Genomic DNA, 115,343 nt, shown 5'->3' on the forward strand with positions numbered 1-115,343 from the left:
GGCAGGTCTTGCTGTAGCGGACCTCGACCCGCGCGGTACCCACGGTGGCCTCGTCGGCGGTCCGCACGAGGTCGCCGATGCAGCCCATGGTCTCCGGGTCCTTGCCCTCGCAGCCCTTGCCGCTGCACTTCACGCCGGCCGGGAGGTCTGGGTTCGTGGCGGTCGAGGTCGACGCGGAGCCGGGCGGCTTGCCGTCAGCCTGGTCCTTTCCATCACCGTTGGCGAGGAAGAAGGCCCCCGCGATCAGGACGAGACCTCCGACGGCTCCCGCGAGGAACATGGGCACGCGCCGCTTCGGCCGGGTATCGCCGTCGTCGGACCGACCCCCGCCAGGCGGTGGACCGAACACACCGGACGGTGCCGAGGCACCCCCGGCGACCTGGGCACCGCCACCGGCGACCGGCGCGCCGCCCGTACCGCGGAGCGAGGACGCCGACGCCACCGAGGCCGAACCCGGTGCCGAGCCCGATACGGGGGAGACCGACGAGGACCGCCCCCCGGCCAGGCCCGCCCGTGACGCGGTCGCGGGCGAAGGCGACGAGGGCGACGAGGGCGACGAGGGCGACGAGGGCGACGAGGAGGGCGTGGTGCCCCAACTGATGCGCGACGCGCCTCCGGAGGCCACTCCCCCGCCGTACGGCGGGCGCGAGGCACGGTCGCCGGCCGAGGAGCGTGGCTGCACCGGCACCGACGGGGCGACCCCCGCCGGACCCGCCACGCCCGGAGTCGCGGTCGCGCTCCGCCCTCCCCTGGCGTTCCCCCCGCTCCTGACGGTGGACTGGCCGCCCGTCTCGCCCAGGGCGGCACGCGCCTGGGATATACGGATCGCCTCCATGGTCATGTCGTGGCGCATCTCCGAGCGGCTCCAGGCCCGCTCGGCCAGCTCCCACATGGTGGCCAGGTGGACGGGATCGGTTCCGGTCACCTCGGCCAGCGCGACGATCGCACCCTTCGGCGCGAGCAGCCTTCCGTTGAGATAGCGCTCCCAGGACGTCTTGCTGTAGCCCGTGCGGTCGGCCACCGCTGCGATGCTCAGTCCACCGCGGTCGACGAGCCGGCGCAGCTGACCCGCGAACTCCTTCACCTGTGGATCGAGTTCATCGGGCAAGGCCCTCCAACGAGGCATTTCTTCCCCCCTCTTCCCCCAGTACGGATCTCCGTACGACTCTGAACTTTCCCCCCGTGCCCGCTGTCCGCGTGCCGCGCATGATGCCCTCGCTGAATCCTGGTCCGGGACCTGGCCGGGGCCCTCTTCGAGCCCCGTTCTGGCCTACCCACTGGGATGCGCCCGGTCGAGATGTCAGTTCCCAGGAAAGGGGCGCGCGGGAGCATTTCGGGCAGGGGCGCGCGCCGCGCACGCGCCCCTCACCATCAGCGATCCAGTGTCCCACCGGCCACCCGGATTTCCGGGCGGAATCACAGGACTGCACACGAGACATCCCGGATCACCTCAAATGCTCACATCAGCTCTGTTCTTGAACGCTCTGGCACCGAATTCTTGAACGTGTGCGTCAGTGAACGCGTCCCGCGTCTCCGCTTCCTTCCGGGTCCCTCGCCGTCGCCGGGCGCGGACACCTTGGCGGAATGGTCACTTCCGTGCCACAGCGGGCGGACAGGTGTTGAACGAAGCGGTCGCCGCGGGGGAACGTGGGAGCGCGACGGCGGTCCGTCCTTGCTCGGGGGAGGGGACGGACCGCCGTCGTACGCACCGGGGGCGCGGCGGCGCCTCAGCCCGCCTCGTCGCCCACCGTGAAGTGCAGGGTGTCCTTGAGGAACGGGATCTCCAGCAACGGCTCGGGCTGGGCCATCAGTGCGAGGAGCACGATGGCGGTGCCCAGGAAGATGTACGTGGCCATGTCCGTGAAGCGGGAGCGGACGGCCAGCATGCCGACGTCCCGGACGGCCCAGCGCAGCACCGCGCCGCCGAGCATCGCGGCCCCGATCAGGATCGTGCCCGCCCGGAACGCGTCCAGCGCGGTGAGCAGCAGCCCGAGCGCCACGGTGGACAGCACGGCGAGGATCGGCCACTGGCGCACGGGCGCGGGCGCCTCGCGCGGCGCCGCCCGGCCACCGCCCTCGGGCCGCGCGGTGTCCTTGGTGAACACCGGGAAGCGCCGGGTGCCACGAACGGGCCTGCCCTCGGCGTCGGGCACGCTGATGTGATCACGAACCTCGATCTCATCCGCGGCCCCGGCCGCCTCAGCTGTTCCTGCCGCCCCGGTCGCCCCGGTCGCCTCGGCAGTTCCTGCCGCCCCGGTCGCCTCGGCTGTTCCTGCCGTCCCGGTCGCCTCGGTCGCCTCGGCTGTTCCTGCGGCCCCGGTCGTCCCCGCGGTCCTCGCCATGTGCACCCTCTCCGACGCCGCAGCCCCGTCTGTCGTCGTCCCGGACCGTTCCGCGGCCCCCGGCCCGTCCGCCGTCTCCCCGGACCTGCCGTCAGCCGCAGCCCGGGACCGTTCGGCCTTGCCTGACGACACGTCCGCCGTCGCCGCCGTACCCGCCGCTCGCGCCGCCTTCGCCGTCCCTGCCGACCCCGAATCCCGGGAGGCCCGGGAGGCCCGGGAGACGTCCGCCCGCGCCGGGCTCAACGACTCCTCCGACCCGCCGGACACCCCCGCCGCACCGGACACCTCCGACTCACCGGACGCCACCGGCCCAGCGGTCGTCCCCGTAGCTCGCGCCGCCTTCGCCGCTCCCGCCGTCTCCGGCACTCCCGCCACGCCCGCCGGACGTCCGCCCGGCGCGCCCGAACCCGTCGGCTCCGCCGGACCCTCGGCCCTTCCCGGGCGGTCGACCCCCGCGGACGCCTCCGGCTTCCCGGACGCCCCGGAGGTCCCCGCCGTGACGGGCATGCCGGACGTGCCGGACGCCCCCGTCCCCCGCGGCTCCCCGGAAACGGCCTCGGCCCCGCCGTCAGCCGGCACTGCGCTCCGCCGCCTCCACCACGTTGACGAGCAGCTGTGCACGGGTCATCGGGCCGACGCCTCCGGGGTTGGGGGAGATCCAGCCGGCGACCTCCGCGACACCGGGATGGACATCGCCGACGATCTTGCCCTCGGCGGAGCGGGAGACGCCGACGTCGAGGACGGCGGCGCCCGGCTTCACGTCCTCCGGCCGGATCAGGTGGGCGGAGCCGGCCGCCGCGACGATGATGTCCGCCTTCCTCAGGTGCGCGGCCAGGTCACGCGTGCCGGTGTGGCACTGGGTCACCGTGGCGTTCTCGCTGCGCCGGGTGAGCAGCAGCGGCATCGGACGCCCGATCGTCACGCCGCGCCCGACAACCACGACCTCGGCGCCCTTGATCTCGACGCCGTACTGGCGGAGGAGGGTGAGCACGCCGTTCGGGGTGCAGGGCAGCGGGGCGGGCTCGTTGAGGACGAGGCGCCCGAGGTTCATGGGGTGCAGACCGTCCGCGTCCTTGTCGGGGTCCATCAGTTCGAGGATGCGGTTCTCGTCGATGCCCTTGGGCAGCGGCAGCTGGACGATGTAACCGGTGCAGGCGGGATCCTCGTTGAGTTCCCGCACCACCGCCTCGATCTCCTCCTGGGTCGCGGTCGCGGGCAGTTCACGCTGGATGGACGCGATGCCGACCTGCGCGCAGTCGCGGTGCTTGCCGGCGACGTACTTCTGACTGCCGGGGTCTTCGCCGACCAGGATCGTGCCGAGTCCGGGCGTGACGCCCTTCTCCTTCAGCACCGCCACGCGGGCGGTCAGATCGGACTTGATCGCGGCTGCGGTGGCCTTGCCATCGAGAATCTGGGCGCTCATGGCCCCAATCTTCGCGGATGACCGGTGCCGGGTTCCAATCCGGTCGTCCTGCGGACGCCCTGGCGCCCCCTTCCGCCAAGATCGGATGTGTTGCACTTGCACAACACCCGCCGAATCTCCCTGGACATCCGAGCAGGCATATAAAACGATTGGGACACAGTGCCGCGGGCACTGCCGGGGGGCGTGACCATTTCAAAAGATCCAGGGCATTCCTCCGAACCGTGCCGCGCGTCCCCGCATCAGGCAACGGAGGAAACCCCGCATGAGCTTCGGCGACCCGAACAACCCGTACGGCCAGCCCCAGCAGCAGCCGCCCGCCCAGGGTTACGGCTACCCGCAGCAGACCCCGCCCCAGCAGTCGGGGTACGGCTACCCGACCGCCCCGCCGGTCTCCCAGGGGTACGGCGGCTACCCGAACGCACCCGAGACCATGCCCAGCTCGGTGAACGCGGCCCGCATCATGCTGTGGGTGATCGTCGGCCTGCAGGTGGTCGGTGTGCTGCTCTACGCCGCCGGCGCGATCCTGGTGTCCGCGGCGAGCGACAGCACCGAGGACCCGGCCCTCGCCGAGGCGCTCGGCAACATCCCCACCGGCCAGATGGTGGCGATCGCCGTCTTCGCGGCGGCCTGGCTCGTCTACGCGATCATGATGGCCGTGAAGTTCAAGTCCGGCGGCAACGGCGTACGCGTGGCCACCCTGGTCTTCGGCATCATCACCGCGATCCTCGGCATCTTCCCGTTCCTGCTGATCGGCCTGGTCCACCTGGTGCTGGGCATCCTGATCGCCGTCTTCGTCGGCAACGCCAACGGCAAGGCGTGGTTCAACCGCCCGCGCTACTGAGCGACGCACACCGGACGCACCCGAAGGGCCGTGCTCCCGTATCTCAGGGCCACGGCCCTCGGTGTGTCATCTCCCGGTGCGGCACCCCTCGGTGCGGCACCCCTCGGTGTCACAGCACGCAGAAGCCACCGCCCGCCGGCGACACGAGGCTCACCGTGTGGTCGTAGGTCCGCGTCTGGCCGGGCCCGAGCGGATAACTCAGGCTCCCGCCGACGCAGTAGGGCGTGTTCGTGGCGTTGACGACCGCGGTGACCCGCAGGGCGGGGCTGTACGCGGCCCGGTCCCCCTCTCGCACCATGACCGGCTGGGAGCCGAGCAGCGGCTGGAGACACACGTACCCGCGGAGACAGGACACCACCGCCTCGTCCCCGGCGGCGCTCGCGGCCGCCGTGCCGCTCATTCCCGTACCGAGCGCGACGGCGAGCACCGCCCCGACGGCCGCCGCCCGGCGTGACCGACCTGATCTGTTGCGCATGACAGACCCCCTGAGTCCCTGTCGATGGAACGGACCCCTCGACCCTCGCAGCGGAACGCACGCCTCTGCACCGGGGTATCGGCCATTCCGCATGCTCCCGCCCCGGGCGCACACGCGGAAGGGTCCGCCGGTGTGCCCGGCGGACCCTTGGCGGACCCTTCGTCCCACGACCTCGGCGGAGCGGCTCAGTGGAAGAAGTGCCGCGTCCCCGTGAAGTACATCGTCACGCCCGCCTTGCGCGCGGCCTCGACGACCAGCTCGTCGCGGACCGAACCACCGGGCTGCACCACGGCCTTGACGCCGGCCGCGGTCAGGATCTCCAGCCCGTCCGGGAAGGGGAAGAACGCGTCGGAGGCGGCGTACGCGCCCCGCGCGCGCTCGGCACCGGCGCGCTCGACCGCGAGCTTGGCGGAGTCGACGCGGTTGACCTGCCCCATCCCGACACCCACCGAAGCGCCGTCCTTGGCCAGCAGGATCGCGTTGGACTTCACCGCGCGGCAGGCCCTCCAGGCGAACGCCAGCTCGGCCAGTTCGTCGGCGGAGAGGGCGTCGCCGGTGGCGAGGGTCCAGTGGGCGGGGTCGTCACCGTCGGCCTGGAGCCGGTCGGTCACCTGCAGCAGCGCGCCGCCGTCGACGGGCTTGACCTCGACCGGGGCGGCGGGCGCGCCCGGTGCCTTCAGCACCCGGATGTTCTTCTTCCTGGCGAGGGCCTCGAGGGCGCCGTCCTCGTAGTCGGGCGCGACGATCACCTCGGTGAAGATCTCGGCGACCTGCTCGGCCATCTCCTTCGAGACCGGCCGGTTGACCGCGATCACGCCGCCGAACGCCGACAGCGGGTCGCAGGCGTGCGCCTTGCGGTGCGCCTCGGCGACATCGGCGCCGACCGCGATCCCGCACGGGTTCGCGTGCTTGATGATCGCGACGGCCGGCGCGTCGTGGTCGTACGCGGCACGGCGCGCGGCGTCCGTGTCCGTGTAGTTGTTGTACGACATCTCCTTGCCGTGCAGCTGCTCGGCCTCGGCGAGACCGCCGGTGCCGGAGACGTACAGCGCGGCCGGCTGGTGCGGGTTCTCGCCGTAGCGCAGGGTGTGCGCGCGCTCCCAGGTGGCCCCGAGGAAGTCGGGGAACTGCGAGTCGTCCACCGGTGCGTACGAGGACGCGAACCAGGAGGCCACGGCGACGTCGTACGCGGCCGTGTGCTGGAACGCCTCGGCCGCGAGCCGCTTGCGGGTGGTGAGGTCGAAGCCGCCGTGCCGGACGGCCGCGAGGACGTCGGCGTACCGGGCGGGGCTGGTGACGACCGCGACGGAGGGGTGGTTCTTGGCGGCGGCGCGGACCATCGAGGGGCCGCCGATGTCGATCTGCTCGACGCACTCGTCGGGGGTGGCGCCGGAGGCGACGGTCTCCCGGAACGGGTAGAGGTTGACGACGACGAGGTCGAACGGCTCGACGCCCAGCTCGGCGAGCTGACGCCGGTGGTCCTCCAGGCGCAGGTCGGCGAGGATGCCCGCGTGCACCTTGGGGTGGAGGGTCTTGACCCGGCCGTCCAGGCACTCGGGGAAGCCGGTCAGCTCCTCGACCTTGGTGACGGGGACACCGGCGGCGGCGATACGCCCGGCCGTGGACCCGGTGGAGACGAGTTCGACGCCCGCCTCGTGCAGGCCGCGCGCGAGGTCTTCGAGGCCCGTCTTGTCATAGACGCTGACGAGCGCGCGCCGGATGACCCGCTGGTCGCCCGCGCCGCTCCGGCCGCTCTGGCCGCTCTCGGCCGTGACAGTGCTGTCGGCGGTCACTGGATAACTACCTTTCGTCCCTCAATGCGATAGCCGTTGCGGGCGAGCCGCCCCACGACATCGACGAGCAGCCTTCGCTCGACTTCCTTGATGCGCTCGTGCAGAGCGCTCTCGTCGTCCTCGTCCCGGACCTCCACCACGCCCTGCGCGATGATCGGCCCGGTGTCGACGCCGTCGTCGACGAAGTGGACGGTGCAGCCGGTGACCCGGGCGCCGTACGCGAGCGCGTCCCGCACCCCGTGGGCCCCCGGGAAACTGGGGAGGAGCGCCGGGTGGGTGTTGACGAACCGCCCACCGAACCGCGCCAGGAACCGCTTCCCCACGATCTTCATGAACCCGGCGGAGACGACGAGGTCCGGCTCGTACGCGGCGACGGCGTCGGCGAGCGCCGCGTCCCACTCGTCGCGCGTCGCGTGGTCCTTGACCCGGCACACGAAGGTCGGCAGCCCGGCGCGCTCGGCGCGGGCGAGGCCCTCGATGCCACCGCGGTCGGCTCCGACGGCCACGATCTCGGCGCCGTAGGCCTCGACGCCGGCCGTGGCGATGGCGTCCAGCAGCGCCTGGAGGTTGGTGCCGGATCCGGAGACCAGCACGACAAGGCGCTTGGCCACGGGCTTGGCGGCCACGGTGGGGCCCTTTCTACGGGTTCTACGGGGAACGTTCAGGTCTGCCGACCGTGCACTTGTACTTTCGTACGAATGCTTCGGGTCCCCCGATACGGGGAAGTCTACGAAGCGGCTGACCGCCAGCAACGATACCGGCACACCGGACGGCCCCCGTGGGACGGGGGCGTGGCCGGGAGGTAGCGTCTGCCAGGAGTGGGCTCGGGAACGCGGTCGGTGTGTGGGGCGTTCAAGGAGTGACAGCTCATGCGCTACCAGTAGATTTCACCGCCGAGATCACCACTGGAACAGGACAGGGACCACGACCGGGCACCACCGGGGAACACGACCGGACTCACCGCCGGGTCCGGCGACCCACCGCCGGACAGCGGCTCCGAGTTCACCGTCCCGTGCACCCGCCGGGCACCACCGGGCACACGACCGATGTCACGCCGTACTCACCAAGGGGAAGACGCACTCCTGATGCCGGACCGCAGTTTCCGCCTTTCTTCGCTCCTGCTGCGCGAGCGGAGTTCCTCGCCCACGCCTCCGCGCGAGAGCGAGGACACCCACGAGCAGTCCGGGCAGCCCGGGCGGGGCCAGGGCGCAGGTGCTTCGGACGACAACCCGTTCGCCCCACCGCCCGAGGGCACGCCCGACCGGCCGTGGCAGCCGCGTCGGCCGGACGGCCGGGACACCGACGACGGCACAGGAGGCGGTGGCGGCCACTCGCCCTGGGGCAGTCAGTGGAGCGACCGGCAGCCCGGCCGCTCGTCCGGCGGACCCTTCGGGCAGCGCCCCGGCGGCCAGGGCGGGCCCGGCCAGGGCCCCGAGGGCGGTCCGGGCGGCGGACTGCGCTGGGACCCGACGGACCCCGCCCAGCGGCGCGCGCGGTACTCGCTGCTCTGCGGCATGTGGGCCTTCTTCTTCGCCCTCTTCGCCTGGCCCTACGTCGCCCTGCTGCTCGGCTCCCTGGCCGTGTACTGGTCCGTCAGCGCCCTGCGCGCCAAGCCCGCCCGCCCGGACCCGGACCGGCCGACGGCCCCCGAACCGAGCGGCCGGCCGCAGCGGACGGCGGCCATCAGCGGCCTGGTGACCTCCACGATCGCCCTCGCCATCGTCGCCGTCACCTTCACGGCCCAGTTCGTCTACCGGGACTACTACACCTGCGTCAACGACTCCCTCACCACCACCTCCGCGCAGGCCTGCAAGGACCTCCTGCCGGAGGGACCGCTGCGGGAGGTGCTGGGCGCGCAGTGACAGCGCGACCCGAGCGGCAGAGCGGGGTGAAGGCGCGCCGTCGGTGGTGACCGGCGGCGCGCCGTCGTGTCGTCAGGCGGGTTCCTCCCGGCCGGGGAGCGGGGTGCGTTCGTGGTCGCCCCGGTCGGATGCGGACGCCTCCCGCAACGCCGCCCAGCGGGCGGCGCGCCCGTCCGGGTCCCAGACGGGTGGGGGTACGGCGGCGGACTCATAGGCGTACGGGTCGAGGGCGTCGTACGGGGCCTGCCCGAGGTCGTCGGTGGTGTCGAGCACCGGGCCCGGAGCGGCGTCGGCGGCGTCCGTGGCGGTGCCGGTGGCCTCGGAGGTGGCGGTGCCGGTGGCCTCGGTGGTGTGGGGCCCGGTGGCGTCGGCGCCGACGGTGGCGGGCGAGGGGCCGACCGGGATCGCCGGCCCGGCCGGAGTGCCCTTCTCCCCCGGGAACCACGCGGGGAGCCGGTGGGGGCGCTTCGGGACGGGTGCGGGCTGCGGCACGGAGGCGGCGGCCGTCGGCCTGCCTGTGGCCCGGGGTTGGGTCAGGGACTCGGCTCCGGACTCGGCTCGCGTCTCGGCTCCGGACTCGGCTCGCGTCTCGGCTCCGGACTCGGCTCGGGTCTCGGTTCGGGTCTCGGTTCGGGTCTCGGTTCGGGTCTCGGTTGCGGCCTCCCCTCGGGAATCGGCCGGGGACCGGACGGCCGGCTCGGTTCGGGACCAGGCCGCACCGAACCCGCCCGATGTGTCGCCGGGAGCCAAGGCACCTCCCCCGGCGGTCTTCGCCCGGCGCCGGAACACTCGGGCCGCCACCGACCGCTTCCGTCCTCCGGTCCCGTCGCCCAGAGGCTCCCCCGTCGTCCCGCCCTGCCCGGCGGCCCTGGCCACCGGCACCGCGGTTCTCTTCGTCCGACCAGCCACCTCGGCCGCGTCCGCCCTCCTCCGGGCGCGCGTCCGCCACCACCGCGCGACCAGCGCCACCGGCATCCCCACCGCGCCCACCCAGGCCCCGGCCGCGCCGCCGGCCTGCCACCACACCGGTCCGAACTCGGTCAGCGCGGCGACACCGAGGCGTCCTCCCGCGAGGAGGGCGAGGAGGGCGAAGGCCGCGGCGGACACGAGGGCCGCGAGCAAGGTCGCGACGACCGTGCGCCCCGCGGACCACGGCACCGGCCGAGCGGTGGCGGCCCGCGCCGCGGTGAACCAGCCGACCGTCACCCCCGCGGCGAGCGGCACCGCTCCCACCATCCAGTACACCGGCGCGCCCCCACCCGCCGGGACGGCCGCGAGCAGGGGGAACGGGGGCAGGAGAACGGCCGGAGCGGCAGCCTCCAGCGGGCCGGTGGGGTGCCCGGCGCCCAGCAGGAAGCCGGGGCCGAGGGCGTAGGCCGCCGCCCACAGCGCCGCGTTCGGGATGAGGGCGAGGCAGAGCAGCAGGACGGCGAATCGCCCGGACAGCCCTTCGGTGAGCTGGAGGAAGGAGTCGCGGGCCGCACCGCCGTGCCACACGAGGGACACGGCCACCAGCAGCGCGCCACCACCGCCGAGCACGAGCACGCCCGCCCCGGCGGCGCGTGAGGCGGCCGCCGCGACCTGCCGCCGGTCCGCGGTCCTCAGGGCGCCGCCGAGGAGCGCGGGCAGCGGCGGCCGGGGGCACCCGCGCGCCGCCCACACTCCCGTGCCCGCCGCGAGCGCCGCGAGCAGCGGCACGCACAGCGCGGCCCACCACCACGACGGCTGCAGCACTCCGCCCGAGGCGTAGAGGGTGACCACCGCGCCGACGGTCGCGTATCCGATGACCAGCCCGGCCCACGTCGCACGGGCGCTCACCCCGCAACCGTCGCCCGCGTGGTCGCGGGCCGATCGGTGCAGCAGGACCACCGGCAGGGCGAGCAGGAACAGGGGGACGAGACCGACCGGGGCGGGGTCGCCGGAGAGTGTGTCGGTACGGACGAGTTCCACGCCGTGCGAGAGCAGCCACAGCGCCGCCGCCACGTGCAGCGCCCCGCCGGGCCCGCTGTCGGGGTACGGCGAACTGATCCACAGCACGGTCACGAGGGCCACGAACGCCCCCAGGCCGAGCCCCGCCGCCAGCGCCCCGCCGAGCACCCCGGCGACGAGCTCGGACGACCGTCGGCGCGCCCGCCTGAGCAGCGGCGACAGCGGCGACCGGGGTGAGGACGAGTACAGGGACGGTGCGGAGGCCACGGGCCTCATCGGAACCCCGGACGCCGTGGGAGGTGCCGACGGCTCGTTCGGATCGGTCGCGTGTGTCACGTCGGCCATGCTCCCAACGACACGCGCTTTACGGCTGTAACGGGGTATTTGTGCACGTGTCGCTCAATATGTGCTTATGTGTTTTTTCGTACGCAGATCGGTCCAACGGAGGTCGCTTCCGGGGGAGGCGGTCCGGTGACCCGGCCCGGGACCAGGACGCCCGGCGGGCCGTCCGGCCGGGGCGGAGCCGAGTGGTACCAGCAGCAGCCGCTCGGCGCGGGCGACGTCACCGCCGACGCCGGCCTCCCGGCGCCGGCCCCGCCGCCCCTGACACCCGCCCGGGCCTTCGACGCGCTCTACGCGTACTGCGCTCCCGCCCTCGTGCAGCAGACCTATCTGCTCACCGGGCAGCGGCGGCTCGCGCGCGAGGCGGTGGAGCGCGCCTTCCAGCTCGCCTGGCACCGCTGGCCGGAGGTGGCCGTCGACCGTGACCCAGCAGGCTGGGTGCGGGCGGCGGCCCACGAGTACGCCCTCTCCCCCTGGCACCGGCTGCGCCCCCGCCCCCGGCGGCACCTCGAACCGCCGCCGACCGACCCCACCGGCCGCGCCCTGCTGACCGCGCTGCTCGAACTGCCGCCCCCGTACCGCCGCACCCTGCTCCTCTACGACGGTGTCGGGCTCGACCTGCCCGACACGGCCGCCGAGACGGAGTCGAGCACACCCGCCGCGGCGGGCCGGCTGCTCTACGCCCGCGCGAGGGTCACGGAGCGGCTCCCGAAGCCGGTGGCGGCCGACGACCTCGGCCGTCTCCTGGCCGTCCTCCCCTCCGACGTCCGTCCGGGCCCCGTCCGACCCCCCGCGATCCGGGCCCGGGCCGACCTGCGCGCCCGCCGCTGGATCCACGCCGCCATCGCCTTCACCACCCTCCTCCTGACCACCACCGCCCTCACGCTGTACACGGCCCCCGACCACTACGAGGCCCCGGTTCCCCCGGGTGTCCCGATCCACGGCGTCCCGCCGCGGGCGGCCCCCGGCCCCCTCTCCCCGCCTCAGCAGAAGCTCCGGGCCAAGCTGCGGGCGGAGACCGCCGCCGGACCGGAACGACTGCACCCGGAGGCCCACTGAGCCGGGCGTACGCCGGGCCGACCGCCCCCGCGAACGCCGACGGGCCCGCACCCCGGACGAGGGATGCGGGCCCGCGAAGGCTCGGTCGAGCCGAAGATCAGCCGCCGAGGATCTCGCGCGCGAGCTTCGCCGTCTCGGTGGGCGTCTTGCCCACCTTGACGCCGGCGGCCTCAAGGGCCTCCTTCTTCGCGGCGGCCGTACCCGAGGAGCCGGAGACGATGGCGCCGGCGTGGCCCATCGTCTTGCCCTCGGGCGCGGTGAAGCCGGCGACGTAACCGACGACCGGCTTCTTCACGTTCGCCTTGATGTAGTCGGCGGCACGCTCCTCCGCGTCGCCACCGATCTCACCGATCATCACGATGAGGTCGGTGTCGGGGTCGGCCTCGAACGCGGCGAGCGCGTCGATGTGCGTCGTACCGATGACCGGGTCGCCACCGATGCCGACGGCCGACGAGAAGCCGATGTCCCGCAGCTCGTACATCATCTGGTACGTCAGCGTGCCGGACTTCGAGACGAGACCGATGCGGCCCGGCTTGGTGATGTCACCGGGGATGATGCCGGCGTTCGACTGGCCGGGGGTGATCAGACCCGGGCAGTTCGGGCCGATGATCCGGGTCTTGTTGCCCTTGGAGCCGGCGTACGCGTAGAACGCGGCCGAGTCGTGGACCGCGATGCCCTCGGTGATGACGACCGCGAGCGGGATCTCGGCGTCGATGGCCTCGACGACGGCGGCCTTGGCGAAGGCCGGCGGCACGAAGAGGACGGACACGTTGGCGCCCGTCTTCTCGATCGCCTCGGCGACGGTGCCGAAGACCGGGATCTCGGTGCCGTCGACGTCGACGGTCGTGCCCGCCTTACGGGGGTTCACGCCACCGACGATGTTCGTGCCGTCGGCCAGCATGAGCTTGGTGTGCTTCATGCCCGTGGCACCGGTCATGCCCTGGACGATGACCTTGGATTCCTTGTTGAGGAAGATAGCCATGGCTGTTCTGTCCCTCGTCCCTTACTTCGCGGCCGCGAGCTCGGCGGCCTTGTCGGCCGCGCCGTCCATGGTGTCCACGCGCTGGACCAGCGGGTGGTTGGCGTCGGAGAGGATCTTGCGACCCAGCTCGGCGTTGTTGCCGTCCAGGCGGACGACGAGGGGCTTGGTGACTTCCTCGCCCTTGTCCTTGAGCAGCTGCAGCGCCTGGACGATGCCGTTGGCGACCTCGTCACAGGCGGTGATGCCACCGAAGACGTTGACGAACACGGACTTGACGTCCGGGTCGCCCAGGATGATCTCCAGGCCGTTCGCCATGACGGCGGCGGAGGCGCCACCGCCGATGTCGAGGAAGTTGGCGGGCTTGACGCCACCGTGGTTCTCACCGGCGTACGCGACGACGTCCAGGGTGCTCATGACGAGACCCGCGCCGTTGCCGATGATGCCGACCTCACCGTCGAGCTTGACGTAGTTGAGGTTCTTCTCCTTGGCCGCGGCCTCCAGCGGGTTCGCGGCCGCGTGGTCGACGAGCTCCTCGTGGTCGGGGTGGCGGAAGTCCGCGTTCTCGTCCAGGGAGACCTTGCCGTCGAGGGCGATGACGTCGCCGGAGGCGACCTTCGCCAGCGGGTTGACCTCGACGAGGAGGGCGTCCTCCTCGATGAAGGTCTTCCACAGCGTCACCAGGACGTCGGCGACCTTGTCGGCGACCTCGGCCGGGAAGTTCGCGGCCTCGACGATCTCGCGGGCCTTCTCGGGGGTCACACCCTCGTTGGCGTCGATCGGCGTCTTGGCGACGGCCTCGGGGCGGGTGGCCGCCACCTCCTCGATCTCCATGCCGCCCTCGACGGAGGCGATGGAGAGGAAGGTGCGGTTGGTGCGGTCGAGGAGGTACGAGACGTAGTACTCCTCGACGATCTCCGGAGCGGTCTCGGCGATCATCACCTTGTGGACCGTGTGGCCCTTGATGTCCATGCCGAGGATGTTGGTCGCGTGCTCGACCGCCTCGTCCGCGGTCGCCGCGAGCTTCACGCCGCCGGCCTTGCCGCGGCCACCGACCTTCACCTGGGCCTTGACCACGGACTTGCCACCCAGACGCTCAGTGGCTGCGCGAGCCGCCTCAGGCGTGTCGATGACTTCACCGGCCAGCACCGGTACATCGTGCTTGGCGAAGAGGTCCCTCGCCTGGTACTCGAACAGGTCCACGCGCGTCCGTCCCTATCAGTGAGCTAGCGGTTCGTTGGATGCGTGGGCGTGCCGCGAAGGGCAACGTGACGTCCGCCGTGAGTCACAAGGGAGGCGCACACGGTGTCCGAGCGCGCGGCATGTCCGTCTCGCAGGTTATCGCTGCTTCCGGGAGGCCTCTAAATCGCGGGTCACACCTGAGCGGTGATACCTGTCACATGATGCCGCGCTCACTGGCACCGCGTGCCGCGTATGCGGGACCTCACCGGACGGGGGTACGTCCGGTGAGGTCCCTACGAGGCCCTTCACTCACTCCGAAGGGCCCCCGGCGGGTGATCTCCTCCCCGATCGGAGACCGCCCGCCACCGTCCCCGACTCCCGCCCGGACCGGGCCGACGGCTTTCGGCCGTCCGAGTTCGAGCCGTGGGTCGGCTGTCCGTGACCGCCCCGCGAGCCGCAGCTACGGGGGCGGGGCAGGGGGCGCGGCCTGGGGCAGGGGCAGGACGCCGGTGTCTGTGCCGGTGCCTGTGCCTGTGCCGGTGCCGCGCGGGGGTGGTCGGATGCTCTTGTTCATGCGTGTCCGGGTTCCTTCGGGGTCCGGTCGGTCGGTGGGGCGCCGCGGCGGTATGGGCCGCGGCCGTGGCCCTCGTTCCGTCAAGCGGTCACGCCCTCACCCGACGAGGTGGGGGTCGTGGTTCCGGTGGCGAGAACGGTGGCGTCCGGGCCTCCGGGCTTCTTGGAGCCAGGGCTCCGAGAGAGGGGGACGGCAGTCCTGCGGAGGAGAGGACCGGCGACTAGCCGGGGAACTCGGGGATGTCCCGGTGCCGGTCCCTGGTGCCGTCCGGGGCATCGGTCGCGGGGGCGCCGGGCACGACGCTCAGCGGCGCCGGGTCGAGCGAGGCGAGGGTCGACGTCTCCACGTGCCGGGGCCCGCCGTTGTCGACGGCGGAGTGTCCGCCGAGGGCACCCGTCGGAAGACCGCCGGGGCTCCGGTGCGCAGACACCCGCACGACGGACGCGCCCCCGGCACCGGCGTCACGGCCAGGAGCCGACACGCCCGCCGCGCCACCGACTACGGCCTTCGGTCCGAACGCGACGGAGGGCGTGACCAAGGCCCGTTCGCCCCCGCTCCCGCCGTCATGGTCGACGGTCGAGCCCCGACTCCCGGCCACCGCCCGGCCCGGCTCCCGCGGCGTCACCACCACGGGCGGAGTCTCCACCGGCAACGTCGTCTGCCCGGACGGCTCCGGGAGCCCCGGCACCCCGGGCAGCGACGGCATCCCGCCCGACGGGGGAAGCTGCGACGACACCCCGCCCAGCCCCTCGGTGACCGACTCGACGAGGTCGCCCACCGGCACCAGCACGTTCGCGGTGACGGGCCGTAACACGGGAGGGACGACCGGCTGCACGACCTCTTCGACGACGGACCGGACGACATGCCCGGTGGCCGACTGCGCGAAGCGTTCGTGCTGAGTGAGGCCTTCGTGCTGCGCGAAGCGTTCGTGCAGGGTGAGGCGTTCGTGCTGAGTGAGGCGTTCGTGCTGGGTGAGGCGTTCGTGCTGAGTGAGGCGTTCGTGCTGGGTGAGGCGTTCGGCCACCGGCTGTACGGCGTGCTCGGTCACCGGCCGCGGTACCGGGTCGGTGACCCGCCGGGCGACGTCCTCCACGACCGGTCGGGCGGTCCGCGCGGTCAGGGGACCGGTCCGCCCGGTCACGGGAGCGATGTGCCCGGTGCCGGGAGCGAGTCGCTCGGTCACCGGAGCGATCCGCCCGGTCACGGGCGGAGCAGTCGACTCGGCGACCGGCCTGACGACCCGATCGGTAGCGGCAGTGGTGACGGCGGCCGGAAGGGAGGACACAGCCGGCGCCCCCTCGTCCGCCGCACTCGTCCGCGCGCCGCACAGGACGCCCAGCGCGAACAGCCCGCCCACCAGCAGCCCCACCCGCACCGCACGACGCCCGGCGGCCCCGCGCGTCACGCGCAGGACGGCACCGGCACCGGGGAGCGGGGCTGTTGCGGTCAAGACGGGGAGAACCCTCCCGTGCGACGGAACGGCGGAGTACGGGGTGAAAGCGCGTGAGATGCGAACACCCGTGTGAAAGCTGTGAAGTGCCGCCGATCCTCGCACGGCACTCCCGCCGTCGCGCAAGCCCCGTGTCACCGATGCAGGGTCATGTCCGCTTTTCAACCTCCCTTGTCCGGTTACCGACCGCCGCGTCCGTCGGGGCCGACGTCCCCGCCCGTCACCTGTCCGCGGTACCCCTCACGCACTGTCCGGTATCGGCAGCGGCCGCTTCTCGATCGCCGCCGCCATCACCTCCGGGAAGAGGTCGGGCGTGCAGGCGAACGCGGGTGCGCCGAGCGCCGCGAGAGACGCCGCGTGCTCGCGGTCGTAGGCCGGCGCCCCCTCGTCGGAGAGCGCGAGCAGGGTCACGAACTGCACCCCCGACGCCTTCATCGCCGCCACCCGCTTCAGCATCTCGTCGCGTATCCCGCCCTCGTAGAGATCGCTGATGAGCACGACCACGGTGTCCGCGGGCCTGGTGATCTGCGACTGGCAGTACGCGAGTGCCCTGTTGATGTCCGTGCCGCCGCCGAGCTGGGTGCCGAACAGGACGTCGACCGGGTCGTCGAGCTGGTCGGTGAGGTCGACGACCGCCGTGTCGAAGACGACGAGCCGGGTGTCGATGGACCGCATGGACGCCAGCACCGCCCCGAACACCGACGCGTAGACGACCGAGGCCGCCATCGACCCGGACTGATCGATGCAGAGGACGACTTCCTTCTTCACCGACCGCGAGGCCCGCCCGTAGCCGATGAGCCGCTCGGGCACGACCGTCCGATGGTCCGGCAGGTAGTTCTTGAGGTTGGCCGCGATCGTGCGGTTCCAGTCGATGTCGTGGTGGCGCGGCCGGTTGACGCGGGCACTGCGGTCGAGGGCACCGGTGAGCGTGGCCCGGGTCCGGGTCGCGAGCCGTTTCTCCAGGTCCTCGACGACCTTCCGTACGACGGCCCGCGCGGTCTCCCTGGTCGTCTCGGGCATGGCCTTGTTGAGGGAGAGGAGGGTGCCGACGAGGTGGACGTCCGCCTCCACCGCCTCCAGCATCTCCGGCTCCAGCAGCAGCGCGGACAGACCCAGCCGGTCGATGGCGTCCCGCTGCATGACCTGGACGACGGAGGAGGGGAAGTACGTCCGGATGTCCCCCAGCCACCGCGCCACGGACGGCGCCGACGCCCCGAGCCCCGCCGAACGGTCCTGCCCCGCACGCGTCTTGTCCCCCTTTCCGTACAGCGCGGCCAGTGCCTGGTCCATCGCCGCGTCACGCCCGCCGAGCGCGTACCCGGTGCCGTCCGCCGCCTCCCCGCCGAGCACGAGCCGCCAGCGTCGCAGCCGTTCGTCGGCCGCGTCCACCGCTGCCAGGTCCTGCGCCCGTGCTTCCGCCCGTACCTCCGCTCGTGTTCGCGCCCCGGTCGTCATCCGCGCACCCCCGTCCCGGGCCGGGCCCAGAGCGGCATCACCGTCACGGTCGCCGGGCGCCTGCCCGAACGCGCTCCGCGCGCATGCCCGTTCCGGTCTCCGGTGTCCCTCGCGATGTCCATCGTGGCGTCGGCCCGCCTGGGCTCGCGCAGTCGTTCGGTCGTCATCCCGCCACCCCCACCAGGTCGTCCTCCGTGTCGGCCCGGCCGTCGTCGTCGCCGTCGAGGCCGAGCAGCAGCCGCAGCACCGGCAGCACCGCGTCCGCCCGGCCGCTGTCGAGGTCGTCGGCGAAGCCGGGCACGCCGGAACCGCCGGCCGCCGCGCTCCCCCGCCGCCCCGGCCCGCGCCGCACCTGCTCGCCGAGCGTGCGGCGCACCCCCGGCTCGTACGCCGAGAACGTCCGCCGCAGCAACGGCAGTACGTCCGTGAACGCGTCCGCCGGGACCCCGGTGAGCCAGGCGTCCACCAGGGCGAGGAGCCGTTCGTCGTGCACGAGCAGCATCCCGCCGCCGGAGCCGCCGCCGACGAAGCCCTCGATCCACGCCGCCGCGTCCGCCGGCGCCGTCCCCGGCGACAGCACGAGCCCCATGAGCCGCGCCGCCTCGTCCTGCGCCAACTCGCCGTCGTCCAGCAGCAGTCGTACGGCACGTCCGCGGATCACACCCGGCACCGTGTCCCGTCCGGAGAGGACGTGGAGCACCGAGTGCCAGCGGCCCCGTATCCCGGTCCCGGTCCTCGTTCCGGTCACGCCTGCGCCGTCCGCCGCCGCGCGGTGCGCGGGGACGGTGTCGCCGAGCAGGCCCACCGCCCCGTGCACGGCGTCGACATGGCGGCGCATCTCCTGTGCCGCCTCGGTGTCGAGCGCGGCGCAGGCGGGCGGCAGACCGACGAAGACCCGCTCGGCGAGACCGGCGGCGACCTCGGCCAGAGCCCGGGTGTCGGTGGCGCGGACGTCGCCGTAGCGCAGGGAGCGGACGAGGGCCGGGAGTGCCTGGGCGAGGTGGCCGACGTCGGCGTCGAGGGCGGCGCGGTCGGCGAGCACGCGCATCACCACGGGCAGAGCGTCGGGGAGTCGGGCGAGGAGACAGCGCTCGGCGAGGTCGGTGATGTCGGCGAGCGACCCGGCCGCGACGGCGTCCGCCTCGGCCTTGGCGGTCGTCGCCGCGAGCACGGTGGTCCCCCAGACTCCGGCTTCGGCGACGCGCACGGACAGCTCGGGCTCCCAGCGCAGCCGCCAGGTCTCCCGGAACGTGCCCGTGCTGCCGCGCGAGGTCGTCGGCTCACCCCACTCGACGCCGAGCAGCCGCAGCCGGTGCAGCAGGCGGCTGCGCTCGGCGTCGTTCTCCCTGCGCAGGTCGAGCTCCACCTCCCGCTCCAGCGCCTCCGGCTTGAGCCGCAGCCCGCGCTGGAGCCGCGTGAGGTCCCGTTGCAACGGCACCGCCGGCGCCGTGTCGGGCACCTCTCCGAGGACGTCGCCGACCACCAGCCGGTCCGCCACCAGCGACAGCGGTACGTCCGATCCGTCGCACATCACCGCCCGTACGGCGTCGGTGGTCTCCGTGAGGCCCGGCAGCGGGCGGCCGCGCATCGCGGCGAGCGTGTCGGCCAGCCGTACCGCCTCGATGACGTGCGCGGAGGACACGATGCGGTCCTCCGCGCGCAGCAGCCCCGCCACCTTGGTGAGCCACCGCTCCACGGGGCGGTCGGGCGCGGCGAACAGATGTCCGTACCAGCCCGGGGAGTCGATTCCCGCCCCGTAGCCGCCTGCGCGGGCCAGGCGCCGGTTCGTCCACGGCACCCAGGTCATGTCGGCCTTGACCCTGGGCAGCCCCTTCAAGGAGGCCCGGTCGGCGGCCACGGTCCGCTTCTCCCGCAGCGCGGGCACGTGCCAGGCACCGCACACCACGGCCACGTCGTCGTCCCCGAACTCCTTGCGTGCGGCGCGCAGTTGCAAGCGCATGTACGCCTCGCGCACCGGATCACGGTCGCGCCCTCCGCTGCCGTACACCTCCCGCAGCGCCCCCATGGCCTCCTCCAGCACGGCGAACGGGCCGAACACGTCCCCGCCCGTCCCCCGGTGCTCGACGACGTCCTCCCACCACCGCTCGGCGTCGTCGTACCCGGCGGCTTCGGCGAGCGCGGCGAGCGGATCGCCCCGGAGAGCCTCGTCCGGCTCGGCGGCCGGCCCGTCCGGCTCGGTGGCCCCGGATTCCCCCCTCCCCCAGGCCAGCGTGTGTGCGGCCGGCAGGTCGATGAAGCGGGCCGGGACATCGTGGGCCAGCGCCCAGCGGAGGGCGACCCACTCCGGGGAGAACTCGGCGAAGGGCCAGAAGGAGGAGCGCCCCGGCTCGTCGACGGCGTGGGCGAGGAGCGCGACCGGGGGCCGCATGTCCTCGTCCGCCGCGAGCGGAACGAGCGCATCCGCCTCCGGCGGCCCCTCGATCAGCACGACCCGGGGCCGAGCCGCCTCCAGCGCCGCACGCACGGCCCGTGCCGACCCCGGCCCGTGATGCCGCACGCCGAGCAACAGCGGCCCGGCCCCCCGCACCCCGCCCGCTCCCCGGGCCCCGCCACGCGCCCCCGCGCCGACGGCCGCATCCGCACCGCCCCGCGTCCCCGGCCCGGCGGGGGGCGCCGTCGCACGATCCCTCCCGTCCCGGGCACGGGCCTCGTCCCCACCGGACACCCGCGCCCCACCGACCGCCTGTCCCTCGACGCTCACCTCCCCCTGTCCCCTCACGCGCTCACCTCGCGGCACGCGCGGTAGAAGTCGGTCCAGCCGTCGCGCTCGCGGACGACGGCCTCCAGGTACTCCTGCCAGACGACGCGGTCGGCGGCCGGGTCACGGACGACGGCGCCGAGGATGCCGGCGGCCACGTCGGAGGCGCGCAGGACTCCGTCGCCGAAGTGGGCGGCGAGGGCGAGGCCGCCGGTGACGACGGAGATCGCCTCGGCGGTGGACAGCGTGCCGCTGGGCGACTTCAGCTTCGTCCGGCCGTCCGTCGTGATGCCGTCGCGCAGCTCGCGGAAGACCGTCACGACGCGGCGGATCTCGTCGACGCCGTCGGGCACGGCCGGCAGGTCGAGGGAGCGGCCGATCTGGTCGACGCGGCGCGAGACGATGTCGACCTCGGCGTCGGCGCTCTCCGGCAGCGGCAGCACCACGGTGTTGAACCGGCGGCGCAGCGCGCTCGACAGGTCGTTCACCCCGCGGTCGCGGTCGTTGGCCGTGGCGATGAGATTGAAGCCCCGGACGGCCTGCACCTCCTGCCCCAACTCCGGTATCGGCAGCGTCTTCTCGGACAGGATCGTGATCAGCGAGTCCTGGACGTCGGCCGGGATACGGGTCAGCTCCTCGACGCGGGCCGTCATGCCCTCCGCCATGGCCCGCATGACGGGGCTGGGCACGAGCGCGTCACGGCTCGGGCCGTGGGCGAGCAGCTGCGCGTAGTTCCAGCCGTAGCGGATCGCCTCCTCCGGGGTGCCCGCGGTGCCCTGCACGAGCAGCGTGGAGTCGCCGCTGACGGCCGCCGCCAGGTGCTCGGAGACCCAGGTCTTGGCGGTTCCGGGCACGCCGAGCAGGAGCAGGGCGCGATCGGTGGCGAGCGTGGTGACGGCGACTTCGACGATGCGGCGCGGCCCGACGTACTTCGGTGTGATCACCGTGCCGTCGGGGAGCGTCCCGCCGAGCAGATACGTGGCCACGGCCCACGGTGAGAGCTTCCAGCGGGCCGGCCGGGGCCGGTCGTCGTGGGCGGCCAGCGCGGTCAGTTCCTCGGCGAAGGCGTGCTCGGCGTGCGCCCGCAGCACCTCACCGCCCGTGCGCGTGTTCGCGGGCGCGGACTGGTTTCGGCTCGGGTCGACAGTGGTCGTTCCAACGGACGCAGGCATGGCTGAGTCCCCCTCCAGCTCGGCCGGTTCGGATCTGCTGACCACACTGCACCACGCCACTGACAATCCAGTCTGACCTGCGGAAATTGGATCGCGCAAGCCAATTGTCAGTGGTGGGATCTACCTTCGGAACATGACTCAGCAGGGGGTGCGCTGGACGGCTGAGCAGGTGCTGGCATTGGCACCTGACGCAGCGTCGCGCAAAGCCGGAAGCAAACTCGCCGCGGCAGGGCCGTGGTCGGGTACTGGCAGTTCGGACGAGGGGACGGTGTGGGGACTGTGCAAAGGAAGTGGCAGCAAGCCGTATCAGACGATCATCGACGTGGCGGACTCCGCGGGGCCCGCGTACAAGTGCGGTTGTCCGAGCAGGAAGTTCCCGTGCAAGCATGCGCTGGGGCTGCTTCTGCTCTGGGCGGGCGACGCCGCCGCGGTGCCGTCCGGGCAGGCGCCGGACTGGGCGCAGCAGTGGCTGTCAGGCCGCCGTACGCGCGCAGCGGCGAGGACGACGAGGACGGGCGCGGCATCTGGGGCCACGTCCGCTGACCCCGAGGCGGCGCGCCGCCGAGCCGAGCGGCGCGCCGACCGCGTCACCGCGGGCGCGACGGAGCTCGAACAGCGGTTGACCGACCTGTTCCGCGGCGGCCTGGCCGCCGCGGAACAGGCGGGGTACGGGCTGTGGGAGGAGACGGCGGCCCGCATGGTCGACGCCCAGGCCCCGGGACTGGCGGCGCGGGTACGGGAGTTGGGTGCGATACCGGGCTCCGGCCCCGGCTGGCCGGCCCGTCTCCTGGAGGAGTGCGCCCTACTGCATCTTCTCGACCAGGGATGGCTGCGCCGCGATCGCCTGCCGGAGGGTCTCGCGGCCACGGTCGGCTCCCGGATCGGTCTGACCGGCTCGCCGGACGGCCCACCGGTCCACGACCGCTGGCTCGCCCTCGCGCAGTACGACACGTCCGACGCCCACTCCTCTCTCACCACCCGTCGCATCTGGTTGTACGGCCTCGGGTCGGGCCGTACGGCCCTGCTCCTCTCCTACGGAGCCGCCGGCCGCGCGCCCGAGCTGTCGCTGCCGGTCGGGCTGGCCTTCGAGGCCGAGGTGTCGGCGTACCCCGGTACCGGGCAGCTGCGAGCGGCCCTGGGCGAGCGTTTCACCGCGCCCGAGCCCTCCGCCGCAAGGCCCCCGGGGATCACTCCGCCCGAGGCGGCGGCCCGTTACGGCGCGGCCCTGCGGGACGATCCCTGGCTGGACTCCTTCCCGGTCACCCTCGGTCGCGTCGTTCCCGTCCCGGACGGCGACTCCTGGCAACTGGCCGACGCAGACGGCGATCTCGCCCTCCCCCTCACCTCCTCCGCACGCTCCCGCCCCGGTCTGTGGCGTCTGCTGTCCCTCTCCGGCGGGCTGCCCGTGACGGTCTTCGGCGAGTGCGGCCACCGGGGCTTCACCCCGCTGACGGCATGGGCGGAGGAGTCCGAGGGCGCGCACGAGGCTGTCGGGCAGGCGGTGACCCTGTGCTGAGGGAGGGCGGGGGCGGCGGTAGCGGAAGCAGTGGTTCGCGGCAGACGGAAGGAACCTCATGAGCAGCGCGTCAGACGCTTCGGCGCGACCCTCCTGGGAGGAGCTGGTCACGACCGCCCTGCTCGGGACGGACCGTCGCGCGCCGGCCGGGCCGGTGCCGGGGCGCGCCGCACCCGTGGCGTTGCTGGACGCGGCGGCCGTGGAGACCGTGCGGCGCCGGGCAGGGATACGTCCGGTGCGGGCGGCGGCCGGGCCGGAGCCGGTGGCGCCGGACGAGCGGCCGGCGCTGCCGCCCGCCGCGGCGCGGAGGCTGGCGACACTGCTGGCCGACCGGCCCGGCACCGGTGGCGGACGCCGTGGCACCGCGCCCGACCTGATGGAACTGCTGCCCCAGTGGCTGGCGTTGGCCAACGCACACGGCTACGCGGCGCCTCCGCAGGCCCTGCCCGCGCTGCTGGACGCGGCGCGCGGCCGGACCGATCTGCGTCCCGCCGTCCTCGCCTTCGCGGGCGAGCGGGCGCTGTGGCTGGCCCGGCTGAACAAGGACTGGCGTTTCGCGCTGCGTGCCGCACCCGGCGGTGGCGCGGCCCTGCCCGGCCCGGACGAGCCCGAGCGGGTCCGGCGCCTGTGGCAGGAGGGCCTGTTCGCGGAGCGCGTCGCCCTGCTCACGGCGATACGGTCCGAGGACGCCGCCTCGGCGCGCGCGATGCTGTGGGGCACGTGGTCGACGGAGCGGGCGGAGGACCGGCTCTTGTTCCTCGACACGCTGCGCACGGGGCTGGAGGCGGCCGACGAGCCCTTCCTGGAGGCCGCGTTGGCCGACCGCAGCCGAAACGTGCGGGCCACGGCGGCGGAGTTGCTGTCCGCCCTGCCCGACTCCGCGCTCGCGGGGCGGATGGCGAAGCGGGCGACCGCGTGTGTGTCCGTCGACCACACGGGCAGCACGACGGCGACCGCCGGAATCGCCGTGCTCATGGTCGAGGCCCCGCACGAGTGCGACCCCGGCATGGAACGAGACGGTGTGGTGGCCAAGGCTCCGGCCGGGCGGGGTGAACGGTCCTGGTGGCTCGGCCAGTTGGTGGAGGCGACACCGCTCGGGGCGTGGTCGCGGCGGTTCGGTGGGCGTACACCGGCGGAGATCGTGGCACTGCCGGTCGCGGACGGCTGGCAGGGCGAGGTGCACGGGGCGTGGTGCCGGGCGGCGGTGCGGCAGCGGGATCCCGTGTGGTCGCGGGCGTTGCTGGGATCGCCCTCCACACCGGAGGCCGGCGGGCCGGGGGCGTTGTCGCTGGCCGAGCGGGCCAAGCTGCTGGCGGCGCTGGGAAGCGTGGAGCGGGCCGAGTGGGTGGCGGGGTTCATCGCCACCCACGGTCTGTCGGAGGCGTTCCAGTTGCTCGGGGTGTGTGCGGTGCCGTGGGCTCCGCCGTTGGGCCGGGCGGTGGTGGACGCGCTCAACATCGCGCGGGACGCGGGCAGTTACCCGTGGAGCTTCAGTGGCGTGATGGGGCTGGCCGAGCGGTGCCTGGATCCCGCGGAGGCGGTGCGGCTCCAGCCGCTCACGGCGACGCCGGAGGATGCGGAGGACTCGGCGCCGGGAGCGGGCGGGTACTGGGCGGAGGCGTTCCAGCGGCTCGCGACGACGTTGCGGCTGCGGGCGACCATGCGGGGTGAGCTGGCGCGGACGGACTCCGCGTGAGGGGTTCGGGGCCGAGGGGCTGCGGGTCGGGCGGCTGAGGTGTTCCCCGTGCCAGGGAACACAGGCCCCCGCCTGGCTGAGGAGCGGGCGCGGGGCGTGCTTTTCGGGGTCGCGGGGAGCGGCGCCCCGGGCACCCGCACACCACCCGCACCCGCCCCTCTCCCTACGCCCCCGTCGGCTGCCGCGCGTTCGCCCGTACCCACTCCACGATCGAGGCCGTCGTCGCCCCGGGCGTGAAGATCTCGGCGACTCCCTTGTCCTTGAGGGGCGCGATGTCCGCCTCGGGGATGATGCCGCCGCCGAAGACGAGGATGTCCTCGGCGTCGCGCTCCTTGAGCAGTTCGATGACGGCCGCGAAGAGCGTGTTGTGGGCGCCGGAGAGGATGGAGAGGCCGATCGCGTCGGCGTCCTCCTGGATCGCGGTGTCGACGATCTGTTCGGGAGTCTGGTGGAGGCCGGTGTAGATGACCTCCATACCGGCGTCGCGCAGCGCCCGCGCGATCACCTTGGCCCCCCGATCGTGGCCGTCGAGTCCCGGCTTGGCGACGACCACGCGGATCGGACCGGCTGCCACACCCATCACTGCCTCCATGAAACGACTACACCAACCCGTAACAGAACACAGCCTCACATGTCGCGCGAACCGCGCAAAACCGTTCACATCACGGCTTCGGGTTCATAAGACACCTACCCGCACCGCGCTCCCTGGAAGTGAACGGACGTTATCGCCAGGATCCCGTAACCGGCAGTTTCACGGTCGGGAGCGAGGGGGAAATCACACGGTGGGACACGTTCGCCGCGCACTGCTCCCGGTTTCCGCGGCTCACGCGTCGCGGGGACCGAGGTGATCACGGAGGTGATCGCGGCATCCGGGCTGCGCCCGGGCCGCACGCCACAGGCTCCCGCGGCGTGCGCGCCACGGGGTAGCGTGCGCACAAGAAGAGTCGTCGGAAGGACGCCGTACCGCCCCCTGCCGCGAAGAGTCACGGTGACGGGACGGACCGGCACCGGCAGACGGCGGAGTTCAGGGCAGCGGGGAGTCAGGAGAGCCGAATCCCCGTCGCATGATCGGCGCCCCAGGCGTCGCACACGCACCGCACGTCACGCGCGCCACACGCACCGCGTCACGTCGCCCGCACCCGCCACCCGCCGCTCCCGTCCGCGGCCCTTCACTAGGGCACACGGGGGGACACAGGCGTCCGCCCGTCTGCCGACGGGAGGTCGCATGAAGGTCACCAGGGCGGTCACGCCTCTTCTTCCGCTCTGCGAGCGACTGCTGCCCACGAGCCTCGCGGGCCTCTCCGTGGCGCTGCTCAAGGCGACCGCCCTGGAGTTGGCGATCCTCGCCGGGCACATGCTGCTCTATCCGTCCGGAATGACCCAGGAGCGCCGGACCGCCCCCGAGACACCCCCGGCGGACACCCCCAGGCTCCCCACCGAGGAGAAACCCCCGGTCGTCCTGCTGCACGGGTTCATCGACAACCGCTCGGTCTTCGTCATGCTGCGCCGCGCCCTCGCCCAGCACGGCGGCCGGCACCTCGAGTCGCTCAACTACTCCCCTCTCACCCGCGACATCCGCACCGCCGCCGAACTGCTCGGCCGGCACATCGAGGACGTCTGCGAGCGCACGGGCCAGGAGCGGGTGGACATCGTCGGGCACAGCCTCGGCGGACTGATAGCGCGGTACTACGTGCAGCGGCTCGGCGGCGACCTCCGCGTCCGTACGCTCGTCACGCTCGGCACGCCGCACGGCGGGACCCTGGCGGTGCCGCTGGCGGACGCGCACCCCATCGTCCGCCAGATGCGGCCCGGTTCGGCGGTGCTGGAGGAGTTGCGGGAGCCCGCGCCGGCCTGCCGTACGCGTTTCGTGGCGTTCTGGAGCGATCTGGACCATGTGATGGTTCCGCTGGAGACCGCCGGTATCGACCACCCCGACCTGATGGCACAGAACATCCGGGTCACCGGCATCGGGCACCTCGCCCTGCCCGTGCACCCCGCCGTCGTCGGCGAGATACGACAGGCGCTGGACGACCCGTCCACCGGTGCCCGCACCGTCGCCCGCCCCGGCGGCCTGACCGTCGCATGAGCCCGGGGCCGCCCACGGCGACATGGTGACGCTCGCCACACGGCGGCAGAACAGGGAGGTAAGGCGGTAAACCCGGCGCACATCCACGCGCCCCCACCACGCGCCCGAATCGCGCCACTCCTTCCGGCAGCGACAACGCGCCCCACCCCAGGCCCGCCGTCACCCCGCGAAACGCCGCTGCCCTGTCGGCGCGGGCGTCCCGTCACCCCCACGCGACGATCGACTATCGAACATTCTTCGAACGCAAGGCCAAGGTCGTACCCACAGACCGCCGAAAGACGCTCGAATGCCCGTTTCCTGCGCGCACCAAACCCGTTGAAGATTGTCGCGCCCGCATACCGCCGGGTACAGTCACCGCACTGCTCTGCCAGCCCCTGTCGTCGAGGCGAAAGAGAAGTTGGTGAACGATCGTCATCCGTCGGGGACCGCAACACCCCCGGCTCCGGCTTCCGAAGCCGACCCGGCGCCCTACGCGTCGTACGGCCACCAGGAAGCCACCTATGGCGACTTCACCACGTACGGCGATTTCCCCGCCACCGGTTTCGACTCCGGCAACGGCGCCCCTGCGACCGCCACCGGCACCTTCGCGACCGACCCCCTCTTCGGTGACCTGCCGGGCAATGACACCGGCACCGGCTCCTACGACGCCTCGCAGTGGTCGACGGGCAACCACCAGACGCTGAACTACGACCCGTACGCCGCGCAGCATCACGCCGCGTACGACACGGGCAGTTACGAAACGACGTCCTGGTCGGCCGGTTACGACCACCTCTCCCAGGTCCCGGCCCAGCCGGCGGGCCCCGACGCGAGCGGCCAGTGGGACGCCAGCGGCTGGCTGCAGGCCGAACCGTCCGACGAGACGGGTCAGTCGGGGCACTCCGACCAGACCCAGCAGTGGGTCGGCACCCAGCACTTCGACACGGGCGCGTTCGACGCCACGCAGTGGAACAGCGACGGCACCCCGGCCGGCGACGAGCACGAGGGCCCCGCCGCGGAGTCGTACGAACACGGCGGCGCCTCCTCCGAGTCGTACGAGGCCCACGAGCACCCGCAGACCGTAGTGGTGGACCTCGCGGCCGAGGCCGCGGACTTCCACCAGCAGGCGACCGCGACCTTCGAGCAGATCGCCCCGTACGACCAGGACGAACACCCCTCCGAGGACGACGAGTTCGAGACCGACGACGCGGACCGCGTCGCGCTCCTCGACGACGAGGAGGAGGTCACCCCGGCGGAGACGAGGAGTGCCGGCCCCGGCAGGGCGGCCACGCGCGCGGCCTCCCGATCGCGCCGGAAGCCTCCGGCCAAACGTTCCGCCCTGCTGACCGTGGCCGTTCCGTCGGCCTGTGTCATGGGGGTCGCGGGGATCGCGGCGGCCTCCGTCGGCGCCACGTCGGACGACGCGGAGACGACGGCGTCGGTCAAGTCGGACGCCACCGCCGTGAAGCCGTCCACCGCCAACAACCAGCTCGACACCCAGCTGGAGAGCCTCTCCGCCGAGGCGGACGACTTCGCCGACCGGGCGAGCCGGACGCAGGAGCGCATCGACCTCAAGGCGCAGCAGGAGCTGGAGCAGAAGAAGGCGGCGGCCGACGCGGCCCGCAAGGAACGGCTGCGGCCCAAGTTCGCGCTGCCGGTCTCCCAGCGCGGACTGAGCGCGTACTACGGGCAGTCCGGCGTCAACTGGATGTCCCTGCACACCGGCATCGACTTCCCGGTCTCGTACGGCACGCCGGTGATGGCGGCGACCGACGGCACCGTGCGCACCCAGTGGAACCCCGCCTACGGCAACATGGTCATCGTCACCGCCAAGGACGGCACCGAGACCTGGTACTGCCACCTCTCCACGTACAAGGTCGCCTCCGGTACGACCGTCAAGGCCGGCGACACCATCGCCTACTCCGGAAACTCGGGCAACTCGACCGGCCCGCACCTGCACTTCGAGGTCCACCCGGCGGGCGGCTCCGCCATCGACCCCCTGCCGTGGCTGCGCAGCCACGGGCTGGACCCGACCTGACGGATGCCGTGGCGGTGACCGTCACGGACAACACCAACGAAGACCGGGCCCCTGCTGACGCAGGGGCCCGAGGTGTCTCACAGGGTGGCGAACCCGATCCCCGCTACAGCTTCTCCACCGGTGCGTACCGCAGCAGCAGCCGCTTCGGCTTGGTGTCGCCGAAGTCGATCGTCGCCTCCGCGTTCGCGCCCGAGCCCCCGACGCCGACGACCGTGCCGAGGCCGAACTGGTCGTGGGTGACGCGGTCGCCCACGGCGAGCGAGACCACCGGCTTCTCGTTGCCGCGGCGGGTCGCGAAGCCGGACGCCCCCGAGGCCGAGGAACGGGAACGGGACGAGGACAGCGAGGACGCGATCCCGGAGGCCCGCCCCGAGGACACCGGCGTGGAGGCACCCGTGCGCTTCCACTCCAGATGTGTCGCCGGGATCTCCTCCAGGAAGCGGGACGGCGGGTTGTACGACGGCTGGCCCCAGGCGCTGCGTAGCGAGGAGCGGGTGAGGTAGAGCCGTTCCCGCGCGCGGGTGATCCCGACGTACGCGAGGCGGCGCTCCTCCTCCAGTTCCTTGGTCTGGCCGAGGGCGCGCATGTGCGGGAAGACGCCGTCCTCCATGCCGGTGAGGAAGACGACGGGGAACTCCAGGCCCTTGGCGGTGTGGAGGGTCATGAGCGTGATGACGCCCGAGCCGTCCTCCTCCTCGTCCGGGATCTGGTCGGAGTCGGCCACCAGTGCCACCCGCTCCAGGAAGGCGGGGAGCCCGGCAGGGTTCGCGGCCCCCGCCTCACCCTCGTTTTCCGCGGCCCCGGACTCCTGCTCGAACTCCAGGGCGACGGCGGCGAGTTCCTGGAGGTTCTCGATGCGGGTCTCGTCCTGGGGGTCGGTGGACGCCTGCAACTCGGCCAGATAGCCGGTCCGTTCGAGGACCGCCTCCAGGATGGTCGCCGGTCCGGCGCCGGACTCGACGACCGTTCGCAGCTCCTCCATCAGCGTGTTGAACCGCTTGACCGCGTTGGTCGACCGGGCCGCCATGCCGTAGGCCTCGTCGACGCGCTTCAGCGCCTGCGGGAAGCTGATCTTCTCGCGCTGCGACAGGGCGTCGATCATCGCCTCCGCGCGGTCGCCGATGCCGCGCTTGGGCACGTTGAGGATGCGGCGCAGCGGGACGGAGTCCTCCGGGTTGGCGAGGACACGCAGGTACGCGAGGACGTCCCGGACCTCCTTGCGCTCGTAGAAGCGGACGCCGCCGACGACCTTGTAGGGCAGGCCGACGCGGATGAACACCTCTTCGAAGACACGGGACTGGGCGTTCGTGCGGTAGAAGACCGCGACGTCGCCGGCCTTCGCGTCGCCCGCGTCCGTGAGCCGGTCTATCTCGTCGGCGACGAACTGGGCCTCGTCGTGCTCGGTGTCGGCGACATATCCGGTGATCTGCGCGCCCGCGCCCGCGTTGGTCCACAGGTTCTTCGGACGGCGGGACTCGTTGCGCTCGATGACCGCGTTGGCCGCGCTCAGGATCGTCTGGGTGGAGCGGTAGTTCTGCTCCAGCAGGATCGTCGTCGCGTCCGGGTAGTCCTCCTCGAACTGGAGGATGTTGCGGATGGTCGCGCCGCGGAAGGCGTAGATCGACTGGTCGGCGTCACCCACGACGCAGAGCTCGGCGGGCGGTACGTCCCACTCGGCCGGTGGTACGTCCACGGGGTGCTCGGAGGTGCCGACCAGCTCTCTGACCAGGGCGTACTGTGCGTGGTTGGTGTCCTGGTACTCGTCGACGAGGACATGCCGGAAGCGGCGGCGGTAGTGCTCGGCGACGTCCGGGAAGGCACGGAGCAGATTGACCGTCGTCATGATCAGGTCGTCGAAGTCGAGCGCGTTGGCCTCGCGGAGTCGCGACTGGTACATCGCGTACGCCTGGGCGAGGGTCTTCTCGAAGCCGTCGGTGGCCTGGGCGGCGAAGTCCTCCTCGTCGATCAGCTCGTTCTTCAGGTTCGAGATCTTGGCGCTGAAGGACTTGGGCGGGAAGCGCTTCGGGTCGAGGTCCAGATCACGGCAGACGAGCGCCATCAGGCGCTTGCTGTCGGCGGCGTCGTAGATCGAGAAGGAGGACGTGAAGCCGAGTTTCTTGGACTCGCGCCGCAGGATCCGGACGCACGCGCTGTGGAAGGTCATGACCCACATCGCGTTCGCGCGCGGGCCGACGAGCTGCTCGACGCGCTCCTTCATCTCGCCGGCGGCCTTGTTGGTGAAGGTGATCGCGAGGATCTGGCCCGGGTGGACCTGCCGCTCGCCGAGCAGGTGCGCGATGCGGTGGGTGAGCACCCGGGTCTTGCCGGAGCCGGCGCCGGCCACGATGAGCAGGGGCGAGCCCGCGTGGACCACGGCCGCGCGCTGGTTGTCGTTCAGCCCGTCCAGGAGCGCCGCCGCGTCGAGCGCGGGGCGGGGGGCGCCGTCGCGGTAGTACGCGTCCCGGTCCGGAGGCACGTCGAACTTCCCGCCGAACAGATCGTCCGGAAGCGGCTCCGGTACGTGATCGTCCTCGGGCGGCGGCGGGGGCTCCTCCGCGTGGCCGCGGGGGGCCTGGAGGTCCGCCAGGAAGCTGTCGTCAAAGAGGCTGCTCATCGCTCTCCGAGTCTAGGCGCCCGCACTGACAGCGGGAGGCCGCCCCGGGAAGTCCGCGTCCGCCACGTACCGGCCCGCAGCGCCACGTACCGCGACCGAGGTGCGACGGTGAGCGATCGAGCGTACCGCTTGCCGCACAGAAGAGGCTAAGGTCACGAAAACGTATCGGGCATATCGAACATCAACCTTCACACGGACCACACGAGTTGGTTAGCTTTTTCTTCTGGGCCGTACGACCCAACCGGCGAACGTCGCCGGGCCGCACGACCTCCGCCGAGTCCGGTGCGCCCATCGGGGCAGCCGGAGCCGGGGACCCACCGTTCTCCGGGGTGAATCGGCCCGACCGCCGCACGCGGCAAGGGCCGTAGGGCAAACCTTCCGAAGCTTGCGCCCGAACCCGACAGCTAACTCGGTAGGCGGACTACGGAAGGAGACGCCGAACCATGGCGCCGCACCGCAAGCCGGGTCCGGCCGGAACGCGCGCGGGCATACGCACCCCCGCTCTCGCCACCGCAGCCCTCACCTCCGTGGCCCTGCTCTCCCAGACGGCCACGGCCACGGCCGCGCCCTCCGCCGACGACAAGCCGAGCCTGGAGGAAGTCGAGAAGAAGGTCGGCGACCTCTACCGCCAGGCCGGCTCGGCGACCGAGACCTACAACGCGGCCAAGGAGAAGACGACCAAGCAGAAGAGGCAGGTCGAGACCCTCCTCGAAGCCGTCGCCAAGCGCCAGGAGAAGCTCAACGAGACGCGTGAGGAACTGGGTTCCTTCGCCGCGGCCCAGTACCGCACGGGCGCGGCGGCCCCCGACCGGGCGTCGCTGCTGCTGGCGGACAACCCGCAGGACTACTTCGACCAGAACCAGCTGATGGACCGGTTGACGGACCGTCAGAAGGAAGCCGTCGACGCGTATGCGAGCGACCAGGCCGAGGCGGCGGAGCAGCGCCAGGAGGCGAGCGACAGCCTCGGACAGCTCACCGAGTCACAGAACGCCCTCAAGGCCAGCAAGGCCAAGGTCCAGGCGAAGCTCGCCCAGGCCCGCGAACTGCTGTCCACCCTCACCGCCGAGGAGAAGGCCCGGCTCGCCGCGATCGAGCAGCGCGAGCGGGAGGAGGCCGACCGCAAGGCGGAGGAACTCGCGCGGCAGCAGGCGGCGCCCCAGGAGTCCCGAGAAGCCCAGAGCCTCCAGGGCGGCCAGGACTCCTGGACAGGCCGAGGAGGGGCGGAAGGGACCCCGGAGGACGCCTCCACCGGCACGGGGACGTCCACCGGCGCCATCCCGGGGACCACCGCCCCGGCCGAGGACTCCACGTACGCCACGAAGGCCGCCAAGGCCATCGCCTTCGCCCGCGCGCAGATCGGCAAGCCGTACGTCTGGGGCGCCACCGGCCCCGGGTCCTACGACTGCTCCGGCCTCACCCAGGCCGCCTGGAAGGCCGCCGGCGTCGACCTCCCCCGCACCACCTACGACCAGGCCGCCGCCGGCACCACGGTCCCCCTCGCCGACGCCAGGCCCGGCGACCTCGTCTTCTTCTACGACAACATCGGCCACGTCGGCCTCTACATCGGCAACGGCATGATGATCCACGCCCCGAAGCCGGGCACGTACGTCCGCGAGGAGTCGGTCTTCTACGACGGCGAGTCGTCGGTGCACAGCGTGGTGCGGCCGGCGTAGCGGCAGGGTTCGCCGGGGGGCGCGGACCGTCAGGTCCAGAGCACCGCGATGAACACGTTCGCGATGGTCAGCGCCCCCACCAGGCCGAACAGCGGCTTCTCCACCTTCTCCTCGTCCCGCTTCACATAGACCAGCCCCAGGATGACGACCAGCAGGGCGAGCTTGACGCCGATCTTGATGTTGTCGACGGGCTGGTCGTCGGCCTGGTTGAGGCCGACGAGAAGCACGCCGGTGACGAGCATGGTGAGGGCGCCGTGGAGCATGGCGGGCACGAAGCGGGCGGTGCCCTGCCCCATGGCCTTCATCTGGGTGAGGAAGCCACCCAGGAGCGAGGCGATGCCGATGATGTGGAGCGCGACGACGAGGTGGATGAGTACGTCCATGCGCGGAGCCTAATGAGGAGCCCTCGGCCGGCCGGGCGCGGGGGCCACCGGGCCATGGGACGCGACGGCTCCGCGGCCCCGGTGCCGTCACACGGAGAACTGATCTTGCATATATGCGCCGCATAGCACCGCCGTGGCGCCGAGTGGTCCGAAATGACCGTATCGGTCATCGCTCAGCGTGAAGGCGGCGGCGCCAGGGTGGGATCACGGTCACATACGGTCACCTCGCGGTCGGTGCGCGCCACTTCCGTACAACGCGTTACCGTGCCCTCACGCCCAGGTTTAGCGTCCTCCCTCAGGTGACCGGCTCCCCACCGCCGCCCGGCCAGGGGCGGCAGTCGGACACCACCGCCGAGAAGGTCCGGCGGCGTCCCGCTCCCCCCTGGGCGGGCCGCCGCCGGACGTGCCACCGCTCCCCCCAGGCGGTCCGTACGGACAGACGATGTCCGTACCGCGGACGGCGGTCGTACGGAGAGGACATGGACTCCACGTGGCAGCGCACCGCAAGCCCAGACAGCGCTCACTCGGCGGCCATACGGTCCGCACGGCCGCGACCTTCGCCCTCGCGGGCGCGGCGACGGCGACCGGTTTCGACGGCACCGGGCACGCCGACCCGCAGCTCACGCCCGACCAGGTCAGGGCGAAAGTGAACAAGCTGTTCCAAGAGGCCGAGGTCGCCACCGAGAAGTACAACGGCGCGAAGGAGAAGGCCGACACGGCGCAGGAGAACCTCGAAGAGCTGCGCGACCAGGCCGCCCGCCGCACCGAGCGGCTCAACTCGGCACGGGACGAGCTGGGTTCACTGGCGGCGGCGCAGTACCGACGCGGGGGCATCGACCCCTCGTGGCAGCTCGCGCTCTCCGCCGACCCGGACCAGTACCTGGACGGCGCCGCCCTCGCCGAGCGGGTCGGCAGCCGACAGTCGGCGGACGTGGCCAGCGTCCGGAAGCAGCTGCTGGAGATCGAACGGCTGCGCGGGGCCGCCCGGGTCGAACTGGGCACACTCAAGACCCGCCAGACCGAGCTGAAGCGGCACAAGAAGACCGTCACCTCGAAGCTGTCCGACGCACGGCAGCTGCTCGGCCGGCTCACCACCGAGGACCGGGCACGGTTCGGCACCTCCGGCGGCACCATGGGACATACCTCCCGCTCCTCCTTCTCGCCCCGGCGCGACCTCACCGGTCCGGTCTCCCCGGCCTCCGCCACCGCCGACGCCCCCGACTCCCGCGCCGCCGCAGCCGTCTCCTACGCCTACTCCAAACTCGGCAGCCCCTACGTCTGGGGCGCCACCGGTCCGCACGCCTTCGACTGCTCCGGTCTCACCCTGGCGGCCTACCGCGCCGCGGGCATCTCCCTCCCCCGCACCACCTACTCCCAGATCAACGCCGGCCGTCGGGTCTCCCGTTCCGAACTCCGCCCGGGCGACCTCGTCTTCTTCTACTCCGGCATCAGCCATGTGGGCATCTACATCGGCAACGGCCAGATGATCCACGCGCCCAACCCTTCGGCCCCGGTACGCGTGGCCCCCCTTGACGAGATGCCCTTCGCGGGGGCCACGCGGGTGGCCTGACCCCGACCGGGCGCCTCCGGCCAGGACGCCTCCGGATGGCGGGAGGCAGGGCGGGGGCCGGGGCGGGAGGTACTGGCAGTGGGGGCGGGGCTGAGGCGCGGGCAGTGGGGGGCGGGGCTAGGCTCGGCAGCCGCCGGCCCCGGTGGGCGGGGTCGAGCGGCTTCCAGGAAGCCGAGGGCTGAGCGCCCGCCCCGCCGCCCTCGGTGGCTCGGCCGGCCTTCGTCCGGCCGGGCGGTGACGGCCCGGCTTGGGCAGGACCGGCTGGGCAGAACCGGCTCGGGCAGAACCGGCTCGGGCAGAATCGGCTTGATCAGCGAGAGCCACGCCGCCTCGACCTACCTGCCACCACCGACCACCCCTCCGGCGCGGGCTCCGGCAAAGGCACCGGCACCGGCTCCGGCCCCCGCCACCCCCTCACACCAGGCGTCGTGCCGTCGCCCATCTCGTCAGCTCGTGCCGGTTGGAGAGCTGCAACTTCCGCAGCACGGCGGAGACATGGGACTCCACCGTCTTCACCGAGATGTAGAGCTGCTTGGCGATCTCCTTGTACGCGTAACCGCGGGCGATGAGACGCAGCACCTCGCGCTCGCGCTGGGTGAGCCGGTCGAGATCCTCGTCGACGGGCGGGGCGTCGGTGGAGGCGAAGGCGTCGAGAACGAAGCCGGCCAGGCGAGGGGAGAAGACGGCGTCGCCCTCCTGCACCCGGAAGATGGAGGCGACGAGGTCCGAGCCGGTGATCGTCTTGGTGACATAGCCGCGCGCACCTCCCCGGATCACACCGATCACATCCTCCGCCGCGTCCGACACGGACAGCGCGAGGAACCGGACGGGCTGTTCGGCGTCCGCCATCAACGCGGAACAGCGGCGCAGGACTTCGACGCCTCCGCCGCCGGGCAGATGCACGTCGAGGAGCACCACCTCGGGCCGCGTACTCGTGATCACCGAGACCGCCTGGTCGACGTCGGGCGCCTCCCCGACGACCTCCACACCGGTACGGTCCGTCTGCCCGATCTCGGCCTGCACTCCCGTACGGAACATCCGGTGATCGTCCACCAGCACGACCCGGACGTGCCGCCCGGTCCCGGAGACGGCAGCTCCGGCCCCGGACCCGCCTTCGGCCGCAGCGGGCCGTCTGGTCGGGGCGGCCTGACCTGATCCGGCGGTCACGCCGGGATCGCCGACAGGGGTGACCGCTGTGGTCGTGGAGGGCGTGTCGGGCCTACCGGACTCGTCGGGCACACCCTCGGCCGCGTCCGTGCCTCGCGCGGTCGCACCTCGCTGACCCTCGACCGGGCCAGTGCCCGAACCGCCCGCGGCAAGGTCGTTCGCCCCGTTCGCGTCACTCATGACGTCGTCTCCGCCCTCTCCATCTCCAACTCGACCTCCGTGCCGCCGTCCGGTACGGCGCGGAGCCGTGCCGTACCGCCGTTGCGCTCCATGCGGCCGATGATCGATTCTCTGACCCCCATGCGGTCGGCGGGTATCGCGTCGAGATCGAAGCCCGGACCGCGGTCACGGACGGACACGAAGACCGTCCTTCCCTCGACCTCGGCGAAGACCTGCACGGCACCGCCCTCGCCACCGTACTTGGCGGCGTTCACCATCGCCTCGCGCGCGGCCTGCATCTGTGCGCTCAGTCCTTCGTCGAGAGGGCAGTCGCCCACGACGACCACCTCTATGGGAACGCCGTGCTTGTCCTCGACCTCCGCGGCGTTCCGCCGCACGGCCTCCGCGAGGGTGTCCGGCTCGTCGTCCTCGTCCTTTCCTGTGCCCTCGGGCTTGTACAGCCAGTTCCGCAGGTCGCGCTCCTGGGCTCGGGCGAGGCGGCGCACCTCGTTCGGGCTGTCCGCGTTGCGCTGTATCAGCGTCAGCGTGTGCAGTACCGAGTCGTGGACGTGGGCCGCGACCTCCGCGCGCTCCTGGGCGCGGATACGCATCAGGCGTTCCTCGCTGAGGTCCTGGGTCATGCGGACGAGATACGGGCCGGCCAGCAGCGTTATACCCACGAGCACCGCGAGCGCGGCCTGCAGCACCGAGCCCAGGTGGGCGGCCGAGCCCTGAAGGACGAATATCCCGGACACGCCCGCGGTGACCAGCAGGACGCCGGCCACGGAGCGGAGAAGCGTGATCGTCCGCCGCCGACGGCCGACCTCGGCCCAGCGGGCACGCCGCGCGTTGTCCGCCTGACGCCAGACCAGGGCGACGCCGGCCGCGACGAGCACGGTGGGCCAGAGATATGCCCGGGCGGCCCCTCCGAGGTCCACGTTGCCGACGAAGACCATGGCCACGACGACCATGAGGAGAAGGGCGACTATCTGGCCGCGGTCGGGTTTGCGGGCCACGAGCCTGCGGCGGCCGTCGGGGGAGGTCTCGGTGGCGAGGGCAGGCGGCCGCTGGTTGTCGACGCCGCCCACGCCGAGCGGGACGAAGAACCAGAACGCCGCGTAGACCAGGGCGCCGAGACCGTCCGCGAGGAAGAGGCCGGCGAACACGAGCCGCACCCAGGTCACGGGCAGCCCGAGATGTCCGGCGAGCCCTCGCGCCACGCCTCCGAGCCAGCGTCCGTCGCTGCTGCGGTAGAGCTTGCGCGGGGGCCGCGGAGTGTCGACTGGCAGTGCTGCGGCTTCCGGCATGCCATCGATATTCACACGCACGGCGGATCGAGGCATCAGGGTCGATCCCCGAGACGCCCCTGATCTTCGGTCCGGGCGGGATCGAACACATCCCCGGGCGGATATCAGGGTTCGACCAGGGTCGTCCCGACTGCCATCGGGACGGCTCGGCGGTCACGATGGACGCATGACGGATCACCAGCACGCGGCAGCGGAGCCGGGCCCCGGCTCGGGTCCGGACGCCCGGCGGCCCATGAGCGAGCCGCAGGACGCCGTGCCCCCACCGGGCACGGGGGCGGAAGAACCGCGCGCACACGGGAGCACAGGCGCAGGCGCGGGAGAGCAGGCGGGCGCGGGCGAGCGTGCGGGCGCGGGCGCCCACACGGATCAGACGGCCACCACCGGCCGTCCCGGAGCCGCCGGTCGTCCCGGAGCCGCCGGTCGTCCCGGAGCTACCGGCCGTCCCTCCCCCGGCGCGGCGGCCCCGTCCGCACCTGGATCGTCGGGGCGTCCCTCCCCCGACGATCCGGTCGACGGGCCCGCCGCTCCGCACAAGTTCCGCCGCGACCGGCGGTACAAGACGCTGGGTGGTGTCTGTGCCGGGCTCGGGCGTCAGTGCGACATGGATCCGGTGATCTTCCGGGTGGTGCTGGCGGTGCTCGCCGCGACCGGCGGCTTCGGCCTCATCTTCTACGGCTTCGCCTGGCTGTTCGTTCCGTACGACGACGAGGAGGAGAACGAGGTACGCAAGCTGCTGACCGGCAGGGTCGACGGCCAGGCCCTCGCGGGTGTGCTCTTCGCGCTGGTCGGCTGCGGCGTCTTCCTCACCCTGCTGAGCAACACCACCGTCCTGACCTTCTCCGTGGTCGTCTCCCTGCTCCTGGCCGGCGCGGGGTACTGGTCGCAGCGGCGCGGCGCCCCCGACCCCGATCCGCTCGCCGCACAGGCCGTCGCCGACGCCCCGCCGGAGGCCCAGGCGCCGCCCGTGGCATCCGCCTACCCCTCCTGGTGGCGTGATCCGATCATCAAGGACGGAAGACACGTGGGTGGCACGGGCTATCTGTGGGGGCCGTGGACGGCCGCCGACCGGGACATGGCGGCAGCCGTCAACATCGCCGGGGGTGTCATGCCCGCCCACCGCGGCATCCGCGCGGTGCGCCCGCCGAAACCGCGCGGTCCGCGGTGGACGGGCGGCTGGATATTTCTGCTCGCGCTGCTCGCCGGTGGCCTCGGCACCGGCGTGACCTGGGAGAGCCACCCTCTCGCCACCAGCCTGCAGACCGGCCTGGCCTGCGCGCTGACGGTGTTCGGCCTTGGCATAGCCCTGAGCGCCTTCCTCGGCCGTACGGGAGCGGGGTCGATCTTCCTGGCCCTGATCACCGCGGGGCTGCTCGCGTGCACGGCGGCGCTCCCGGCGAACATCACCACCGACTGGGCCCGTACGGAGTGGGCACCGCGAAACGCGAAGGGCCTGGCGCCCAGGTACGAGCTGGGAACCGGCGTGGGCACGCTGGACCTGTCCCAGGTGGACATACCGAAGGGCGAGACCCTGACGACGAGCGTGGAGGTGGGCGCGGGCAAGGTGAGAGTGGTGGTCCCGCGGGACGTCACTGTTCGGCTGGATGTGCAAGTGGGCCTCGGTGACATCCAGTTGCCGGGTGACGACAAAGGGGACGTGGACGTGGCACCGGACAAGAGCGATCGGCTGACGCTCTCCCCCGAGAAGGGCTCGGACGGCGGCGGCACGCTCGCCATCGACCTCGAAGTCGGTGTGGGACAGGCGGAGGTGGCCCGTGCTGCGTCATGAGTTCCGGCCGGGGAAGCTCATAGCCGGCCTCTTCCTCACCGCCGCCGGTGTCGTGTATCTGGGCGACGCCGGCGATGCCTGGCAGACCCCTTGGTTCGCCGTGATACCGCTCGTGATCGGAGGGCTGTGTCTGGCGGGGGCGGTGGGTCTTCTGAACCTCGCGATACTTGGGCGTCGGGCGTCCGAACGGAAAGGGCAGTCGGGGCCGCCGGGGTTCGAGGGTGCGGCGGCGCCTGGTCCGGCCGGGACGGCGAAGAGTGCCGGTGGGGCGGGGAGTGCCGGCGGGGCGGGGAACGCGGGTGCGGCTGGGACGGTGACCGGGGCGGATTCGGGCGGGGCGACTGGGCCGAGCGGTTCCGCGGGGTGACCTCGCCTGAGCTGCCGGGAGTGCGCGGATGCGCTGCCGTGCGGGGCACCAGGCGCTGATCAGCCGCCGGCCGCGAGCTGCGCGGGGGAGCTGTGGTGCGTCCCGGGCGGAGGTGGTGCGGCGCTCAGCGGTAGGCGTGTGCGCGGTGCCTGCTGCCACCGTGACGGCGGGAGCGGATGGCCGCGTCCAAGGAGAGAACCGGGGCGCCGGCGAGGATCAGGGGGATCCAGGCCATGAGGTAGGGGAGGTCGTTGCCGTAGTAGTACGGGGATGCCGACCAGCTCACCGTCAGCCAGAGGCTGAGGGAGATCAGGGCGCCGCCGAAGGCGGCGAGGCGGGTGAGGAGGCCGAGGAGGGCGCCGATGCCGACCGCGAGTTCACCGATGGCAATGGCGTAGCCGAAGCCGACGGGGTTCTTGAGGGCCATGTCGATCATGGCTGGGATGGCGGAGGAGTCCCTGGTGGCGCTCATCATGTCGCCGATGGAGCCGGAGCCGGAGGCTGCCATGAAGGCGCTGTCGGTGAGTTTGTCCAGGCCGGCGTAGATGAAAGTGACGCCGAGGAAGACGCGCAGGGGCAACAGGGCGTAGCGGGTGGCTGTGTCTCGCCAGTCGGGGCCGCCATCGCGATAGGAGGTGTAGGAGTCCGTGCGAATGTCGTGAGTCATGGTCTGCGCCGCCTCTTGTCCGCCGTGCCGTTGACCCCTCGACAGACGATACGTTCGCAGGGGTGGGGGGGCTCAATGGTTCGGGCGTGTTTTTCCGGGTCGGGGATGCTTTTCGGGGGTCGGACTGCGGCTTCGCCCGCCACGTCTAGGACGGGCTGGCCCTGCGCCGGGCCGTGTCGACGCCGGGCCTCGTCTCTCGTCTAAGCCGAGCCGTGTCCACGCCGAGCCGTGTCCACGCCAGGCCTCGTACACGCCGAGCCGCGTCCATAGCCGCGTCCACGCCGGGCGGTGTCTTCGGCCCGCCCGCGCCGGGGGGCCGAGCACCCGGCACCCCGCAGTCCCCGGCCCGCCCCACCTGCCCTGGGCCGGCCCGCCCCCGCGTCTCCCCGCCCTGCTCAATCCCTCGACCGGCCCCGACGCGCTCCCTCACCCGGCCCCGAAACGAGGTCGCTCAGTCCGCCGAGACCTCGATCGTGTAGCGGTTGGTTTCCACGCCGGCGGCTGTGACGACCTGGACGTCGACCTTGCCGGGTTCGACGTCGGCGGGGACGGGGGCGGTGAGGACGGCGTCCGTGGGGTTGCTGAAGCCGCCTGCGACGGGGACGAGGGGGACGTGGACATGGACGGCGCCGATGCGGACGACCATGCGGGAGAGGTGGTCGGCGGTCTGCGCGCCGGGCGGGACGAAACCGGCGCCGCGGATCTCGATGTCGTCGCCGTTGCGGATGGGGGCGTCGAGGTCGCCGGCCTCGCGGGCGCGGACGACGGAGAGGACGACGGGACGGCCGCCCTCGGCGTATTTGCCGGCGACGTAGGTGGCGGCGGAGACCAGGACGAGGAGGGCCAGGCCCCAGGGGAGGTCCGGGAGTTGGTCGGGGCGACGGGCGAGGCGCACCGCCGCGAAGGTGAGGGCGACGGCACAGACGAGCACGTACTGGATGTCCGTGAAGCTGCCTCGGCCGGAGTCGTCGGTCAGGAGGTCGGCGGCGCGGGGGCGAGCGGCGCGGACCTTCTGCAGACGCTGGGAGAGGACCCGGAGGCCGACGACGCGGCGGACCAGGACAGCGATGCCGCAGACCACGGCCAGGACGGTCACGATGCCCGCGCCACGGGTGAGGTCGAGTCCGGTGATGAGGGCGTCGCGTTCCCGGTGGTCGGAGGCGGCGGCCAGTCGGCCGACGAGGACGAGGACCGCGAAGACGACGAAGAGCACCCAGGCGGCCGCGATCGCGCGGGAGGTGGACAGACGGTTGTCCTCGCCGATGACGGGGGCGAGGGCGCCGCCACGTGCCCGGTGCAGATATCCGGCACCCGTCAGGGCGGCGCCCACCAGCAGGGCGGCGAGCAGACCGGCGGTGCGGGCGACCGTCCAGCCCGCGCCGATCGCGGTGAGGGACTGGACGAGGAGAAGGGTCACGACGGCGGCCCAGACGACGATCGCCGTGCGCAGCCACAGACGGCCGAGCCATGCCTCGCCCTCGACGCGGCCGCGTTCGGCGACGAGGGCCGCGGATTGCGTGAGTTCGTCGGAGACCCACTGCCGAGAGGCGGACGCGGAGTGTGCGACGGCCGCCGGCAGTCCCTGCCCGGACGCGAACTCCTCCCGCTTCAGCAGGAACTCGGCGACCGCGCGCCGGTGTCCCGCACGCGCCCCGTGGGGGCAGTCCCCGCACGTGCACCCGCCTTCATGGGCCGCGCCCATGCCCCCTCTGGCCTCCTGCACCGCCATGCCCGAGCCCGCCTTCCCGCACCGCGTCCGCCTGCGCGACCGCGTCCCTCGGCATTCGCCGCCGTTGTCATTGCCGTCTTCCTCACGGCCGCCGTTCCACGGCCGATCCCTGTCAGGGCCGTCATCGCCATGGCCGTCATCGTCACAGCCGTCACGTCACGGCCGTCATCGTCACGATTGTCTTCGTCACGATTGTTTCGTCCATGACCGTCCTCGGCACGGCCGTCAGCAGGACCGTTGTCGTCCGTCGTCAGTTCCGTTACCTCGGTTCGGTCGCCGACGCCGGCGCCGTCGGCGACACCGCCGTCAGCGCCTTGGCCGCGCCGCCGACGGCACCTTCGTGGACGGCTCCGGGCCTCGTGGGCCTCGTATGCACGTCCGCTCCCTGCCACAGCCGTGCGCCCGTACAAGTGCCCCGCGATGACAGCGAATTGTGCCTTACGGGACACGGCTCGCGTCCGGCAGGTCCACTCCGCGCAAGGGAGGGGCGGGGTGAAGTCCCGGTGTCCGTGTTGACCCGGCTGCGAGAATCTCCGTATGGCCGAGATCATCCAGCGGGACGGGTCCTGGGCCTTCGACGGCAGCACGGTCCGGATCACGCCGGGCCTGCACCGTTCCGTGGCGCTGTTCCGGCAGACGTACGGGGAGATCGCGGTGCCGCTGGAGGCGGTGTCCGGTGTCGTCTACGAGCCCGACCGCAGGCGCGGGCGGCTCCGGTTGCGCCTGCGTGAGGGCAGTGATCCGCTGCTCCAGGCCACCGGCGGGCGGCTGCCGGACGAGGCCGATCCGTACCGGCTGACGGTGGATCTCGACCGTTCGGGGGTCGCCGCGTACGTGGCCGAGGAGATACGGCGGTCCATGCTGCTGGAGCAGACGCCGAAGGAGCCCGCCGGGGCCTACCTCCTGCCCGGCCCGCCCGTGCCGGTGTCCGTGCGGTCCAGCGACGGCAGGGTGTCGTTCGACGGTGCGCGGGTGCGGATCGACTGGAACGACACGTCCGACCGGGTCAAGCGGGCGACCGGCCCGCGGATCATCGACGTCGACGAGCTGGTGCAGGTCGAGTGGCTGCCCAACTCCGGTTACGAGGACGGGTTCCTGCGGTTCGTGACGCGTGAGGCCGTCTTCTCCAAGCTGCCGCCGGAGCGGGACCCGTATGCCCTGGATCTGTGGGGCAGCACCCGTCGCGACCTGCTCACGGCGCTCGTCGCCACGGCGGTCACGGCACGGCTGCCCCATCCGTCCACCCGCGGCGGCACCGACCGCTCGGCCGTCCTCCGGCAGGCCAAGCCCGCCGTCGAGCCCTCGCACACCCCCGAACACCACGGCCACCCCGACCACCACGGCCACTCCGACCACCACGACGTCCTCCTGCGGCGGCTCCGCGAGTTGGGCGAACTCCACCGCCAGGGGGTCCTGACGGACGAGGAGTTCGCCACCACGAAGGCAGCCGTGCTGCGTGACTTCTGACCGCCTCGACCCCTGGCCCCTGGCCCCTGGCCCCGGACCCCGGACCCCGAGACCGGGGACCGGGGCCGGCCTCCGGTCAGCTCAGCAGGTCCGGTTCGCTCCTGCTGATGTCCTGCCACAGCGGCTGATAGTTGATCCACGCCACCAGGTCGCCGCCCGCCTGCTCCCGCGTCGCCGCGGCCAGCCGGTGTTCGATCAGCAGGGGGCGTCCCGCCGCCTTGGCGGTGAGCTGCACCTGGGCCGAGCGTTCCATCGACAGGAACCACCACGCCGCCGCGTCGACCGAGTCGCCGACCGTCAGCAGACCGTGGTTGCGCAGCACGAGCGCCTTGCGGCTGCCGAGCACGCCGGCGATGCGGCGGCCCTCCTCCGAGTCCACGGCGACGCCCGTGTAGTGGTCGTAGAGCGCCTGGTCCTCGTAGAACGCGCAGGACTCCTGGGTGATCGGGTCGAGCAGTTCGCCGAGCGCGGCCAGCGCGCGGCCGTGCACGGAGTGACAGTGCGCGACCGCGACGACGTCGGGGCGGGCGGCGTGCACCTGTGCGTGGACCGTGAAGGCGGCCTGGTTCACGTGGTAGCGGCCCTCGATCACCTGTCCGTCCTGGTTGGCGAGGACCAGGTCACTCACTGTGACGTGCTGGAACGGCATCCCGAACGGATTGACCCAGAAACAGTCGCTGAACTCCGGGTCGCGCGCGGTGATGTGCCCCGAGACGCCCTCCTCGAACCCCAGTCGCCCGAAGATCCGCAGGGCCCCGGCCAGGCGTTCCTTGCGGTGTCGCCGCTCGTCCGCCGCCGACTCGTGCATCGGCGGCATGGCGAACCGGAGCTGGTCGGTGGGTAGGGGCAGGGGCGGTGTGGGCCCGTGCATGTGTCCTCCAGGGTGACTTCCTTTACGAATCGGAAGTTACCGTCGGTGCCCCTGGCAGAACAGGCCCGTCCCGTGAAGAGAGTGCGCAACCGTTACGCAAGTCACGGAAGCGCGCCACACCGCACACCGTTCGCTCGGGTCGAACCGCCGTTGTACGTCGCTCGGGGTAACCGGACGGTGGGTGTCGGGTATCCGCGCGAGACTCGACGTATGCCGGAGAACCATTCGAACTGGGGCGCGTTCGTCGCCGCCGAACCTGAGCTCGCACAGACGGTCGAGGCACGCTTCGGTGCCTTCACCCACCACGTCCTCGCCACCCTCCGCAGGGACGGCTCCCCGCGTACGACCGGGCTGGAGGTCCGGTTCGTGAACGGGGAGCTGTGGCTGGGGATGATGCCCGACTCGCGCAAGGCGCTCGATCTGCGCCGGGACCCGCGTTTCTCGCTGCAGGCCAATCCCGGCCCGGGCACGGAGATGGGCGGCGGTGACGTGCGGGTGAGCGGGCGGGCGGTCGAAATCGACGATCCCGCCGTCAAGGCGGCGTACGGCGAAGAGGTGGAACCGCCGGAGCCGTTCCACCTCTTCCGCACCGAGCTGACGGAGGTCGTACGGACCTACGTCGAGGACGACAAGTACCTGGTCGTCCAGGTCTGGAAGCCCGGAGAGCCGGTGCGGACCCTCAAACGGACCTGAGCCCCTCCACGCCGTACGCGGCGGGACTCACTCCCACTCGATGGTGCCCGGGGGCTTGCTCGTCACATCGAGGACGACCCGGTTGACGTCCGCGACCTCGTTGGTGATCCGGGTCGAGATCTTCGCGAGGACCTCGTACGGCAGCCGGGACCAGTCGGCGGTCATGGCGTCCTCGCTGGACACCGGGCGCAGGACGATCGGGTGGCCGTAGGTGCGGCCGTCGCCCTGGACCCCGACGGACCGGACGTCCGCCAGCAGCACCACCGGGCACTGCCAGATGTCACGGTCGAGGCCGGCGGCCGTCAGCTCCTCACGGGCGATGGCGTCGGCCTCGCGGAGCAGGTCGAGCCTGTCCTTGGTGACCTCGCCGACGATCCGGATGCCGAGGCCGGGGCCGGGGAACGGCTGGCGCTGGACGATCTCCTCCGGGAGTCCCAGCTCCTGGCCGACCATCCGGACCTCGTCCTTGAACAGCTTGCGGAGCGGCTCGATGAGCTTGAACTCCAGGTCCTCGGGCAGGCCGCCCACGTTGTGGTGGGACTTGATGTTGGCCGTGCCGGTGCCGCCGCCGGACTCGACGACGTCCGGGTAGAGGGTGCCCTGGACCAGGAACGCCACCTCGGGGCCCTCGTCGGCGATGATCTCCGCCTGGGCCTGCTCGAAGACGCGGATGAACTCGCGGCCGATGATCTTCCGCTTCTGCTCGGGGTCGGAGACCCCGGCGAGCGCCTTGAGGAACCGCTCCTCCGCGTCCACGACCTTGAGCTGGACGCCGGTCGCGGCGACGAAGTCCTTCTCGACCTGCTCGGTCTCGTTCTTGCGCATCAGACCGTGGTCGACGTACACGCAGGTCAGCTGGGAGCCGATGGCCTTCTGCACGAGGGCCGCGGCGACGGCGGAGTCCACGCCACCGGACAGGCCGCAGATCGCGCGCTTGTCACCGACCAGCTCGCGGATGGCCTCGACCTGCTCCTCGATGACATTGCCGGTGGTCCAGCTGGGGGTGATGCCCGCGCCCCGGTAGAGGAAGTGCTCCAGGACCTGCTGGCCGTGCGTGGAGTGCATGACCTCCGGGTGGTACTGGACGCCGTACAGCTTCTTCTCGTCGTTCTCGAAGGCGGCGACCGGTACCACGTCGGTGGAGGCGGTGACGGTGAAGCCCTCGGGGGCGGCGGAGCAGGCGTCGCCGTGGGACATCCAGACCGACTGCTCGTCGGGGGTGCCCTCGAAGAGGGTGCTGCCGGACTTGGCGACGTGGAGGGGCGTACGGCCGTACTCACGCGCGCCCGTGTTGTCGACGGTGCCGCCGAGGGTGGTGGCCATCAGCTGGAAGCCGTAGCACATGCCGAAGACGGGAACGCCGGCCTCGAAGAGTGCGCGGTCGAGGCGGGGGGCACCCTCGGCGTAGACCGAGGAGGGGCCGCCGGAGAGGATGATCGCCGCCGGGTTCTTGGCGAGCATCGCCGCGACCGGCATGGTGCTCGGCACGATCTCGCTGTAGACCCGGGCCTCGCGGACCCGTCGGGCGATGAGCTGGGCGTACTGGGCGCCGAAGTCGACGACCAGAACGGTGTCGGGAGCGGCGGCAGCGGGGTTCGCTGATGACACGGGGTGCCTTCCGGCGGTGGGGCGGGGGTCTGTGTGGTCGAGTCTACCGGGGTGCTCCCCGGCGGAGCGGGCCCACCGGGGACTCCGCCTCCGGCCCCCGCCCGGGGAGTGGACCCAGGGGGACCCGGGCGCGGACGAGGCCGGGACAGGCCGTGGCATACTGGCGCCCATGTTCACGCACCCGACCTTCCTCTTTACCTATGGCACCCGGTCCGCCGGCTGCCATGGTCGTGTTGCTTGAGCTACTGATCAGCGACTTTCCCAGGCGCCCCGGACCGACAGGTCCGGGGCGCCTGGCGTTTTCCGGGTCCTGCCGCACCGGGGAGCCACGTCCGACTTCGACCTCCGGCGAGGAACTCCCCCATGACCGTCACGAACACGAACACGAACGCGACCGCGAACACGACCGCGAACACGACCTCGGCCTCGACCGACAAGGCCGCCACGCACGAGGCCGCCACGCATACGGCCGGTATGCATACGGCCGCCACCGACGTGACCGGCGCCCGTACCGGCGAGGCGGCCGGTGTGATCGCCGGCGCCCGTGAACGCATCGACGCGCTGGACGACCGGATCATCGGCCTGATCCAGGAACGGACGGCGGTCTCCGCCGTGATCCAGCAGACCCGGATCGAGTCCGGCGGCCGCCGCGTGAACCTCTCCCGCGAGATGGACGTCCTCGCCCACTACCGGGACGCCCTCGGCAAGCCCGGCACCGCACTCGCCATGACCCTGCTGGAGCTGTGCCGGGGTCGCGTCTGACCGGCGCACGTACGTACGCCTGCTCTCTCACCCGTACGGCGCGTGACCGTCGTGCGACACGCTTCGTTGGTGTCGGTGTCCGTGCCAGCCAGGTCCGGACCCGACAGAACCACGCGTGGCTCCGCTGGAGCGATGAGGTGTACGGATCGTGCCGTGCGCCGTGGGACCTCGCTCCAGGGTTGTGACCGGGCGGCAGGGGACAGCAGCCCGGTCACGCAAGAGAACCGCCGGCTCCGGGGACGCCCGGGGCCGACCGGCGGAATCCTGTTCAGGGGTGGCCGGAACGGTTGCGGAGGCCGTCTCCCCTCCCTCACGACGCGGAACAGGAAGCCGTCGGCCATCCCTGGTCGGTACCAGGCGCACGCCCCCGGTGCGCCGGGCGCCGCCGCCCCCCAACCCTTGTCCACCTCCACGAAAAGCGGCGCACACCCCCCGGCGCCGCTTCGAGGCACCGGCGCGGCCCTGACGTCGGTGCCGACGCAGAAGGGCCCCGCGGCTTCCGTCCCGCGGGGCCCTTCGTCACGTCGTGGTCCGCTCAGCCGGCGGCCTTCTCCAGCTTCGCGACCTGCGCGTCGAGGATCTCGTCCGGCACCTCGGCCTTGTCCGCGTCGAGCATGTTCATCGAGTAGAACCCGATGAGCGTCGAACCGCTGCGCACCACCGTGAAGGACATCGGGATCTTGGCCCCCTCGATGTCGGCCTTCAGCTTGTACGCGACGGCCTCGTCGCCCTGCTTCGGGGCGGGGCGGGCCTCGACGGCGGTGTACTTGTTGCCGACGTGCTCGTATCCGTCGCAGTTCTCCGTCGCGGTGCGCAGGTCGGCCATGACCTTCTCGGCGTCGCTCTGCTCGTGTGCGGCGAGGGCGAGGGAGACGACACTCGCGGAGAGCTTGTTCTCGGAGGTGACGGTGCGTCCGGCGCGGGCCTTCGGCTGCGGGTCCGAGGTGAAGTTGAACATGTTCGCGAGGGGCTGGCAGGCGGCCGGCTTCGCGGGAACGGGCACGCCGGGCATGTCCTCCGCGGGCATGTCGGCGATCTTGTAGCCCTTCACGTCCCCCTTCGCGAGGGCCGCCTCCTTCAGCTGGGCCTCGGTCAGCGCGGCCTTCCCGCCGCCCTTGCCGTCCTGCCCGTCCTTCGCGTCCCCGGCGGATGCGGTGCCGGCGACCGACGGCTTCGTCGCGGCGTCCTTGCTCTCGTCGCCGCCCCCGCCGCACGCCGCGGTGAGCCCCAGCACGGCCGCGACCGAGACGGCCACCGCCGCCCGCGACACCTTCGACCTCATGTCCCCCGCGTTCATGTCCCCCACCTTCGTGTCCCCCACCCTTACGGCTTTCTTCGCATGCCTCACAGAGGCCTCACAGGCCACATCAGATCATGTGTGCGACCTGGCACCACAAGCGGTTTCGGGTATCACTTCACCCTCAGCCGGACGTGATCCAGGTCACACGAAAAACCTGTCATCGCGGGGGCAACCCTTCACTCGACTCATGGGTCACACCTGGCACACGAGAGAAGGACCCGCACTCGGAGGGGGGTGCGGGTCCTTCTCCGCTGTCGTCTCCCGCGCGGTCACCACCGCCGCGGACGGGCCGGCCGGCCTACTTCTTCGGCGGCACCGCCGGCACCGGCAGCAGGGGCAGCCGCAGCGCGCCGAAGGCGTCCGCCGGGACCGCCGGGTGCAGGGGCTGCACGGGGCCGAGCCGTTCGTAGGCCGCGCCCGGGGCCGGGCGGTGGTCGGGCTCGCCCTTGTTCGGCCAGTGCGCCATGGCGCGCTCGGCCTGGGCGGTGATGGTCAGCGAGGGGTTCACGCCCAGGTTCGCGGAGACGGCGGCGCCGTCGACGACGGAGATGCCGGGGTGGCCGTAGAGGCGGTGGTACGGGTCGATGACGCCGTCGGCCGCGCTGGCGCCGATGGGGCAGCCACCGAGGAAGTGCGCGGTGAGCGGAGTGCCCATCAGCTCGCCCACGTTGCTGCCGGCGAAGCCGTTGATCTCGGCGGCGAGGGTGGAGGCGGCCCTCGAAGCAGCCTCGATCTGCTTGGGGTTGGGCGCGCCATGGCCCTGACGTGCCGTCAACAGGCCCTTGCCGAGGCCCTTCGGCTTGAGGTGCGTCGACAGGGAGTTGTCCAGGGACTGCATCACCAGACCGATGATGGTCCGCTCCGACCACCGGCGGTTGGAGAGCGAACGGGCCACCAGCAGCGGGTGCTTGACCGCGTTCACCAGCCAGCCGAGGACGCGGGAGGCATCCGACGCGGTGCCGCCCGCGTACGGGACCTGGAGGATGGACAGGCCGCCCATCGCGTTGGAGCCCTTGCCGTAGCGGACCGGCTCGATGTGGGTGTTCTCGTCGGGGTGGATGGAGGAGGTGATCGCCACGCCTCGCGTGAAGTCGACCTCGGGCACGCCGTGGGCCTTGCGGTAGCGGCGGCTGTCGGTCTGGGCGCCGACCAGGGCCTCCGAGTTGGTGCGGGTCAGCATGCCCAACCGGTCAGAGATGTGCGGCAGTTGGCCGTTCGCCTTCATTCGGTGCAGCAGGGTCTGGGTGCCGTAGGTGCCGGCCGCGAGGACGACGCGGCGGGCCTTCAGCACACGACCGGCTCCCTTGCGCCGCTGGTCGGTCGGCAGGGTCGACACGGCGTAGCCGCCCTGCGAGTCCTCCGTCACGGCCACCACCGTCGTCATCGGGTGGACGACCGCGCCCGCCTTCTCGGCGAGGTGGAGGTAGTTCTCGTTGAGGGTGTTCTTGGCGCCGTGGCGGCAGCCGGTCATGCACTCGCCGCACTCGGTGCAGGCCCTGCGGGCGGGACCCGCGCCTCCGAAGTAGGGGTCCGCCACCCGCTCACCGGGGGCGGCCTTCGCCTTGCCGTCGGCGTCCTCGCCGTCGCCGAAGAAGACGCCGACCGGGGCGAGGTGGAAGCTGTCGCCGACGCCCATCCGCTCGGCGGTGGCCTTGAGGTGCACGTCCGACGGGGTCATCGTCGGGTTGAGCCGTACACCGAGCATGCGGCGGGCCTGGTCGTAGTACGGCTTCAGCTCGTCCTGCCAGTCGGTGATGTCCTTCCACTGCGGGTCCTCGAAGAACGGTTTCGGCGGTACGTAGAGGGTGTTGGCGTAGTTGAGGGAGCCGCCGCCCACGCCGGCCCCGGCCAGCACCATGACGTTGCCCAGCAGGTGGATGCGCTGGAGGCCGTACATGCCGAGGGCGGGGGCCCAGAGGTAGTTCTTGAGGTCCCAGGAGTTCCTGGGGAGGGTTTCGCGGGTGAAGCGACGGCCCGCCTCCAGGACGCCGACGCGGTAGCCCTTCTCCGTGAGGCGGAGGGCGGTCACCGATCCACCGAAACCCGATCCGACCACGATGACGTCGTAGTCGTATTCGTGGTCGTGGTCGTGGTCGTAAGCGTCTTGCGGCACGTTTGCTCCTCGTCGAGTGTCCGTGCGGGCCGTCCGTGAATGCTCGTGGCTGCTCGTGGTTTGCTCGTGGTTGCTCGCGTTCACTCGGCGGAGCCGCACATCGATACGGCCCCGCCGCCCCCGGCGGGGCGCCTACCTGAGCCTCAGTGCCTTCATCACCCGCAGGCTGCGGCTCATGAACTGGGCGTACTTCTCGTCGTCCATGCCGAAGGAGGGGGCCATGGGCAGCAGGCGCTGCTGGGCGATCGTCTGGGCCTCCGTGTACTTGAGGATGCCCTCGGAGCCGTGGCGGCGGCCGAGGCCGGAGTCCTTCATGCCGCCCATGGGGGACTGGACGCTGCCGTAGGCGGAGGCGTAGCCCTCGTTGACGTTGACCGTGCCGGCGCGGACGCGGGAGGCGACCTCGCGGCCGCGGCGGCCGTCCTTGGTCCAGACGGAGGCGTTGAGGCCGTACGCGGTGGAGTTGGCCTCCTCGACGGCCTCGTCCTCGTCCGTGAAGCGGTAGATGGAGACGACCGGGCCGAAGGTCTCCTCCGTGCACACGGACATGGGTTCCGTGACGCCGTCGAGGATCGTGGGCTCGTAGAAGTACGGGCCGATGTCGGGGCGGGCGACGCCGCCCGCGACGACCTTGGCGCCCTTCTCCACGGCCTCGTCGACGTGGCGGGTGACGGTCTCCAGCTGGCGTTCGCCGACCAGGGAGCCCATCTCGGCGCCGTACGCGAGGGAGGTACCGAGGCGCATGGCCTTGGTGCGGGCGGCGAAGCGCTCCAGGAAGGCGTCGGCGATGGACTCGTGGACGTACAACCGCTCGATGGAGATGCAGAGTTGCCCGGCGGAGCTGAAGCAGGCGCGGACGGCGCCCGCCGCCGCCTTCTCTATGTCGGCGTCCGCGAGGACGAGCATCGCGTTCTTGCCGCCGAGTTCGAGGGAGACGCCGACGAGGCGGGCGGCGGCGCCCTGCGCGACCTCGCGGCCGGTGCGGGTGGAGCCGGTGAAGGAGACGTAGTCGGCGTGCCGGACGACCTCGGGGCCTATGACGGGGCCCTCGCCGAGGACGACCTGGAAGACCCCGGCGGGCAGGCCGGCCTCGATGAGCAGGTCGCGGGCCCACAGGGCGGTCAGGCAGGTCTCCGTGTCGGGCTTCATCACGACGGCGTTGCCCGCGACGAAGGCGGGGATCGCGTCGCCGACGGAGAGTTCGAGCGGGTAGTTCCAGGGGGCGATCTGGCCGATCACACCGCGCGGGTGGCGCAGCTCGGTGACCTTGGTGAGGGTCGGTACGGCGCCGGTGTGCCGCTTCGGCTTCAGGTAGAACGGGGCCTTGCGGCCGTAGTGGCGGGCGGCGACCGCGACGGCCTGGACCTCCTCGTGGGCGTGCAGACGGGCCTTGCCGGTCTCCAGCTGGATGAGGTCGAGCACCTCGGCCTGGCGCTCCAGCACCAGGTCGTGGAAGCGGAGGAGCACGGCGGCGCGCTCGCGCACCGGCCGCTGGGCCCAGACGGCCTGGGCCGCGCGGGCCCGCTCGTAGGCCGTCGCCACGTCCTCGGGGGTGGACTCCGGCAGGTCGGCCAGCTTCTCACCGGTGAACGGGGTGTGGTTGGCGGTCCGGCCGGAGCCGACCACGCCCTTGGTGAGCTGGGCGACCAGTTCGGGAGTGACCACGTCGGCGGCGGTACGGGCGCCCTGGGGCGCTGCCGCGAGGGGGTTGGTGCCGGTCGTCCGTGCCGTGCCGGTCGTTCCCGTGGTGGTCGTGCCGGTCTTTTCGGGGGCCTGCGAGTCCGTCATGACGCGCAGGGTATTCCGGACCGGACGACTTTGGGTACCCGGCGGTAACAGGGTTTCACCGGGCGTCCACAACGCGCCAGTGATCGCTGGCAACGAAGTCGCTGATCAGCGCGGCGGGTGGTGCCGTGCGGACGTGAGTGCGGCGTCGATCACCTCGTTCGAAACTGCCGGCCGCGCCCCGGGCCGAGGTTCACCGGCCGGGCAACGGGACCGTCAACGCCACCGGTCCCACCTCCGCTGCGCCCACCCGTACCGTTCGTGGTGCTTGGGCAGGGCCGTGCGGCCGACCGCGGCGGCGAGCTTGCGCAGCCGGCGCCAGTCCAGGGGCGGCTTGGGCTCGGGGACGCCGGGCCGGTCGCGGGGCACGCGGACGCGCAAAGCCTTCTGCGAGACCCGGCAGTGGACGGGGGTGGGCAGCAGGAGGGCCTCGCCGTCGACGCCGACCTCGATCTCGGCCCGGTCGGCCTCGACGACGATCTCGTCCGCGACGAGGAGGCTGAGCCCGGGGGCGTTCGGGCCGAGGACCATCCCGGCGGCCTCGGCGGCGCTGTCGACGCGCACACCGACGACGCCCAGCACGCCGGCGTCCAGCCGTTCGCGGCGGCCGAGGCCGACGAGGTCGTCGCTGCGGTAGACGTTGTTGCTGACGAGGACGGCCTGCGGCGCGTCGATGACGGCGTCCCCGATGCGGGCGGTGAGCCGCGGGCCCCGCTGGTGGGTGAGCAGTTCGGGCAGCAGCTCCAGGGTGGTGCGGACCTTGTCGTCGCGGTAGGCGGGGCTCTGCACGACGGCGGCGTACGCGCCGAAGGAGGCGTTGTTGACGAACGGATGACCGCTGGCGTACCCGAGGTCGACGTGGAGCTCCACACCCTTCTCGGTGAGGGCGTCGAGGCAGGCGGCGGGGTTGTCGCGGTCGAGGCCGAGGTCCATGGCGAAGTGGTTGCGGGTGCCGGCGGAGATGACGAGGAGGGGGACGTCGTACGCCGCCGCGACGGCGGCGACCTGGGCCTGGGTGCCGTCGCCGCCCGCGACACCGAGGAGGTCGGCGCCGTTCCTGACGGCGTCACGGGCCAGTACGGCGACGTCCTCGTGGTGGGCGGGGTCGAGCAGATGGACCGTGGCGCCGAGCCGTTCTGCGCGCTCCTTCAGCCGGAAACGCTCGACCTTCCCGCCGCCCGACTTGGGGTTCATGATGAGGAAGGGGCGGGTGGGGGCGGGGGTGCGGTGCTCGGGCACATGGACGTGGTGGGACTTGGTGCTCCTGAGGGCGAACTTGCCGGACCAGACGGCCACGGCCCAGAGCCCGGCGGAGACGATCACGACCCACAGCAGGTTGACGACGGCGAACCACCAGATGACGCCGACCGGCGCGGCCACCGCCAGCACACCCGCGGCGATCCGGACGGCGCCGCGGTGGATCAGGACCCACCACAGCGCGGCCACCGTGAGGCCGGCGCCCAGCACGACGCCCGCGACGAGCAGCAGGCTCGCGGCGCGCGCGTACCCGAGCGGCAGGAGGACGGCGAGAGCGGCGCAGGCGAGTGCGGCCCTGGCCGCCCAGCGCTGTCTCGCGTGAGCCCGCACGTCCAGGTGTTCGATGCCCACGCTCGCTCGCCCCTCGCGCCGATCATGCACTTGACACGGCATGTTAGGGGCAAGAGGCCGAAGAAGGCGATGCCTGCCGGACACCGGCCGCGTCGCCCTCGTCCGTGCTCACCGGTGCCGAGCCCGCCCGCTTCACCGTCGAGCACGAACACTTCACCGCAACCACCCTGACCCGCTTGGCTTTTGTTCGAGCGGGCCGCCTATAGTCCGGATGCGCACGCGAGCAGGCCGTGTGGGCGCTCCCCCTGTGGACGTGACGAGCCACGCGCGGTCGCGGACGTGTCGATCGGATCCCGCGACCCGGGGACAACGGACGCCTGCCGTCGGGTCGTTCGAAGGGCAGGTGGCCGTGCGTCGCCTCTGGGGTTGTCTGTTTCTCTGCGCCGCCGTGGTCGCCGCGCTCCTCATCTCGGACACGCGCGACAGCACGGCGGCCGACCGCAACGAGGCCACGTACTCCTACGGCTCACACAGCCGGCAGACCCTCGACGCCTACTGGAACGCCGCCGGCGAGGAACGGAACGGCACACAGCCGGGCATCGTGATCCTGCACGGCGGCTACTGGCACGAGGACACCGGCTGGGCCACCTGGTCGCGCACCTTCGCGGACGCCGGGTTCGCCGTCTTCACCGTGGACTACCGGCTGAACCACGACGCCGCCTGGCCGGCCCAGCGGACCGACGCCCTGTCCGCGCTCGACTGGATCCGCGGCCACGCCGCCGACTTCGACCTCGACATCAACCGGATGGCGCTTCTGGGCTCCTCCTCCGGGGGCCAGATCGCGACCACCGTGGCGACGTACCGGTCCGGCGCCTACGGCCTCGACGGCGTGGTGGGACTGTCCCCCGTCGTCGACCCGTACCGCGCCTGGCGGGACGGCAACGCCGCCACCGCGACGGACCGGCAGCGCAGGCTCCGCGACAACGCCGTCATCCTGGCGCGCTGCTCCCCGGAGACTCAACCGGACACGGAGAGGGAGACGGGGGAGAAGACGGGAGGGAAGACGGAGAAGGAGGCACGCAAGGAGACGGAGACGCGCACGGAGGGGGCGAAGGACCCGGCCACCGCGTCCCCCCACCCGGGCTGCCGGGAGACCTGGAACGACATGGCCGCCAGGAGCCGGGCCTCCGGAGCGGACGACGCCCCCATGTACCTGCTCCACTCCAAGGGCGACGCCGCACCCGCCCAGCCCTCGCTCGGCCTCGAAGCGGCCGAGGAGAAGGACCACAACATGCCCGCCAACGGCGTCACGGTGAAGACCGTGGCCGGCTCCGCGCACGGCGCAGCCCTGCTGGACGACCCGAAGGTGGCCGAGCGGGTCATGGCCTGGATCGCCGAGCGGACGTACTGAGCGCCTACGTGTGGTCGAACCGCAGGTTCGCCAGGGCCGTACGCGCGATCTCGCGGCCCTGCCCGGTGAAGTGCCCCTTGCCCGGATAGTCGATCCAGACCCGGTACACGTCGCCGTTGCCCGCCCTGTAGTACAGGACCCGCGCCTCACGCAGCCGCGGTGCCCGCGTGTCCGTGGTCGTGTACACGATGGTGTTCTCGGCGGCCTCCCGGCCCTCGAACTTCGCCTCCTGCGGCCGCCCCTTCGGCGTCGGCGTGTCGGCGATGTCCAGGCTGTACTCGCCGTCCTTGATCAGCTCCCAGTCGGCGTACGCCTTGTCCAGCGCGTTGCCCGGCATCTCCCCGGCCTTGTCGTCCTTCTCGATGTCCCGGTCGACGTTGATCCGGATCAGCCCGCTCGGGTCGCTGTACTGCGCGAAGGTGCCGTCCGTGGCGTCCGGCTCGAACGTGTCCTTCACGAAGTCCCGGGGCACACCCACGCTCGCGGCGACCTTCGCACCGAGGTCCCGCTGCTTCCAGCCGTCCGGCAGGGGCCCCGCGAAGGGGTCGGCGACGACCAGGTACGCCGTCACCGCCGCCGCGACGACCACCGCGCCGAGCCCGGCGAGGGTTTTGGCACCGATCCGGACGCCCCTGGGGTTGCCGGCCGGGGACCCGGCGATGTGCCGGACCTCCTGGGTGGGAGCGAGCACCGGCGGGTTCGCGGCCGTCTCCAGCAGCTCGCGGACGCGCGCGGCGGCCGGGCGGCGCGCCGGGTCCTTCTGCAGCAGGCCGTTGATGGCCTCGGCGAGCGGGCCCGTGGCCGAGGCGGGCGCCGCCGGCGTGGCGTTGAGGACGGACTGCAGGGTCGCCGGCGTGTTGCTGCGCCGGAACGGCGACACGCCCTCGGTGGCGGCATAGAGGACGACGCCGAGCGACCAGAGGTCCGACGCGGGACCGGGCCGCTGGCCCAGCACCCGCTCGGGGGCGATGTACTCGGGCGAGCCGACGATGCCCCCGGTGTCCGTCAGGTTCGTCTCGCCCTCGATCTGGGCGATGCCGAAGTCGGTGAGGACGACCCGGTCGTGGCGGCCGAGGAGGACGTTGTCCGGCTTGACGTCCCGGTGCAGGATGCCCGCCGCGTGCGCCGCCTCCAACGCGCCGAGCACGTCGAGGCCGATTCTCGCCGCGTCACGCACCCCGAGGGTGCCCTCCTGGAGCGCGTCGCCCAGCGAACGTCCCCGGACGAGTTCCATCACGATCCACGGCTGGCCGTCCACGACCGCCACGTCATGCACGTTCACGACCGAGGGATGGTCGAGCCGGGCCGCCGCACGGGCCTCGCGGCGCATCCGTTCGAAGGCGTTGGCCCGTTCACGCTCGGGAAGATGGTCCGGTACGCGCGGCTCCTTGACGGCGACCTCACGGTCCACCGTCTCGTCCTTGGCCCGCCACACCGTGCCCATGCCGCCGTGGCCGAGCTTGGCGAGCAGCCGGTAGCGGCCCGCGATCAGGCGTCCCGTGCCGGGGTCCTGCGGGGGTCGCGGCGCCTGCGCCGGCAGCTGCGCCGAGGGCGTCGGCACCGGCTGTACCGAGGGCGACGGCGCCGGCTGCGCCACCACTCCCGCCGGCTGCGCATACGGGTTCCCCGGGTACGGCACGCTCGGCTGCGGCGGTTGCAGTCCGAAACTCGTCGGCTCGTCCGGCCCGTAGCCGGATCCGTAAGGGGCTCCCCCGTCGCTGCTCATACGCTCATCTGTATCGCGGCGAACCCGTCGGCATCCACCCCCGTCGCTTTCCGGTCACAGACCCGTGACGCGGAACGCCGCATATTTCCGTTTTGACACGAACGACCATGCCGGCCGCAGGCGCACGGGAGCGCCGCCCAGGCACTCGCGGGAGCACCACCCAGGCACCCGCGGATACGCCGCTCGACCGCTCGCGGAGGCGTAGCTCAGCCGCTCGAGGAGGCGCCGCTCAACCGCGTACGAACGTGTCCACCGCCACGTCGAAGTACTCCTTCGCCTCGCTCACCTTCCCGACGGGCGCCGACACCCACACGTCGTACAGCCGTCCGTCCTGTTCCCAGCACAGGTCGTAGGTGTGCCGGGGCCCCTCCGCCGCGCTGAAGCCGTCCCAGGTGAACTCCCAGAGCGCGGCGGGGCGTCCGCCGTGGGTGGTCTCGGTGACCCTGCCGTCGCGGTAGCCGGGGTTCGTCGAGGGCCCCTCCTCATGGGCGCGCCGCATCACCCCGGCCGGCCCGCCCTCCTCCGGGTCGTCGAGCTTGACGCCGATCCTGATCACCTGCCCCGGCGACATGTAGAAGACCCGCTTCCCCTGCGGCTCCCGGATGAAGTCGTCCGGTACGGCGAGGCTGAAGCCCCGGTCGTCCTCGGCCAGCCGGTACCCCGAGGGCGCGGCCGGCGCGGTGGCCGCCCGCGAGCGCGTGACCGTGGGCGTGGCGTCGGCCGAGGTACCGGCCGTGCCGTCCGTCGGCGTACCCGGCGTGCCGGACCCGCCGCCGGACACGCCGGACCCACCCGAGGTGGACGGCGCACCCGTCGTACGCGAAGCGTCCGGCGTCCGCGGCGCCGAGGTGCCCGGCGTGCCGCCGCCTCCCCCGTCGTCCCCCTCCCGCATCAGCAGCGCGGCGGCCGAGACGCCCGCCCCGGCCATCGCCGCCACCAGCGCGGCCGCGACCAGCACGCTCCGGGCGGAGCGCGGCTGCTGCTGCGCGGGCTGCTCCCGCAGGGCCACCTCCGGGCCGTCGGACGCGGGCGGCCCGGACGGCGACTGCCCGCCCGCCGCCGGTCCCTCGGGGGCGGTGCCCCCGGACGCGCCCCCGCGCCGCGCGTCCCGCCCCGGGCGCGGCACGTCCCGCCGGGTCGGGGTGTAACCGGCCGACGTCCTCGGGGCCTTGGTCGTCCTCGGTGTCCGGCCGGTCTCCCGGAAGGCCCGCAGCAGCCGCTCCGCCTCCGTCGCGTCGAGCCGGCGGTCCGGATCGCGCTCCAGCAGCCCCCGTACGACGGGGAGGAGCGGCGCGGCCTGCGCGGGCGGCCGGATCTCGTCCACGACGACCGCGTGCAGGATGCCGCCCAGCGAGTCCCGCCGGAACGGCGACTCCCCGCTGAGCACGGCACACAGCAGCGCGCCCAGCGACCACAGGTCGGACTCCGGCCCGGTGCGGGTCCCGGCCATCCGCTCCGGCGCGGTGTACTCGGGCGAGCCGACGAAGGACCCGCTCTCGGTGAGCGTGGTCGCGCCGGCGACCTGCGCGATGCCGAAGTCGGTGAGGACGACCCGGTCGGTGCCGGTCTCCATCAGGACGTTCGCCGGCTTGAGGTCGCGGTGCAGCACCCCGGCGTCGTGCGCCCGGCGCAGCGCGCCCAGCAGGTCGATCCCGATCCGCGCGGCCTCCCGCGCGTCCATGGGTCCCTCGGCCTCGATGCGCTCGGCGAGCGAGCCGCCGTTGATCAACTCCATGACGATGTAGGGGCGTTCGTCCTGTTCGACGACGTCGTGGACGACGATGATGTGCGGGTGGCCGAGCCGGGCGACCGCCCGCGCCTCCCGCAGGGTGCGCTCGCGGCGCTGCCGGGACCGCTCCTCCGGGAGGGAGTCGTCGAGGGCCAGTTCCTTGACCGCCACCTGCCGGCCGAGGAGTTCGTCGGTGGCGCGCCACACGATGCCCATACCGCCGCGGCCGATCCTGGCCTCCAGCCGGTACCGGCCCGCTATGAGACGGACGTTCTCCCCCTCGGTCCCCATACGCCCCATCATGCCGCACCGGACCGAAACCCTCCGGTGCCGCGGAACGGCCTGGCCGACAAGCGACGTACGCGCGACCCCTGAGCGCCACGCGAGCGCCGTGCGGGGGACCCGTGTGCAGGGCACGCTCCGCCGGCCGGCACCTCAGCCGCGGCTCACCGCTTCGACGGACGCCAACTGCGCAGCACCGCGTAGAACTGCTCCTCCGCCGTGTCCCAGTCGGCGGCCGGGGCGGACATGTAGATCGTGTACTCGACGCCGTCCCGGGAGAGATACATCTGTTCGATCGCCCGGCGCGGCCCGGGGAAATCCGTGTCCTTCGCCGGCGCGGTCCAGGTGAAGTCCCACAGGGCGCCCGGCCGGTCGCGGAAGATGTTCTCCTTCAGACTCACCTGCGCGTACTCGGGCCGCGCCGTCCGCAACTGCTCCTCCAGGTCGAGCTGGTGGTGGTACGGGCTGTCGAAGTCCGGCGAGTCGTCCACGGCGATCCGGAGGAAGTGCTCACGGTCGTCCGGGGTGTAGTCGATCTGCGTCCCCATCACCTGCCGCTTCCATCCCCGGGGCAGGGCGAGGCTGAAACCCTCCGGGTCCTCGACCCGCTCCCACCCCTCGGGCACGCCGTCGCCCGCGGCGTTCGCCCCGGCCGTGGAGCCGCTTTCCGCGCGCCACGTGTCCGCGTAGTGCATCGCGGCGGCGCCGCCCCCGCCGACGAGCGCGGCCAGCAGGAGGACGGCCACGACCGTACGGCCCCGGCCGCGCCGCCCGGTGGTGGACGGCGCAGCGGGAGCGGTCGGGGCGGGTGGGAGGCCCGTGGCCATCGGAGCGGCCGGTGTACCGAATGTGCCGACGGCCGGACCATGGCTCCCGGCGGCGGGCACGTGGCCCCCATCGGCGGCCGCGCCCGCGGTGGGGTGCCCCGGCACCCGCACCCCGTCGTCCGTGGCCGTACCCGTACCCGTACCCGTGCCGGGCCCACCACCCGTATCCGCACCGGGTGCACCGAGCGCCCTGTGCGTGCCCTCCGCACCACGCGCGCCCCCGCCCTCCGCACCGTCCAGTGCGGCGGCAGCACCCGTGCCGTCGCCCGCGCCCGCCGGATGCTGCCGGGTCGGCACATACGCCTGCGCCACCCGGGGCCGCCGCCCCTCCGCCGCCTCGGCGAGCATCTGCTCGACCTCGGCGGCCGCGGGCCGTACGGCCGGGTCCTTGCACAGCAGCGCGGTGATGACGGGCCCCAACGGCCCGGCCCGCACGGGTTCGGCCGCTTCCTCGCCCACCACGGCCTGCATCGTGGTGAGCGGTGTGGTGCGCCGGAACGGCGACTTGCCCTCGACCGCCGTGTACAGCGTGGCCCCCAGCGACCACAGGTCGGACGAGGGCCCGGGGTCGTGCCCGCGCACCCGCTCGGGGGCGATGTAGTCGACGGACCCGACGATCTCGCCGGTCCGGGTGATGGTCGTGTCGCCCTCGACCTGCGCGATCCCGAAGTCGGTCAGCAGGACCCGGCCGTCGTCGGCGAGCAGGACGTTGCCCGGCTTCACATCGCGGTGCAGGACACCGGCCCGGTGGGCGGCGCCCAGCGCGCGCAGCACCCACATCCCGATCCGCGCCGCCTCGCGCGCCTCGACGCGCCCCCGTTCCTTGACCGCGTCGGCCAGGGAGACGCCTTCGACCAGCTCCATGACGATCCACGGCCGGTTGTCGTGCTCCAGCACGTCGTGCACGGTGACGACCGCCGAGTGGTTGATCCGTGCCGCCGCGCGCGCCTCCGCCCGGGTCCGGCGCAGCAGGATGCCCTGCTCGTTCTCCGAGACGTAGAGCGCGGCCGTCAGCTCCTTGATCGCGACGGCCCGGTGCAGCACCTCATCGTGCGCACGCCAGACCCGTCCCATGCCACCGCTGCCGATCGTGTCGACCAGCCGGTAGCGCCCCGCGAGGAGCAGCCCCTGCATCTGATTCACGTTGCCCCGCAATGTTCTTGACAGGGTCACATTAGGGAGCGGCTCGCGCCCCGGGGAACCGGCCGGGCCGCACGGAGACAGCACTGTGACGGTTCTCGCTTCCGCGACCGGAGCGCAACCTTCCGAAGCCCGCCCGACCTCGCACCCGTTCGCCCCGCCGACGCCCTCTCATGCCCTTCAGAGAGAAGCCCTACGAGGCCGTCAAAGCCCGTCGGGCCTCACCGGAAGCCGTCAGCCGGTCACCTTGTACGTGGCCGCCGCCTGCTCGTACAGCCGGGTGACCTCGTCCCGCTCCGCCTCCGGTCCGCGCACCTGCACCACGTGGTACCGGCCGTCGAGGAGGATCGCGAGGTTCCGTACGTAGACGCCGCGTCCCTCGGAGTCCTGCCAGGTGAACTGCCCCTCGGCCGAGGTCACCCCGCCCACCTCGATCAGCCGCATCCCGGTGGACGTGGCCCAGGAGGAGTCGCGGAAGGGCTGCAACTCGCGCTCGTCCTCCCGCTGGTACGTCAGCGGATCGCCGCCGTAGGTCGCCCTGCTGTCCCGCCCGGGGACGAGTATCAGCGCGAAGTCGCCCCGGGAGTACACGATCTGACCGCGACCGTTCTTGGCACCGCGGTCCCAGCCGGTGGCCACGGCCACCTGGAACCCCTCGGGGTCCTTGCGCAGGGTGAAGCCCTGGGCGACCTCGGGGTCACCGGTCTGCGTCTGCGTCGAACCGGACGACTCCGACGGGCTCGCCTCGCTCCGGTCCTTCTCGCCGCCGTCGGGCGAGTTCGAGTTCTGGCCGGACCCGGGCGCGTCGCTCGCCGTGGGCGACGGACTGCGCTGCCCGGCACTGTCCGTACGGCTGCCCGTGTCACCGCGCACGTCGCTCGGCGCGGCCTTCGGCATGAACACCACGGCGTACATGACCGCCGCCACCAGCGCGAGCAGGATCAGCAGGAGCAGGTTCCGGCCCAGTTTGCGGGGCTGCGGGGGCTTCTCCCGGGTGCGCTTGTGGCGGGCGTGCGCGCTGGTCGCGGGCAGCCCGGCCCGGCGCCTGCGGACGAGTTCACCGCGTCGCCGTACGATCGGCAGCCGGCTCGCGTCCACGGGCGGCGTCGGCACGACATGCGTACCGGCCTCGGGTTCGGGCGCCGAGCGCACCAGTGAGCGCAGCCAGCCGCGCAGTTCCTCGAAGTCCAGCCGCTCGGTGGGGTCCTGGCGCAGCAGGGACTCCACGACCGGGCGCAGCGGCCCGCACTCCTCGGCGAACGCGGGCGGCTCCGCGCACACCAGTTGCACCAGCTCGGCGGTGTTCTCCTCGGGGTACGGGGCGTGTCCCTGCACGGCCCGGAACAGCAGTGCCCCGAGCGCCCACAGATCCGTCGAGGGCCCGATCGGCGCCGCCAGCTGCCAGTTCTCGTGCACCGGCCCGGCCTGCTCCGGCGCCCACCGCTCCGTGACCGGCCCGACCACGGCCATCCGCGCCTGCCGCGCCCGCTCGGCGGCGAGCGCGGTCGCGGGCCCGCGCCGGGCGGTGGCCCCGCCGTCGGCAGCGTCCCAGGGAACGGTGTCCGCGACACCCGTGGCATACGGGCCGGCCAGGTCGTCGTGACCGGGATACCCGGACTGCCCCGAGTACCCGGACTGCCCTGAGATCCCGGACTGTCCTGAGATCCCGGACTGTCCCGAGTGCCCGGAGCGCCCGGAAGCCTGAAACGCGCCGTGTCCCGGGACCCGGTGTGCGCCGGTGTCGCCGTCGTCGAAGGCGCCGTCGGCCCGGCCGCCGCGCGCCGGCGCGTCGTCGAGGCGGTCGGCGGCGTAGGGCTGACCGGCGGCGTAGGGCGAGGAGTTCCCGGAAGCCGAAGCACCCCGGCCGTTGCCGCCGGACGCGGCCGTTTCGCCGCGGGGTGCCGCACCGTGCCAGGCGCTCGTGGCGCCGCCGCTCGCGAGGACACCGTAGGGGTCGGCGATCTGGCCGAGCGGCACCGGGCGCGCCCCCTCGCCGGAAGCAGGGTCACCGTCGCGGCCCGGCCCCGTCGCCGGGGTGTCCCGCGGTGCCGGCCGCTGCGCGGGCAAGCCCGTGCCCGGCCCGCCCCGCTGGTCGTCCTGCACCCGGGCCGCGGCCCGCGCGCCCGCCCGGTACGCCGCGATCGCGCCCGCCCTCGCCGCCCGGGCGTCCCCGCCGGCCTCCAGCGCGCGCTGCCCCCCGGAGGGGTCCGCGTCCGGAGCCGTCGTACGTCCCGCCCGTGCCTCTATCGCCGCCCGCCGCGCGGCCTCGGGGTCCTCGCCTGCGTCCCCGGGCCCGCCGGCGCCGAACGTGCTCCCGCCGGTGCGCCCGGGCGCCGACGCCGCGCGTGCGGCGGGAAGCCCACCGGGCGGCACCGGGTCATGCCGCGCGGCCCGACCCCCGCCGGGCCCCACGGCAGGCACGCCCGCGCCGCCGGGTGCCGCCGGCGGCCGGTCCTCGAACTCCCGCGCGGGCACCGGGTCGTACCCGCACAGCGCCTCTTCCGCCGCCCCGACCGCCAGCCCGGTCAGCATCACCCGGCCGTCGTCGCAGACCAGCACCGTACGGGCGGTGATGTTCCGGTGGACCCAGCCGTGGGCGTGCAGCGCCCGCAGCGCGGTGAGCACGTCGGAGGCGACCTCGGCCGCCCGGTAGGGGGTCAGCGGCTGTTCGGCGAGCAGTGCGGCGAGGGTCCGGGCGGGCACCAGTTCGCTCACTATCCACAGCGAGCCGCCCTCGGCGAACACGTCGAAGACCTGGTCGAGCCGTGGATGGTCGGGGATCTGCGCGGCGGCCTGCGCCGCCTCGACCGCCCGGCGTACGGCGGGGTCCGCGGAGCCGCGTGCGGTCCGCGCCGCTCCCCGGCGCCCTGCGCCGTCCCGCACCACATAGCCTTCGGGCAGCCCGTCCGCGTCGAGCATCTCCGCCTCGACGACCTCGGGCAGCGGCACCTGCCGGACCAGGACCTCCTGTCCGCTGTAGGTGTCGAAGGCGCGCAGCTCCGGGGCGAGTTCGTACTCGTCGGAGGGCGGCAGCGGCAGGCGATAGCGGTCGGCGAGTACTCGCCCCGCGTATTCGTCCACAACACCCTCCCCCGACCGCCCGGTTGGTCAATTCCGTTCGCCTTGTGGCCCGTTCCGCTCTTGATGCGAACGGTCCGCAGCCCTTCACGATACGTGCCGGGGGCAACTCACATTGACTCGATGCGATATCTCGTTCGTCTCGAATGTGCTCGAACGCATCCGATCTTCCCCGGAAGGCCCGCCCCCGAACTCACCCGGCGGGCACAAGTACCGAAGCCCGCGGTCACATCGAGGTAGCCGCTCCGTCCCGCGCCCCCGCACGCCCCCTGCGGCACCCAGAGCTGAGGCACGAAACCGCACACTGACAGAACCCCGAACGAACCGGCGCACAACTCTGACTCACGCGCGCTCCGGGCGCACGCCGTCAAGGACGGGGCGCCCGGCACCTCACGACTTCGGCTTGAACGTCTTCGTGAACGTCCGCCACGTGTCCTTGCGCAGCTCCCCGCTCCACTTGGACGCCTTCGCGGTGTACATCAGCGCGTACCCCTGCCGGGAGTCGACGACGAAGCCGCGGTCGATCGACCGGTACGCCGTCCCGCTCTCCACGTAGGTGAACTCCCAGTCGGCCGCGTTCCAGCCCCGGTAGTCCACCGCCTCTATTCGGATCCGCTTGTACTGCGAGCGGACCATGTACCGCTCCTGGTTCTTCCAGTCCGCGACCGGGTCGTTCTTCGGCGTGGTCGTCCAGCCGACGAGCAGCCGCTGCCCGTCGGGGCCGGAGAAGCGGGCACCCGCGGCGTCCGTCGACCGGTACTTCCATCCGTCGGGCAGCCCGATCGAGAAGCCCTGACCGCTCTTGTACGTCTCGGTCTTGAGGGTCCCCGAGCCGGAGCCGTCACCGCTCACGGATCCGTCGGACCCGCCCGTGGCGCTCGGCGAGCTGCCGCCGGACCCGCCGGGGTCACCGGCCTCCTCCGTCGTCTCACCGTCCGGACTGGGGTCGGAACCCTTGTCCCTGCCCTTGCCCGCTTCCTTGCCGTCCGTGCCGTTCTTGTCGTCCGCGCCCTTGCCGCCGGCGTCGCTCCCCGACGCCGCCCCGCTGGACGCGGCCGCCTTGGTGTCGGCGCCCTTGCTGTTGTCGGAAGTGTCGCCGATGCCCCGGGTGAGCACGAAGACGGTCCCGAGGACGACCAGGACCACGGCCACGGCGATGGCGGCCAGGGTCCGCCGCGACACCACGTCCGTGATCGGAGCGCGCGGCACCGGCCGCGGCGGCAGGTCCGGCGGCGGCACCTGCGGCCACCCGGAACTCCGCTTCGGCGCACCGGCGTTCCCCGCACCGCCACCCGCACCCGCCCCCGCCGCACGCGGTCCCGGAACCCCCGGCGCCGACGTGCCCGGGCTCTGCCCCGGGCCGCCGCCGGCCTTCGCGGCACCGGCACCCGAAGCCACCCCGACGGAGGCGGACCTCGTCGTCACGGCCGCCGAGGACGCGGACGCGGCGCCCGCCCCGCCGGAAGCCTTGCCGGATAGCCCACCGGGCGCCCCACCGGAGGCCCCGCCGCCGGCACCCCGCGCCACACCGGCACCGGCACCGGCGGCCGCGGCCCCGGACGCGCCCTTGCGCATGGACCACCGAGGCGCACGCGGCCGCTCGCCGCCGCTCTCCTTGGCTCCCGTGCCACCGGAACCGCCCTTCTTCGGGCGCTCCTCGGGCACCGGCGGCAACGGCACGACCCGTGTCGCGTCCACCGGATCGACGTCCTTCGGATCGGGCGCGTGGATCACGCTGTTGAGCATCGCCCGCGCACCGGCGTCGTCGAGCCGCCGCTCGGGGTCCTTGGTCAGCAGCCCGAAGATGACGTCCTTCAGGGGACCGGCGCGCTTCGGCTCCGGCACCGGCTCGGTCATCACCGCGGTCAGTGTCGCTATGGCCGACCCCTTGTCGTAGGGCGGCACCCCCTCGACCGCCGCGTAGAGCAGACCGCCGAGCGACCACAGGTCGGCCGCGGGCCCCGGCTTGTGACCACGGGCCCGCTCCGGCGAGATGTACGAGGGCGCGCCCACGAGCATGCCGGTCGAGGTGATGGAGGGGTCGCCCTCGACCTGTGCGATTCCGAAGTCGGTGAGGACGACCCGGCCGTCGTGCTTGTCGATGAGGACGTTCGACGGCTTCACGTCCCGGTGCAGGATGCCCTCGCGGTGCGCGGCGCGCAGCACGTCGAGAATGGCGAGCCCCACCTCGGCGGCCCGTTTCGGTTCGAGCACGCCGTCCTCACGGATGGCCTCGGCGAGCGACTTGCCCTCGACGAGCTCCATCACGATCCACGGACGGTCGTCCTCGTGCACGACGTCGAAGACCGTCACCGCGGCGTTGTTGCGGATCCGCGCGATCGCCTTGGCCTCGCGCAGGGTGCGCGTGATCAGGCGCCGTTTCTCGTCCGCGTCGATGCTCGACGGGAACCTCAGCTCCTTGACGGCGACCGTACGGCCCAACGTCTCGTCCTCGGCACGCCACACCGTGCCCATACCGCCGCGACCGAGCACCCCTCCCAGCCGGTACCGCCCGGCGAGGAGACGTGCGTCCTTGTCCTGACGGGAATCCCCAGCCCGCTCCGCCTCCGACATGCGTCCCCTCATGCAACCCGCCCTGACAGAGCCTCCATTGTCACCCACCCGCCAACCGCCCCACGCCCTGGCCCCCCTCAACCATCCACGGCGGCGGCCGAGAAGGGCCGGGAGACGCACAGGTGGGGGACGGGCGGGGCGGGTGGGGGACGGACACCACCCGCCGCGCCCGGCGGACCCGGCCGCTCCCGGCTACAGATGCACGATGTCCGGCGCCCCCAACCGGGCCGCGTCCGCGGTCAGATCGTCCGGCTGACGCTGTGACTCCCGCTCCGCCTCGACCCTCTTCTCGTAGTGCTGCACCTCCCGCTCGATCTGGTCCTTGTCCCAGCCGAGCACCGGCGCCATCAGCTCCGCGGCCTCCCGCGCGCTGCGCGTCCCGCGGTCGAACGTCTCGATGGAGATCCGCGTCCTCCGGGTGAGCACGTCGTCGAGATGCCGGGCGCCCTCGTGCGAGGCCGCATACACCACCTCGGCGCGCAGATAGTCGTCGGCCGCATGCAACGGCTCCCCCATCGACGGGTCGGACGCGATCAGGTCGAGCACCTCCTCGGCCGCCGACCCGTACCGGTTCAGCAGATGCTCCACCCGCACCACGTGCAGCCCCGAGCTCGCCGCGATCCGCGCCCGCGCGTTCCACAGCGCCCGGTACCCCTCCGCCCCCAGCAGCGGCACGTCCTCGGTGACGCATTCCGCGACCCGTTGGTCCAGCCCGTGCACGGCCGCGTCCACCGCGTCCTTGGCCATGACCCGGTACGTCGTGTACTTGCCGCCGGCCACGACCACCAGCCCCGGCACCGGGTGCGCCACGATGTGCTCCCGCGAGAGCTTGCTCGTGGCGTCCGACTCCCCGGCGAGCAGGGGCCGCAGCCCGGCATAGACCCCTTGCACGTCGTCCCTGCTCAGCGGCACGGCCAGGACCGAGTTCACATGCTCCAGCAGATAGTCGATGTCCGCGCTGGAGGCCGCCGGGTGCGCCTTGTCGAGGTCCCAGTCGGTGTCGGTCGTCCCCACGATCCAGTGCCGCCCCCAGGGGATCACGAAGAGCACGGACTTCTCGGTCCGCAGGATCAGACCGGTCGTGGAGTGGATCCGGTCCTTGGGTACGACCAGATGGATGCCCTTGGAGGCCCGTACGTGGAACTGCCCCCGCTCGCCCACCATCGCCTGGGTGTCGTCGGTCCACACCCCGGTGGCGTTCACGACCTGCCGGGCGCGGATCTCGTACTCCCCGCCGCCCTCGACGTCCCGCACCCTGGCCCCGACCACCCGCTCGCCCTCCCGCAGGAAGCCGGTCACGCGCGCGCGGTTGGCGACCTTCGCCCCGTACGACGCGGCCGTGCGCACCAGGGTGGCCACATAGCGGGCGTCGTCCATCTGGGCGTCGTAGTACTGCAGGGCCCCGACCAGCGCGTCCTTCTTCAGACAGGGGGCGACGCGCAGGGCGTGACCGCGGGTCAGATGACGGTGGACCGGCAGTCCCCGGCCGTGCCCGCGCGCCATCGACATCCCGTCGTACAGCGCGACGCCCGAGCCCGCGTACCACCGCTCCCAGCCCTTGTGCTGCAGGGGATAGAGGAACGGCACGGGCTTCACCAGGTGCGGTGCCAGCCGCTCCAGCAGCAGCCCTCGCTCCTTCAACGCCTCGCGCACGAGGGCGAAGTCGAGCATCTCCAGATAGCGCAGACCGCCGTGGACGAGCTTGCTGGACCGGCTGGACGTGCCCGACGCCCAGTCACGTGCCTCGACCAGGCCCGTGGACAGACCGCGGGTCACGGCGTCCAGGGCCGTGCCCGCACCGACCACTCCACCACCCACGACCAGCACGTCCAGCTCGCGCTCGGCCATACCCGCCAGTGACTCGGCGCGCTGCGCCGGTCCCAGTGCCGCTGTCCTCACCGCTGCCTCCTGCTGTCGGTCGCGCCGTCCCCGCCGGCCCCTGCCCGTCGGGCGGGACCCGCTCATGTCCCCCTGCCCAAAATTCTGACCGTCTCGCACGACTTCGGCCACCACCCGCCCTACGCCTGTGGACAACTCCGCGGGACGCGCACAGAAAAACAACTTCCCAATCCCGCATATCGGTCATATTTACGCCTAGTGTGACATTGCGCTCGCTCGTCCAGTCCACAGGGCTTGCGCGTCTGTCCCGCTTCGGTTATTGGGAAGGACGGCCCACGCCATGCCCGCAGATCTCGCCGTCATCGGACTCGGCCAGTTGGGGCTGCCGCTGGCCCAGGCCGCCGTCGCCGCCGGCATCGCCACGCTCGGTTACCGCACCGGCCCGGACTCCGGCTCCCTCACCCCCGGCGAACTGCGCCGCATGCTCGCCCGCGGCTTCAAGCCCACCACCAGCCCGGCCGAACTGGGCCGTGTGCGTACGGCGGTCATCTGCGCGCCCACCTCCCTCGGCGCCGACGGCTCGCTCGACCTCACCCGGGTCGAGGAGGCCGCCCGCACCCTGGCCGCCCGGCTGCGCCCGCACACCACGGTCATCCTGGAGTCCCCGGTCCCCCCGGGCACCACCGGGGACCTGCTGCGTCCCCTGCTCGAAGAGGGCTCCGGACTGCGTGCGGGCCGCGACTTCCACCTCGCCTACTCCCCGCCCCGCGTCGACCCCGGCAACCGTGCCTTCGGCCCCGCCAACACCCCCAAGGTGATCGGCGGCCTCACCTCCGCCTGCACGGAGTCGGCTGCCGCCTTCTACGGCCGCCTCACCGACAAGGTGGTACGCGCGCGTGGTCTGCGCGAGGCGGAGACGGTCCACCTCCTGGAGACCAACTACCGCCACGTCAACATCGCCCTGGTCAACGAGATGGCCGCCCTCTGCCACGACCTGAACGTCGACCTCTGGGACGTCATCCGCTGCGCCGAGACCAAGCCCTTCGGCTTCCAGGCCTTCCGCCCCGGCCCCGGCGTCGGCGGCCACGCCCTCCCCCAGGACCTCGCGGGCCACGCCCCCCGCTCGCTGCGCATGGTCGAACTGGCCCAGCACGTCAACCACCGCATGCCCCGGTACGTCGTCCAGCGCGCCGCCGCCCTCCTCAACGAGCACGGCAAGTCGGCCCGGGGCGCCCGCGTCCTCCTCCTGGGTATCACCTACAAGCCCGACGTCCCCGACCAACAGGGCACCCCCGCCGACGAGATCGCCCGTCGCCTCATCGAACTCGGCGCCCACGTCAGCTACCACGACCCGCACGTCCCCACCTGGAGCGTCCTCGACCGCCCCATCCCCCGTGCCGACTCCCTCTACGAGGCCACCGCCGACGCCGACCTGACGATCCTCCTCCAGCAGCACCGCACCTACGACCTCCAGGGCCTGTCGGTGAAGGCCCAGCTGCTGCTGGACACGCGGGGGGCCACGCCCACGGGGGCGGCGCACAGGTTGTGAAGGGGGCGCACGACGCGGCCCCGGCCTCCGGGGCTGGTGGCAGACACCGCCCCTCCCCGGTACCGTACGGAAACAGGTGGAGCCCACCGCAGGGGCTACTGCGGCAGGCTCCTGGATGGATCACGGAGTGTCCGCCCCTAGTCCGTATGGGGGCGGCCGCTCACCATCCGAAAATCCGCAAGATCCACCTCCTCCGGCACTGCACCATCCGAAGACGGACTCGGTCCCAGCGGGTGGGCTTGCGGTGACGTCCCATGGGCGCCCCCTTCCACGACACCGCCCAGTAGCCCGGTGGACGGTCCGTCGGAATCGGGCCGGGCCCCGAGGGCGGGGTCCGGACCAGGTCGTTGGAAGGGGGCTCCCAGCCGAACTGGGGCGCCGGACACGAACGTTATCGCCCGGCTACGCCCATTCGGCCCACATTCGTCCCCAACACCCCCACGCGCCCCCACCCCACAACTCACGCCCCCACCACCCCACTTGGGCACACAAAAGGGCCCGGTCACCCTCAGGCGACCGAGCCCCGAGCCCCGCTCAAGCCGAGCGCGGCGTCATCTCACCGCATGTGCTGCGAGTCCGCCACCGTCACCTCGACGCGCTGGAACTCCTTCAGGTCGCTGTACCCGGTCGTGGCCATCGCCCGGCGCAGCGCACCGAAGAGGTTCATGGAGCCGTCGGGGGTGTGCGAGGGACCGGTGAGGACCTCCTCGATCGTGCCCACGGTCCCGAGGTCGACCTTCTTGCCGCGCGGCAGCTCCTCGTTCACCGCCTCCATGCCCCAGTGGTTGCCCTTGCCGGGCGCGTCCGTGGCACGGGCCAGCGGCGAGCCCATCATGACCGCGTCCGCGCCGCAGGCGATCGCCTTCGGGATGTCGCCGGACCAGCCGACACCGCCGTCGGCGATGACGTGCACGTACCGGCCGCCGGACTCGTCCATGTAGTCGCGGCGGGCCGCGGCGACGTCGGCGACCGCCGTGGCCATCGGGACCCGGATGCCGAGCACGTTGCGCGTGGTGTGGGCCGCGCCGCCGCCGAAGCCGACGAGGACGCCGGCCGCGCCGGTGCGCATCAGGTGCAGGGCGGCCGTGTAGGTGGCGCAGCCGCCGACGATCACGGGAACGTCCAGCTCGTAGATGAACTGCTTCAGGTTCAGCGGCTCGTGCGAGCCGGAGACGTGCTCCGCCGACACGGTCGTGCCACGGATGACGAAGATGTCGACGCCCGCGTCCACGACGGCCTTGGAGAACTGGGCGGTGCGCTGCGGGGAGAGCGCGGCGGCGGTCACCACACCCGAGTCGCGCACCTCCTTGATGCGCTGCCCGATCAGCTCCTCCTTGATGGGGGCGGCGTAGATCTCCTGGAGACGGCGGGTCGCGGCCTCTTCGGGCAGGCCGGTGACCTCGTCCAGCAGCGGCTGCGGGTCCTCGTACCGCGTCCACAGACCTTCGAGGTTCAGGACGCCGAGGCCGCCCAGCTCGCCGATGCGGATCGCGGTGGCCGGGGAGACGACCGAGTCCATGGGGGCGGCCAGGAACGGCAGCTCGAAGCGGTAGGCGTCGATCTGCCAGGCGATCGAGACCTCCTTCGGGTCCCGCGTACGGCGGCTGGGGACGACGGCGATGTCGTCGAAGGCGTACGCCCGGCGGCCGCGCTTGCCGCGCCCGATCTCGATCTCAGTCACGTCTGTGGCCTTTCCCTGATGCGTTCAGCGTCTACCAGTATCGCCGACGGGCACGCCGAGGGCGGCCCCGGATGCCCCGGGGCCGCCCTCGGCGAAGCCTGGCGACTACGTACGGCTACTTACGGCTGTAGTTCGGCGCCTCGACCGTCATCTGGATGTCGTGCGGGTGGCTCTCCTTGAGGCCCGCGGAGGTGATCCGGACGAAGCGGCCCTTGGTCTCCATCTCCTCGATGGTGGCCGCGCCCACGTAACCCATGGTCTGGCGCAGTCCGCCGACGAGCTGGTGCAGCACGTTGGCCAGGGGACCGCGGTAGGGCACCTGGCCCTCGATGCCCTCGGGCACGAGCTTGTCGTCGGCGGCCACCTCGGCCTGGAAGTAGCGGTCCTTCGAGTACGACCGGCCCTGGCCGCGGGACTGCATCGCGCCCAGCGAACCCATGCCGCGGTACGACTTGAACTGCTTGCCGTTGATGAACTGCAGCTCGCCGGGCGACTCCTCGCAGCCCGCGAGGAGGCTGCCCAGCATGACCGTGTCGGCGCCGGCGGCCAGCGCCTTGCCGATGTCGCCGGAGTACTGCAGGCCGCCGTCGCCGATGAGCGGGACGCCTGCCGCGCGGGCGGCGAGGGACGCCTCGTAGATGGCCGTGACCTGCGGGACGCCGATACCGGCGACCACCCGGGTCGTGCAGATCGAGCCGGGACCCACGCCGACCTTGATGCCGTCGACACCGGCGTCGATCAGCGCCTGGGCGCCGTCGCGGGTGGCGACGTTGCCGCCGATCACGTCGACGGGGACGCTCGACTTGATCTTCGACATCCAGCTCAGGGCGTTGCTGTTGTGGCCGTGCGAGGTGTCGACGACCAGGAAGTCCACGCCGGCCTCGGCGAGGGCCTGGGCCCGCTCCAGCGCCTCGGGGCTGGCGCCCACGGCGGCGCCGACGATCAGCCGGCCCTCGGAGTCCTTGGCGGCGTTCGGGTACTGCTCGGCCTTGACGAAGTCCTTGACCGTGATGAGGCCCTTGAGGATGCCCGCGTCGTCGACCAGGGGGAGCTTCTCGATCTTGTGGCGGCGCAGCAGCTCCATGGCGTCCGCGCCGGAGATGCCGACCTGGCCCGTGACCAGCGGCATCGGGGTCATGACCTCGCGCACCTGGCGGGAGCGGTCGGTCTCGAAGGCCATGTCGCGGTTGGTGACGATGCCCAGCAGCTTCTTGTTGCCGTCGGTCACCGGGACACCGCTGATGCGGAACTTGGCGCACAGGGCGTCGGCCTCGGCGAGCGTGGCGTCCGGGTGCACGGTGATCGGGTCGGTGACCATGCCGGACTCGGAGCGCTTCACGAGGTCGACCTGGTTGACCTGGTCCTCGACGGAGAGGTTGCGGTGCAGCACGCCGACGCCGCCCTGGCGGGCCATCGCGATCGCCATGCGGGACTCGGTGACCTTGTCCATCGCCGCCGAGAGCAGCGGGATGTTGACACGGACGTTGCGGGAGATGCGGGACGAGGTGTCGACCGCGTTGGGGAGCACCTCGGATGCGCCCGGCAGCAGCAGCACGTCGTCGTAGGTGAGCCCGAGGGTCGCGAATTTTCCGGGCACTCCGTCGACGTTGGCAGTCATGACACCTTCCCCAAATGGCCTTGATCGGTGCGGATGTCCATGCTAACGGGAAGCGCGGGGCACACATTCCACGGTACGAAGTGATACCGGGCTTCGTATGTTCGTACGGAATCCGCACCTCCCGCGTTCACGTGGAGGCGTACGGGAGCCCGTACGGCTACTGCTCGGCCAGCGCCCGGAGCCTGCTCAGGGCGCGGTGCTGTGCCACCCGGACCGCGCCCGGTGACATGCCCAGCATCTGGCCGGTCTCCTCGGCGGTGAGCCCCACCGCGATCCGCAGCAGCAGCAGTTCCCGCTGGTTCTCGGGGAGGTTGGCCAGGAGTTTCTTGGCCCACTCGGCGTCGCTGCTGAGCAGGGCGCGCTCCTCGGGGCCGAGCGAGTCGTCGGGGCGCTCGGGCATCTCGTCCGAGGGGACGGCCGTCGATCCGGGGTGGCGCATCGCGGCGCGCTGGAGGTCGGCGACCTTGTGGCCGGCGATGGCGAAGACGAACGCCTCGAACGGCCGGCCGGTGTCCTTGTAGCGCGGCAGCGCCAGGAGGACGGCGACGCAGACCTCCTGTGCCAGGTCCTCCACGAAGTGCCGCGCGTCGCCCGGGAGCCGGGACAGACGGGTACGGCAGTAGCGCAGCGCCAAGGGGTGGACATGGGCGAGCAGATCGTGCGTGGCCTGCTCGTCCCCGTCGACCGCGCGATGCACGAGCGCACCGATCGCTGTCGTCTCGTCGTCGCGCATCGGTCCATGGTGCCTTGCGGCCGTCCGGTCCGTGGCGCCACGTCCATGGTTGTGCACCGAAGCGTTATGAGCAGGTGCGCCGGAATCCATCTCCTGCGCCCTCCCCTCCCGCTCGTTCGACTGCTCCCCGAGAAGCTCCACACCTCAAGGATGCGGCATCCGCGGCGAAACGAGCAGCGGGCACCCGCGCGACCCCGCTCACCTCGCGATAAGCGCCCCCGCCCGCCGCATGGCAGGCGGGGTCTCCCGAACCCCCGTCGCGGCTCACCTAGCGAACCAGGCCCCAGCGGAAGCCGAGCGCCACCGCGTGCGCGCGGTCCGAGGCGCCGAGCTTCTTGAACAGGCGCCGGGCGTGGGTCTTCACGGTGTCCTCGGAGAGGAACAGCTCACGGCCGATCTCCGCGTTGGAGCGGCCGTGGCTCATGCCCTCCAGCACCTGGATCTCACGCGCGGTGAGCGTGGGCGCGGCGCCCATCTCGGCGGAGCGCAGCCGCCGCGGCGCGAGCCGCCAGGTCGGGTCGGCGAGGGCCTGGGTCACCGTGGCGCGCAGCTCCGCGCGGGAGGCGTCCTTGTGCAGGTAGCCCCGCGCGCCGGCGGCGACCGCGAGGGCCACGCCGTCCAGGTCCTCGGCGACGGTGAGCATGATGATGCGCGCCCCGGGGTCGGCGGACAGCAGCCGCCGTACGGTCTCGACGCCGCCCAGTCCGGGCATGCGTACGTCCATCAGAATCAGATCCGAGCGGTCGGCCCCCCAGCGGCGGAGGACTTCCTCGCCGTTGGCCGCCGTGGTCACGCGCTCGACGCCGGGCACGGTGGCCACCGCGCGGCGCAGCGCCTCTCGGGCGAGCGGGGAGTCGTCGCAGACGAGGACGGATGTCATGGCCGCCCTCCGCAGCTGATGCGCGTCACCTTGAGCCTCCAGGCTGGTACGAAATCGTCACCTGTGCGGTCGACACTCACGAGCGGACATGAACGCCTGCCCGAGCGCTTGTTCCTTCAACCGCCTCCGCCCGTCTCAACGACGGTCACTCGAAAGAGTTACGGGATGGCTGGCTACCTTCGGCACTCTACGTGAGGGCGCGCACACGGTGCAGACATGCACAACGGACCCTCAATGTTTCACCACAACCTATGCCCCATTCAGCCGTTTTTCTTCCCATTTCTTGGTGTCTGAGGCTAGATTCGCAATGAGTCATATTTTCATCTCCTTAGATAGTCGATGTACGGTCATGGGCAACATCTCCGCCCATAACGGCAACAAGGGGACACGTAATGGCAGATTTCTCCCGCCTTCCCGGACCGAACGCTGATCTGTGGGACTGGCAGCTCCTCGCGGCTTGCCGCGGGGTCGACAGCTCACTCTTCTTCCACCCCGAAGGAGAACGCGGTGCGGCACGGAGCGCTCGTGAGAACTCGGCCAAGGAGGTCTGCATGCGATGCCCGGTCCGCGCCCAGTGCGCGGCCCACGCCCTCGCGGTGCGCGAGCCGTACGGCGTGTGGGGCGGGCTGACCGAGGACGAGCGCGAGGAACTCATGGGCAGGGCGCGCCACCGGCTGGTGACGGCGTCCGCGTCCACGCCGGGGGGCGACACGGCTTCGGACGACTGAAGGAACGTTTCTCTAGAATCTCGACGGCCCCGGGACCGTCCGGCGCCACCGTCCCGCGCTACCGCGCGGCCGCTCCGGCCAGCCGGTCCAGCGTCGCCGCGACCGTGGGCACCTGGGCCAGGTCCGGCAGGGTCAGCGCCACGATCTCCCGGCGCACCACCGGCTCGACCGTCACCATCCGCACACCCTTGGGGCGTACGGACTCGATCGCCAGCTCCGGCAGGACGGCGACCCCGAGGCCCGCGCCCACCAGACCGACCACCGCCGGATAGTCGTCGGTCGCGAAGTCGATACGGGGCGTGAAGCCCGCGCTCTCGCAGACCCGCACCAGCTGCCCCCGGCAGCGCGGACAGCCGGCGATCCACGGCTCCCCGGCGAGTTCCCCGATACCGATGGACGACGAACGGGCCAGCCGGTGCCCCTGCGGGACGAGCCCGACGAGCCGGTCCGTGAGCAGCGGCCGTACGACCAGGTCGGCCCACTCCCCTTCCTCCGCGCCCGGCCCCCCCTCGTAGCGGAACGCGAGCGCGATGTCGCAGTCGCCCTCGCGGAGCATCTCGACCGAACGCGGCGGCTCGGCCTCCTCCAGGGAGACCCGGGTGCCGGGGTGTGCCGCGCGCAGGGCCGCCAGGGCGGTGGGCACGAGGGTGGAGCTGCCACTGGGGAAGGAGACCAGGCGGACCCGGCCGGCGCGCAGCCCGGCGATGGCGGCGACCTCCTCCTCGGCCGCCGTGAGCCCGGCGAGAATTCCCGCCGCGTGCCGCACCAGGGCCTCGCCGGCCTGGGTCAGCCGCGTCTCGCGGCCGCTGCGCACGAGCAGCGGTGTGCCGACGGAGGATTCGAGCGCCTTCATCTGCTGGCTGACGGCGGGCTGGGTGCAGCCGAGTGCGCGGCCTGCCGCCGAGAAGGAGCCGGTGGCGGCGACGGCGCGCAGAACACGGAGATGACGGGCCTCGATCACGCGGTCGAGCATAAGCGCGGCTTGGGCGAGGCACCGAATATCGCGTCGACGCTTTGACCCCCGCCGCCTACCGTGCCCGTATGAAGCTTCTGTCACTGAACGTGGGACGTCCCAAGGCCGTCGACGTCCCGGAGGAGTCCAAGCGCGTCTCGGGCATCGACAAGCGGCCGGTGGACGGGCCGGTGCGGGTGGCGGCCCCGGGGCCCAAGAGGGTCGGCGCCAGCGGGGTGGCCGGGGACGCGGTCTGCAACACCGAGCATCACGGCGGTGACGACCAGGCCGTGTACGCGTTCGCCCGCGAGGACCTGGACGGCTGGGAGCACGAACTGGGCCGCACCCTGCCCAACGGGGTCTTCGGCGAGAACCTCACCACCGAGGGGCTCGACGTCTCCGGCGCCCTCGTCGGCGAACGCTGGCGGATCGGTCCCGAGCTGGTCCTGGAGGTCACGTGCGGCCGTGTCCCCTGTCTGAACTTCCAGCGGCATCTGGGCGAGCGGGGGTGGGTCAAGCGCTTCACGCGCCAGGGCGCGCCCGGCGCGTATCTGCGGGTGATCCGGCCCGGTGAGATCCGTGCGGGGGACCCCGTCGAGATCGTCCACCGGCCCTCCCACGACGTCACCGTGAACCTCGCCTTCCGGGCCACGATGGGCGAACGCGACCTGCTGCCAAGGCTGTTGGCGGCGGGCGAGGCGCTGCATCCGGAGCTGCTGGAGATGGCGCGCGAGTACGTGGCGCGGCAGGAGTGACGGGCCGGCCGGCGGTGCGGTGTCCGTGAAGGCGCCCCGCCGGTGCGGGCGTTCCGCGGGAGACCGGCGAAACCGCCGCCGTACGTGCGGTGGAGCGGGCGGGCCCGCACAGTTCCGGTCACTACGCTTGCGCCATGACAACGGCTCTGATTACGGGATCGACCGCGGGGATCGGTGCCGCCTTCGCGCGGCGCCTGGCGGCGGACGGGCACGACCTGGTGCTGGTGGCGCGTGACACCAAGCGGCTGCGGGAGCAGGCGACCGAGTTGCACGACCGGCACGGCGTCGAGGCGGAGGTGCTGACGGCGGACCTGGCGACGGACGACGGCATCGAGTCGGTGGCGCGGCGGCTGTCGGACCGCAAGAACCCGGTCGACCTGCTGATCAACAACGCCGGCTTCGGCAACAAGGGCAAATATCTCGACGTCTCCATGGCCGACGAGCTGCGCATGCTCAAGGTCCACTGCGAGGCGGTCCTCCGTCTCACCTCGGCGGCCTGCGAGGCCATGCGCGAGCGCGGCCGGGGCGGTGTGGTGAACGTGGCGTCGGTCGCCGCGTTCGTACCGCGGGGCACGTACGGGGCGTCGAAGGCCTGGGTCGTGCAGTTCACCCAGGGTGCCGCGCGCGACCTGGCCGGCACCGGCGTCCGGCTGATGGCGCTGTGCCCGGGCTTCGTCCGCACCGAGTTCCACGACCGGGCCGGCATGGGCACCGACAGCATCCCTTCCTGGATGTGGCTCGACGCCGACAAGCTGGTCGCCGCCGCCCTCGCCGACCTGTCCCGGGGCCGGACGGTCTCCATCCCCGACCCGCGCTACAAGGCCCTGATGGGTGTGGTGAAGGTGGTGCCGCGGGGGCTGCTGGGCGGGATCAGCTCGAGGACGGGGCGAAAGTACGGGCCGCAGTAGCCGCGGTGACCGGGGTCCGGGCGGCGCCTTGAGGGTGAGAGGTGGCGGGTGCCGGGGGACAATGGAGCTGTTCACCCGGACGCAGGGGGGCCGGAGGCGGTCTCATGACATTCGTGCAGCTCATCGACTGCAGGACCAGCCGGTTCGACGAGATGGACCGGCTGATGGACACATGGGTCGAGACGACCAGGGGCAAGCGGACGGCGACGCACAGCCTGATCGGGAAGGACCGGTCGGACGGCTCGCACTTCGTGGAGATCGTGGAGTTCCCGTCGTACGAGGAGGCGATGCGCAACTCCGGGCTGCCGGAGACGGAGCGGATCTTCCAGGAGATGGTGGCGCTGTGCGAGGAGATGCCCACGTTCACGGATCTGGACGTGGTGCGGGACGAGCAGCTGTGCGCCGGGACGGCACGGCGGTTCCTCGCGACCATCGCCGCCGAGGGCGAACTGCCGCCGCTGGACGGTCTGCTCGCGGAGGGCTACCACGACCACGTCCCCTCGGAGGAGCCGGACGCCATCGGGATGGACGCGTTCCGGCGGACCGTCGAGGAGTGGCGGGGCGGCTTCGACTTCGCGTTCACCGTGGAGGACCAGATCGCCCAGGGCGACCGGGTGTGCACGCGGTGGACCTGGAACGCGACCCACAAGGGGGACTTCCTCGGGATTCCGGCCAGTGGCAGGAAGGTCCGGATGACGGGGACGCTCGTCCACCTGTTCTCTCCCGACGGGAAGATCACCGAGGGGTGGTGGGAGTACGACCGGCTCGGGCTGATGGGGCAGTTGGGCGCGCTCGACGACCTGGAGAAGTAGGCGCGGCGTCCCGAGCGGACGGGGCGGTACGGGCGGGGACGGGGAAGGCCCGGCACCCCGCGTACGGGGGTGCCGGGCCTCACCTGTGGCTGTGGCCTGCCGACGTGGCTGACGTCAGTGGGAGTGGCCGTGGCCGCCGTGGCCCGCGTCGGCCGGCTCCTCTTCCTTCTTCTCGACGACCAGGGTCTCGGTCGTCAGGAGGAGGGAGGCGATGGAGGCGGCGTTCTCCAGGGCGGAGCGGGTGACCTTGACCGGGTCGATGACGCCCTGCTTGACCAGGTCGCCGTACTCGCCGGTGGCGGCGTTGAAGCCCTGGCCCTTGTCCAGCTCGGCGACCTTGGAGGTGATGACGTAGCCCTCCAGGCCGGCGTTCTCCGCGATCCAGCGCAGCGGCTCGACGGCGGCCTTGCGGACGACGGCGACACCCGTGGCCTCGTCGCCGGTCTTGCCGAGGTTGCCCTCCAGGACCTTCACGGCGTGGACGAGCGCGGAGCCACCACCGGAGACGATGCCCTCCTCGACCGCGGCGCGGGTCGCGGAGATGGCGTCCTCCAGACGGTGCTTCTTCTCCTTCAGCTCCACCTCGGTGGCGGCGCCGACCTTGATCACGCACACGCCGCCGGCCAGCTTCGCGAGGCGCTCCTGGAGCTTCTCGCGGTCCCAGTCGGAGTCCGTGTTCTCGATCTCGGCCTTGATCTGGGCGACACGGCCCTGGACCGCACCGGAGTCACCGGCGCCGTCGACGAGCGTGGTGTCGTCCTTGGTGACGGTGACGCGGCGGGCGGAGCCGAGCACGTCCAGGCCGACCTGGTCGAGCTTGAGGCCGACCTCCTCGGAGATGACCTCGGCGCCGGTCAGCGTCGCCATGTCCTGCAGCATCGCCTTGCGACGGTCGCCGAAGCCGGGGGCCTTGACGGCGACCGCGTTGAAGGTGCCGCGGATCTTGTTCACGACCAGGGTCGACAGGGCCTCGCCCTCGACGTCCTCGGCGATGATCAGGAGCGGGCGGGAGGAGTTGGTCTGGATGACCTTCTCCAGCAGCGGCAGCAGGTCCTGGATGGAGCTGATCTTGCCCTGGTGGATGAGGATGTACGGGTCGTCGAGGACGGCCTCCATACGCTCCTGGTCGGTGACGAAGTACGGGGAGAGGTAGCCCTTGTCGAAGGCCATGCCCTCGGTGAAGTCCAGCTCCAGACCGAAGGTGTTGGACTCCTCGACGGTGATGACACCGTCCTTGCCGACCTTGTCCATGGCCTCGGCGATCAGCTCGCCGACCTGCTGGTCCTGGGCGGACAGACCGGCGACGGCGGCGATGTCCGACTTCTCGTCGATCGGGCGGGCGGTCGCGAGGAGCTCCTCGGACACGGCCTTGACCGCGGCGTCGATGCCCTTCTTCAGGGCGGCCGGGGAGGCACCGGCGGCGACGTTGCGCAGGCCCTCGCGGACGAGCGCCTGGGCCAGCACGGTGGCGGTGGTCGTACCGTCACCCGCTACGTCGTTGGTCTTGGTCGCCACCTCCTTCACCAGCTGGACGCCGAGGTTCTCGTACGGGTCCTCGACCTCGACCTCACGGGCGATGGTCACACCGTCGTTGGTGATGGTGGGGGCGCCGAACTTCTTGTCGATGACGACGTTGCGGCCCTTGGGGCCGATCGTCACCTTGACCGTGTCGGCAAGCTTGTTGACGCCGCGCTCGAGGGCGCGACGGGCGTCCTCGTCGAACTTCAGGATCTTCGCCATGGGAGCGGTTCAGCCCTCTCGGAAAACGTGGGTGAAACGAACTGCGCCCCGGGCGCCCGGCTGATTATGGTCGCGGGGGCCAGGGGCGCAGCTCACAAAACAATGGGTGAATTACTTCTCGATGATCGCGAGCACGTCGCGAGCCGAGAGGACGAGGTACTCCTCGCCGTTGTACTTCACCTCGGTGCCGCCGTACTTGCTGTACAGCACGATGTCGCCGGTCTTGACGTCGAGCGGCAGGCGCTCGCCGTTCTCGAAGCGGCCCGGACCGACTGCGAGGACGACGCCCTCCTGGGGCTTCTCCTTCGCGGTGTCCGGGATGACCAGGCCAGAGGCGGTGGTCTGCTCGGCGTCGAGCGGCTGGACCACAATGCGGTCCTCGAGCGGCTTGATGGCAACCTTGGAGCTGGTGGTCGTCACGATCCGACCTCCCCCTTCGGAGATCTCACGGGGTTAACTGTCTGAGGTGGCGACCAGGTGGATCCGTCGTCGCGGGTGCCGGACCTGCCCGTCGCTTGTTGGCACTCTCCAGGGGGGAGTGCCAGACCTGAGACTATGACTGTGATTAGCACTCGGTCAAGCGGACTGCTAATCGAGTGGGTCGCGGCGGGTCGGCGAGGGGTGGCCGGCGGGCTTCCCGGGAGCCCCTGCCCGTGCCGCCGCCGGGCCGCTGCCCCTGCCCCTGCCGCCGCCGCTGCCGCTGCCGCTGCCGCTGCCGCTGCCGCTGCCGCTGCCGCGACGGTGCCTCAGAGGTAGTCCTCCAGGCGGCCGACCGTGAGGCCCTGCTCCTGGATCCGGCGCAGCAGCCGCGTCGTCATCTCCGTGAGGGTGGCGCCCTCGAGCTGGTCCGGGCCCCGGAACTGGGCCAGGACGATGTCGCCGGGGCGCAGGCGGTCGCCGACGGCGTAGCGGAGGTCGTTGATCTGCATGGACGCGCGCCACAGGACGACGGCCGCGATGCCGCAGTCGGCGGCGGCGCGGAGCGTGGTGGCGTCGTGGACCCCGTAGGGCGGGCGGAAGAGGGTCGGCCGGGCGCCGAAGCGCTGTCTGAGCTTGTGCTGCTGGCCGCAGATCTCGGCGCGCTGTCCCGCGTACGGCAGGCCGCGCAGGGCGGTGTGGTCGAGGGTGTGGTTCTGCACGGTCGCCCCGACGGCCCGCAGCCGGGCGAAGTGGCCGTATCCCGGCCCCACGACACTGTCCGTCAGGAACATGCTCACCGGCAGCCGCAGCTCACGCACCATGTCGACGAACCTCGGGTCCTTCTCCGCGCCGTCGTCGTACGTCAGGAAGACCACCTTGTCCCGGGTCGGCACCCGGTCGACGACGGGCGGCAGCCCCGGGCCGGCGGCGCCGAGCCGGGAGGGCCGGTCGGGATTCCGGGGCGGGGGAGCGAGGGGGGCGGTGAGGCCCCAGCGGCGGTACGGGGGTGCGTGGGGGTGTGCGTGGGGGTGTGCGTGGGGGTGCGGATGCGGGTGTCCGGGAGCGCGGGCGCCGTCCGCGCCGAGAGTGTCCGGGACCGGACCCCGACCGTTCGCGGGCGCGGTCGCCGAGGGTGGCGTCCGGGCCGCCGGGGCCGAGGGCGGCCTCGTCCCCCACGCCGGCCGGCGGTCGTGCGGCGTCGCTTCGGCCCCGGGTGCCGCCGGCCGGGCGGCGCGGCCGGCGGGATCGGCCGCGCACCCGGCGAGGAGCAGGACGGCCAGGGCCGGGAGCGCGGCGAGTGCGGAACGGACGCGGGAGCCCGGCGTACGCCCCCGCGCCCCGCCGGCCGTCACAGGTAGTCCTCCAGCCTCGCCACCGCGTAGCCCTCGGCGGTGGCCCGGTCCAGGAAGCGGCGGACCATGTCGGGCATGGTGCCGTTCCCGTCGGACCTGCCCCGGAAGTGGCTGAGGACGATGTCGCCGGGGCGCAGGCGGCGGTCCGCTTCGCGGTGCTCCCAGCGGTCGACGAAGACCTCCTCGTTCCAGAGGGGGACGGCCTCGATCCCGCAGGACTTGGCGGCGCGCAGGGTGTCCCGGTCGTAGCTGCCGTACGGCGGCCGGAAGAGCCTGGGCCGCTTGCCGTAGCGCTTCTCGATCACGTCCTGCATGCCGCAGATCTCGCGTTTCTGGGCGGCGGGGGAGAGCGCGGGCAGATGGCGGTGGTTGAGGGTGTGGTTGTCGAGGGCCACGCCCCGGTCCCGCATCCGGGCGAAGTAGCCGTAGTCCTCCCTGATCAGGTAGTCGCTGAGGAAGGCGGTGTACGGGACGCGCAGTTCGCTCATCATCCGCAGGAACGCGGGGTCCTTCTCGGCGCCGTCGTCGATCGTGAGGAAGAGGATCCTGTCGCGGGTGGGGACGGTGGTGAGGACCGGGGGGAGTCCGTCCTCCTCGTGGCCGTCGACCTCGAACCCCTTGCGCGTCCGGAGCACCGGCTTCTGGGCCGGAGGCGCCGGCGCGAGCAGGGGCACCCCGGCCAGCCCCCAGCGCTTCGCCGCGGCGACCCGTGCGGCGTGCGCCCGGCGCAGCTTCCCGGCGTACGCGCCGAGGGCACGGGCGCCCGGCGCTTCGAGAGGCCGCTGTCCGCGCTCCTGGCCATGGGCGGGCCCCGCGGTGCCCTCCCGCCCAGCCGCGCCCTCCCTGGCGCCCTCCCCGCCTCCCCCGGCACACCCGGACACGATGACCGCGGCGGCGAGCACGGCGACGCCGCCCCGGACCACACCGCCCCCTCCCCAGAAACTCGCCCGCTTCGCACTCTTTACATCATTTTGTCGTACGAGTCGCATGGCGCCGCATCCTCGCAGGGCGGCCCCTCCCCACGGCCCCGACACCGCCGTCCGGCCCCCACCGTCCACCGACTGGCCCACGCCCCCTCCCCCTGACCGACAATGGCCCGGTGAACGACCTGGACCCCGCCGCCTTCCTCGCCCCCCTGCTCACCCCCGAGGGCCGCGCCCTCCTCGACGAGGTGCGCGACACCGAACCGGCGCGGGAACTGGCCGTGGCGACCCGCTTGCGCCGGGACCACCCGGCGCCCCTGGTGTCCGCGGCCCTCGCCCAGGCACGGCTGCGGCAGCGCGCGGCGGCGAAGTTCGGCGCGGCGGACGCGGGGCGGATGTTCTTCACGCCGAACGGCGTCGAGCAGTCGACCAGGACGTCCGTGGCGGCCTACCGGGCCGAGTGCTTCCGGGCGCTCGGCGTGCGATCGGTCGCCGACCTGTGCTGCGGAATCGGCGGGGACGCGATCGCGATGGCGCGCGCCGGCATCCGGGTGCTGGCCGTCGACCACGACCCGCTGACGGCGGCGGTCGCCCGCGCCAACGCCGACGCGCTCGGCCTCGCCGATCTGATCGAGGTGCGCGAGGCGGACGTGACGGAGGTGGACACCGCCGGGTTCGACGCCGTGTTCGTCGACCCGGCCCGGCGGTCCTCCGCGCGCGGCCGGATCTTCGACCCGGAGGCCTACTCCCCGCCCCTGTCCTGGGCCGTGTCGGCCGCGCTCAGGGCCCCGCTGGGCGCGCTGAAGATCGCGCCCGGCATCCCGCACGAGGCGATCCCCCCGGCCGCCGAGGCCGAGTGGATCTCGGACGGCGGCGATGTGAAGGAGGCCGTGCTGTGGTTCCGCGAGGGTGGCACGCCGGGCGCGCGGCGCGCGATGCTGCTGCCCGCGGGGGCGGGTGTCCGGGCCTGCCCCGGCACGATGCTGCCCGACCCCCCGGTCCGCCCGGTCGGCCGCTACCTGTACGAACCCGACGGCGCCGTCATCCGCGCCCACCTGGTCGCCGAGGTCGCGCAGGACCTGGCGGGCGGGCTGATCGACCCCACGATCGCCTACATCACCGCCGACGAGCACCATGTCACCCCGTACGCCACCGCATACGAGATCACCGACCAGCTCCCCTTCGGCGTGAAGAAGTTGAAGGCGCTGCTGCGGGAGCGCGAGGTCGGAATCCTGACCGTGAAGAAGCGGGGGTCGGCCGTGGAGCCGGAGGAACTGCGCAAGAAGGTCAAGCCGCAGGGACGCAACTCGGCGACGGTCTTCCTGACCCGGGTCGCGGGAGCGCCGACGATGCTGATCGGCCGGCCCGCCTGACCCCCGCGGGCCTCGGGCGACCCGCCTCGGGCAACCCGTCTCAGGCGCCCGCCTCCTCCGCCCGCGCCAGCAGCAACGCCCGCTCCCGCTCGTTGCGCGCCAGCCCGGCCGCCCGTACGAACTCGGCGCGGGCCTCCTGCGTCCGGCCCAGCCGCCGCAGCAGATCCCCGCGGACACTGGGCAGCAGGTGGTAGTCGCGCAGGGCGGGTGCGGCGGCGAGGCCGTCCACGATCTCCAGGGCGGGGCCGGGGCCCTCGGCCATGGAGACGGCGACCGCGCGGTTCAGCTCCACCACGGGGGACGGGGCGCGGGCGGCCAGCAGGGCGTACAGGGTGGCGATCTTCGGCCAGTCCGTCTCCTCGTAGGTGTACGCCTGGGCGTGGCAGGCGGCGATGGCGGCCTGGAGGGCGTACGGACCCGGGGCGCCCGGCGCGCAGGCGGTGGCACGGCCGAGGGCGGTGAAGCCCCGGGCGATGAGCGGGCGGTTCCAGCGGCGGCGGTCCTGGCCGGCGAGCAGGACCGGCTCCCCGGAGGGGTCCGTGCGGGCGGCGGCCCGTGACGCCTGGAGTTCCAGCAGGGCCGCCAGGCCGTGCACCTCGGGCTCCTTCGGCATCAGCTGGGCCAGCACACGGGCCAGCCGGAGGGCGTCCTCGCACAGGGCCGGGCGCAGCAGGTCGTCGCCGGCGGTGGCCGCGTACCCCTCGTTGAAGATCAGGTAGATGACCTCCAGCACGGAGTCGAGGCGGGCCTCGCGGTCGGGACCGTACGGCACCTCGAAGGCGACGTTCCTCGTGGCCAGCGTGCGCTTGGCGCGGACGACGCGCTGGGCGATCGTCGGCTCGGGGACCAGGAAGGCGCGGGCGATCTCGGGGGTGGTCAGGCCGCCGAGGAGGCGGAGGGTGAGGGCGATGCGGGCCTCGGCGGAGAGCAGGGGGTGGCAGGCCGTGAAGACGAGGCGGAGCAGGTCGTCGTCGATGTCGTCCGGGTCGGACGGCCGGTCGAGGTACGGTCCCGCCGCCTCCAGGTCCCGGCCCACCTCGGCGAGCTTGCGCGCGTACCGTTCCCGGCGGCGCACGAGGTCGATCGCCCGGTGCTTGGCGGTGGCCGTCAGCCAGGCGCCCGGATTGTCCGGCACCCCGTCCCGCGGCCACTGCTCCAGCGCCGCGACCAGCGCGTCCTGAGCCAGTTCCTCCGCGATCCCGACGTCCCGCACGATCCGCGCGACCCCGGCGATGATCCGGGGCGACTCCATGCGGAAGACGGTCTCGACGGCCACGCCGGAGGCGGGCCGGGACGCGGGGGCGGGACCGGACGCGGAGGTGGGCTGTGGGGTCACAGCCCACCATCAGACACCAATGTTGTCAGCTCTGGCTAAGGCGGACGGGCAAGCATCAGGTCCGTCCCCGTTCTTCGGCGACGTGCTGACGGAGTTGGGCTGGAAGCCCGACGCTGCCACCCCGACCGTAGAAGCAGCATGGCGGGCCGCCATCGACCGTGCCTACGCGCGGGGCACACAAGCCGTATCCGTAGCCAGAACCGCTCCCGCTGAGGACGATCGCGTGCGCTGGTCCAAGCTCGGGACCACCAAGGGAGCCGTGGTGGTAGCCGTTCGACGGGCACTGATCGACGCCGCCCGGCGTCAGGTCTGCATGGGCTGGCACACGCTCGCCGCTGCAGCCGGGCTCGAGCCGACGGACCTCAACGACAGGGCCAGAGAGGCGATCCTCGTGGCAGTCGAGCGGGGCATGGCCACCAGCCTCTGAGGAGCTGATGACAGTGAGCATTATCCACGCGCTTGTGCGCTGGGCCCTGGGCGTGCTCGCCCCCGGTACCGGCAGACGCAGGGCAGGCACACGCCCCCCGCCATGCAGGCCCTCGCGCGTAAGCCGGAGGCGCCCGGCGCGGCTGCGCCCTGGCCCCCGTTGCGGCGGTCGCCGTACGGTCTGGAGGAGCCGTTGCCCGGTGAGGCAACGGCCGTGGTCCGGCCGTATGTCGTTCTCGCCGAGCGGGAGCGGGCGCAGGAGTGTGAGCGGGCGCGGCAGCGGCGGCGCCGGGTCGCCATGGTTCTCGCGGCGGACTTCGGTATCGACCTCGACCTGCATGTGGTGGGCGCCGAGGCGGTGGCCTCATGAGTGGGCCGAGTGAGCAGAGCGAGCGCCCCGAGGCCGTCCCGGGTGGGACGCGTGTGCCGGTGCGTATGTGTGTCCGCTGCTGCGCGATCACTGATGCGCCGGTCGTCGTCTCGGTGGTGCACCAGGGTTCCGGTCCTGGCTTCACGGTGTACGCGTGCCCGGACTGTGCCCCGCACTTCCCGCACGTGCCGGATGTGCTGTCGCTGCCGCCCGCGGCCCGCCGCGGGGAGGGCGAGAGGCGAGCGGCGGGCACACGGTCGGGGTGCCGACCCTCGACCGCACCCCGTGGCACGACCCGGTGCGCGAGGCGTGCCGTCTGACCCGCGACGTGCCGCTGCCCAGGGCGGTCGGCTTCCTGCCGATGAGGCGCCGCCCGTGCCCGTCCCGCACGCACGGGCCGGGGGAGGAACGGTGAATGCCGGAACACCCCCCGAACCGGGCGCTTCCCGCCTGACCCTCAGCGTCTACCGCCTCGACGGAGACGGGCGCCGGGTCGGCGTGGCGGAGCCGACCGCGTACGCCCCCGGCGCGGCCACACTCCCGCCGGTGTCCCACGGGTGGCCCCCGTGCCGCTGCCCGCGCTGCCGTACCGGCCACGGTCCACGCCGGCGTTAGCGGATAGCGGATCGCCGTGATCCGGGTCGGCGGCGGCAAGGTCGGCCTTGAGGGTGTCCGTCTGGGCCTGAGCGCGAGGTAGGCCTCTCGCTCAGGCCCGTAAAGGCGGCGTCGGTGGTGGTGCCGGGGTGTCCACCAGCTCTCCGTAAGCGCCGGCACATGACGCAGATTGCGCAGATGGCGGTGGCCGAGATCCTCGGCGTCACCCAGGGGCGTGTCTCGGCCGTCGAAAGGGGCGTGCTCAGCCGCTCCGAGGTCGACACGCTTGCCGCCACGTCGAAGCCCTCGGCGGAAAGCTCAAGCTCGTGGCCGACTTCGGCGACGAGTCGCTTGTGCTGGGGTAAGGCTGTGGGCTTGAAGGTGTTCGTCCGGCCTGAGCGAGAGGCATACCTCGCGCTCAGGCGCGCAGAGGCGGCGATCGAGGAGTAGGAGTGCCATGTCTGAGCCCCGGATGGTACGGGAGCAGGAACTCGAACCCGAGGTGGATTTCTACGGGATGTGCCTCCAGGATGCGGAGTCCGCCCAGGTTGCGTATCCAGGTGGCCGCCTCATGGACGAGGGTGTTTTCGTAACTGCTCACCCTGGGCGGGTCGATATCGAGAGTGCTGGTCATACTCACACGCCGACGATGACCGCTCAGGTGTGGGACGGTGAACCGCCCCTGGACACCAGTCGCGTGTGGGACCAGCGAGCCGACACCACCGTGCGGTCCGCGACGGGCACCTTGGAGGTGTGGGCGGTGGCGTACGGCCCGATTGAGGATGTGATCGAGCTGGGGGCTCCCGATCGGGCCTGGCATGTGCGGGTCTACTGCTCCGGCCGAGATGAGGTGGCCCGCGTCATCGAGGAGGAAGGCATCGCCGAGGGCGTCGAGCGCTACCTCGTGCAGTTCTGGCCCCAGCAGACGTGAGAGTGGGCCCTGGGGGGTACGCCCCCCAGGGCTGCCTTGCATCCACTCCGCTACTTGATGGTTACGTAGAAGCCGTCGTCGTCTCCGTCGAGAATGCGGTTGAGCGTCTAGCACCGGGGCGCCCTCGGTCGGCTGGAGCCCGGCCTGGCGGGCGAGGGCGGTGATCTCGCCCGGGGACGGCGCCCTCGCCGAGCGGGCTCAGGGCTCCATGATCTCCCGCACCTCGCAGGTGACCGTCCAGTGCTCCTCGTGCACCTTCAGGAACCGCTTGGTCCACTCGATCGCCTCGGCCATGTCCTTGGCCTGGATGATGGCGTACCCGCCCACGACCTCCTTGGACTCGGTGAACGGCCCGTCCGTGACGGAGAGCTTCCCGCTCTCCCAGTGCACCCGCGTGCCCTGCGCGGTCGGTGACAGACCGGCGGTGTCCAGCAGCACGCCGGCCTTCGTCATCTCCTCGATCAGGTCCCCCATCCGCTGCATCAGCTCGGGGCTCGGGCCCTCGGCGGGGGCGTTCGTCTCGTCGATCCGGACCATCGACAGATAGCGCGGCATGGTGACTCCTGGTACGTCGGCGGCCGGGGCTTCTCCCCGACTCTCACCCATGCGTCGAACGGCCGCACCCCGGATCGACACGGCCGCCGGAATTCCCGGGAAAAGTTTTTCGCCCCGGCTCGCTGCAGCGACCGCCCGCTACTTCAGCGACTCCCAGAGCTTCCTCGCCTCGGGTTCCCGTGCCACCACCCGGTTGTTGTCGTACGGGGCCGGTGCGACCGGCATCATCACCGTCGTGGTGGCGGCGGAGGACAGGCCCTCCAGGCTCCGGCCGAGGCGCACCAGGTCGGTGATCGAGGCGAGGCCGGTGTCCGTCGTCAGGCTCGCGGTCACGGCGTCGGCGGCCCGGTAGAGCTGCGCGGGGTTCGTCAGGAGGTCGGTCGAGGAGATCTGGTCCAGCAGGGCCTTCACCAGCTTCTGCTGGAGGCCGATACGGCCGAGGTCGCTGCCGTCACCGATGCCGTGGCGGGTGCGGGCGAGGGCGAGCGCCTGCTCGCCGTCGAGGTGGTGGGTGCCGGCGGCCAGCTTCAGGTGGCTGTCGGCGTCGTCGATGTCCTCGTCCGTCGTGACCGTGACCCCGCCGAGCGCGTCGACGAGCTGGGCGAAGCCGGCGAAGTCGATCTCCATGTAGTGATCCATGCGGACGTCCGTCATCGACTCGACCGTCTTGACCGCGCAGACCGGGCCGCCGACCGCGTACGCGCTGTTGAACATCACGTTGTACGCCACCGCCGTCGACCCGCCCGACTCCAGCGGGCAGGACGGGCGGGTGACCAGGGTGTCGCGGGGGATGCTGACGACGGTCGCCTCGGTCCGGCCCTCGTCGACGTGGACGACCATCGCCGTGTCCGAGCGGGCGCCCGCGCCCTCGTCGCCGCCGCCGAGCGCGGCGTTCTCCTTGCCGCTGCGGGAGTCGGAGCCGAGGACCAGGATGTTCAGCGCGCCGCTCGGCAGGGGCTCGGCGGTGGCCGACGCCTCGGGGGCGGCCGTCGAGGTGATCTTCGCGGGGCGGTCGTCGCCGAGCGCGGTGTTGATGTCGACACCCTTGATGTTGGTGTTGAGCCGCCAGAACGTCCAGCCCAGCCCGCTCGCGGCGAGCACGAGGACGCCGGCGAGGGCGAAGCCGGCGATTCTCAGCCGGCGCCGCCGTCCGTCCGTGTCCGGGCCCGTGCCCGTGCCCGTACTCGTGGCTCTGGCCGTGGCCGTGCCCCCGTTGACGTCCCCGCGCCCGTTTCCTTCACCAGTCACACACATGAACGTACGTCCGAATTATTACGGCGAGGAACTACCTGTCGCCGTTCCTTCGGAAATTCTCAGATTTCTCGGGCTTCTCAGCCCAGGGTCACGGTCGGCACCGGGTTCGTGCCGCTCCAGGTGCCATTGAAACCGAAGCTCACCGAACCGCCGCTCGGCACGCCGCCGTTCCAGGAGGCGTTGGAGCAGCTGACGGCCGCGCCGGTCTGGGTGCAGCTCGCGTTCCAGGCCTGGGAGACCTGCTGTCCCGCACCGAAGGTCCAGGTGACCCGCCAGGAGGAGAGCGAGGAGCCGGCGGCGCAGCGGATCGTCACGTTGCCGGTGAAGCCGGTGTTCCACTGGTTGGCGACGGTGTACGCCGCCGAGCAGCCGGCCGGGACCGGGGGTTCGGTCACCGTGCCGCCGAGGGCCGTCACGATGCCGTGGTAGGCGGGTTTCGGGGCGTAGTTCTCGTCGTACGGGGTGGCCGCGCCCTCTCCCGGGAACGTGTCCGGGATCCAGGAGTCGGAGTCGGTGAAGCCCCAGACCGTGACGGCGGTGCAGCGGGTCACGGCCACGCATGCCTTCACCACGGCGTCGTACTCGGTGCGCTGCTGGGCCAGTTTGGCCTGGGTGGCCGGTAGTTGCATCCGGATGTCGAGTTCCGTGATGGCGACGTCCACGCCGAGGTCGGCGAAGCGCTGGATGTTCTGCTGGAGGGTGGCGGGGACCTGGCCGAGGATCAGGTGGGCCTGGAGGCCGACGCCGTCGATCGGGACGCCGCGTGCCTTCAGGTCGCGGACCAGGTTGTAGAGGGCCGTGCTCTTGGCGTTGACGCCCTCGACGTTGTAGTCGTTGATGTAGAGCTCGGCGGCGGGGTCCGCGGCTCGGGCGGCGGTGAGGGCCTGGGCGATGTAGTCGGTGCCGAGGCCGTTGTACCAGAGGGTCTGGCGGTAGGTGCCGTCCTCGTTGAAGGGCTCGTTCACCACGTCCCAGGCGGCGAGGCGGCCCTTGTAGCGGCCGACCTCCAGCGCGATGTGGTCCTTCATCAGCTGGCCGAGCTGTGCGGGGGTCCAGGTGCCGTTCTGCAGCCAGTCGGGGTTCTGGCTGTGCCAGACCAGGGTGTGGCCGCGTACGTCCTGGTCGTGGTCCTCGGCGAAGTCGACGATCCGGTCGGCCTCGGTCCAGTTGAAGTTGCCCCGGGCGGGCTCGACGGAGGCCCATTTCATGGCGTTGCCGGGGGTGAGCCAGTTGAACTCCCGGGCCGCGGTCTCGCCGTAGGTGCCCGTGAGCTTGGAGCCGGTCACCGCGGTGCCGATGCCTTTGCCCTTGGCGGCGGCGAGGTCCCGCAGGGGCGGGTCGGCGGCGTGGGCGGTGGGGGCGGCGGCGATCAGGGCGGCGGCGAGGGCGGTGAGCGTGGCGAGCAGCGGGGTGAGACGTGAACGCCTGGGGGTTCTGGGGGTTCTCATTGCGGGTGCCTCCGAAAGTTTCGGTTGTGCATCCGATTGACTGCGGAGGAGTGTGGAGAGGGTTGTGCCACTCGTCAATACATCAACTTCCGGCCAGGGCGTTCCGCTCGGGGCGGGTGTGGGTGTGCCGGGTGCGGTCCGTGGTCGGCGGTCGCACCGTCGTGGCTCGTCGCGCAGTTCCCCGCACCCCTAGAGGAACGGCAGCGCGTCTGCCGAGTACGGAGCGTTGCCGACCGCCGCGCCGTCGTGGCTTCTCGCGCCGTTTCCCGCGCTCCTTCAGGGGGCCGGGGGTGCTGTCGTGCTGCTTCGGACGACCAGGGTCGTTGCCAGTTCCACCCGGGTCGCCGTGGCCGAGGTGTCCTGGCGGCCCAGGTCCAGGACCAGGCGGGCCGCCGCCTCGGCCATCTTCATCAGGGGCTGGCGTACGGTCGTCAGCGGGGGGCCCACCCAGCGGGCGACCGGCAGGTCGTCGAAGCCGACCACGCTCAGGTCCTCCGGGATGCGCAGGCCCAGTTCGCGGGCGGCCTCGTAGAGGCCGAGGGCCTGGAGGTCGTTGCCCGCGAAGACGGCCGTGGGGCGGTCGGGGCGGCGCAGCAGCTCCAGCCCCAGCCGGTAGCCGGTCTCGTGGTGGAAGTCCCCGGCCTTGATCAGGTCGGCGGCGACCGGCAGCCCGGCGGTCTCCAGCGCGGCCCGGTAGCCGTCGACCCGGGCGCGGCTGCAGATCATCCGCGAGGGCCCACTGATGGCGCCGATGCGCCGGTGCCCGAGTTCGACGAGATGGCGGGTGGCGGCGAGGCCGCCCTGCCAGTTGGTGGCACCGATCGAGGGCACGTCGTCACCGGGATCGCCCGCCGGGTCCATCACCACGAACGGGATGGAGCGGCTGGTCAGCAGCGCGCGCTGGGACTCGTCGAGGCCGGACAGCACGAGGACGACACCGTGCGGGCGGCGCGCGGCGACCTGGTCGGCCCAGGTGCGGCCGGGGGTGAGCCGGCCCGCGCTCTCGGAGAGGACCACGCTCAGACCCTCCTCGCGCGCGACGTTCTCGACGCCCCGGATGACCTCCATCGCCCACGCGCTCTCCAGCTCGTGGAAGACCAGGTCGATGAGGGGTGACCGGCTCGCCTCGGCGCGCCGGCGGCGGTAGCCGTACTCGCGCAGCAGCTCCTCGACACGGGTGCGGGTCGCGGGCGCGACGTCCGCACGGCCGTTGAGCACCTTCGAAACAGTCGGAGCCGAGACGCCGGCCTGCCGGGCGATCTCGGCGAGCGTGGCGGTCTGCGTGGACTGGGACGCACGCGCTCTTGTCTGGATTTCCTCGGGCTTCGCGGGCTTCATGAGCGGGATCGTATCCCTGCACGACCTCTTGACGAACCCTTTCGGCGGCCATACGTTCCCGGAACATTCGAAGTGTCATCCGAAACATTCGTCTTGTCGAACGGCTGAACATTCGCGAAGGGTGCTGTCATGGAGTCGAGTAGAGGTCAGGCCGCCGGTACGAGCACGGGCGCCCGGCCGTTCAGCAGGCGCTGGTTCCTCGGTGCCGGTTCCGCCTCGTTGCTCACCGCGGGACTGGGCACCGGCCTCACCGCCTGCGGCTCCGGCGGCGGAGCGGGCGGCGGGGACGGCAAGACGCTCACCGCGTTCGTCTACGGCGACGACGCGGTGAAGGTCCAGCAGGCGAGCGTCGACCGGTTCAACAAGTCGGCCGCGGCGAAGAAGGCCGGCGGAACCGTCAAGCTGCAGAAGGTCCCGGGCTCCGACTACTCCCCCAAGCTCCGCACGGCGATGGGCTCGCCCAGCGCCCCGGACATCTTCTTCAACTGGGGCGGCGGCTCGATCAAGCCCTACGAGGACGCGGGCAAGCTCGTCGACCTCACCGACATCATCGACGACGACCCGGTGCTCAAGGACGGCTTCCTGCCCTCGGTCCTCTCCGCCGGTGACCTCAAGGGCCGCCACTACGGCATCCCGATGCGCGGCATGCAGCCCGTGATCCTCTTCTACAACAAGGCCGTCTTCGCCGAGCACAAGCTCCAGCCTCCCACCACCTGGGACCAGTTGCTCGACAACAACGCGAAGCTGAAGAAGGCCGGGATCACCCCCTTCGCCCTCGGCGGCTCCGACCTCTGGCCCAACCTGATGTGGCTGGAGTACCTGGTGGACCGGCTCGGCGGCCCCCAGGTCTTCAAGCGCATCCAGGACGGCGACTCTGACGGCTGGGGCAACCCCACCATCCTCAAGGCCGCCGAACTGGTCAGGGAACTCGTCGACGACGGCGCCTTCGGCTCCAAGTTCACCTCGGTGTCCTACGTCAACGGCGGCGCCCCCGCGGTCTTCGCGCGCGGCAAGGCCGCCATGCACCTGATGGGCTCCTGGGAGTACTCGACCCAGCTCGGCAAGTTCCCGGACTTCGCCAAGAGCAACCTCGGCTGGGCCCCCTTCCCGACCGTCGAGGGCGGCACCGGCGATGTCCTCAACGTCGTCGGCAACCCCACCAACTACTGGTCCATCAACGCCCGTACGAAGAACAAGGACCTGGCCGTCGGCTTCCTCAAGGACTGCGCCTCGGAGGCGTACGCGAAGGCCCTGATCGACAACGGCGACGTACCGACCACCTCGAACGCGTCCGCCCTCCTCGCCTCCGCGCCGAACCCCGAGTACGCGAAGTTCCAGTACGACATGGTGCAGAAGGCCCCCGCCTTCACGCTCTCCTGGGACCAGGCGCTCGGCGACGGGCTCGGCACCAGGATGCACACGGAGATAGGCAAGCTGTTCGCCGGCAAGTCCTCGCCGAGCGAGTTCGTGACGGCGTGCAAGGGGCTGAAGTGACCGTCACGGTCGAGAAGGCCCCGGCGGCGCGGAAGGAGCCGGCGCGCCGCACGAGCAGCGCCGGCCGTCCGCACGCCGCCTGGGCCCTTCCCGGTGTCCTGTTCTTCACGTTCTTCGCGGTCGTCCCGATGGCCCTCGCCCTCTACCTCTCCTTCACCAGCTGGGACGGCCTGGGCGACCCGCGGCCGGTCGGCCTCGACAACTGGCAGAAGCTCCTCGACGACCCGCGGATGGCCCAGTCGCTCTGGCTGACCGTCGTCCTGACGGTCGCCAGCTGGGTCTTCCAGACGGTCATCGCCCTGCTGCTCGGCGTCTGGGCGGCGGGCCGGCAGCGCAACCGCGCGATCCTCTCCGCGGTCTTCTTCGTGCCGTTCCTGCTCTCCTCCACCGCCATCGCGATCCTGTTCTACGCCCTGCTCGACCCGAACTTCGGCATCATCCAGGCGGACACCCTGGGCTCGCAGAGCGGCGCGTTCCTCGCGATCGTCTTCGTCGGCGGCTGGCAGTTCATCCCCTTCCACACCCTGATCTACCAGGGCGGGGCCCGTCAGATCCCGGAGGTCCTCTACCAGGCCGCCGCCATCGACGGCGCCGGCCGCTACCGCCAGTTCTTCTCGATCACGCTGCCGCAGCTGCGGCACACGATCACCACGTCCACGGTCCTGATGGTCGTCGGCTCGCTGACGTACTTCGAGACGGTCCTGATCCTCACCAAGGGCGGCCCCGGCACGGACACCGCGATCCTGCCGTACCTGATGTACGAGGCCGGCTTCAAGACGTACGACTTCGGCTACGCGAGCGCCATCGCGTCGTTCCTGGTCATCGCCGCGACGGGCCTCTCACTGGTCCTGGTCCGGCTGACGGGCTTCGGCGCCATGCGCAGCACCCGCGAAGGGATGTGACGGAGTGTCACACGACACGTTGGCGCGCCCCACGAAAACCCGGCAGCCGGACGGGAGCCCGTCCATGGAGTCCCCCCGGCGCCGACGGCACTGGACCCGGCGGCCCAACCCGGTCGCGGGCCTCGGCGCGTTCGTCTGGCTGGTCGTCGTCCTGATCCCGATCTACGCGATGCTGTCGGCGTCCCTGACGGGCGCGGACAAGGCCCTGACGGGCAACCCCCTCAAGCCTCCCACGGACCCGACCCTCGACAACTACAACACCGTCCTCACCAGCGGCTTCGGCCATCTGCTGAGCAACACGGCGATCGTCGCGGTGTCGGTCGTGGGCATCGTCCTGGTGCTGTCCATCCCCCTGGCCTACGTCACCGTCCGCACCCGGGACCGCTGGTCGAACGCCGCGTTCCGCCTGTTCCTCCTGGGCGTGGCGATCCCGGCGCAGGCGGTGGTCGTGCCGTTGTATCTGCTGATCGCGAAACTCGACCTGTACGACACCCTCCTGGCCGTCATCCTGCCGACGGCCGCCTTCGCGATGCCGGTCTCCGTCCTGGTCCTGGTCGGCACCCTGCGAGACGTCTCGGAGGACCTGTACGAGGCGATGGCCCTGGACGGCGCCTCACCGCTGCGGGTCCTCTTCCAGCTGACGATCCCGCTCGCCAAGGGCGGCATCAGCACGGTCGTCATCTTCTCCGCGCTCCAGGCGTGGAACGGCTTCCTCTTCCCGCTGATCTTCACCCAGTCCGACGGCCCACGCGTCCTGACCCTCGGACTCTTCAACTACGTCAGCCAGTTCGGCGTCAACATCCCCGCGCTGCTCGCCTCGGTCGTCCTCTCCGGCATCCCGATCTTCGCCGTGTACCTGGTGGCGCGGCGGGCGCTGGTGGGAGGGCTGATGGGTGTGGGCGGCAAATGAGCGCTCTCCGCATCCCTGACACTCACCGACCCCTGACAGGAGTCGTATGACCACCCCCTGGCGTGACCGCGCCCTGCCCGCCGTCGAGCGGGTCGAGGACCTGCTGTCCCGGATGACCCTCGAAGAGAAGACCGCGCAGCTGTACGGCGTGTGGGTGAAGAACGACGCGAACGGTGAGGACATCGCCCCCGACGAGGCGGGCATGACGGAGTCGTTCGACTTCGACGAGCTGATCACCCGGGGCCTCGGCCAGCTCACCCGCGTCTTCGGCACGGCCCCCCTCGACCCGGCGGAGGGCGCCAAGGTGCTGGCCCGCTTCCAGCGCCGCATCATGGCCGCGAACCGTTTCGGCATCCCGGCCGTCGCCCACGAGGAGTGCCTGGCCGGTTTCACCAGCTGGCGCGCGACGGCGTACCCGGTGCCCCTCGCCTGGGGCGCGACCTTCGACCCCTCGCTCGTCGAGGAGATGGCCCGGAACATCGGCCACGACATGGCGTCGGTCGGTGTCCACCAGGGCCTGTCCCCCGTCCTGGACGTCGTGCGCGACCCGCGCTGGGGACGGGTCGAGGAGACCGTGGGCGAGGACCCGTATCTGGTGGGCACCATCGGCTCGGCGTACGTGCGGGGCCTGGAGTCGGCCGGGATCGTGGCCACGCTGAAGCACTTCGCCGGGTACGCCGCCTCGGTGGGCGCCCGCAACCACGCGCCCGTACGCGCGGGCGTCCGCGAGTTCGCCGACGTGGTCCTGCCGCCGTTCGAGATGGCACTGCGGGAGGGCGGCGCCCGCTCGGTCATGGCCGCGTACACGGAGACGGACGGCGTCCCGGTGTCGGCCGACCGGCGCCTGCTCACCGAACTCCTGCGCGACGACTGGGGCTTCACCGGCACGGTCGTCTCCGACTACTTCGGCATCGGCTTCCTGGAGACCAACCACCGTGTGGCGGGCAGCCGCGCCGAGGCCGCCCATGCCGCGCTGGCCGCCGGCGTCGACGTGGAGCTGCCGAGCCCGCGCTGCTACGGCGAGCCCCTGGTGGAAGCCGTCCGCGCGGGCGAGGTCCCCGAGTCCCTGGTGGACCTCGCCGCCCGCCGCGTCCTGCTCCAGAAGTGCGAACTGGGCCTCCTGGACGAGGACTGGACCCCCGAGCCGGCCACCGCCGCAGCCGACCTGGATCCCCCGCGCAACCGCGCCCTGGCCCGTCGCCTCGCCGAGGAGTCGGTGGTCCTGCTGGACAACCCCGGCGCAGTGCTGCCGCTCGCCCCCGACCTGCGGATCGCGGTCGTGGGCCCCCGCGCCGACGACCCACTGGCCATGCTGGGCTGCTACTCCTTCCCGTCCCACGTCCTGCCCGCCCACCCCGGCACCGCCCTCGGCATCGAGATCCCGACCGTCCTGGAGTCCCTGCGCACGGAACTCCCCGACGCGAAGGTCACGTACGCCGCCGGCAGCACGGTCGACGGCGCCGACACCGGCGGGTTCCCCGAGGCGGTCGCCCGCGCCGCCGAGGCCGACATCTGCGTGGCGGTCCTCGGCGACCGCGCCGCACTCTTCGGCCGGGGCACCTCCGGCGAGGGCTGCGACGCGGAGGACCTCCGGCTGCCGGGCGTCCAGGCGAAGCTGCTGGACGCGCTGGTCGCCACGGGCACGCCGGTGGTCCTGCTCCTCCTGACCGGCCGGCCCTACGCGCTGGGCCGCTGGAACGGCCGGCTGGCGGCCACCGTGCAGGCGTTCTTCCCCGGGGAGGAGGGCGGCCCGTCGGTCGCGGGAGTGCTGTCGGGCCGCATCTCCCCCTCCGGCCGCCTCCCGGTCAGCGTCCCCGACCGCCCCGGCGGCCAGCCGTGGACCTACCTCCAGCCGCCCATGGGCCTCGTCGGCGGCGCGAGCAACATCGACCCGACCCCGCTGTACCCCTTCGGGCACGGCCTCTCGTACACGACGTTCGCGTGGACGGACTTCGAGGAGGAGGGCGCCGCGATCACCACGGACGGCGACACCACGTACGACGTGTCGGTGACCGTCCGCAACACGGGTGAGCGGGCGGGTGCGGAGGTCGTCCAGCTGTACCTGCACGACCCGGTGGCCACGGTGACCCGCCCGGACGTACGCCTGATCGCCTACCGGCGCGTGGAGTTGGAGCCGGGCGCGGCCCAGCGGGTGACCTTCCGCTTCCACCCCGACGTGTCGGCCTTCGCGGACCGCTCGGGACGGCTCGTGGTCGAACCGGGCGCCCTGGAACTGCGGTTGGGGGCGTCGAGCACGGACATCCGCCACCGGGCCGCGCTGACGCTGGAGGGGGCGGTACGGGAGGTCGGCCCGGACCGCCGGCTGCACTGCGGGACGGAGGTCCGGGCCGTGGAGAACTGACGGCGGTCAGTCCGCCTGGGCCGCCGCGTGCACGACGAACGCGGCCCAGGCGGCGGGGCCGAGGCCGAGGTGGGGGCGGGTGGTGTCCTTGGAGTCCCGGATGTGGATGGTGGTGGGGGTGGCGGCGATCTCTATGCAGTTGTCGCCCGCGGTGCCGCTGTAGGTCGACTTGCGCCATTCCAGGGCGACTTCAACGTAGTTGCCGCCCTCGGTACCGCTGTAGCTGGACTTGAACCAGGCCAGTCCGGTGGTGCTCATAGCGCTCCTCTGATCCGCTCCAGCAGGCCCACGGAATCCAGCGGGGTGAGGGCCTGTGCGCGGAGTGTCGCATATCGGCGGTGCAGAACGGCCGCCTCTTTCGCGTCGGCCACCAGCCGCCCGGTCTCCTGCCCTTCGGCATAGGCGAGATGCCGCCCGTCGGGAGTCTCCAGCAGAGCCAGTGGGCCGTCCAGCCCCGCATGCGCCTCGCACTCCAGCGGGACGATCTGGATCTCCACGTTGCGGAGTCGGGCGATTGCCAGCAGGTGATCGAGGAGCCCTCGCAGGACGTCGACGCCGCCCAACCGACGCCGGACGACGTGCTCGTCCATGACAAAGGTGAACGAGGTGTTGGGGCGCTCCCGGAACATTTGCTGCCGCTCCATACGAGCCGCGACCTGCGCTTCCAGTTGCTCGTCCGACAGTGGCGGAAGCCGGTTGCCGAACACCGCCCGCGCGTACTCCTCGGACTGCAACAGCCCCGGCACCAACCGGCACTCGTACGTGGCGAGATAGACGGCTTCCCGCTCCAGCCTCGCCCACGTCCTGAACCACGCCGCCAACCCCGGCTGCCGAGCCATGTGTTGGAACGCCCCCCGAACCGCCCCCGTGCCGCCCGTGGCCTCCTCCGCCAGCTCCACGAAGCGCTGGTCCGCGAGCCGTCGCCCCAGCTCGATGGAGGCGACGGAGTGTCTGGACAAATGGACGAGCGCCCCGAACTCCTCCCGGCTCACCCCCGCATGCTCGCGCAGCGCCCGCACCACCGCCCCGAACGCCCGCATGCTGTCCGACGACTCGGGCTCACCACCCGGCCCCTGCGCCGCCCACTCCACACCGTGCACCATCGACCCAGCGTGACCGCCCGATCACGGTACTGTCCACCGAACAGCCGCGTACTCCCCGTTCCGTACGCGCGGTCGGCGTCCTTACCCCACGCTCACCGAGGCCGGCTATAACAACGCGGTGAACGACGGCATCGAACGGGAGTACCGCAGACGGCGCGTACCACCCGCGTTCCTCACCACACTGGTCGCGGCGGTGCTGGTCTCCGTCGGCGCGCTGCACGCGATGGCGACGCTCGGCCCGTCGGGCTGGAACGCGCTGGCCGTGGCCGCCTGGGTGGCCACGGCGAGCCGAGTGGTGCTGGAGCAGTGGCGGGCGCGGACGTCGGTCACGGCGGACGGGGTCACCGTACGAGGGCCGCTGCGCACCCGCCGCTGGGCGTGGCCGGACATCTACGGCATCCGGGTCGAGGACAACAGGGGCGGCGTCCCCCGCTGGTCGGGGTATCTCTACGCCTCCGACGGGCGCCGGGTCCGCCTCCCTCACCTCGACGAGTACCAGCTGGCCGACCCGATCGCCGAGGTCGCCGATCTGTACGCCACCGCCCTGCGGCTCGGGCTCACCTCGGCCGAGGAGCGACCGGAGGTGGAGGCGCGCATCGAGCGGGGGGCGCGGCGGCGCACGGCCTTGCGGCGGGCGGGTCTCGCGAGCCTGGTCGTCGCGGCCGCCATGCTCGTCCTCGACATGGGGATGGCCTTCACCGACCGGCCGACACACACGGTGCTCCTGGTCGGGGGCGTCCCGCTGCTCTGTCTCGCTCTTCTCTTCCCCGCCCTGGACGGCCTCGGCGAACGCCGGTACCGCCGCCTCACCCGTCCAGCGACTCGAACCGCCACCGATGGACCGCCCGACTGACCAACTCCCGGCCCGGCTCGGGCAGTTCCGGAAGTTCGGCGTCGTAGTCCGCGTCCCACCAGGTGATGACGAGCACCCGGTCCCCGGGCGCGCGCAAGGTCTCGCGCCGCAGTGGCCGTACGGGAAGCTCCTGGGCCCGCGCCCAGGCGAGGAGTTCCCCGCCCCGGCCGTCCGCCGCCCGTGCCTCCCACATCAGCGCGACGGTCACGAGTAGAGGTTCTCCTTGCTCACCTCGTGCACGTGGTCGTGGTGGTGCCCCGGCACGTGCGGTTCGGTCACCGGGAGGGAGGAGTCGGCGGAGAGGTCCCAGCTGGAGGCGGGGCGGTTACGGGCGACCATCTCCGCGCCGAGGGCAGCGACCATCGCGCCGTTGTCCGTGCACAGCTTCGGCCGCGGTACCCGGAGCCGGATCCCCGCCTTCTCGCAGCGCTCCTGCGCCAGTGCCCGCAGCCGGGAGTTGGCGGCCACCCCGCCGCCGATCATCAGATGGTCGACGCCCTCGTCCTTGCACGCGCGCACCGCCTTGCGGGTCAAAACGTCCACGACGGCCTCCTGGAAGGACGCCGACACGTCCCGCACCGGCACCTCCTCGCCGGCCGCCCGCTTCGCCTCGATCCAGCGGGCCACGGCCGTCTTCAGCCCGGAGAAGGAGAAGTCGTAGGCCGGGTCGCGCGGCCCGGTGAGACCGCGCGGGAACGCGATCGCCTGCGGGTCGCCCTCGCGCGCGTACCGGTCGATGACGGGACCGCCCGGGAAGCCCAGGTTCAGCACGCGCGCGATCTTGTCGAACGCCTCGCCCGCCGCGTCGTCGATGGTCGCGCCCATCGGCCGTACGTCCGAGGTGATGTCCGTGGAGAGCAGCAGCGACGAGTGGCCGCCCGACACCAGCAGCGCCATCGTCGGCTCGGGCAGTGCCCCGTGCTCCAGCTGGTCCACGCAGATGTGGGAGGCGAGGTGGTTGACGCCGTAGAGCGGCTTGCCGAGCGCGTACGCGTACGCCTTGGCCGCCGAGACGCCCACCAGCAGGGCGCCCGCGAGGCCCGGCCCGGCGGTGACGGCGATGCCGTCGAGGTCCTTCGGGCTCACGCCCGCTTCCTTCAGCGCGCGGTCGATGGTCGGGACCATCGCCTCCAGGTGCGCGCGGGAGGCGACCTCGGGCACCACCCCGCCGAAGCGGGCGTGCTCGTCGACGCTCGACGCGATCGCGTCGGCCAGCAGGGTCGTGCCGCGCACGACGCCGACGCCGGTCTCGTCGCAGGAGGTCTCGATCCCCAGGACCAGGGGTTCGTCAGCCATGGACCTAGCCATTGATCTCGGTTCCTTGTACGGATGCGGAAGGGTCGTTGAGGCGCATGACGAGGGCGTCCACGTTGCCCGGCTGGTAGTAGCCGCGGCGGAAGCCGATCGCCTCGAAGCCGAAGCGTTCGTAGAGCTTCTGGGCGCGGACGTTGTCGACCCGGCATTCGAGCATCACCTGGGCGCACTCGAAGGAGGTGGCGGCCCGCAGCAGCTCGGTGAGGATCAGCGCGCCGAGGCCGGTGCCCCAGTGTTCGCGGGCGACGGCGATGGTCTGTACGTCGGCGGTGTCCCCGGCGGAGGCCAGGCCCCCGTAGCCGATGATCCGTCCGTCGGCGTCCTCGGCGACGTAGTACCGCCGGGTCGCGTGGGGTCCGCGCGCGTGGGCGAGGTCCGACCAGAACATGCCGCGGGACCAGGCGTCCTCCGGGAAGAGGTCCTTCTCCAGCTCCAGGACGGGCTCGATGTCCCACCAGCGCATCTCGCGCAGCACCGGGGTCGTCACTTGGGGGTGACCACCTTGTAGTTCTTGGGCACCTGGGCGTCGGGCCGGCGCAGGTACAGCGGCCGGGGTGCCTCCAGTTCCCCGCCCGACGCCAGCCGCTCGGCGGCCAGCGCCGCGAGGGCGGCCGCGGAGACGTGCTCGGGCCCGCGGGCGTCCGGGAAGGTGTCGGGGTAGAGGACCGCTCCGGCCCCCACCGCCGGCAGTCCGGCCACGGTCTCGGCGATCTCGGCGGGCCGGTCGACGGCGGGTTCGGTGGTTCTCGTCCGCGCGTCCGCGTACCGCGCCCAGTACACCTCCTTGCGCCGGGCGTCGGTCGCCACCACGAACGGCCCCTCGACCGTGCCCTCGGCGCCGGCCGCGTACGCGAGTCCGTCGAGAGTGCACAGGCCGTGGACGGGGACCCCGAGGGCGAGGCCGAAGGTGTCGGCGGTCATGAGGCCGACGCGCAGCCCGGTGTACGGGCCGGGGCCGATGCCCACGACGATGCCGGTGACGGCGTCGAGGCGGGTGCCCGCCTCGGCGAGAACCCGGTCGACGGCGGGCAGCAGCAGTTCCCCGTGGCGTCGCGCGTCCACCTGACTCGACGCGGCGACGACGTCCGTCCCGTCGTGCAGCGCGACGGTGACGGCGGGGGTGGCGGTATCCAGAGCGAGCAAGAGCACGCAAACAGCCTACGGCGCTTCGGGCCGGGCCACGGCCGACCCGGTACACGTCCCCTCTGCTGCTACCGTCACAGCACAGACGTGCTTCAAAGGCGTACGTGGGTACGAGAGGTGGACTCAGAAGGTGGCCAGTAGCAGCTCGGTATTCGTGGCCGGGCTCACCGCGGCGGCCGTCGCCGCAGTCGGTTTCCTCACCTATCAGGCGTCGGCGCACGTGCCCGACGACCTCGGGAAGCCGTCTCCCTCCAAGTCCTCGGCCCTCCCGAAGTCCAAGACTCCCGGCGAGCGGAAGAAGGACACGGACGAGCTCCTTCCAGAGGGCTCGGGCACCGGCGAACGCGTCGTCTACTCCCTCGACGACGACCGCGTCTGGCTGGTCGGCGCCAACGAGAAGGTCACCCGTACCTTCGAGGTCACCCCCAGCACGGTCGACCCCACCCCCGCGACCTACACGGTCACGTCCCGCTCCGCCGCCGTCACCGGCTCCGACGGCACCCCCATCGAGAACGTCGTCCGGTTCGCCACGGTCGACGGCGTCTCCATCGGCTTCAGCGCGGCGGTGGACGGCTCCACCCCCGAGCCGGACCCCACCACCAAGACGGGCGGCATCCGGGAGTCCCGCAAGGACGGCAAGGCGATGTGGCAGTTCGCGGGCATCGGCACGAAGGTGGTCGTGGTCGAGTAGGCGTTCCACCTGGTCGCCGGGTGCATTCTTGGTCACCGGCCGGGGGATCGCCGGTCTTTTAGTCACCGGCCGGGGGCTCGCCGGTCATTTCAGGGGCGCGGGGAACTGCGCGACCGGCCCCCACCCACCCGCAGCCGCGAACCGACCGGAACCACCCCTCCCGGAGCGAACCTCTAAGCAGCCCTACGGCACCGATCACCCACAGACCCCCGCCCCTCCCCCTTCACCGGCGGAGCGACGGGCGGAGCAGGCGGCGGCGTGGAAACCACCTTCGCCGCCGCACAGGAAGCCAGAAGGTCCCGCATCGACACCCCGCCCGCCCCGGAGGGCACCGGCCTACGTTCCGCTGTCGACATGGACGCCTCCTGATGCCACCGGGCGAACCAAGTTAGGTAGACCTAACCAAGAATTGCTTCCATGTGACCACGCCGAGGACGACCCGCGCAATACTTGCCGACACCCCGTCGGAACCCAGCGCCCCACCACCGCGGAGCGTCACGCGGAGAGCACACCCAGCTCCACGGACTTCCACCGTTCACCCAGTCCGGTGACGGTCACCAGCCGTACCTCGTCCGTGGTGTCCCCGACGGCCCGGTGGATGACGACGCTCAGCCGGTCGTCCGTCAGCTCCTCGACCTTCCCCTCGCCCCACTCCACCACGATCACCGAATCGGGCAGCGAGACGTCGAGATCGAGGTCCTCCATCTCGTCGAGCCCTCCGCCCAGGCGGTACGCGTCGACGTGGACGAGCGGCGGCCCCGCCACCAGCGAGGGATGCACCCGGGCGATGACGAAGGTCGGCGAGGTGACCGCACCCCGCACCTCCAGCCCCTCCCCGAGCCCCCGGGTGAGGGTGGTCTTCCCGGCGCCCAACTCCCCGTTGAGCATCACGAGATCGCCCGCGCGCAGGAGCTTGGCCAGGCGACGGCCCAGCTCCAGCATCTGGTCGGGAGAATGAACGGTGATCCGCAGAGACGGCCCGGACTCACCCGGGACGTGCGGTGCTGCTGGCGCTTCCATAACCAGTAACGGTAGCCCCCGCCGGCACGGCCCCCGCCCGGGTGAGAAGGTCCGCGAGCCGGTCGGTCACCACCTCGGGGTGCTCCAGCATCACCAGATGCCCGGCGTCCGGTACGAGCACCAGTTCCGCGTCCGGGAGCAGATCGGCGATCGCCTCGCTGTGCTCGCTCGGCGTGACGAGGTCCTTGACCCCGGCCAGCACGAGCACCGGCAGCTCCGCGAAGGTCGCGAGCGCCTCGGTCTTGTCGTGCTCGGTGAACGCCGGATAGAACTCGGCGACCACGTCGATGGGCGTTCCCTCGATCATCCGTTCGGCGAACCGCGCGACCGCCGGGTCGACGTCCCGCGAGGCGAACGAGTACCGCTTGATGATCCCGGCGAACAGATCGGCGGTCGCCCGCCGCCCCCGCTCCACCAGCGCCGCCTGCTGCCCCAGCGCCTTCAGCACCCCCGGCAGCACCCGCCGCACCGCGTTGACGCCCGCGACCGGCAGCCCGAAGTTGACCTCGCCGAGCCGCCCCGAGGACGTACCGACCAGTGCGACGGCCACGACCCGCTCGCGGATCAGCTCCGGAGAGTGCGCGGCCAGCGCCATGACGGTCATACCGCCCATGGAGTGCCCGACGAGCACGATGGGACCCTCGGGCACGGCCGCGTCGATGACGGCCCGCAGGTCGCGCCCGAGCTGGTCGATGGTGGCCGGCAGACCGTCCCGCGCCTGGGCCACGCCCCGGCCGGAGCGGCCGTGGCTGCGCTGGTCCCAGTGCACGGTCCGCACGACGCCGCGCAGCGCGGCCCGCTGGAAGTGCCAGGAGTCCTGGTTGAGGCAGTAGCCGTGGCTGAAGACCACGGTGACCGGGGCGGGGGTCTTGCGGCCGAAGAGGCGGCGCCTGCGGGGCGAGAGTCCGGCCTCGGGCTCGACGTCGTCGACCTCGTAGTACAGCTCGGTGCCGTCGTCGGCGTACGCCTTGCCGGGGGTGCCCCGCAGCGTCCCGTACGGGCCGGTGGAGTCGAGCGCGAGCTGGGCCTTGCGGCGCATGCCGCGTCCGACGGTGAGCCGCTCTATGGCGACACCCGCCGCCGCGCCGGCCGCGACCACGCCTATCGCCGCCCCCGCGACACCCGCTCTGCGCCAGATGCCGTCGCCGGACGCGGCCGAGGCGGCGGCCGCGCTCGCGACGGCCTCCACCGCCTCCGCGCTGCTCTCGCTCACGTCCCGCTCCTCTTCGCCGACGTCCGGTCCTGCTGTCGATCCCGCTACCGCTGCCGCTGGCGCTCCGCACATCCGTACGGAGTGTCCAGTCCTGTTCGTCTTTCACTTACTCGTGTTCGGGTACCGGCCGCTCATGCCCGTGCCCGGACGTGCCCCGGATCACACTCCGGCTCAGCCGCGCCGGACTCCCGTGATCACATACTCGGGGGCCGCACCCGTGGCCGCACGCGCCCGGTCATTCACCCGTATCGACGTAGACGCGCGGGACCCGGGTTCCGATGCGCGTCACGATCTCGTACGCGATGGTCCCGGCCGCCTGCGCCCAGTCCTCGGCGGTCGGCTCGCCCCGGTCACCGGCCCCGAACAGCACGACCTCGTCCCCGGCGACGGGTTCGTCCCCGCCGAGGTCGACGACGAACTGGTCCATGGCGACCCGGCCCGCGACCGTCCGCCACTTGCCGCCGACGAGGACGGGCCCGGTGCCGGAGGCGTGCCGGGGGACCCCGTCCGCGTAGCCGACGGGGACCAGGCCGAGGGTGGTGGCGCCGGGCGTGACGTAGTGGTGCCCGTAGCTGACGCCGTGGCCGGCGGGGACGTGCTTGACCAGTGCGAGCGAGGCGCTGAGCCGCATGACGGGCCGCAGCCCGAGGTCGGCCGCACTGCCCAGCTCCGGGCTGGGCGAGACGCCGTAGACCGCGATGCCCGTCCGGACGAGGTCGAACCGCGCGTCCGGGAGGGTGAGCGTGGCCGGGGAGTTCGCGATGTGCCGCACCTCGGGGCGGACGCCCTGCTCCTCGGCGTGGGCGACCATGTCGCGGAAGCGGGTGAGCTGGGCCTCGATGGAGGGGTGACCCGGTTCGTCGGCGCAGGCGAAGTGCGACCAGAGTCCGGTGACCTTCACCAGTCCGTCGGCCTCGGCGCGCAGCGCCTCGGCGACGAGCTCCGGCCAGTCGCCGGGCGCGCAGCCGTTGCGCCCGAGCCCGGTGTCGGCCTTGAGCTGCACCCGCGCGCACAGACCGGCGGCGCGGGCGGCGTCGGTGACCTCCCGCAGCGCCCACAGCCCGCTGACCGCGACGTCGACATCGGCCTCGACCGCCTCGCGCCAGGGGCCGCCCGGCGCCCACAGCCAGCACATCAGCCGCCCGGACAGACCCGCCGCCCGCAGCGCGAGCGCCTCCTCCGGCGTGGCCGTCCCGAGCCAGGTCGCGCCCGCCTCGACGGCGGCCCGGGCACACCGCACCGCCCCGTGGCCGTACGCGTCGGACTTGACGACGGCCATCAGTTCGGCACCCGCCGCCCGCGCGCGCAGGGTCCGCACATTGGCCCGCAGGGCATCCAGATCGATCTCGGCACGGGCCCGCAGGGGCGCGCTCCGCAGAGGTGCTGTCTCACTCATGTCAGCCCCAGTGTCTCAGAGCCCCGGAATCCCCTTCGAACGGGCGCGGCCCACGACGTACGAACGACCCCGCCCCCCACCCGCCTCACTTCCCCGGCCGCTTCCCCCACACGAAGACCCGGTCCTTCGTCTTCAGCACCCCCCACAGCGTCCGCGCGTCCGCCAGCCGCAGGTTCACGCACCCCATGGACCCGATCTCCGTGTAGATGGACCCGTACACCGCGTGGAACGCCTGTCCCCCGCTGAAGAACTGGCTGTACGGCATAGGCGTGTTGTAGAGCGTCGACCAGTGGTTCTTGTGCTTCCAGTACACCTTGTGCCACCCGGCACGGGTCGGGTACTGCCTGCGGCCGCTGCGCATCGGCACCGGTCCGAACACCACCTTCTTCCCCTTCTGCACCCACGTGAGCTGCCGCGACAGATCCACGCACGCCACCCGGTACGTGCGCACCGGGCACTTCCCGGCCGCGTTGGGGTTCTTGCGGGCGGCCAGCAGCTGCATCCGCGCCCAGGTCACCGGCCCCGCGAAGCCGATCGCCGGCTTGATGCGCTGCTTGATCTGGAACGCCCGGATCGCCAGACAGTCGGCCCGCGACTGCTTCCCGTCCACCTTCCGCCGCAGATACCGCTCGACCTGCCGCTGATAGGGCCCCGTCAGCTTCGTGCAGGTGACCTCGGCCGCGGCGAACGCCTGGGCCTCGCCGAGCGGCACGTACTCGATGAGGTCGTACGTCCCGGCCGCGGCGTTCCTCGGCTCCACCGCCTCCTCCGCCGCACCGGGCGCGTACACCCGCGGCGGGAGCGCCTGGTCCGGCGTGTCGATCTGCCAGGGCTGGTGCGGGCCGGGCGGCACGCCGGGGACCAGGGGGCCGTCGCCGGGCGGAAGGGCGGACCGGTGCGGTGCGCGGGGGGCCGCGGCGGCGTCGACGGGGAGTGCGGTCACCAGCGCGGGGAACACGGCGAGGCACACGGCCAGGGCCCGGAACCTCGTTCGTGCGCTCGTCATTTGTCGGCTCGTCATGTGATCAGCGATACGTCCCGCACCCGCTCGGGCGAGGTCGCCGCGCGTACGGTCACCCGATATCCGCGTGGGAAGTCACCCGATATGCGGGCTCACCGGACACCACCGGCGTCACGTACAGTCACTCATGGCACACGACAGGTCGCGAACGGTACGACACAGGGGTTGATATGTGCGGAATCGTGGGATACGTCGGCGCACAGTCCGCGCTCGACGTGGTCCTGGCCGGACTGAGGCGGCTGGAGTACCGGGGGTACGACTCCGCGGGCGTGGCGGTCCTCGCCGACGGGGGCCTGGCCGCCGCGAAGAAGGCCGGGAAACTGGTCAACCTGGAGAAGGAGCTGGTCGGCCGCCCGCTGCCGACCGGTTCGACCGGCGTCGGCCACACCCGCTGGGCCACCCACGGCGGCCCCACGGACGCCAACGCCCACCCGCACCTGGACAACGCGGGCCGCGTCGCCGTCGTCCACAACGGCATCATCGAGAACTTCGCCGCGCTGCGCGCCGAACTGGCCGGGCGCGGCCACGAGCTGCTCTCCGAGACGGACACCGAGGTCGTCGCCCACCTGCTCGCCGAGGAGTTCTCCTCGTGCGAGGACCTCGCGGAGGCGATGCGCCTGGTGTGCCGTCGGCTGGAGGGGGCGTTCACGCTGGTCGCGGTGCACGCGGATGTGCCGGACGTGGTCGTGGGCGCCCGCCGGAACTCGCCGCTGGTGGTCGGTGTCGGCGAGGGCGAGGCGTTCCTCGCCTCGGACGTGGCCGCGTTCATCACCCACACCCGCTCGGCGATCGAGCTGGGCCAGGACCAGGTGGTCGAGCTGCGCCGCGACGGCGTCACGGTGACGACGTTCGACGGCCGCCCCGCCGAGGTCCGCTCCTACCACGTCGACTGGGACGCGTCGGCGGCGGAGAAGGGCGGCTACGACTACTTCATGCTCAAGGAGATCGCCGAGCAGCCCAAGGCGGTCGCGGACACCCTCCTCGGCCGTATCGACGCGGCGGGCGCCCTGAGTCTGGACGAGGTCCGCATCCGCGACGCGGAACTGCGCGAGCTGGACAAGGTGGTCATCGTCGCGTGCGGTACGGCCTTCCACGCGGGCCTGATCGCCAAGTACGCCATCGAGCACTGGACGCGGATCCCCTGCGAGGTGGAGCTGGCGAGCGAGTTCCGCTACCGGGACCCGATCCTCGGCCCGCACACCCTGGTCGTCGCCATCTCCCAGTCCGGCGAGACCATGGACACGCTGATGGCCCTGCGGCACGCCCGTGAACAGGGCGCCCGGGTCCTCGCCATCTGCAACACCAACGGCTCGACGATCCCCCGCGAGTCCGACGCGGTCCTCTACACCCACGCGGGCCCCGAGGTGGCCGTCGCCTCCACCAAGGCGTTCCTGACCCAGCTGGTGGCCTGCTACCTCGTCGCCCTCTATCTCGGCCAGGTGCGCGGCACGAAGTGGGGCGACGAGATCCGGGCGGTGGTTCGCGACCTCTCCCGCATCTCCCGCGAGGTGGAGCGGGTCCTGGAGACGATGGAGCCGGTACGGGAGCTGGCGCGCACCCTCGCCGGCAAGGACACGGTCCTGTTCCTGGGCCGGCACGTGGGCTATCCGGTGGCGCTGGAGGGCGCCCTGAAGCTCAAGGAGCTGGCCTACATGCACGCGGAGGGCTTCGCGGCGGGCGAGCTGAAGCACGGACCGATCGCGCTGATCGAGGAGGATCTGCCGGTGGTCGTCGTGGTGCCGTCCCCGGCGGGCCGCTCCCTCCTCCACGACAAGATCGTCTCCAACATCCAGGAGATCCGCGCGCGCGGCGCCCGCACCATCGTCATCGCGGAGGAGGGCGACGAGGCGGTCGTGCCGTACGCCGACCATCTGATCCGCATCCCGGTGACCCCGACCCTGCTGCAGCCCCTGGTCGCCACCGTCCCCCTCCAGGTCTTCGCGTGCGAACTGGCCACGGCCCGGGGCAACGAGGTGGACCAGCCGCGGAACCTGGCGAAGTCCGTGACCGTGGAGTGAGAGCCGCCGCGTCCACCGTAGGGTGCGGATCATGCCCATCATCGGAGTCGGCATCGACGTCGCCGAGATCGACCGTTTCCGCGCCTCGCTGGAGCGCACGCCCAGTCTGGCCGACCGCCTCTTCCTCCCGAGCGAACTGCTGCTGCCCAGCGGCGAACGCCGGGGCGTCGCCTCCCTCGCGGCCCGCTTCGCCGCGAAGGAGGCCCTCGCCAAGGCCCTCGGCGCCCCCAGCGGCCTGCGCTGGACCGACGCGGAGGTCTACGTCGAGCCCTCCGGCCAACCGCGCCTGCGGGTGTCCGGCACGGTCGCGTACCGCGCCTCCGAACTGGGCGTCACGTCCTGGCACATCTCGTTGAGCCACGACGCGGGGGTGGCTTCGGCGGTGGTGATCGCGGAGGGGTGAGGGATACGGGTCGCGGGGCGGCGCCCCCCGCCTTTCAGGGGCGCGGGGCCCGAGGCCCGGGCTTTCAGGGGCGCGGGGAACTGCGCGACCAGACCCCACCGGACCCGCACCCGACAACGCACCGAGGCGCCGACGCACCCCCACCCGCCCCCCACACAAGGCAGACTCATCCCCATGCGCTCAGCCCACCGCGTAGAAACCGTCCGCACAGCCGAACGCACCCTCATGGCCCGCCTCCCCGACGGCGCCCTGATGCAACGCGCGGCCGCGGGCCTGGCCGCCGCCTGCGCCGACGTCCTCCCCCGCCGCGTCTACGGCAGCCGCGTCGTCCTCCTCACCGGCAGCGGCGACAACGGCGGCGACACGCTGTACGCCGGCGCCCGCCTGGCAAGGAGAGGCGCGGGAGTGACCGCCGTACTCCTCACCCCCGACCGCACCCACCCGGCCGCCCTCCGCGCCCTCCTGAGGGCGGGCGGCACCACCGCCGCCCCCAGCGCCGCCGACGCCCTCATCGGCCGCGCCGACCTCGTCCTGGACGGCGTCGTCGGCATCGGCGGCAAGGGCGGCCTCCGCCCCGAAGCCGCCCGTCTCGCCGCCCTCGTGGCCGCCTCCCCCGCCACCGTCGTCGCCGTGGACCTCCCGAGCGGCATCGAGGCGGACACCGGCGAGGTCCACGGCGCAGCCGTCCGCGCCGACCTCACCGTCACCTTCGGCACCCACAAGCCGGGCCTCCTCGTCGACCCGGCCCGCGCGTACGCCGGCTCGGTCCGGCTGATCGACATCGGCCTCGCGGACACCCTGCCGGCCACCCCCGCCCTGGAGTCCCTCCAGCACACCGACGTGGCCGCCCTCCTCCCCCGCCCGTCCCAGGAGAGCGACAAGTACCGCCGAGGGGTCGTGGGCATCGCGGCGGGCTCGGCCCGCTACCCGGGCGCGGCGGTCCTCGCGGTCGCCGGCGCCCTGCGCGGCGGCGCGGGCGCGGTCCGCTACGTCGGCGCGGCCGGCGACGCGGTCCTCGCCCGGTTCCCGGAGACCCTGGTCTCGAACACGGGCCCGAAGAAGGCAGGCCGGGTCCAGGCCTGGGTCGCCGGCCCCGGAGCGGGCGACGACCCGGCCCCCGTCGGCGAGGCGCTCTCCACCGACGTCCCCGTCCTCCTCGACGCCGACGGCCTCCGCCTCGCCGACCGCGAGAGCGTCCGCACCCGCCCGGCCCCGACCCTGCTGACCCCGCACGCGGGCGAGGCCGCGGCCCTGCTCGGCATCACCCGCGAGGAGGTCGAGGCATCCCGCCTCACCGCCGTACGCGACCTGGCCCGCGCCTACGACGCGACCGTCCTCCTCAAGGGCTCCACCACCCTGATCGCGACCCCGGACCCCGACGCCCCGGTCCGCGTCAACGCCACCGGCACGCCCTGGCTCGCCACCGCCGGCAGCGGGGACGTCCTCTCGGGCCTGGCGGGCTCGCTCCTGGCCGCCGGCCTCTGCGCCCTGGACGCGGCGAGCGTGGCCGCGTACCTCCACGGCCTGGCGGGCCGCTACGCCGCCGACGGCGCCCCGGCGGGAGCCCACGACGTGGCGGAGTCGATCCCGGCGGCCTGGCGGGACATCACGGCCTGACGCTCACCGCCGGCCCACGCCACGACCGGCCCCACCGCTCAACTCCCCTCCTCGATCCGCTCGATCGCCTCCCGCACCATCCCCAGATACTCGGCCTCCTCGCACCGGGGTTTGCTCCCCATCCGGTACATGTCCATCACGTCGGAGAGGCACTCGCCCAGATCCTCCTCCGGCAGATCCGCCGAGAGCTCGCTGCACACCTGCCCGGCCAGCTCCGCGTCACCGCGCGTAGCCTCCCGCCGAACAGCGTCCCGTACACGCGGAGGTACACCAAAAGGCATCAGACAACCCCAATTCCCCCGAGCCCACAGCCCAGGGTCGGCCGGGAGGCGGCTCCCTCCCGGCCGCCCGGACGCTAGCCCCACCCCCACCCCAGGTCCATACCTTCGTCACATTTCACCCACAGTGAGGTGCGGATGCACTACCGTGCCCCCGGCGTGACGGACCCCACCCCGTCACCCCGTTCAAACTCCGTTAACAATGGACTGTGATCTCACCGGTCTCCTCGTTGCCGCGGAGCGCCCACCGGCCCAGGCCGGAGGCGACTCCCTACGTCGACCTCACCCGAGCCGAGTGGAGCGCGCTGCGCGAAAAGACGCCGCTCCCACTCAACGCCGAGGAGGTCGAGAAGCTGCGCGGCCTGGGCGATGTCATCGACCTCGACGAGGTCCGGGACATCTATCTGCCGCTGTCCCGGCTCCTCAACCTCTACATCGGCGCCACCGACGGCCTGCGCGGCGCCCTCAACACCTTCCTGGGCGAGCAGGGCTCCCAGTCGGGCACCCCGTTCGTCATAGGCGTCGCCGGCTCCGTGGCCGTCGGCAAGTCCACCGTCGCCCGCCTCCTCCAGGCCCTCCTCGCCCGCTGGCCCGAGCACCCGCACGTGGAACTGGTCACCACCGACGGCTTCCTGCTCCCCATGAAGGACCTCCAGGAACGCGGCCTGGTCTCCCGCAAGGGCTTCCCCGAGTCCTACGACCGCCGGGCCCTGACCCGTTTCGTCGCCGACATCAAGGCCGGCAAGGACGAGGTGACGGCCCCCGTCTACTCCCACCTCATCTACGACATCGTCCCCGACCAGCGGCTCACGGTCCGCCGCCCCGACATCCTCATCGTCGAGGGCCTCAACGTCCTGCAGCCCGCCCTCCCCGGCAGCGACGGCCGCACCCGCGTCGGCCTCGCCGACTACTTCGACTTCAGCGTGTACGTCGACGCGGGCGCCGACGACATCGAGCGCTGGTACCTCAACCGCTTCAAGAAGCTCCGCCAGACCGCCTTCCAGAAGCCCGACTCGTACTTCCGCAAGTACACCCAGGTCTCCGAGGACGACGCCCTCGACTACGCCCGCACCCTCTGGCGCACCATCAACAAGCCCAACCTGGTCGAGAACATCGCCCCCACCCGGGGCCGCGCCACCCTCATCATCCGCAAGGGCGCCGACCACAAGGTGCGCCGCCTCAGCCTGCGCAAGCTGTAGCTCCACCGGTCCGGCTACCCTGCGGGCATGCTGCATCTGCGCCTGATCACCCCGTCCGACCGGACCGACGAGGTGATACGCCTGATCGAGGACACGGTCGGCACCACCCATCTCGTCGTCATGACGGGCGCCGCCCGCGACCCCGCCGGAGACGTCGTGATGTGCGACGTGGCGCGCGAGGCGGGCGACGAACTGATCGGCGCGCTGAGGGCGTTGGGCCTCGACAGGACCGGCTCCATCGCCGTGGAGAACATCGACCTGTCGCTCTCCGAGCGGGCCGACAGCGCCGAGAAGGACGCGCCCGGCGAGGGCGCCGACGCGGTCCTGTGGGAGCACCTGACGGACGCGACCAGCGAGGAGTCGACGCTCTCCGTCACCTACGTCGCCTTCCTCGTCCTCGCCACGATGATCGCGGCCTGCGGCGTGGTCCTCGACAACGCGATCCTGATCGTGGGCGCGATGGCGGTCGGCCCCGAGTTCGGCCCGCTGGCCGGCATCAGCACGTCCATCGTGCAACGCCACCCGCGCCTCGCCCTGCGCTCCCTGATCGCGCTCCTCGTGGGCTTCGCGGCGGCCATGGCGGTGACGGTCGCCTTCAGCCTCTTCATGGACGCGCTCGGCTACTTCACCGAGGCCAAGCTGGAGG

93 protein-coding genes and 1 riboswitch (2 of these 94 cut by a window edge) are annotated in these 115,343 nt (G+C 72.3%); of the genes, 35 read left to right on the plus strand and 58 right to left on the minus strand.

Annotation, left to right across the window (positions count from 1 at the left end; all coding sequences use genetic code 11):
- The 3 genes from ACZ6BB_RS12220 to ACZ6BB_RS12230 form a co-directional block, all read right to left on the minus strand.
- Positions 1-1,108, minus strand: the 5' portion of a protein-coding gene (locus tag ACZ6BB_RS12220; RefSeq protein WP_471615165.1) for a helix-turn-helix domain-containing protein. The gene continues 197 nt to the left of window position 1, outside the view; only the first 1,108 of its 1,305 coding nucleotides appear in the window; the start codon lies at positions 1,106-1,108; its stop codon lies beyond the left edge, outside the window.
- A gap of 619 nt (positions 1,109-1,727) precedes the next feature.
- On the minus strand, positions 1,728-2,342 hold the full coding sequence (locus tag ACZ6BB_RS12225) for a DUF3017 domain-containing protein (RefSeq protein WP_471615166.1): 615 nt from the start codon (positions 2,340-2,342) through the stop codon (positions 1,728-1,730).
- 568 nt (positions 2,343-2,910) lie between these two features.
- Positions 2,911-3,765 (minus strand): bifunctional methylenetetrahydrofolate dehydrogenase/methenyltetrahydrofolate cyclohydrolase, encoded by an 855-nt coding sequence (locus ACZ6BB_RS12230; RefSeq protein WP_318812646.1) that lies wholly within the window; start codon positions 3,763-3,765, stop codon positions 2,911-2,913.
- A gap of 262 nt (positions 3,766-4,027) precedes the next feature.
- Here ACZ6BB_RS12230 and ACZ6BB_RS12235 point away from each other — a divergent pair, with 262 nt between their 5' ends.
- Positions 4,028-4,606, plus strand: a complete 579-nt coding sequence (locus ACZ6BB_RS12235; RefSeq protein WP_471615167.1) for a hypothetical protein — start codon at positions 4,028-4,030, stop codon at positions 4,604-4,606.
- A 109-nt stretch (positions 4,607-4,715) separates the two neighbouring features.
- On the opposite strand, the gene ACZ6BB_RS12240 is transcribed toward ACZ6BB_RS12235, so the two are convergent.
- From ACZ6BB_RS12240 to purN, 3 genes are all read right to left on the minus strand, one after another.
- A complete protein-coding gene (locus tag ACZ6BB_RS12240; protein WP_471615168.1) occupies positions 4,716-5,081 on the minus strand; it encodes a hypothetical protein in 366 nt (121 codons plus the stop codon).
- Positions 5,082-5,266: 185 nt separating this feature from the next.
- The gene (purH, locus tag ACZ6BB_RS12245) at positions 5,267-6,874 is read right to left on the minus strand and encodes a bifunctional phosphoribosylaminoimidazolecarboxamide formyltransferase/IMP cyclohydrolase (protein ID WP_471615169.1); all 1,608 of its coding nucleotides are present in this window, start codon (positions 6,872-6,874) and stop codon (positions 5,267-5,269) included.
- On the minus strand, positions 6,871-7,500 hold the full coding sequence (purN, locus tag ACZ6BB_RS12250) for a phosphoribosylglycinamide formyltransferase (RefSeq protein ID WP_059078984.1): 630 nt from the start codon (positions 7,498-7,500) through the stop codon (positions 6,871-6,873). The genes purH and purN overlap by 4 nt, the downstream gene beginning before the upstream one ends.
- 459 nt (positions 7,501-7,959) lie before the next feature.
- Between purN and ACZ6BB_RS12255 the strand changes: the two genes are divergently transcribed.
- Positions 7,960-8,736 (plus strand): hypothetical protein, encoded by a 777-nt coding sequence (locus ACZ6BB_RS12255; protein ID WP_471615170.1) that lies wholly within the window; start codon positions 7,960-7,962, stop codon positions 8,734-8,736.
- 72 nt (positions 8,737-8,808) lie between these two features.
- On the opposite strand, the gene ACZ6BB_RS12260 is transcribed toward ACZ6BB_RS12255, so the two are convergent.
- Positions 8,809-11,010, minus strand: coding sequence for a cell division protein PerM (locus ACZ6BB_RS12260; protein WP_471615171.1), 2,202 nt, complete (start codon positions 11,008-11,010; stop codon positions 8,809-8,811).
- 126 nt (positions 11,011-11,136) lie between these two features.
- Here ACZ6BB_RS12260 and ACZ6BB_RS12265 point away from each other — a divergent pair, with 126 nt between their 5' ends.
- Complete coding sequence (locus ACZ6BB_RS12265; protein ID WP_471615172.1) at positions 11,137-12,066, plus strand: SigE family RNA polymerase sigma factor; 930 nt, start codon at positions 11,137-11,139, stop codon at positions 12,064-12,066.
- 97 nt (positions 12,067-12,163) lie between these two features.
- Here ACZ6BB_RS12265 and sucD read toward each other — a convergent pair whose 3' ends face one another.
- The 6 genes from sucD to ACZ6BB_RS12295 all read right to left on the minus strand — a co-directional run bounded on the left by sucD (position 12,164) and on the right by ACZ6BB_RS12295 (position 21,597).
- Positions 12,164-13,048: a succinate--CoA ligase subunit alpha gene (sucD, locus tag ACZ6BB_RS12270; RefSeq protein WP_046915897.1), complete on the minus strand. Its 885-nt coding sequence runs from the start codon at positions 13,046-13,048 to the stop codon at positions 12,164-12,166.
- A 21-nt stretch (positions 13,049-13,069) separates the two neighbouring features.
- Complete coding sequence (gene sucC, locus ACZ6BB_RS12275) at positions 13,070-14,248, minus strand: ADP-forming succinate--CoA ligase subunit beta (RefSeq protein WP_383880398.1); 1,179 nt, start codon at positions 14,246-14,248, stop codon at positions 13,070-13,072.
- Between the two features lie 773 nt (positions 14,249-15,021).
- Positions 15,022-16,251: a hypothetical protein gene (locus ACZ6BB_RS12280; protein WP_471615173.1), complete on the minus strand. Its 1,230-nt coding sequence runs from the start codon at positions 16,249-16,251 to the stop codon at positions 15,022-15,024.
- A 240-nt stretch (positions 16,252-16,491) separates the two neighbouring features.
- On the minus strand, positions 16,492-17,706 hold the full coding sequence (locus tag ACZ6BB_RS12285; RefSeq protein WP_471615174.1) for a vWA domain-containing protein: 1,215 nt from the start codon (positions 17,704-17,706) through the stop codon (positions 16,492-16,494).
- Between the two features lie 163 nt (positions 17,707-17,869).
- Positions 17,870-20,254 (minus strand): DUF5682 family protein, encoded by a 2,385-nt coding sequence (locus ACZ6BB_RS12290; RefSeq protein ID WP_471615175.1) that lies wholly within the window; start codon positions 20,252-20,254, stop codon positions 17,870-17,872.
- A 188-nt stretch (positions 20,255-20,442) separates the two neighbouring features.
- Positions 20,443-21,597 (minus strand): ATP-binding protein, encoded by a 1,155-nt coding sequence (locus tag ACZ6BB_RS12295; protein WP_471615176.1) that lies wholly within the window; start codon positions 21,595-21,597, stop codon positions 20,443-20,445.
- A 133-nt stretch (positions 21,598-21,730) separates the two neighbouring features.
- Between ACZ6BB_RS12295 and ACZ6BB_RS12300 the strand changes: the two genes are divergently transcribed.
- Complete coding sequence (locus ACZ6BB_RS12300; RefSeq protein ID WP_471615177.1) at positions 21,731-23,113, plus strand: SWIM zinc finger family protein; 1,383 nt, start codon at positions 21,731-21,733, stop codon at positions 23,111-23,113.
- Positions 23,114-23,171: 58 nt separating this feature from the next.
- A complete protein-coding gene (locus ACZ6BB_RS12305; protein WP_471615178.1) occupies positions 23,172-24,809 on the plus strand; it encodes a DUF5691 domain-containing protein in 1,638 nt (545 codons plus the stop codon).
- 163 nt (positions 24,810-24,972) lie between these two features.
- Here ACZ6BB_RS12305 and ACZ6BB_RS12310 read toward each other — a convergent pair whose 3' ends face one another.
- On the minus strand, positions 24,973-25,389 hold the full coding sequence (locus ACZ6BB_RS12310; RefSeq protein WP_318813467.1) for a cobalamin B12-binding domain-containing protein: 417 nt from the start codon (positions 25,387-25,389) through the stop codon (positions 24,973-24,975).
- 645 nt (positions 25,390-26,034) lie between these two features.
- Here ACZ6BB_RS12310 and ACZ6BB_RS12315 point away from each other — a divergent pair.
- Complete coding sequence (locus ACZ6BB_RS12315; RefSeq protein ID WP_471615179.1) at positions 26,035-26,895, plus strand: esterase/lipase family protein; 861 nt, start codon at positions 26,035-26,037, stop codon at positions 26,893-26,895.
- Positions 26,896-27,295: 400 nt separating this feature from the next.
- Complete coding sequence (locus tag ACZ6BB_RS12320) at positions 27,296-28,909, plus strand: M23 family metallopeptidase (RefSeq protein ID WP_471615180.1); 1,614 nt, start codon at positions 27,296-27,298, stop codon at positions 28,907-28,909.
- A 103-nt stretch (positions 28,910-29,012) separates the two neighbouring features.
- Here ACZ6BB_RS12320 and pcrA read toward each other — a convergent pair whose 3' ends face one another.
- Positions 29,013-31,523: a DNA helicase PcrA gene (gene pcrA / locus ACZ6BB_RS12325; RefSeq protein ID WP_471615181.1), complete on the minus strand. Its 2,511-nt coding sequence runs from the start codon at positions 31,521-31,523 to the stop codon at positions 29,013-29,015.
- A 261-nt stretch (positions 31,524-31,784) separates the two neighbouring features.
- A riboswitch (cyclic di-AMP (ydaO/yuaA leader) is annotated at positions 31,785-31,957 on the plus strand.
- A gap of 9 nt (positions 31,958-31,966) precedes the next feature.
- Here pcrA and ACZ6BB_RS12330 point away from each other — a divergent pair.
- Positions 31,967-33,196, plus strand: a complete 1,230-nt coding sequence (locus ACZ6BB_RS12330) for a C40 family peptidase (protein ID WP_471615182.1) — start codon at positions 31,967-31,969, stop codon at positions 33,194-33,196.
- Between the two features lie 29 nt (positions 33,197-33,225).
- Here the strand turns inward: ACZ6BB_RS12330 and ACZ6BB_RS12335 are convergent, their stop codons facing one another.
- Positions 33,226-33,579, minus strand: coding sequence for a hypothetical protein (locus ACZ6BB_RS12335; RefSeq protein ID WP_471615183.1), 354 nt, complete (start codon positions 33,577-33,579; stop codon positions 33,226-33,228).
- A 490-nt stretch (positions 33,580-34,069) separates the two neighbouring features.
- Here ACZ6BB_RS12335 and ACZ6BB_RS12340 point away from each other — a divergent pair, with 490 nt between their 5' ends.
- Positions 34,070-35,149, plus strand: coding sequence for a C40 family peptidase (locus ACZ6BB_RS12340; RefSeq protein ID WP_471615184.1), 1,080 nt, complete (start codon positions 34,070-34,072; stop codon positions 35,147-35,149).
- 414 nt (positions 35,150-35,563) lie between these two features.
- On the opposite strand, the gene ACZ6BB_RS12345 is transcribed toward ACZ6BB_RS12340, so the two are convergent.
- Entirely contained in the window at positions 35,564-36,316 is a 753-nt protein-coding gene (locus ACZ6BB_RS12345) for a LuxR C-terminal-related transcriptional regulator (protein ID WP_471615330.1), read from the minus strand.
- A 176-nt stretch (positions 36,317-36,492) separates the two neighbouring features.
- Positions 36,493-37,782 carry an ATP-binding protein gene (locus ACZ6BB_RS12350; RefSeq protein WP_275456503.1) on the minus strand — a complete coding sequence of 430 codons (1,290 nt, stop codon included), beginning with the start codon at positions 37,780-37,782 and terminating at the stop codon, positions 36,493-36,495.
- A gap of 166 nt (positions 37,783-37,948) precedes the next feature.
- Here ACZ6BB_RS12350 and ACZ6BB_RS12355 point away from each other — a divergent pair, with 166 nt between their 5' ends.
- Positions 37,949-39,568 carry a PspC domain-containing protein gene (locus ACZ6BB_RS12355; RefSeq protein WP_471615185.1) on the plus strand — a complete coding sequence of 540 codons (1,620 nt, stop codon included), beginning with the start codon at positions 37,949-37,951 and terminating at the stop codon, positions 39,566-39,568.
- Between the two features lie 491 nt (positions 39,569-40,059).
- Here the strand turns inward: ACZ6BB_RS12355 and ACZ6BB_RS12360 are convergent, their stop codons facing one another.
- On the minus strand, positions 40,060-40,602 hold the full coding sequence (locus ACZ6BB_RS12360; protein ID WP_471615186.1) for a DoxX family protein: 543 nt from the start codon (positions 40,600-40,602) through the stop codon (positions 40,060-40,062).
- A gap of 451 nt (positions 40,603-41,053) precedes the next feature.
- Positions 41,054-42,331 carry a hypothetical protein gene (locus tag ACZ6BB_RS12365; RefSeq protein ID WP_471615187.1) on the minus strand — a complete coding sequence of 426 codons (1,278 nt, stop codon included), beginning with the start codon at positions 42,329-42,331 and terminating at the stop codon, positions 41,054-41,056.
- 537 nt (positions 42,332-42,868) lie between these two features.
- Between ACZ6BB_RS12365 and ACZ6BB_RS12370 the strand changes: the two genes are divergently transcribed.
- A complete protein-coding gene (locus ACZ6BB_RS12370) occupies positions 42,869-43,798 on the plus strand; it encodes a DUF4429 domain-containing protein (RefSeq protein WP_471615188.1) in 930 nt (309 codons plus the stop codon).
- Positions 43,799-43,874: 76 nt separating this feature from the next.
- On the opposite strand, the gene ACZ6BB_RS12375 is transcribed toward ACZ6BB_RS12370, so the two are convergent.
- The gene (locus ACZ6BB_RS12375) at positions 43,875-44,669 is read right to left on the minus strand and encodes a class II aldolase/adducin family protein (protein WP_471615189.1); all 795 of its coding nucleotides are present in this window, start codon (positions 44,667-44,669) and stop codon (positions 43,875-43,877) included.
- A gap of 210 nt (positions 44,670-44,879) precedes the next feature.
- Between ACZ6BB_RS12375 and ACZ6BB_RS12380 the strand changes: the two genes are divergently transcribed.
- Positions 44,880-45,362, plus strand: coding sequence for a pyridoxamine 5'-phosphate oxidase family protein (locus tag ACZ6BB_RS12380; RefSeq protein WP_471615190.1), 483 nt, complete (start codon positions 44,880-44,882; stop codon positions 45,360-45,362).
- Between the two features lie 27 nt (positions 45,363-45,389).
- Here ACZ6BB_RS12380 and guaA read toward each other — a convergent pair whose 3' ends face one another.
- Positions 45,390-46,970 (minus strand): glutamine-hydrolyzing GMP synthase, encoded by a 1,581-nt coding sequence (gene guaA, locus ACZ6BB_RS12385; RefSeq protein ID WP_471615191.1) that lies wholly within the window; start codon positions 46,968-46,970, stop codon positions 45,390-45,392.
- A gap of 363 nt (positions 46,971-47,333) precedes the next feature.
- Here guaA and ACZ6BB_RS12390 point away from each other — a divergent pair, with 363 nt between their 5' ends.
- Positions 47,334-47,732 carry a chorismate mutase gene (locus ACZ6BB_RS12390; protein ID WP_471615192.1) on the plus strand — a complete coding sequence of 133 codons (399 nt, stop codon included), beginning with the start codon at positions 47,334-47,336 and terminating at the stop codon, positions 47,730-47,732.
- Positions 47,733-48,267: 535 nt separating this feature from the next.
- Here ACZ6BB_RS12390 and ACZ6BB_RS12395 read toward each other — a convergent pair.
- The 4 genes from ACZ6BB_RS12395 to ACZ6BB_RS12410 form a co-directional block, all read right to left on the minus strand.
- The gene (locus tag ACZ6BB_RS12395; protein WP_471615193.1) at positions 48,268-49,029 is read right to left on the minus strand and encodes a hypothetical protein; all 762 of its coding nucleotides are present in this window, start codon (positions 49,027-49,029) and stop codon (positions 48,268-48,270) included.
- A gap of 301 nt (positions 49,030-49,330) precedes the next feature.
- Entirely contained in the window at positions 49,331-51,145 is a 1,815-nt protein-coding gene (locus ACZ6BB_RS12400) for a GMC oxidoreductase (RefSeq protein ID WP_471615194.1), read from the minus strand.
- A 132-nt stretch (positions 51,146-51,277) separates the two neighbouring features.
- Positions 51,278-52,933 carry a succinic semialdehyde dehydrogenase gene (locus tag ACZ6BB_RS12405; protein WP_471615195.1) on the minus strand — a complete coding sequence of 552 codons (1,656 nt, stop codon included), beginning with the start codon at positions 52,931-52,933 and terminating at the stop codon, positions 51,278-51,280.
- Between the two features lie 213 nt (positions 52,934-53,146).
- Entirely contained in the window at positions 53,147-54,538 is a 1,392-nt protein-coding gene (locus ACZ6BB_RS12410; protein WP_471615196.1) for a diacylglycerol/lipid kinase family protein, read from the minus strand.
- A 343-nt stretch (positions 54,539-54,881) separates the two neighbouring features.
- Between ACZ6BB_RS12410 and ACZ6BB_RS12415 the strand changes: the two genes are divergently transcribed.
- Entirely contained in the window at positions 54,882-55,889 is a 1,008-nt protein-coding gene (locus ACZ6BB_RS12415) for an alpha/beta hydrolase (RefSeq protein WP_471615197.1), read from the plus strand.
- 4 nt (positions 55,890-55,893) lie between these two features.
- Here the strand turns inward: ACZ6BB_RS12415 and ACZ6BB_RS12420 are convergent, their stop codons facing one another.
- The 6 genes from ACZ6BB_RS12420 to ACZ6BB_RS12445 all read right to left on the minus strand — a co-directional run bounded on the left by ACZ6BB_RS12420 (position 55,894) and on the right by ACZ6BB_RS12445 (position 69,144).
- Positions 55,894-57,615 (minus strand): serine/threonine-protein kinase, encoded by a 1,722-nt coding sequence (locus ACZ6BB_RS12420; RefSeq protein WP_471615198.1) that lies wholly within the window; start codon positions 57,613-57,615, stop codon positions 55,894-55,896.
- A gap of 229 nt (positions 57,616-57,844) precedes the next feature.
- A complete protein-coding gene (locus tag ACZ6BB_RS12425) occupies positions 57,845-59,635 on the minus strand; it encodes a serine/threonine-protein kinase (RefSeq protein ID WP_471615199.1) in 1,791 nt (596 codons plus the stop codon).
- 155 nt (positions 59,636-59,790) lie between these two features.
- Positions 59,791-61,587, minus strand: coding sequence for a serine/threonine-protein kinase (locus tag ACZ6BB_RS12430; RefSeq protein WP_471615331.1), 1,797 nt, complete (start codon positions 61,585-61,587; stop codon positions 59,791-59,793).
- A 240-nt stretch (positions 61,588-61,827) separates the two neighbouring features.
- Positions 61,828-64,674, minus strand: coding sequence for a protein kinase (locus tag ACZ6BB_RS12435; protein WP_471615200.1), 2,847 nt, complete (start codon positions 64,672-64,674; stop codon positions 61,828-61,830).
- 387 nt (positions 64,675-65,061) lie between these two features.
- Positions 65,062-67,245, minus strand: coding sequence for a serine/threonine-protein kinase (locus tag ACZ6BB_RS12440; protein WP_471615332.1), 2,184 nt, complete (start codon positions 67,243-67,245; stop codon positions 65,062-65,064).
- A 192-nt stretch (positions 67,246-67,437) separates the two neighbouring features.
- A complete protein-coding gene (locus tag ACZ6BB_RS12445) occupies positions 67,438-69,144 on the minus strand; it encodes a glycerol-3-phosphate dehydrogenase/oxidase (protein WP_471615201.1) in 1,707 nt (568 codons plus the stop codon).
- A gap of 280 nt (positions 69,145-69,424) precedes the next feature.
- Between ACZ6BB_RS12445 and ACZ6BB_RS12450 the strand changes: the two genes are divergently transcribed.
- Positions 69,425-70,633 (plus strand): nucleotide sugar dehydrogenase, encoded by a 1,209-nt coding sequence (locus ACZ6BB_RS12450; RefSeq protein ID WP_471615202.1) that lies wholly within the window; start codon positions 69,425-69,427, stop codon positions 70,631-70,633.
- A 556-nt stretch (positions 70,634-71,189) separates the two neighbouring features.
- On the opposite strand, the gene ACZ6BB_RS12455 is transcribed toward ACZ6BB_RS12450, so the two are convergent.
- The 4 genes from ACZ6BB_RS12455 to ACZ6BB_RS12470 all read right to left on the minus strand — a co-directional run bounded on the left by ACZ6BB_RS12455 (position 71,190) and on the right by ACZ6BB_RS12470 (position 75,545).
- Positions 71,190-72,314, minus strand: coding sequence for a GuaB3 family IMP dehydrogenase-related protein (locus ACZ6BB_RS12455; protein WP_471615203.1), 1,125 nt, complete (start codon positions 72,312-72,314; stop codon positions 71,190-71,192).
- A 115-nt stretch (positions 72,315-72,429) separates the two neighbouring features.
- Positions 72,430-73,932 carry an IMP dehydrogenase gene (gene guaB, locus ACZ6BB_RS12460; protein WP_059079017.1) on the minus strand — a complete coding sequence of 501 codons (1,503 nt, stop codon included), beginning with the start codon at positions 73,930-73,932 and terminating at the stop codon, positions 72,430-72,432.
- 157 nt (positions 73,933-74,089) lie between these two features.
- On the minus strand, positions 74,090-74,665 hold the full coding sequence (locus ACZ6BB_RS12465; RefSeq protein WP_013001361.1) for a sigma-70 family RNA polymerase sigma factor: 576 nt from the start codon (positions 74,663-74,665) through the stop codon (positions 74,090-74,092).
- Between the two features lie 268 nt (positions 74,666-74,933).
- Positions 74,934-75,545, minus strand: a complete 612-nt coding sequence (locus ACZ6BB_RS12470; protein ID WP_003948568.1) for a response regulator transcription factor — start codon at positions 75,543-75,545, stop codon at positions 74,934-74,936.
- 392 nt (positions 75,546-75,937) lie between these two features.
- Here ACZ6BB_RS12470 and ACZ6BB_RS12475 point away from each other — a divergent pair, with 392 nt between their 5' ends.
- Entirely contained in the window at positions 75,938-76,273 is a 336-nt protein-coding gene (locus tag ACZ6BB_RS12475) for a WhiB family transcriptional regulator (protein ID WP_381209296.1), read from the plus strand.
- Between the two features lie 58 nt (positions 76,274-76,331).
- Here the strand turns inward: ACZ6BB_RS12475 and ACZ6BB_RS12480 are convergent, their stop codons facing one another.
- Positions 76,332-77,234 carry a LysR family transcriptional regulator gene (locus ACZ6BB_RS12480; RefSeq protein ID WP_471615204.1) on the minus strand — a complete coding sequence of 301 codons (903 nt, stop codon included), beginning with the start codon at positions 77,232-77,234 and terminating at the stop codon, positions 76,332-76,334.
- An 80-nt stretch (positions 77,235-77,314) separates the two neighbouring features.
- Between ACZ6BB_RS12480 and ACZ6BB_RS12485 the strand changes: the two genes are divergently transcribed.
- From ACZ6BB_RS12485 to ACZ6BB_RS12495, 3 genes are all read left to right on the plus strand, one after another.
- On the plus strand, positions 77,315-77,980 hold the full coding sequence (locus ACZ6BB_RS12485) for an MOSC domain-containing protein (protein ID WP_471615205.1): 666 nt from the start codon (positions 77,315-77,317) through the stop codon (positions 77,978-77,980).
- 134 nt (positions 77,981-78,114) lie between these two features.
- Positions 78,115-78,888 (plus strand): SDR family NAD(P)-dependent oxidoreductase, encoded by a 774-nt coding sequence (locus ACZ6BB_RS12490; protein ID WP_471615206.1) that lies wholly within the window; start codon positions 78,115-78,117, stop codon positions 78,886-78,888.
- Positions 78,889-78,992: 104 nt separating this feature from the next.
- Entirely contained in the window at positions 78,993-79,700 is a 708-nt protein-coding gene (locus tag ACZ6BB_RS12495) for an ester cyclase (protein WP_471615207.1), read from the plus strand.
- Between the two features lie 114 nt (positions 79,701-79,814).
- Here ACZ6BB_RS12495 and groL read toward each other — a convergent pair whose 3' ends face one another.
- The 4 genes from groL to ACZ6BB_RS12515 all read right to left on the minus strand — a co-directional run bounded on the left by groL (position 79,815) and on the right by ACZ6BB_RS12515 (position 84,201).
- Positions 79,815-81,440 (minus strand): chaperonin GroEL, encoded by a 1,626-nt coding sequence (groL, locus tag ACZ6BB_RS12500; RefSeq protein WP_471615208.1) that lies wholly within the window; start codon positions 81,438-81,440, stop codon positions 79,815-79,817.
- Between the two features lie 111 nt (positions 81,441-81,551).
- Positions 81,552-81,860 (minus strand): co-chaperone GroES, encoded by a 309-nt coding sequence (gene groES / locus ACZ6BB_RS12505; protein WP_003998759.1) that lies wholly within the window; start codon positions 81,858-81,860, stop codon positions 81,552-81,554.
- 326 nt (positions 81,861-82,186) lie between these two features.
- Positions 82,187-83,212, minus strand: coding sequence for a polysaccharide deacetylase family protein (locus ACZ6BB_RS12510; protein ID WP_471615209.1), 1,026 nt, complete (start codon positions 83,210-83,212; stop codon positions 82,187-82,189).
- Complete coding sequence (locus tag ACZ6BB_RS12515; RefSeq protein WP_471615210.1) at positions 83,209-84,201, minus strand: polysaccharide deacetylase family protein; 993 nt, start codon at positions 84,199-84,201, stop codon at positions 83,209-83,211. Before ACZ6BB_RS12515 ends, ACZ6BB_RS12510 begins: the two co-directional genes overlap by 4 nt.
- A gap of 110 nt (positions 84,202-84,311) precedes the next feature.
- On the opposite strand from ACZ6BB_RS12515, the gene ACZ6BB_RS12520 reads away from it, so the two are divergent.
- Entirely contained in the window at positions 84,312-85,508 is a 1,197-nt protein-coding gene (locus ACZ6BB_RS12520) for a class I SAM-dependent methyltransferase (RefSeq protein WP_471615211.1), read from the plus strand.
- A gap of 40 nt (positions 85,509-85,548) precedes the next feature.
- On the opposite strand, the gene ACZ6BB_RS12525 is transcribed toward ACZ6BB_RS12520, so the two are convergent.
- Entirely contained in the window at positions 85,549-86,844 is a 1,296-nt protein-coding gene (locus tag ACZ6BB_RS12525; RefSeq protein ID WP_471615212.1) for an RNA polymerase sigma factor, read from the minus strand.
- A 223-nt stretch (positions 86,845-87,067) separates the two neighbouring features.
- On the opposite strand from ACZ6BB_RS12525, the gene ACZ6BB_RS12530 reads away from it, so the two are divergent.
- The 4 genes from ACZ6BB_RS12530 (at position 87,068) to ACZ6BB_RS12545 (ending at position 89,165) form a co-directional block, all read left to right on the plus strand.
- A complete protein-coding gene (locus tag ACZ6BB_RS12530) occupies positions 87,068-87,271 on the plus strand; it encodes a hypothetical protein (RefSeq protein ID WP_471615213.1) in 204 nt (67 codons plus the stop codon).
- A gap of 102 nt (positions 87,272-87,373) precedes the next feature.
- Entirely contained in the window at positions 87,374-87,640 is a 267-nt protein-coding gene (locus ACZ6BB_RS12535; RefSeq protein WP_471615214.1) for a hypothetical protein, read from the plus strand.
- Between the two features lie 774 nt (positions 87,641-88,414).
- Positions 88,415-88,684: a helix-turn-helix domain-containing protein gene (locus tag ACZ6BB_RS12540; RefSeq protein ID WP_471615215.1), complete on the plus strand. Its 270-nt coding sequence runs from the start codon at positions 88,415-88,417 to the stop codon at positions 88,682-88,684.
- Positions 88,685-88,883: 199 nt separating this feature from the next.
- Positions 88,884-89,165 (plus strand): hypothetical protein, encoded by a 282-nt coding sequence (locus ACZ6BB_RS12545; protein WP_471615216.1) that lies wholly within the window; start codon positions 88,884-88,886, stop codon positions 89,163-89,165.
- A gap of 198 nt (positions 89,166-89,363) precedes the next feature.
- Here the strand turns inward: ACZ6BB_RS12545 and ACZ6BB_RS12550 are convergent, their stop codons facing one another.
- The 4 genes from ACZ6BB_RS12550 to ACZ6BB_RS12565 form a co-directional block, all read right to left on the minus strand.
- The gene (locus ACZ6BB_RS12550) at positions 89,364-89,720 is read right to left on the minus strand and encodes a YciI family protein (protein WP_471615217.1); all 357 of its coding nucleotides are present in this window, start codon (positions 89,718-89,720) and stop codon (positions 89,364-89,366) included.
- Between the two features lie 138 nt (positions 89,721-89,858).
- Complete coding sequence (locus tag ACZ6BB_RS12555) at positions 89,859-90,974, minus strand: LCP family protein (RefSeq protein WP_471615218.1); 1,116 nt, start codon at positions 90,972-90,974, stop codon at positions 89,859-89,861.
- Positions 90,975-91,051: 77 nt separating this feature from the next.
- Positions 91,052-92,422 carry a glycoside hydrolase family 10 protein gene (locus ACZ6BB_RS12560; protein WP_471615219.1) on the minus strand — a complete coding sequence of 457 codons (1,371 nt, stop codon included), beginning with the start codon at positions 92,420-92,422 and terminating at the stop codon, positions 91,052-91,054.
- A 276-nt stretch (positions 92,423-92,698) separates the two neighbouring features.
- On the minus strand, positions 92,699-93,760 hold the full coding sequence (locus ACZ6BB_RS12565; protein WP_471615220.1) for a LacI family DNA-binding transcriptional regulator: 1,062 nt from the start codon (positions 93,758-93,760) through the stop codon (positions 92,699-92,701).
- A 129-nt stretch (positions 93,761-93,889) separates the two neighbouring features.
- Between ACZ6BB_RS12565 and ACZ6BB_RS12570 the strand changes: the two genes are divergently transcribed.
- The 4 genes from ACZ6BB_RS12570 (at position 93,890) to ACZ6BB_RS12585 (ending at position 99,428) form a co-directional block, all read left to right on the plus strand.
- Positions 93,890-95,254 (plus strand): ABC transporter substrate-binding protein, encoded by a 1,365-nt coding sequence (locus ACZ6BB_RS12570; protein WP_471615221.1) that lies wholly within the window; start codon positions 93,890-93,892, stop codon positions 95,252-95,254.
- Positions 95,251-96,156, plus strand: a complete 906-nt coding sequence (locus tag ACZ6BB_RS12575; protein WP_471615222.1) for a carbohydrate ABC transporter permease — start codon at positions 95,251-95,253, stop codon at positions 96,154-96,156. The genes ACZ6BB_RS12570 and ACZ6BB_RS12575 overlap by 4 nt, the downstream gene beginning before the upstream one ends.
- 64 nt (positions 96,157-96,220) lie before the next feature.
- Positions 96,221-97,066: a carbohydrate ABC transporter permease gene (locus ACZ6BB_RS12580; protein ID WP_471615223.1), complete on the plus strand. Its 846-nt coding sequence runs from the start codon at positions 96,221-96,223 to the stop codon at positions 97,064-97,066.
- A 46-nt stretch (positions 97,067-97,112) separates the two neighbouring features.
- Positions 97,113-99,428 carry a beta-xylosidase/alpha-l-arabinosidase gene (locus tag ACZ6BB_RS12585; RefSeq protein WP_471615224.1) on the plus strand — a complete coding sequence of 772 codons (2,316 nt, stop codon included), beginning with the start codon at positions 97,113-97,115 and terminating at the stop codon, positions 99,426-99,428.
- Positions 99,429-99,434: 6 nt separating this feature from the next.
- Here the strand turns inward: ACZ6BB_RS12585 and ACZ6BB_RS12590 are convergent, their stop codons facing one another.
- Positions 99,435-99,686: a DUF397 domain-containing protein gene (locus ACZ6BB_RS12590; protein WP_471615225.1), complete on the minus strand. Its 252-nt coding sequence runs from the start codon at positions 99,684-99,686 to the stop codon at positions 99,435-99,437.
- Positions 99,683-100,531 (minus strand): helix-turn-helix domain-containing protein, encoded by an 849-nt coding sequence (locus ACZ6BB_RS12595; protein WP_471615226.1) that lies wholly within the window; start codon positions 100,529-100,531, stop codon positions 99,683-99,685. The genes ACZ6BB_RS12590 and ACZ6BB_RS12595 overlap by 4 nt, the downstream gene beginning before the upstream one ends.
- A 118-nt stretch (positions 100,532-100,649) precedes the next feature.
- Between ACZ6BB_RS12595 and ACZ6BB_RS12600 the strand changes: the two genes are divergently transcribed.
- Entirely contained in the window at positions 100,650-101,384 is a 735-nt protein-coding gene (locus tag ACZ6BB_RS12600) for a PH domain-containing protein (protein ID WP_471615227.1), read from the plus strand.
- Here ACZ6BB_RS12600 and ACZ6BB_RS12605 read toward each other — a convergent pair.
- From ACZ6BB_RS12605 to tsaB, 4 genes are read right to left on the minus strand one after another with little or no spacing between them, the layout of a single operon-like run.
- Entirely contained in the window at positions 101,338-101,592 is a 255-nt protein-coding gene (locus tag ACZ6BB_RS12605; protein ID WP_471615228.1) for a hypothetical protein, read from the minus strand. The two genes, ACZ6BB_RS12600 and ACZ6BB_RS12605, sit on opposite strands and share 47 nt — an antisense overlap.
- Positions 101,589-102,680: a tRNA (adenosine(37)-N6)-threonylcarbamoyltransferase complex transferase subunit TsaD gene (gene tsaD / locus ACZ6BB_RS12610; RefSeq protein ID WP_471615229.1), complete on the minus strand. Its 1,092-nt coding sequence runs from the start codon at positions 102,678-102,680 to the stop codon at positions 101,589-101,591. Before tsaD ends, ACZ6BB_RS12605 begins: the two co-directional genes overlap by 4 nt.
- Before the next feature lie 4 nt (positions 102,681-102,684).
- A complete protein-coding gene (gene rimI, locus ACZ6BB_RS12615; protein WP_318813083.1) occupies positions 102,685-103,185 on the minus strand; it encodes a ribosomal protein S18-alanine N-acetyltransferase in 501 nt (166 codons plus the stop codon).
- Complete coding sequence (gene tsaB / locus ACZ6BB_RS12620; protein WP_471615230.1) at positions 103,182-103,847, minus strand: tRNA (adenosine(37)-N6)-threonylcarbamoyltransferase complex dimerization subunit type 1 TsaB; 666 nt, start codon at positions 103,845-103,847, stop codon at positions 103,182-103,184. Before tsaB ends, rimI begins: the two co-directional genes overlap by 4 nt.
- A gap of 124 nt (positions 103,848-103,971) precedes the next feature.
- On the opposite strand from tsaB, the gene ACZ6BB_RS12625 reads away from it, so the two are divergent.
- Positions 103,972-104,532: a L,D-transpeptidase gene (locus ACZ6BB_RS12625; RefSeq protein ID WP_471615231.1), complete on the plus strand. Its 561-nt coding sequence runs from the start codon at positions 103,972-103,974 to the stop codon at positions 104,530-104,532.
- Positions 104,533-104,705: 173 nt separating this feature from the next.
- Here ACZ6BB_RS12625 and ACZ6BB_RS12630 read toward each other — a convergent pair whose 3' ends face one another.
- The 5 genes from ACZ6BB_RS12630 to ACZ6BB_RS12650 form a co-directional block, all read right to left on the minus strand.
- Positions 104,706-104,888 (minus strand): hypothetical protein, encoded by a 183-nt coding sequence (locus ACZ6BB_RS12630; protein ID WP_471615232.1) that lies wholly within the window; start codon positions 104,886-104,888, stop codon positions 104,706-104,708.
- 139 nt (positions 104,889-105,027) lie between these two features.
- Entirely contained in the window at positions 105,028-105,552 is a 525-nt protein-coding gene (gene tsaE, locus ACZ6BB_RS12635; protein WP_471615233.1) for a tRNA (adenosine(37)-N6)-threonylcarbamoyltransferase complex ATPase subunit type 1 TsaE, read from the minus strand.
- A complete protein-coding gene (locus ACZ6BB_RS12640; protein WP_471615234.1) occupies positions 105,518-106,765 on the minus strand; it encodes an alpha/beta fold hydrolase in 1,248 nt (415 codons plus the stop codon). Before ACZ6BB_RS12640 ends, tsaE begins: the two co-directional genes overlap by 35 nt.
- Before the next feature lie 235 nt (positions 106,766-107,000).
- The gene (gene alr, locus ACZ6BB_RS12645; protein ID WP_471615235.1) at positions 107,001-108,161 is read right to left on the minus strand and encodes an alanine racemase; all 1,161 of its coding nucleotides are present in this window, start codon (positions 108,159-108,161) and stop codon (positions 107,001-107,003) included.
- A gap of 85 nt (positions 108,162-108,246) precedes the next feature.
- Positions 108,247-109,167, minus strand: a complete 921-nt coding sequence (locus ACZ6BB_RS12650; protein ID WP_471615236.1) for a L,D-transpeptidase — start codon at positions 109,165-109,167, stop codon at positions 108,247-108,249.
- A 185-nt stretch (positions 109,168-109,352) separates the two neighbouring features.
- On the opposite strand from ACZ6BB_RS12650, the gene glmS reads away from it, so the two are divergent.
- The 3 genes from glmS to ACZ6BB_RS12665 all read left to right on the plus strand — a co-directional run bounded on the left by glmS (position 109,353) and on the right by ACZ6BB_RS12665 (position 113,220).
- Entirely contained in the window at positions 109,353-111,200 is a 1,848-nt protein-coding gene (gene glmS, locus ACZ6BB_RS12655) for a glutamine--fructose-6-phosphate transaminase (isomerizing) (RefSeq protein ID WP_471615237.1), read from the plus strand.
- Positions 111,201-111,231: 31 nt separating this feature from the next.
- Entirely contained in the window at positions 111,232-111,603 is a 372-nt protein-coding gene (locus tag ACZ6BB_RS12660) for a holo-ACP synthase (RefSeq protein WP_471615238.1), read from the plus strand.
- A gap of 174 nt (positions 111,604-111,777) precedes the next feature.
- Entirely contained in the window at positions 111,778-113,220 is a 1,443-nt protein-coding gene (locus ACZ6BB_RS12665) for an NAD(P)H-hydrate dehydratase (protein ID WP_471615239.1), read from the plus strand.
- Between the two features lie 38 nt (positions 113,221-113,258).
- Here ACZ6BB_RS12665 and ACZ6BB_RS12670 read toward each other — a convergent pair whose 3' ends face one another.
- Entirely contained in the window at positions 113,259-113,420 is a 162-nt protein-coding gene (locus tag ACZ6BB_RS12670) for a hypothetical protein (RefSeq protein ID WP_471615240.1), read from the minus strand.
- Between the two features lie 287 nt (positions 113,421-113,707).
- Here ACZ6BB_RS12670 and coaA point away from each other — a divergent pair, with 287 nt between their 5' ends.
- Both coaA and ACZ6BB_RS12680 read left to right on the plus strand, forming a co-directional pair.
- On the plus strand, positions 113,708-114,697 hold the full coding sequence (gene coaA / locus ACZ6BB_RS12675) for a type I pantothenate kinase (protein WP_471615241.1): 990 nt from the start codon (positions 113,708-113,710) through the stop codon (positions 114,695-114,697).
- A gap of 27 nt (positions 114,698-114,724) precedes the next feature.
- Positions 114,725-115,343 carry the 5' portion of a DUF389 domain-containing protein gene (locus ACZ6BB_RS12680; protein ID WP_471615242.1) on the plus strand. 311 nt of this gene lie beyond the right edge of the window, so 619 of the gene's 930 nt are visible here — the first part of the coding sequence; its start codon is at positions 114,725-114,727; its stop codon lies off the right edge, out of view.

This window comes from Streptomyces sp. NPDC041108 (assembly GCF_055592645.1).

What these genes read in the sequence shown, in the direction of transcription:
- ACZ6BB_RS12225 (WP_471615166.1), bottom strand. Translation starts at nt 2,342, where the DNA reads ATGGCGAGGACCGCGGGGACGACCGGGGCCGCAGGAACAGCCGAGGCG.
- ACZ6BB_RS12230 (WP_318812646.1), bottom strand. Translation starts at nt 3,765, where the DNA reads ATGAGCGCCCAGATTCTCGATGGCAAGGCCACCGCAGCCGCGATCAAG.
- ACZ6BB_RS12235 (WP_471615167.1), top strand. Translation starts at nt 4,028, where the DNA reads ATGAGCTTCGGCGACCCGAACAACCCGTACGGCCAGCCCCAGCAGCAG.
- ACZ6BB_RS12240 (WP_471615168.1), bottom strand. Translation starts at nt 5,081, where the DNA reads ATGCGCAACAGATCAGGTCGGTCACGCCGGGCGGCGGCCGTCGGGGCG.
- ACZ6BB_RS12255 (WP_471615170.1), top strand. Translation starts at nt 7,960, where the DNA reads ATGCCGGACCGCAGTTTCCGCCTTTCTTCGCTCCTGCTGCGCGAGCGG.
- ACZ6BB_RS12260 (WP_471615171.1), bottom strand. Translation starts at nt 11,010, where the DNA reads ATGGCCGACGTGACACACGCGACCGATCCGAACGAGCCGTCGGCACCT.
- sucD (WP_046915897.1), bottom strand. Translation starts at nt 13,048, where the DNA reads ATGGCTATCTTCCTCAACAAGGAATCCAAGGTCATCGTCCAGGGCATG.
- ACZ6BB_RS12285 (WP_471615174.1), bottom strand. Translation starts at nt 17,706, where the DNA reads ATGACGACCGGGGCGCGAACACGAGCGGAGGTACGGGCGGAAGCACGG.
- ACZ6BB_RS12295 (WP_471615176.1), bottom strand. Translation starts at nt 21,597, where the DNA reads ATGCCTGCGTCCGTTGGAACGACCACTGTCGACCCGAGCCGAAACCAG.
- ACZ6BB_RS12300 (WP_471615177.1), top strand. Translation starts at nt 21,731, where the DNA reads ATGACTCAGCAGGGGGTGCGCTGGACGGCTGAGCAGGTGCTGGCATTG.
- ACZ6BB_RS12305 (WP_471615178.1), top strand. Translation starts at nt 23,172, where the DNA reads ATGAGCAGCGCGTCAGACGCTTCGGCGCGACCCTCCTGGGAGGAGCTG.
- ACZ6BB_RS12310 (WP_318813467.1), bottom strand. Translation starts at nt 25,389, where the DNA reads ATGGGTGTGGCAGCCGGTCCGATCCGCGTGGTCGTCGCCAAGCCGGGA.
- ACZ6BB_RS12315 (WP_471615179.1), top strand. Translation starts at nt 26,035, where the DNA reads ATGAAGGTCACCAGGGCGGTCACGCCTCTTCTTCCGCTCTGCGAGCGA.
- pcrA (WP_471615181.1), bottom strand. Translation starts at nt 31,523, where the DNA reads ATGAGCAGCCTCTTTGACGACAGCTTCCTGGCGGACCTCCAGGCCCCC.
- ACZ6BB_RS12330 (WP_471615182.1), top strand. Translation starts at nt 31,967, where the DNA reads ATGGCGCCGCACCGCAAGCCGGGTCCGGCCGGAACGCGCGCGGGCATA.
- ACZ6BB_RS12335 (WP_471615183.1), bottom strand. Translation starts at nt 33,579, where the DNA reads ATGGACGTACTCATCCACCTCGTCGTCGCGCTCCACATCATCGGCATC.
- ACZ6BB_RS12350 (WP_275456503.1), bottom strand. Translation starts at nt 37,782, where the DNA reads ATGCCGGAAGCCGCAGCACTGCCAGTCGACACTCCGCGGCCCCCGCGC.
- ACZ6BB_RS12355 (WP_471615185.1), top strand. Translation starts at nt 37,949, where the DNA reads ATGACGGATCACCAGCACGCGGCAGCGGAGCCGGGCCCCGGCTCGGGT.
- ACZ6BB_RS12360 (WP_471615186.1), bottom strand. Translation starts at nt 40,602, where the DNA reads ATGACTCACGACATTCGCACGGACTCCTACACCTCCTATCGCGATGGC.
- ACZ6BB_RS12365 (WP_471615187.1), bottom strand. Translation starts at nt 42,331, where the DNA reads ATGGCGGTGCAGGAGGCCAGAGGGGGCATGGGCGCGGCCCATGAAGGC.
- ACZ6BB_RS12370 (WP_471615188.1), top strand. Translation starts at nt 42,869, where the DNA reads ATGGCCGAGATCATCCAGCGGGACGGGTCCTGGGCCTTCGACGGCAGC.
- ACZ6BB_RS12375 (WP_471615189.1), bottom strand. Translation starts at nt 44,669, where the DNA reads ATGCACGGGCCCACACCGCCCCTGCCCCTACCCACCGACCAGCTCCGG.
- ACZ6BB_RS12380 (WP_471615190.1), top strand. Translation starts at nt 44,880, where the DNA reads ATGCCGGAGAACCATTCGAACTGGGGCGCGTTCGTCGCCGCCGAACCT.
- ACZ6BB_RS12390 (WP_471615192.1), top strand. Translation starts at nt 47,334, where the DNA reads ATGACCGTCACGAACACGAACACGAACGCGACCGCGAACACGACCGCG.
- ACZ6BB_RS12395 (WP_471615193.1), bottom strand. Translation starts at nt 49,029, where the DNA reads ATGAACGCGGGGGACATGAGGTCGAAGGTGTCGCGGGCGGCGGTGGCC.
- ACZ6BB_RS12405 (WP_471615195.1), bottom strand. Translation starts at nt 52,933, where the DNA reads ATGACGGACTCGCAGGCCCCCGAAAAGACCGGCACGACCACCACGGGA.
- ACZ6BB_RS12420 (WP_471615198.1), bottom strand. Translation starts at nt 57,615, where the DNA reads ATGAGCAGCGACGGGGGAGCCCCTTACGGATCCGGCTACGGGCCGGAC.
- ACZ6BB_RS12425 (WP_471615199.1), bottom strand. Translation starts at nt 59,635, where the DNA reads ATGGGGACCGAGGGGGAGAACGTCCGTCTCATAGCGGGCCGGTACCGG.
- ACZ6BB_RS12430 (WP_471615331.1), bottom strand. Translation starts at nt 61,587, where the DNA reads ATGCAGGGGCTGCTCCTCGCGGGGCGCTACCGGCTGGTCGACACGATC.
- ACZ6BB_RS12440 (WP_471615332.1), bottom strand. Translation starts at nt 67,245, where the DNA reads ATGTCGGAGGCGGAGCGGGCTGGGGATTCCCGTCAGGACAAGGACGCA.
- ACZ6BB_RS12450 (WP_471615202.1), top strand. Translation starts at nt 69,425, where the DNA reads ATGCCCGCAGATCTCGCCGTCATCGGACTCGGCCAGTTGGGGCTGCCG.
- guaB (WP_059079017.1), bottom strand. Translation starts at nt 73,932, where the DNA reads ATGACTGCCAACGTCGACGGAGTGCCCGGAAAATTCGCGACCCTCGGG.
- ACZ6BB_RS12465 (WP_013001361.1), bottom strand. Translation starts at nt 74,665, where the DNA reads ATGCGCGACGACGAGACGACAGCGATCGGTGCGCTCGTGCATCGCGCG.
- ACZ6BB_RS12470 (WP_003948568.1), bottom strand. Translation starts at nt 75,545, where the DNA reads ATGACATCCGTCCTCGTCTGCGACGACTCCCCGCTCGCCCGAGAGGCG.
- ACZ6BB_RS12475 (WP_381209296.1), top strand. Translation starts at nt 75,938, where the DNA reads ATGGCAGATTTCTCCCGCCTTCCCGGACCGAACGCTGATCTGTGGGAC.
- ACZ6BB_RS12485 (WP_471615205.1), top strand. Translation starts at nt 77,315, where the DNA reads ATGAAGCTTCTGTCACTGAACGTGGGACGTCCCAAGGCCGTCGACGTC.
- ACZ6BB_RS12490 (WP_471615206.1), top strand. Translation starts at nt 78,115, where the DNA reads ATGACAACGGCTCTGATTACGGGATCGACCGCGGGGATCGGTGCCGCC.
- ACZ6BB_RS12495 (WP_471615207.1), top strand. Translation starts at nt 78,993, where the DNA reads ATGACATTCGTGCAGCTCATCGACTGCAGGACCAGCCGGTTCGACGAG.
- groL (WP_471615208.1), bottom strand. Translation starts at nt 81,440, where the DNA reads ATGGCGAAGATCCTGAAGTTCGACGAGGACGCCCGTCGCGCCCTCGAG.
- ACZ6BB_RS12515 (WP_471615210.1), bottom strand. Translation starts at nt 84,201, where the DNA reads ATGCGACTCGTACGACAAAATGATGTAAAGAGTGCGAAGCGGGCGAGT.
- ACZ6BB_RS12535 (WP_471615214.1), top strand. Translation starts at nt 87,374, where the DNA reads ATGCAGGCCCTCGCGCGTAAGCCGGAGGCGCCCGGCGCGGCTGCGCCC.
- ACZ6BB_RS12540 (WP_471615215.1), top strand. Translation starts at nt 88,415, where the DNA reads ATGACGCAGATTGCGCAGATGGCGGTGGCCGAGATCCTCGGCGTCACC.
- ACZ6BB_RS12545 (WP_471615216.1), top strand. Translation starts at nt 88,884, where the DNA reads ATGACCGCTCAGGTGTGGGACGGTGAACCGCCCCTGGACACCAGTCGC.
- ACZ6BB_RS12550 (WP_471615217.1), bottom strand. Translation starts at nt 89,720, where the DNA reads ATGCCGCGCTATCTGTCGATGGTCCGGATCGACGAGACGAACGCCCCC.
- ACZ6BB_RS12555 (WP_471615218.1), bottom strand. Translation starts at nt 90,974, where the DNA reads ATGTGTGTGACTGGTGAAGGAAACGGGCGCGGGGACGTCAACGGGGGC.
- ACZ6BB_RS12560 (WP_471615219.1), bottom strand. Translation starts at nt 92,422, where the DNA reads ATGAGAACCCCCAGAACCCCCAGGCGTTCACGTCTCACCCCGCTGCTC.
- ACZ6BB_RS12565 (WP_471615220.1), bottom strand. Translation starts at nt 93,760, where the DNA reads ATGAAGCCCGCGAAGCCCGAGGAAATCCAGACAAGAGCGCGTGCGTCC.
- ACZ6BB_RS12570 (WP_471615221.1), top strand. Translation starts at nt 93,890, where the DNA reads ATGGAGTCGAGTAGAGGTCAGGCCGCCGGTACGAGCACGGGCGCCCGG.
- ACZ6BB_RS12580 (WP_471615223.1), top strand. Translation starts at nt 96,221, where the DNA reads ATGGAGTCCCCCCGGCGCCGACGGCACTGGACCCGGCGGCCCAACCCG.
- ACZ6BB_RS12585 (WP_471615224.1), top strand. Translation starts at nt 97,113, where the DNA reads ATGACCACCCCCTGGCGTGACCGCGCCCTGCCCGCCGTCGAGCGGGTC.
- ACZ6BB_RS12590 (WP_471615225.1), bottom strand. Translation starts at nt 99,686, where the DNA reads ATGAGCACCACCGGACTGGCCTGGTTCAAGTCCAGCTACAGCGGTACC.
- ACZ6BB_RS12595 (WP_471615226.1), bottom strand. Translation starts at nt 100,531, where the DNA reads ATGGTGCACGGTGTGGAGTGGGCGGCGCAGGGGCCGGGTGGTGAGCCC.
- tsaD (WP_471615229.1), bottom strand. Translation starts at nt 102,680, where the DNA reads ATGGCTGACGAACCCCTGGTCCTGGGGATCGAGACCTCCTGCGACGAG.
- ACZ6BB_RS12630 (WP_471615232.1), bottom strand. Translation starts at nt 104,888, where the DNA reads ATGTCGACAGCGGAACGTAGGCCGGTGCCCTCCGGGGCGGGCGGGGTG.
- tsaE (WP_471615233.1), bottom strand. Translation starts at nt 105,552, where the DNA reads ATGGAAGCGCCAGCAGCACCGCACGTCCCGGGTGAGTCCGGGCCGTCT.
- alr (WP_471615235.1), bottom strand. Translation starts at nt 108,161, where the DNA reads ATGAGTGAGACAGCACCTCTGCGGAGCGCGCCCCTGCGGGCCCGTGCC.
- ACZ6BB_RS12650 (WP_471615236.1), bottom strand. Translation starts at nt 109,167, where the DNA reads ATGACGAGCGCACGAACGAGGTTCCGGGCCCTGGCCGTGTGCCTCGCC.
- glmS (WP_471615237.1), top strand. Translation starts at nt 109,353, where the DNA reads ATGTGCGGAATCGTGGGATACGTCGGCGCACAGTCCGCGCTCGACGTG.
- ACZ6BB_RS12660 (WP_471615238.1), top strand. Translation starts at nt 111,232, where the DNA reads ATGCCCATCATCGGAGTCGGCATCGACGTCGCCGAGATCGACCGTTTC.
- ACZ6BB_RS12665 (WP_471615239.1), top strand. Translation starts at nt 111,778, where the DNA reads ATGCGCTCAGCCCACCGCGTAGAAACCGTCCGCACAGCCGAACGCACC.